Genomic DNA, 113380 nt, shown 5'->3' on the forward strand with positions numbered 1-113380 from the left:
CCCCAACTGCTCGACCGCGCAGATGGTCGTGGCGCTCAAGCCCCTGCACGACAAGGCGAAGATCAAGCGCGTCGTCGTTGCGACCTATCAGTCGGTTTCGGGCGCGGGGAAGGACGGCATGGACGAGCTGTTCGAGCAGAGCCGCGCGATCTTCGTCGGGGATTCTGTCGAACCGCGCAAGTTCACCAAGCAGATCGCCTTCAACGTGATCCCGCACATCGACAGCTTCCTGGATGACGGTTCGACCAAGGAAGAGTGGAAGATGGTCGCCGAGACCAAGAAGATCCTCGATCCGAAGATCAAGCTCACCGCCACCTGCGTGCGCGTCCCCGTCTTCGTCGGGCACTCCGAGGCGATCAACATCGAATTCGAGGACGAGATTTCGGCGAAGGAAGCGCAGGATATCCTGCGCGAATCGCCCGGCGTCATGCTGATCGACAAGCGCGAGGACGGCGGATACGTGACCCCGATCGAATGCGTCGGCGATTACGCCACCTTCGTCAGCCGTGTGCGCGAAGACCCGACGGTCGACAGCGGCCTTTCGCTGTGGTGCGTCTCGGACAACCTGCGCAAGGGCGCCGCGCTCAACGCGGTGCAGATCGCGGAACTGCTCGGCCGCCGCCACCTCAAGAAGGGCTGATATGTCGCGGCCGGTCCCGGCCTTTCAACGCGCGATGCTGGTGGCGCTCGCCATCGCATCGCTGTTGAGCGGCTGGGCCGCCATCTATCCCCAGAACACTTGGCTTCAGGTCGGACCCGTGCTGCTTGGCCTGCCGCTCGGCGCATGGGCACTGCGGCGCTGGCCGCTAAGCAATCTAGCAGCAGGGTTGCTTACGGCATTTATCCTGCTCCATCTGCTTGCCGCCTGCTGGTCCTATAGCCTCACGCCCTATGACCGTTGGAGCCGCGCGCTCCTGGGCGTGAGCGTCGACGCGACGTTCGGCTTCAAACGCAACATGTTCGACCGCATGGTCCACTTGTGCTTCGGCCTTTGGCTGGTCCTACCGTTCGCGGAAATCGCCGTGCATCACGGTGGCCTCTCGCGGAAGGCCGCGCTCACCATGGCCGTGCTAGGGATTTTTGCCTTCAGCTCTGCCTACGAGATCTTCGAATGGCTGCTCACCCTTGGTCTCGCGCCCGATCAGGCCGGGGCTTACAATGGCGAGCAGGGTGACATGTACGACAGCCAGAAGGATATGGCCGTCGCCAATCTCGGCGCGCTGCTGGCGATTTGGCCTTCGCGCGCTCGATTGGCCCCTCCGCCTCGCGAAGGGGCCATCTGAGCCTACATCCCCGTATGTGTGACGGTCGTGGTGGTCGTCACCTTGCCGCGCGCGGTGTGGTGATGCGCCACGCGGCGGTGATGGACGACGCGGCGGTGATGCGTGACCGGGCGATGCGTGCGCGCCGCCGGAGCACGACGGACCGCAGCCGGTTCCGCCTGCTCGGTGGACGTGGTCGTCTGCACCTGCATCGGCTGGGCCTGCGCTGCCATGGCCGCATTGCGTGAGATTGCGGCATCGCTGGCGGAGGCTGCAGCCGCGTTTTCGGCGCGGTTCGCTCGGTCGTTGGCCATGTCGGTCTGCATGTGCGCGGCATCGACGTTCATCTGCGCGCGGGCCATGCCATTGGCTTGGTCCTGCGCCTGTGCCTGCACCGCCTCGTTATGCTGGGCGGCGTTCTTCTGCATCTGCCCGAGCGCCGTATCAGCAAGTGCAGAGGCGTGGATCGCATCGGCGATGGCCTCGGGCTTGTGTCCGGCGGCCAGGTTTTCCTTCGCCCGCGCCAGCGCCGCGTTGGCTTCGGCGGTGCGGCCCGGCTGCGCGGTCGAAGTGCCCAGACTTTCGGCGGTATCGATCTTGGTCTGCGCTTCGGCAATGGCGGCGCGCGCCCTGTCGGCCTTGCCCTCTGCATAAGCGGGGGCGGCGAACGAGAGGCACAGCGCAGTGGCCATGAGCAGGCGGCCAAAGGCGTTGTGGCGGGGGGTGGGGCGATTCATGATCGGAAACTCCGTGCAGCGCCGCGGGAGCGCGGTTGCCGCATACTCCGCAAAATGTGCCGCAGCCCGCGATGTTCCGCCGCATCGGTCTGGCCGATAGAAACCCCAACCCCGCTGATAGAGTTTCTTGCATTGCCGCGCTGACCTCGTGGCTCTACTCCGATGTCTTCCGCACGGGACCCGACCACGGGACCGGAAGGGGCACAGATGTTTGCGCATTTCGATCTGCTGCACGGCATTGCCGGGCTGCTCGTGGGTTTTCTGGTCGGCCTGACGGGCGTGGGTGGCGGGTCGCTGATGACGCCGATCCTCGTCCTGCTGTTCGGCGTCGCCCCGGGCACTGCGGTGGGCACCGATCTCCTGTTCGCCTCCGTCACCAAGATCGTCGGCTCGGCGGTCCATGGCAAGCGCGAGACGGTGGACTGGCACATCATGCGCCGCCTCGCCATGGGCAGCGTCCCTGCGGCGACCGTCACGCTGATCCTGATGTCCGATTTCGGCAAGCTGAGCAAAGGCTCCAGCCACGTGGTGCTGCTCTGCCTTGGCGGCATGCTCATCGTCACGTCCATCGCCACGCTGTTCCAGAAGCAGCTGGCGGTGATGGCCAAGCAGCACGAGCGGCTGGACGACCGGCAGGCGCGCATCCCCACGGTGATGCTCGGCGCGCTGCTCGGCGTCGCCGTGACGATCACTTCGGTCGGCGCGGGCGCGATCGGCGTCACCGTTCTGCTGATGCTCTACCCCGCGCTGCGCGTTGCGAAGATCGTCGGCACCGATATCGCCCATGCGGTTCCGCTCACGCTTGTCGCGGGCTTCGGCCACTGGATGATCGGCGACGTTGATTTCGGCCTGCTGACGAGCCTGCTTGTCGGTTCGCTACCCGGTGCGGTAGTGGGGAGCATGCTTTCGACCCGCTCGCCCGATCACGTGCTGCGCCCCGCGCTCGCCGCCGTCCTCATGGTCTCTGGCATTCGGCTGCTGAGCCAGTGAGCGAGACCTACCCCGGATTCGACGGCGCGAGCCTTGCATTGCACCGCCTCGGCGCAGGCCGCCCGGTGATCCTGCTCCACGGGCTGTTCTCCAATGCCCATGTAAACTGGGTCAAGTTCGGCACCGCCGCGCAGCTGGTTGCCGCCGGTTTCGAGTGCCTGATGCCCGATCTGCGCGCCCACGGTGCGAGCGCTGCTTCCCATGATCCCGCTGCCTACCCGCCCGATGTGCTGGTGCGCGATCTGGAAGCGCTCGTCACCCATCTCGGCCTTGCGGACTACGACCTCGTCGGCTTCTCGCTCGGATCGCGCACTTCAGCCCGCGCTGTCATCGCGGGCGCGCGGCCTCGGCGGCTCGTGCTCGGCGGCATGGGGCTCGATGGCCTTGCCGGCTGGACGGGGCGTCAGGCGTTCTTCCGCGATGTGCTCGACCGCTTCGGCACGATCCGGCCCGGCGACCGCGGCTATGCGGCGCAGCAGTTCCTCAAGACCATGGGCACCGATCCCGTCGCCGCAGGTCTCCTCCTCGGCACGATGGACGATACCGATCCGGCCACACTCGCCGCGATCACCATGCCCACGCTCGTCCTCTGCGGCGATCAGGATAACGACAACGGCAGCGCCGACCGCCTGGCCGAAGTCCTGCCCAACGCTCGCCACGCGGTCATTCCCGGTACGCACATGAGCTCCGTCACCGAACCCGCGATGGGTGCCGAACTGGTTTCATTTCTGACCGCTTGACGCAGCGACCCGCACGGCTAACGGTGCACACAAGGGTGGCCGCAAAGGCCGTCCAATTGCACCTTGCGGAGAGCCAGTTCCATGAAAAAGCTCGTTTCCCTTGCCGCGCTCGCGGCCGCCAGCGTGTCCGCACCCGCGCTCGCCCAGCAGGCCGCGCCCGCTGCCGATGCCGCTTCTGCGCAGGCCTGGATCAAGGCCGCCGATCAAGCCTATGCCGATCAGACCGTCCGCTCGGGCCGCGTCCAGTGGGTCTATGAAACCAACATTACCGACGATACCGAAGCGCTCGTTGCGGCTTCGAATGCCGAATACAACACGCTGATGGTGAAGACCGCCGCAGAGGCGGCGCGCATGGCGAAGGTCCCCGGGCTCACCGCGGAAGACCAGCGCAAGCTCGTCATGATGCGCACGCAGATCACCAGCCCCGTCCCGACCACGGCCGGCGCAGCGGAAGAATTCGGCACCCGTCAGGCGCGCATTCAGGGCCTTTATGGCAAGGGCCACGGCACCTTGAAGGGCGAGCCGATCAACGGCAGCGATATCGAGGCCGCGATGGGCACCAGCCGCAATCCGGACGAGCTCAAGGAAATGTGGCTTTCGTGGCACGACAACGTCGGCAAGCCGATGAAGGCCGATTATGCCCGCATGGTCGAACTTTCCAACGAAGGTGCGCGCGAACTGGGCTTTGCCGATACCGGCGCGCTGTGGCGCTCGAACTACGATATGGACCCGGCCGCTTTCGCCGCGCTCACCGAAAAGATCTGGAACGAGGTCCGCCCGCTTTACGTCCAGCTTCACTGCTACACCCGCGCGAAGCTCAACGAGAAATATGGCGACGGCGTGCAGAAGAAGTCCGGGGCGATCCGCGCCGATCTCCTCGGCAATATGTGGGGCCAGTCCTGGGGCAATATCTACGAAGTGGTTGCCCCCAAGGGCGCGGGCGATATCGGCTATGATATTGGCGATCTGCTTACCGCAAAGGGCTATGATCCGGTCAAGATGGTCAAGGCTGGCGAGGGCTTCTATTCCTCGCTCGGCTTCGCGCCCTTGCCGGAAACCTTCTGGGCCCGCTCGCAGATCGTGAAGCCGCGCGACCGCGAGGTCGTCTGCCACGCCTCGGCCTGGGATATCGACAACAAGGACGACCTGCGCATCAAGATGTGCACCAAGGTCAATGCCGACGATTTCGTGACGATCCACCACGAACTCGGCCACAATTATTACCAGCGCGCCTACAATACGCAGCCCTCGCGCTACTACATGGAAGGAGCCAACGACGGCTTCCACGAAGCCATCGGCGATACCATGGCGCTCTCGATCACGCCCGAATACCTCGTCCAGATCGGTCTCCTCAGCCGCGACAAGGTCCCCTCGCCAGACAAGGACACCGGCCTCCTGCTGCGCCAGGCGCTCGACAAGGTGGCGGCAATGCCGTGGACCTTGCTGGTCGATCGCTGGCGCTGGGGCGTGTTCGATGGTTCGATCAAGCCCGATGGCTATGAGGCGGCATGGAACCAGATGCGCCTCAAGTATCAGGGCCTAGTCCCGCCGGCAGAGCGCCCCGCCGATGCGTTCGATCCCGGCGCCAAGTTCCACATCCCCGCGGTCGTGCCCTACACGCGCTACTTCCTCGCCCGCGTGCTGCAATTCCAGTTCTACGAAGCCGCCTGCAAGGAAGCCGGCTGGCAGGGCCCGCTCCACCGCTGCAGCTTCTATGGCAACAAGGCGGTCGGCGCGAAGCTCAACGCCATGCTTTCAATGGGCGCGAGCAAGCCCTGGCCCGATGCGCTGGAAGCCTTCACCGGCACCCGCGAGATCAGCGGCAAGGCGATGATCCGCTACTTCGCCCCGCTGCAGAAGTGGCTCGAAGCCCAGAACAAGGGCCAGAACTGCGGCTGGTAACCCCCAAGGTCCTCCCCATTTTTGCGCAGCACAAATGGGGAGGTGGCCTGCCGAAGGCAGGTCGGAGGAGTAACCCCGTCTAAATCCCGTTATACCAGGCCCAGCCGGATTTGATGTTGCCGAGGTCGTTGAACCTGTCCGTCACAACGATCCGCCGGACATATTTCAGGCTCTTGTAGCCGATCTGCCGCTCGATCCGCAGCCGCACCGGCGCGCCGTGGCCGATCGGCAGATCGCGGCCGTTCATCCCGTAGGCAAGGATCGTCTGCGGATGCATGGCATCGATCATGTCGATGTTGTCGGCCATCTTGTCGAAGGTATAGAACTCGACATAGCGCGCCGAGGGCCTCGCGCCGACGGTTTCCAGCACAGTTCGCAGCGGCACGCCGGTCCATTCGGCAATCGCGGACCATCCTTCCTCGCACGAATGGCGGGTCACCTGGGTGCGGCGTTGCATGCGCTGCAGATCGGCAAGCGAGAAGCTGGCAGGCCGGTCGACCAGCCCCTCCACCACCAGCCGCCAATCGGCAAAGCCGCCTTTGCGCAGGACCGCATAGTCTTGCCCGCCCTGCGGATCATGCAGGCCCAGTTCCGTGCGGGCCGGGTCATACGTCCCCGTCGCGGGCATCGAGGTGATCTCGGATCGGTCGTATTCGCGCACCAGCGCCATCGGGGAGAGCAGTGTGCGCTGCATCGCATAGGTCAGGTTGTCGCCCATGCGCAGGATATTGCCGTAAGTCGGCGGCTGGCTTTCGCCGCAGCCGGTCAGCAGCAGCGCACTGGTCGAGCCGAGCCCGCCGATCAGGCCGCGCCGTGAAATCACCAATCCCTTGCCGCTCATGTCATTTCCCCAAGGTCATGGCGTGCAGCTGCCGCAGCGGTCCGGTGAGGACGATCATCACCAGATGAACCAGCAGGAACAGCGCAACGAAGGAAAACGTGAAGAAATGGATCGTCCGCGCCGATTGCCCGCCGCCGAACACGTCGAGCAGGACAGGATAGCTTGCCGTGATTGCGGGCGACATCGTAATGCCGGTCAGAAACATCAGCGGCAGGGCGACGAACGCGACCATGGCATAGGCCAGCTTCTGCAGGACCCCATACGGCGGGCCGGGCTGCACCGCTGGCATTGGCAGCCGCAGATGCGCCTTGATGTCCTGCCGGAGGTTCCCGGTCGTCAGCTCATCGGGGCGTGGCAGCAGTGCGCTGCGGGCATGGCCGGTCAGCGCGCCAAGCCCGAGATAGACCGCCAGCCCCAGCAGGAACGCCCATGCGGCAAGGAAATGCAGGCTGCGCGCCCAGCCGTTCCCGTTCCATGGCTCGGCCAGGCGGTCCGCCGTCACAGGGCCATCGGGGTTGCCGAGGAAAGCCGTGGTCGGCGACCATTGCATCGCGTGGTAATTGGGGCCGACCGGCACTTCGAAGATCGGCTGCATCAGATCATTGCCGACAGTGCCCCAATAGAAGCGCGGATGGACCATCAGGATCGCGATGCCGGAATAGATCAGCACAAGCACCGCCAGCGCGATCAGCCAGTGCGTGAGGCGAACCCATGGCTGGTGGCGGCGTGTCGGCACCATGTCAGAAGCTTCCAGCACTGCGGCCATGTCACGCCCTCCCACACGGCAAGGGTACCATTGCCCGGGGGCATGTAAAGGGCACGCGCCTTCGCGCTGGACTTGCCAGCGCCGCCGCCGAATCAGCGGAACGGCGGCTCGTTGAACGCGCGCAGTTTGCGGCTGTGGAGGCGGGCACCCTCGGCCCTGAGCAGCGCGCAGGCGGTCGTGCCGATCGCGAGGTGGCTGGAAATCGCCTCCTCGTAGAAGCGGTTGGCCTGCCCCGGCAGCTTGAGTTCGCCATGTAGCGGCTTGTCCGAAACGCACAGCAGCGTGCCATAGGGCACGCGGAAGCGGTAGCCCTGCGCGGCGATGGTGGCTGATTCCATGTCGATGCCGACCGCGCGGCTGAGGCTCAGGCGGCGGGCCGAGTGCGAGTAGCGCAGCTCCCAGTTGCGGTCGTCGGTGGTCACCACGGTGCCCGTACGCATCCGCCGCTTGAGGTCCGACCCGCCTGCGCCGCTGACGATCTCCGCCGCGCGGGCCAGCGCCACTTGCACTTCGGCGATCGCCGGGATCGGGATCTCGGGCGGCAGCACCGGATCGAGCACGTGATCATCGCGCAAGTAGGCATGCGCCAGCACATAGTCGCCGATCTTCTGCGTGGGGCGCAGGCCGCCGCAGTGGCCGATCATCAGCCATGCTTCAGGTCGCAGCACGGCGAGATGGTCGCAGATCGTCTTGGCGTTGGACGGGCCGACGCCGATATTGACGAGCGTGATCCCGCTGCGGTCCGGCGCGACGAGGTGGTAGGCCGGCATCTGGTGCCGCCGCCACGCGGTGTCCGACATGCGGGCGCGGGCGTTCTCGGTTGGCGCATCGAGATACAGCCCGCCGGCGCCCGAGAGTGCGGTATACTCGCCGGTGCCGAGCTGCATACCCGCCCAGTCCACGAATTCATCGACATAGCGGTGATAGTTCGTGAACAGGATGTAGCGCTGGAAGTCCTCGGCCGGGGTGCCGGTGTAGTGGACGAGGCGGGCCAGGCTGAAATCGGTGCGGAGGCCATCGAACAGGGCGAGCGGCAAAGGCCCGTCGCCGACGTTGTACTCGCCGTCCGCGATCTCGTCGCCGATGTGGGCCAGATCGGCATTCGGGAAATGCCGTGCCAGCTCCTGCGGGCCGATGCTGCCCATCTGCGCGCCGAGGCTGCCATCGAGCACATAGGCGAACGGGATTTCCTGCCGCGAGACGGCGGCCTCCACCGTCACGTCGAAGCCCTGCAGGATGATCGCCAGCTGCTCCGCCAGATAGTCCCCAAACAGCGCCGGCCGCGTTACCGTGCAGCTGTAGATGCCCTTCTGGCTGAGCCGCCCGAACGAGTGCCCCGTCGGCTCGATGCTCGGCTCGCCGCCGAAGTGGATGCGCAGCTCCGGATAGCAGTAGCTGCCGTCATGCCGCCGTTCGTCCGGGGGCAGGGTGCCATTGGCCGCGAAGGCCATGACATCCTCGCGCAGCCGGGCGACCGAGGCAGTGTAGATGCGCGTAAGCTCGTCGAGCACGGAGGCGATATGATCCATGCCCGCAGGTGTACCTGCCCGTCGTGACCTTTGGAAGTCGGGGCTTCAGCGCATTCGTTTGAGTACTCTGGTCGAGACGACGTGCGGCTTGAGGTCCTCGGGATAAAACCACACCTCGCGCAGGTCTCCGTGCGCGTAGCGGCCCACCTGATCGCCGAAATGGGGTGAGGCGGGATCGGCGCTGGTGCCGCCAATGCTTACCGCGCGGGCCCGGACTTTCGGGCCGAATTCCACCACCGCGACGAAGCTGTTGCCGCTGGTGCCGTACATGCGCCTGGTGCCGGGATAGCGGGCCGCACCGAACGAGGCGAGGCTGCCCCAGTTGCCGCTGGCAAACGGGATCGGCGTGCTGGGCTTCGCATCGTCGAACGTCTGCGTGATCGCCCCGTCGTTGCGCTGGTAGCGGTTGATCGCGCCCCACGGCACCTGCCACGAGCCAAAATCGCTGACGAGGCGGTTCACTGCATCATCGAGCGCGGCGAGGCGCTGGGCATCGGTGATGCGATTGTTCATCCGCTCCCACAGGCTTTCCTCGTCGCCGTCGCTCTGCGCCGCGACGCGCGACCACAGCGCCTCGGCATAGCCGACCGCGAGGGTGGTCGCGGTAGAGTTCAGCGCCCACTTGTGGTCCCAGCCCTTGAGCAGCGCGACCGGCCCGTCGCGCTTCGCATCGGGCGCGGCGGCATGCGCAGCGATGAGCGTGGGCAGCAGGCGATCAAACGCGGGGAGGGCCGGGTCGTAGGCAGCGGCCATCAGCTTTTCGAGCGTGAAGTCGCGCCGATCGCCCAGCACCGCGAGGGCGTGGGCTTCACGCGCATTGGCGCCGACCTCGTCCATGTAGCGCGGGAAGGCATCCTTCTTCGGGCTGTCCGCCCCAGCCGCAGTCCACGGCGCGTTGTTGACGTTGAAGACCCAACCGTTGGCGGGATTGAGCACGTTGGGCAGGCTGGAGACCGGGTGGAGGCCCTGCCAGCGCGCCGCGGGGTTGCTGCCATCGACGGGCTTGCGCCAATCGAGGCTGTTGTCGCGGATCGGCATGAACTGCGGGTGCAGATAGGCGATCTCGCCCTTGGTATCGGCGAACAAGGTGTTGTTGCTGGAATTGGCCTGCAGCCCCGCAACCTTGAGGAAGCTACCCAGATCGCGGGTTTTGGTGCGCAGGAAGCTTTGCTCGAGTGCCGGGATTGGCCGGTTCATCAGGCCATAGGCGATCCACTTGCCGCCTTCCTCGCGCACCACTGGACCATGCTCGCTCGCATAAGTGGTGAAGCTGCGCTGGCGCATTGTTCCGTCGCTCTGGCGCACCGAAAGCGTGACGGTCTGGCTGGTGAAGGGCTTCACCGCATCGCCCACCTTGTAGGCGGGCGACTGGCCTGACTGCTGCACCACGGTCTCGGCAAACTCGTCGATCCGGTCGGCTCCGGTGGTGGTGTGCATCCATCCGGCGTGCTGGTTGAAGCCCTGATAGATGAAGAACTGCCCCCAGGTCGCCGCGCCATAGGCATTGAGGCCCTCGCTGCTGGTCACTTGCTGCTCGGCGCGGAAATAGAAGCTGGTGTGGGGGTTGATCAGCAGCAGGGCATGGCCATCGGCGGTGCGCGAGGGTGCAATGGCGATGCCGTTGGAGCCGGCCGGTTCCTTGAGGCGGCGGCCAAGCTCCTCGTCGGTCATGGCGACCTGGCGGCGGCCGTAGAACGCCTCAAGCTGCGAGAGCGGCACTCGTTCGATATCGCCACCGATGCTGCCTTCGGTGAAGCTCAGCGCCATCCATGGCTCGAAATGCGTAAGGACTTTGGGCTTAACCTCCGGGTGATCGGCGAGGTAGGCGTTGAGCCCTGCGGCCCAGGCATCCATCAGCTTGCGCAGCCACACCGGGCTCTTCGCATAGTCCGCCTTCAACACTTCGGGATCGATCCAGAGGCGCTGGCGCAGGTCCTGCCACACCGCACTTTCGCCTTCGGCCTCCGCAAGGCGGCCCAGGCTGACGAGGTAGTTGCGCTCGATTCGGGGGAAGTCATCCTCCGCCTGCGCATAGATCATGCCGTAGATGGCATCGGCATCGGTCTTGCCCGAAATGTGAGCGATACCCCACTCGTCCCGTTCGATCTTCGCTTCGCCGATTATTTCGGAACTTTTCCCGATGGCGTTAACGGGGGTCAACCCGACGAGAAGTGCCGCAACTGCGACGGCATGCGTGCGTTTCATTACCTGCTCCCGGTCAATCGTTGTCAGCATATGCCCGCAAGCTTTTGGGATACAATGCTGTTTTCCTGTCTACTCAGAATTCTGGCCATTCAAATTCTAACGGTATTGGTTAATCCCTTAGGGCATTACCGCAGTCATTGTACTTAAAACGTCCTTCGGCATGCTCTGAGCATAAGGCGTAAAGCCAAGGAGATGCGCGATGGGGATCATGGGCACTACCGGCACGGGCCTCGACCGTGCCATCGACCTGATTGCAGGCGACTACGCCCTTAACATGGGGACATCGGGCGCCGCGATCCGTGAAGGGGCAGCGGCGGCCGATGCGATGAACGGGATGATCGTCAGCGCGATTCGCACCCTTGGTCTCGCCAACGACGGCGAGATCACCGTTTCGGACATCTATTCGCTCAACTCCTATCTGCGCTCCAATGGCTACGGCAAGTTCACCAGTCTCTACGGCACCGAGAAGAATGGCGTCGAGAGTGGTTTCCAGCAAGTCTCGGGCGAAGGCGCGGTAACGCGCCTGTTCGGCGAGGCTGGTGTCGACCGGGTGCTCGACGGGATCTACGAACTCGCCTTCGAGATCAAGGACGGCCACCTGACTTCCCCGCGCAACTACTGGGGCCCGGGCGTCGACGACGTGGCGCACTGGCTCAACACGCTGCTGGCGCCCGAACTGGCGGCAGGTACGCTGAAGAACAGCAAGGCCGATCCGCAGGCGCATGGCACCACCGGCACGGGCCTTGATCTCATCACCGAGCGGCTGCTCGATGACATCGGCCTCAACCACCGCATCTCGCAGAAGCAGATCAACGATGCCGCCAAGGCCGCCGACGGCATGGCCAAGATCATGCTGCAGGCGATCAAGGAAACCGGCGTTGCCGACGACAACAAGCTCGATCCGATGGACATGGTCGATCTCAACCGCTGGATCATCGTCAACAAGCTGAGCGAATGGACCACGCTCCACGGCGACGACGAAGGCGCGTTCGAGAGCGGCCTGCACTATGCGCAGGGCGACGGCGGGCGCGACTACATCTACGGCGACCTTTCGGTCGATACCGTGGCCGACGGCATCTACCACATCGGGTTCAAGATCTCCGGCGACCGCTTCGAGAACGAGGACGGCAACGCCAACCAGCGGATCAGCGATACGTCCGACTGGATCAGCCTGCTGCTGGCCAAGGACCTTGCCACTGGCGCGCTGCATTCGAACCATGCTCCCGTCGATGCCGCGTCGCTCAAGCCCAACCTTGTGTTCAGCAAGGCCGGGCTGGTGACGGATGATGGCACCAAGGGCGCGGTCGATCTGGGCAAGGCCGATGCAACCGGCGTGGCGGAAGGCACGATCGCACTCGATTTCGTGGCCAACCATGCCGATGATGGCCGCACCCACGTGGTATTCTCGAAGGATGGCGCCTCGAATGCGGACGGCGACCTTACGGCCTTCGTGCGCGGCGGTGAGCTTTACGTGGTCCTGCAGGACGGTGCCCGCGACTGGTGGCTCAAGGCCGAGGGCGTGACGATCGAGAGCGGCCGCCAGTACTCGCTGGCGATCACCTTCGGCCAGGACGGCCTTGGGCTCTTCCTCGATGGCAAACGCGTTGCTGCCGATGTCGATGCAACCAGCGGGCTCGGTCCCAACACGCGCAATCTTGTGCTGGGGGCAGGCACCTGGGGCCGCGACGCGAGCCATCCTAGCCAGCTCGACAGCCACCTCGATGGCAAGGTCGGGAACCTTGCCGTCTACGACCGCATCCTCGATCCGTTCGAACTGCGCGCCATCAACACGTCTGGCGCGTTGCCGCAGGAATGGAGCGGCACGGCGGCGTTCGAAGGTGATCAGCCTGCGGTGCGCGCGGGCACCGGCCTCAAGGGCGAGGTGTTCGACCGGGGAACGAACTTCGATTCGATCGACGATCTCATCGCGCAGACCGCGACGAAGACCGCCAATTTCCACCTGAATGCAAAGACGGTGGACTTCGGCGGGTTCAAGGAAGTCGCCACGCTCGGCCAGTTCCTCGACGGGAAGGCGAGCCTGACCGATGGCGGCACCGATGCCGCGATGAACACGATCGGGCTGAGGCTGCAGGGTTATATCTGGCTCGAGAAGGGCCAGCATCTTGTCAACGTGCGCTCCGACGATGGCTTTCTGCTCAAGCTTGGCGGCGACGAGCTTTCGAGCTTTGCCGGCAATCGCGGCTTCACCGGCACCAGCGAGACGATCACGATCGACAAATCAGGGCTCTATGCGGTCGATCTCTACTACTTCGACAACACTGGCGCTGAAGGCCTGCGGCTGGAACTCGACGGCGATCCCGTGAGCGCCGACCGGCTCTATGCCTCAATCGACGACTACAAGGCGGCGCTCGCGGCAAGCGGCGCGATGCCGGCGGGCGGGCTGCCTTATGCCTATGAAGGGCCGGTGGGCACCACCGGCACCGGGCTCGACAAGCTGATCCAGATCATCGGCGAAGACGTCGGCCTCAGGAACAACATTTCCGCCGCCCAGATCCGCGGAGGGGCCGCTGCGGCCGACAAGCTCAATCACATCATCGTCGATGCAATCGCCGCGACGGGTGCGCTCGACGACGGGCATCTGACGGTTGCCGAAACCTATGACCTTTCCGCCTGGATCCGGGCCAACCGGCCAGCCGAATTCACCGCCGCGCACGGCAATGACGAGAACATGATCGAAACCGGCTTCCACCTGATCCAGGGCGATCACGGGGCAAGCTACCTGCTGGGCGACAGCGCGATCGATACCGTGATGGACGGCATCTACCACATCGGTTTCAACACCAGTTCCGACCGCTTCCTCAACGAAGATGGCAACGCCAACGCGCGGGTCGAAACGGTGACCTACTGGCTCAACGAACTGCTTGGCACCACGCCGCTGCCGGCGCCGGGGCCGGGCACATCACCGCTCGTCGGCAGCGCGTCCTCGCCGAACGTCACGGTCACCGAAGGGCTCAACAGCAAGCTGGCTCCCAGCGCCAAGTCGATCACGCTCAAGGGCATTGCCGTGAACGCGGCAGGCAACAGCGATGACAACACGCTGACCGGCAACGATCAGGCCAACATGCTGGAAGGCGGGGCTGGCAACGACACGCTGAATGGCGGCGGCGGGGCCGATGTGCTCATCGGCGGTCTCGGCAAGGACCTGATGATCGGCGGGACCGGCGACGACACCTACTGGGTGGACAGCGCCGAGGATGTCGTGCGCGAAACAACGGCTGCCGGCGGGAACGATACGATCAGGATCACCTCCACCGCTGTCACGAGCTATGTGCTGCCGATCTACGTCGAGAACCTCACCGACGAGAGCGGCGGTGCCATGACGATCACCGGCAACACCTTCGACAATCGCATCTCGGGTGGCGCTGGGGCGGATACGATTTATGGCATGGAAGGCAATGACACGCTGAGCGGCGACAACGGCGACGACTTCCTCTTCGGCGGCTCCGGCGCAGACGTGCTCGATGGCGGGACCGGCAGCAACACGATGACCGGCGGGACGGGCAACGACGTCTATGTCTCGGCCAGCAATGCCGACAAGATCATCGAGAATGCCGGCGAGGGCACCGATACCGTCCGCTCCTCCGCCGCAAACACGACACTCGGTGCCAATGTCGAAAACCTCGAGCTCATCGGCAATGCCGCGAACGGGTATGGCAACGAACTGGCCAACACGATGAACGGCAACGGCAACGCCAACTACCTCGATGGCAAGGCTGGCGCCGATACGATGCTGGGCAGGGGCGGCAACGATACCTACGTGGTCGACAACGCCGGCGACAAGGTCATCGAAGCGGTCAACCAGGGCATCGATACGGTCAATGCCTCGATCAGCTTCACGCTCGGCGCCAATGTCGAGAACCTGCAGCTGAAGGGCACGGGCGCCATTTCAGCCACTGGCAACGATGGCTTCAACTGGCTTGGCGGCAACGATTCGAACAATCTGCTCGACGGGCGGGCGGGCGACGATGCGCTGCTGGGCAAGGGCGGCAGCGACATGCTGCTTGGCGGGCTGGGTGCCGACAAGCTGACCGGCGGCACCGGCGCAGACACGTTCGTCTTTGCCAGCACGACGGAATCGACTGTCGATGCCAAGGGGCGCGACACGATCTTCGACTTCAGCCATGCGGAGGGCGATCGCATCGACCTGTCGAAGATCGATGCCAACGGCGCCGATGCAGGCGAGGGCGCGTTCAAGCTCGTCACCGCGTTCGACGGCTATCACGGCGCGCTGACGGTGACGGCACAAGGCAGCCAGTGGCTGGTGCAGGGCGATGTGAACGGCGACAAGGTGGCCGACTTCGCAATCCTCGTGACCAGCGCGAGCGCGCTTGTGGCGGCAGATTTCGTGATGTGAGGGGAGGGGCCGCGGGCTCCCGCGTCCGCCGCACTGCCGCGCAACAAAAAAGGGGCGCTTCCTGGCCGGAAGCGCCCCTTTTTTGTTGCCGTGTGGCCTTGCCTCAGGCGTCCGCGTCTGCGGCGCGATCCTCGAGGAGGTCAGCCGGGATTTCGCCCGGTTCGGCGTTCGGGTCGTAAGCTTCGGTGAAGCCGCCGACTTCGGTATCGAACATCGCGTCGATGACGTCGACGCCCTGCGACTGCAGCGCGGCTTCGTCGGGCGAACGGGCGACGTTGACCTTGACCGTCACGCTCACCTCGGGGTGGAGCGAAACCTTCACGGTCGAGATGCCGATGGCCTTGATCGGGCGTTCCAGCACGACCATCGACTTCGTCACCTTGGCGCCCTGTTCGACCAGCGCGTCGACGATGTCGCGCACCGAGACCGAACCGTAGAGCTGGCCGGAGTTGGACGAAGCGCGGATCAGCACCACTTCCTTGCCCTCGACGTTGCCGGCTTCGACCTTGGCGTCTTCACGGCGAGCCGCGTTGTCCGCTTCGATGCGGGCGCGGTTGGATTCGAAGACCTTGCGGTTGGCTTCGTTGGCGCGAAGCGCCTTCTTGTTGGGCAGCAGGAAGTTGCGCGCGTAGCCATCCTTGACGGTCACGACGTCGCCGATGGAGCCCAGCTTCTCGATGCGCTCGAGCAGGATGATCTGCATGGTCAGCGCTCCTTACTTGACGATGTAGGGAAGCAGGCCGATGTGCCGGGCGCGCTTGATCGCCTGGCCCAGCTCACGCTGCTTCTTTGCCGAAACGGCGGTAATGCGCGAAGGCACGATCTTGCCACGCTCGGACATGAAGCCCTGAAGCAGGCGCACGTCCTTGTAGTCGATGACAGGGGCGCCCTTGCCCGAGAACGGGCACGACTTGCGGCGGCGGAAAAACGGACGAGCCATGGCTTATTCCCCTTCGCGTTCGCGGCGGCGGGTCCGCTCGCGGTCGTTCTTGCGCATCATGACCGAGGGGCCGGCTTCATGGGCGTCGACACGCACGGTCATGAAACGGATCACGTCCTCGTTGATCGCGGTCTGGCGCTCAAGCTCGGCAACCACCCCGGCGGGGGCTTCGATGTCGAGCAGCACGAAGTGCGCCTTGCGGTTCTTCTGGATCTTGTAAGCCAGCGAACGGAGGCCCCAGGTTTCGGTCTTGATGACCTTGCCATTGTTGCTCTCGACGATTTCGGTGGCGGTGGCGGCAAGCGCGTCAACCTGAGCCTGGCTCAGATCCTGACGCGCGAGGAAGACATGCTCGTAAAGCGGCATGAGGCCTTCTCGTCCTTCATCAATCTAACCGATCGCTGGCTGATCCGCGGTATTGCGGGGCCCCTCCGGCTTTCTTCAGTTTCCGCCCATGGGCAGTGCCCGTTTCGCGGAAGCGCTGGCCCTTAGCGAGAATCGGCGAAGATGCAAGGCGAAACTGGGCCCGGCGAGCTTGGGCCTGACGAGCTTGGGTATGCCGGTATCGGGCTTTCAGGCGGCGTGCCGCGCTGGCGGCACCCCCGGCTTGGCCTGCGTTGCCGCATCAGTCTCGGGGCGGCCCAGTTCGAGCCGCTGCAGATGGCCGATCGCAAAATCAGCGACGAGGTTGGCAAACACGTTCTCGTGCAGCGGCAGCTCGAATTCGAGGCCGGATGTCTTGTCCTTCGACCACACGACAAAGGCAAGCTTGGGCGCGAGTTCGGGCAGGAAAAGGGTGACGGTATCGCCGATGCGCTGGCGCGGAATGCCTTCGATCCGGGCGCCGTGCGTCGTCATGTCCTTAAGCATGACCGTTGACCGCGTCAGCCCGTGCTTGCACCGCACGGGAAGCTCGAAACCCACGCGGCGCGTCCGCCGGTGGTTGATGTTTTCCACGCCTTCGAAATCGTCGAACATGGCCTGCTCCTGCCGCTGGCGTTTACCACATGCATTGAGAACGGTAGCCCTCGACCTTCCTTCAGGCCCTACGCATTTACCCTACGGCACGTAGCGCATCGCCACGTCGCAGCGGGCATAGCGCGTGCCGTAGTCCGCCATGATCCCGGCATCGTGGCAGAAGCCCAGCTTTTCGTAGAGGTGGATCGCCGCCTCGCAGGCCTTGTTGGTCAAAAGATAGAGCGGATCGGCCCCGAGACGCTGCGCCCGGGCGATGGTCGCTGCCAGCAGGAAGGCCCCCGCGCCAAGCCCCCGTGCGCTTTCCAGCACGCCCATCTTGGTGAGTTCATAGCTGTTGCCGCCGGTGGGCTTGAGCGCGCAGGCGCCGACCACGCCGACACCTTCTGCCTCAACGAACAGGATGGTGCCGCCGGGCGCGATGATCTTCTCGCGCGGGTTTTCGAGCACCTCGCGGTCGAGCGGTTCGAGCACGAACATCGCCTCGATCCACTCCTTGTTGATGTCGTGAAACGCCTTCGCGAGGTCGTCGCTGAATTCGCGCAGGCGGAGCGGCGTCTTGCGGGCGGGGCCGACGCGGGCGAGCAGCGGCTGCGCGGCAAGGGCATCCTCGATCAGGCCCACTTCGCCGAGGAAGTCGCCAGGGATGCCCTCCAGCAGCGATCGCACCGCGCTGCCCATGCGCGGCCACACATCGGTCAGCGCAGCCGCGTGGGCTTCCTCGCCCGCCGGTGTGAGCGAGACGAGGCGCTGGCGCTGGTCGCGCCCGGTGGCCGTATCGACGAGGCCAAGCTTCGCGAGTTGGCCCACGGTGCGAGTGACGCCGGGCTGGCTCGTGCCGATGGCGGCTACAAGCTGGGTAATGCTCTGCGGCCCCTTTGCCAGCGCAGCGATCAGCGCCATGTGCCCCGGCTGGCACGGCAGGCCAGCCTCGGTGATCGCAATGGCCGCTTCGGCCTGCATCCGCTCGGCAAGCCGCTTCAAACGGCTGCCGAGAAAAACGGGTCCGGCTTCGCGCAAGATATCGGTCATGGTATCTCCACTCTCATAACGCGTTATATATCGCGTTATGAGAGTGGGGCTGTCAAGCCCTCAGCTGCTTCTCGACCAGCGCAATCGCTGCCGCAATGGCAGCTTCAATGGGGAGCGCGGAGGTATCGAGCAGTGCCGCGCCTTCGGCCTGACGCAGCGGCGCGGCGGCGCGAGTGCGGTCGCGCTCGTCGCGCGCTGCAAGGTCGGCCTCGATTGCCTCGCGCGTCACGTCTTCGCCGCGTTTGTGCATTTCGGCCCAGCGGCGCAGCGCGCGGGCCGAGACACTGGCGGTGATGAAGAGCTTGGCCTCTGCCTCGGGCGCGATCACCGTCGCAATATCGCGGCCATCGAGCACCGCACCGCCGGGCTGGCGGGCAAAGGCCTGCTGGCGGGCGAGCAGCGCGGCGCGTACGGCGGGGTGGATCGAAACACGGCTGGCCAGCGCGCCGGTGGCCTCGCTGCGCAAGTCCGGATCATCGAGCAGGGTTTCGGGGAAATCCGCAGCGGCGAGCGCCTCGTCCGGATCGTCCGGGTTCCCGCCGGTGAGGAAGACCTGCCGCCCCACCGCGCGGTAGAGCAGCCCGGTATCGAGATGCGGCAGGCCATAGTGCGCGGCAAGAGCCTTGGCGATGGTCCCCTTGCCAGAAGCGGTGGGGCCGTCGATGGCGATGATCACGTCGTCCCGCCTGCTTGCGCCAGCAGCGCCTCGAACACAGGGAAGCTGGTGGCAATGGGGCGGGTGTCGTCGATTTCGACGCCGCCTTTGCTGGCGAGCCCCGCAACCGCCATGGACATGGCGATGCGGTGATCGAGGTGCGTGGCGACGGGTGCGTTGTTGACGCCGCGAAGCGGATCGCCGCCGGTGCCGTCGATGATCAGGCCGTCCTCGGTCTCGGTCACAGTAGCTCCCGCCTGCTCCAGCGCCGCGCGCATGACGGCGATGCGGTCGCTTTCCTTCACGCGCAGTTCTTCAAGGCCGGTGGTGACGGTGCGCCCGCTGGCGAGCGCGGCGGCGACGAAGAGGACCGGGAACTCGTCCACCATGCTCGGCACCACGGCCGGATCGACGGCGATGCCGGTGAGGGCCGAATGCCGCACGCGCAAGTCCGCGACCGGTTCGCCGCCGACATCGCGGCGATCGAGCTCCTCGATCTGGCCACCCATGGCGCGCAGCACATCGAACAGTCCGGCGCGGGTGGGATTGAGCCCGACGTTCTCGACCACGAGGTCCGAGCCCGGCACCAGCAGCGCGGCAACGACGAAAAAGGCAGCGGACGAGGGGTCGCCCGGTACTTCGATGGTCTGCGGCCTGAGCTCCGCCTCGCCGGCAAGGTGGATGGTGCGTGTGCCGTCCGGGGCGACTTCGACGGTTAGATCCGCGCCAAAGCCCCTCAGCATGCGCTCGGAATGGTCGCGGGTGGGCACCGGCTCGATCACCGTGGTGATCCCGGGCGTGTTGAGCCCCGCCAGCAGCACCGCGCTCTTCACCTGGGCCGAGGCGACCGGGAGGCGGTAGCTGATCGGTACCGCCGGCGAAATGCCGCGCAAAGTGAGCGGCAGGCGGCCGCCGGGTGCAGCGGTGAAATTGGCGCCCATCTGCGAAAGCGGATCGATCACCCGGCCCATCGGGCGCTTGGAAAGACTGGCATCGCCGATAAACGTCGCGGTGATCGCATGGCTGGCGACGAGGCCCATGAGCAGGCGTGTCGAGGTGCCCGAATTGCCCATGTCGAGCGCCTGCTTCGGCTGCAGCAACCCGCCGACGCCCACGCCGTCGATCACCCATTCTCCGGTTTCGAGTCGGTCAATCGTTGCCCCCATCGCGCGCATTGCGGCGGCGGTAGCCATCACGTCCTCGCCCTCCAGCAGCCCGGTCACCCGCGTGCGCCCGACCGCCAGCGCGCCGAGCATGATCGAGCGGTGGCTGATCGATTTATCGCCGGGGACGCGGATCCGCCCGGTCAGCGGCCCGGCGGCGAAGAAGCGGCGGGGGCGCGGGGCGGACGTTTCGGCTGAATGCACGGGGAGCGGTTCTTTCCGGGTTCAGGTGCGTGTTGAAGCGGGCGCGCTTTTGACAGCGCCCCGCGCCTATGGCAAGGCGCGCGCCGCGCTTGATTCCCGGACTGCCTGTCCCCATCAAGCAATGCCATTGAGCCGTCCGCATCTGCCGCGGGCGCCAGATTTAAGGAATTCGCATGGTCAAGCCTGAATGGGGCGCAAAGCATGGCTGCCCGAAGTGCGGCACCCGCTTCTATGACTTGGGCAAGGACGACCCGGTTACCTGCGTGGAATGCAAGTATACCTGGACTCCCGAGCCGGTGCTCAAGTCCAAGCAGCCGATCCCCTACGAGGAGATCCAGAAGGAGAAGGTCGATGTCGTGCCTGACGTCGATCTGGCCGACGAGGATCTCGACATTGATGAAGACTCGGATTCGCCGGACAACGATGTCGATCTGGGCGGCGACGACGATCTGGGCGTTCCCGGCCATGATGGCGAGGACGAGGAAGTCTGAGTTCTTTTTTGCCGGAGCGCGCGCGGCCCAATGGTCCGGCGCTCCGGCAATGATTTCCTGCTGGCGCAAAAAAGCTGTTGCCAGCGAACGGGGCCTCGCATAAAGGCGCGGTCCTCCGGCGCGACGCTGCCGGTGCAGGGTGCCTCCAGCGGCACCTCTGTCAGGAATTGTGGGGCCTTAGCTCAGCTGGGAGAGCGCCTGCATGGCATGCAGGAGGTCAGCGGTTCGATCCCGCTAGGCTCCACCAATTCCCTTGCTCTGTCCTAACATCCTCGATGGTCATAGCGGCTTGCTGATGTCGTGATTGCAGGCAGGCCATGCCTGGCGCACTCGCCAGGACCACGCTCCAGCGGCGCTTCTCGTCTCTTTCGGCCAGCGCCGGTCAGCCAAAGGTTCTGGTTCCATGTCCGTCCACGTTCCCTCGGCACCTGCCATCGGCATCGACTTCGGCACCACCAATTCGGTCGTGGCGCGCAGCGCAGGCGATGGCGCGGTCCGCCTTGCCGAATTTGCCGCGCCCGATGGGGCGAACTCGGTGTTCCGCTCGGCGTTGTGCTTCTGGCAGGACGATGCCCTGCGCGGCGGGCTTGGGCATGAGGCCGGACCATGGGCCATCGCCGAGTTTCTTGCCGATCCGCAAGGCTCGCGGTTTCTCCAGTCGTTCAAGTCAGTCGCGGCAAGCGCCACGTTCGAACATGCCCCGGTCTTCACCAAGCGGCTGGCGTTCGAGGACCTCGGCCGTATCTTTCTCGATCATCTGATCGCCCATGCCGGCGAGGCCTTGCGCGATCTGCCCAAGCGGATCGTGGTGGGCCGGCCGGTGCGCTATGTCGGAGCGCGGCCCGATCCTGCGCTTGCCCGTGCGCGCTATGCGGGGATGTTCGCCAGGCTCGGCAGCGAGGTACACTATGTCTATGAGCCGCTTGGCGCGGCTTATGGTTTCGCGTCACGGCTCAGCGATCCGGCGACGCTGCTGGTGGCCGATTTCGGCGGCGGTACGAGCGATTTCTCGATCGTCCGCGTCGAGGCTCCTGATGCCCCTCGGCGCTGCATCCCGCTCGCCTCGGCCGGTGTGGGCATTGCGGGCGACCGCTTCGACTTCCGGATCATGGATCAGCTTGTCCTGCCGCTGCTGGGCAAGGGCAGCACCTATCGCTCGTTCGACAAAGTGCTCGAAATCCCGCCCGGTCACTTCGCCGATTTCAGCGACTGGTCGCGCCTTGCGTTGATGCGCAACCGGCGCACGCTCGCCCAGCTTGGCAAGTTGCAACACGCGGCGACCGATCCCGCCGCCATCGGCCGGATGATCGCAGTGGTCGAGAACGAGCTCGGCTACGGGCTCTACGAAGCGGTTGGCGCAGTGAAGCGCGACCTGTCGAGCCGGACCGAGGCGGTGTTCGCCTTCGAGGGGGAGGGCCTTTCCGTCAGTGCCGAAGTCCGCCGCGCGGATTTTGAACGCTGGATCGCGCCCGATCTGGCCGAACTCGAAGCCGGAGTGGACCGGGTGCTTGCCCGGGCAAGGCTTGAACCGGGGCAGATCGACCATGTGTTCCTCACCGGCGGCTCCTCGCTCATTCCGGCCGTTCGCCAGATCTTCGCACGGCGCTTTGGCGAGATGCGCATTGCCAGCGGCGATGAATTGACGTCCATTGCCCACGGCCTTGCGCTGATTGGCAGCGCGCCCGATCTTGCCGAGTGGACGGTGGATGAAGTGGAGGAAGCATGAGCGTCGCATTCCGCCGCGAAAGCGATGACGAACATCTCGAACCCAAGTTCGAGTTGCCGATTCCGCCGGGGCCCAACCTCGTCACCGAGCGCGGCCTTGCGCTGATCGCGGCGCGCGTCGAGGCGCTGGAGGCGGAACTGGCAGGCCTATCGGACGAGACCGAGATCAAGCGCGTGAAGCGGGACCTGCGCTATTGGCGCACCCGTCAGGCTACCGCGCAAGTCATGCCGCCGCCGGTGGGCGCGGCGGTCGCGTTTGGCTCGACCGTGTCGTTCCGCCTGAACGGCAAGGAACGGACCGTGACGCTCGTCGGCGATGACGAGGCAGACCCGGCGGCGGGGCTGCTCTCCTTCACTGCACCGCTCAGCCGCGCGCTGCTCAGCGCCGAGGTGGGCGATGAGCTCGATTTCGGCGGGAAGGACGGCGCGATCGCGGTGATCGACGTGAAGGCTTAGGCCTTCAGCCCGATTTCGCGCAGCCTTTCGTGCAGATACCCGTCGGCGAGAATCGGCACGGGATAGCGGTCCGGGTTTTCTGCGCTGACGCAGCCGGGCAGGGTGCGGATCGCGAAATCGCTGCGCAGGTGCAGGAAAAACGGCATCGAATAGCGGCTGTGCGCGGCGCGCGCCCCATCGGGGTTACGCACGCGGTGCGTGGTCGAGGGCAGGACGTGGTTGGTGAGGCGCTGCAGCATGTCGCCAATATTGACCACCAGCGCGCCCGGCGGGGGTGAGGCGGGAATCCAGCGGCCCTCGCGGGTCAGGAGTTCCAGTCCGGCTTCCTCGGCCCCCAGCAGCAGCGTGATGAGGTTGATGTCCTCATGCGCGCCCGCCCTGATTGCGCCGCCGGGATCGCCCGGGATTGGCGGATAGTGGAGCAAACGCAGGATCGAATTGCCGCCTGCGATGGCCGGATCGAACCAGTCCGGCGCAAGCCCCAGCCAGACCGCGATGTGCGAGAGAATGCGCGCGCCGATGCGGTCGAACTCGGCGTAGAGGGCGGTGAATGTTTCGCGGAAGGCGTCCGGAGCATCAGGCCAGACATTGGCGGGCATCGTCGCGGCGAGCGGATCTTCCGCTGCCAGTTCACGGCCGACGTGCCAGAATTCCTTGAGATCATGGTGCGCTGCACCCTTGGCGATTTCCGTGCGGAACGGGGTATAGCCGCGCTGCCCGCCGCCGCCTGCGATGTGCCAGCGCCGCTTCGCCGCCTCTTCCTGCGCGAAGAACGCGGCGGTCAGTTCCCACCCGCGTGCCACCAGTGCCGGATCGAGCCCATGGTCCGAGACCAGCGCGAATCCGAAGCGCTGGAAGCTGCTGCCGAGATCCTTGGCCAGATCCTCGTCCAGATTGCCCGAAGGGGCGGCCAGCGACAGCACGGGAAGGGTATCGAGGTTCATGGCTTGCGTGCGTTCCATCAGCGATTATGAGCCTCCCCATATCCCGATCCCGGAAGGCATGCATGAGCAAAATCAAGGCGACCGAACAGGCCTGGCTGATGAAGTCGGAACCCGATGTCTACGGTTGGGATAACCTGATTGCTGAGGGCGAGGGCACCTGGGACGGCGTGCGCAATCACCTCGCCGCGCGCAACCTGCGCACCATGAAGGTGGGCGATCTGGCGTTCTTCTACCACTCGAACATCGGCAAGGAGATCGTTGGAATCGCGCAGATCAGTGTCGCTGGCCTCACCGATCCGACCGACCCCGAAGGCAAGTGGGCGGCGGTGAAAGTGAAGCCGGTCGTGAAGCTGAAGACGCCCGTCACGCTGGCCGCGATCAAGGCCAATCCTGCGCTGGTGGAGATGGAGTTGCTGCGGCTTTCGCGCCTTTCGGTTTCGGCCGTCCGCGCGTCCGAATGGGATATCGTGCTGGAGATGGCGGGCGGCACCATTTGATCGGTTGCCCGCGCCCGCTGTGCCGGATCGGAACAGTCCCGCTTTGATGGTGCGCGGAGGCGATTCGCAGCCTCCCCGTATGGTGAATAAAGCGTTACCACCGACGCTATGTTCAGACGGCGCGCCCCCAATCCCGAACTTGCCGGCCACCCCTTCCGCCGCACGCTGCCCGCGCATGTGCTGCGCCCGCTCCCGATGTTCGAGCCTGAGGTCGAGGCGGCGATGAAGGCGTTGCAGCTGCCCGAGGGCGTGCGCTCGCCGCCGGTCGATCCCAAGCGGATCACGCGGCAGGATGTGATGGATTTTCTGCTGGCCTACTGCGCCTGCTTCCTGGCGGTCTCGGTCTTCATCTTCTGAAAGCGGATAGCGCCGTTCAGAACGTGTGCTCGATCTCGCCCTCGTGGGCCAGTTCGGCCTTGTGGAGCACACGGGCGAGCCACGCGGCGACAAGGCACATGGCAGCGCCCAGCAGCAACTGATCGGCCAGCGCTACGCCGCCGGCGCTCAGCCCGACCGCGATGAGCGATCCCACGACCATTGCGCCGGCATTGACGATGTTGTTCGCCGCGATTGTCCGCGCGGTTTCACCCTTGTCGACCACCGTGGTCAGGAAGGCGTAGAGCGGGACCACGAACATGCCGCCCGAAATGGCGATGCCCAGCAAGGTCAGCAGCAATGGAACCGCCAGCGGCTCCATGACGAACTGCGGCACGTTGAGCAGCGCCGTGCCGGCCGCGTGGGGCCAAGTCTTGCACACCACGTGGAAGGCCACGATGAACAGGCCCATCACGATCACCGACGCCGGACCGAAGCGCGCCGAAACGGTGCCCTTGAGCAGATGGTTGATCGAGACCGAGCCGATCGCGACGCCGATCGAGAAGACCACAAGGAACAGGCTGGCCACTTCTTTGCTCGCCGAAAGCACGTTCTTGGCGAGCGGCGGAAACTGGATGAACAGCACCGCGCCGATGGTCCAGAAGAAGCTGATCGCCGCAATGGCAAGGAACACGCGCGGGTGGCGCGTGGTCATGCGCACAAGCGTGATCGAGGAGCGGATCACGTTGAAGTCGAGCGGGACGGGCTCCATCTGCGGCGGTGCGGAGGGCACGAACTGCGCGGTGCAGAACCCGATGGCGGCGGTCACGATGCAGATGACTGCGGCCCATTCGACCGGGATCCAGCCTGCGAAGATCGTGCCCGCAAGGATGGAGATATAGGTGCCCGCCTCGACGAGCCCGGTGCCGGCCAGCACTTCATCGGGATGCAGGTGCTGCGGCAGGATTGCGTACTTGATCGGGCCGAAAAAGGTGGAATGCACGCCCATCGCGAGCAGCGCGGTGAGCATCAGCGGGATTGCCATGATCTGCACGGCCATGCCGCGCCAGGCCATGAACAGGCCTGCCGCGCCCACCAGCATGATGGCGATTTCCGCCGCTTTGACGATGCGGATGATCCGCGCCTTGTCACGCATGTCGGCAAGCTGGCCCGAAAGCGCGGAAAGCAGGAAGAAGGGAAGGATGAACACGGCCGAGGCGATGGCCGAAAAGCGCGCTTCGGCTGCCTCCGAATGGTATACTGTGTACACCACATAGAGGATCATCGCGTTCTTGTAGAGGTTGTCGTTGAACGCGCCGAGCAACTGCGTAGCAAAAAGCGGCAGGAAGCGGCGTTTCCGGATGAGCAGCGCGGTTGTCGTCATTCGGGCGTTGTCATTCGGATTTTGCCAGCCTTCGCGTGTTGGGTTCATCCATAGCGCCCTGCACGGGGTGGGCAAGGGGGCACGTTGGGACCAACTTGCGGTTTCTTCGCGGCGTCTTCATGCCTATGGTGGTTCTACGATGCTGACCCTTCCCAATCTGCTAACGCTGTCCCGCATTGTCACCGTGCCGTTGCTGGCAGGCCTGCTGTGGTGGCCTGAATGGCAGGCGGGCTATGCGATCGGCTTCGCCGTCTATGCCCTGATGGGGGTGACGGACTATTTCGACGGCTACCTGGCCCGCGCGCAGGGCACGGTTTCCAAGCTCGGGATTTTCCTCGATCCGATTGCGGACAAGATCATGGTGGCGGCGGTGATCCTCGTGCTCACCGCGCAAGGCGTGCTGACCGGGCCCTATGTGGGTGATCTCCACGTGATCGCCGGGCTTATCATCCTGATCCGCGAGATCGCGGTTTCGGGCCTGCGCGAGTTTCTCGGGGGCATTCAGGTCTCCGTGCCGGTGTCCAAGCTCGCCAAGTGGAAGACGACCTTCCAGTTCATTGCACTCGGCGCGCTGATTCTGGGGCAGGGCGCGCCGGACTGGACGGTGATGGTGGCAGGGATCGACGCCAATGTGCCGCACACGGTGGGGCTCATCACGCTGTGGGCCGCAGCCGCGCTGACGGTGATTACCGGTTGGGATTATCTGCGGGTCGGCCTCAAGCACATGGACTGAGGGGCCTTCAGCCCGCGCCAGCTTTCGAGAACAGGTTCAGCACCAGCACCCCGGCCATGATCAGGCCGATCCCCGCAAGCGCCGGCATATCGAGCCGCTGGCCATGGACCACCCACGCCAGCGCGGCGATCAGCACGATGCCCACGCCCGACCAGATCGCATAGGCGACGCCGGTTGGAATGCGCTCGAGCGCGATGGCGAGGAAATAGAACGCGATGGCATAGCCGATGGCCGTCACCACCAGCGGCAGCGGCTTGGTGAACCCCGCCGATTGCTTGAGCGCGGTGGTGGCGATGACTTCGGCCACGATGGCGATGGCGAGCATGAGGGCGGGGGGCAGGTTCATCCCGCCGCCAGCTCGCTCGCCAGCAGGCGGAATTCCTCGGCGCGGGGGGAGTTCTTGCGCCACACCAGCGCGATCTCGCGGCTGGCATGTTCGGATTCGAGCGGGCGGGCGACGATCTGGGTGCCCTGCAGGATGCCCGCCTTCACCGCCATTTCGGGCAACATGGTAAGGCCGAGGCCATTGTCGACCATCTGCACCAGCGTGTGCAGGCTGGTGCCGATCACGCTCGCGCTGGCGCGCAGTTCGGGGCGGTTGCAGGCGGCGAGGACGTGGTCCTTGAGGCAGTGGCCGTCTTCCAGCAGCAGCAGACGCGCCTCGTCGATCAGTGCGGGCGCGATGCTCAGCGGGGGATCGCGCGGGTCGTCCTTGGGAAAGGCGACGAGCAGGCGGTCGTGGAACAAGTGCGCCGCCTCGACCTCGCCCGTCGCGAAGGGGAGGGCGAGCAGCACGCAGTCCGCGCGGCCATGATGCAGCGATTCGACCGCCGCCGCGCTCGGTTCCTCGCGCAGGAACAGCTTGAGCGAAGGCCGCTCGCGGCGCAGGCGCGGAAGGATGCGCGGCAGCAGGAACGGCGCGATGGTGGGGATCACGCTCATCCTCAGTTCGCCTGAAAGCGGCGCGCCGTGCGCCTGGACGAGCGCCGAGAGCTCCTCACCCTCGCGCAGCAGGCGGTGGGCCTTGGCCACGACCTGATCGCCCAGCGCGGTGAAGCGGACCACGCGGCGCGTGCGCTCAACGAGTGTCACGCCGAGCAGCGTCTCCAGTTCGCGCAGGCCCGCCGAAAGCGTCGATTGCGAGACGAAGCAGGCCTCCGCCGCGCGCCCGAAGTGGCCGTGTTCGTGGAGCGCGACGAGGTATTGCAACTGCTTGAGCGTGGGGAGGTAGGTGGTCATCGCGGCTGCGGCTCAGTCGGACCCGTCAATGTCGTCACCGGCGTCTGGTGGGCTGAAGCCATCGTCCTCCACCACGTCGGGCAAGGGCGCCTCGTCCGCGCTGCCCGCAATCGCGTCGATATGCGCCATCTTGAGCCGGCCGTTCACGACAGCGAAGGCGAGCTTGCCTTCGACCAGTTCCAGCGCATCCCGCCCGAACTGCTCGAAGCGCCAGCCTTCGAGGATCGGCAGACCCTTGCGCTGACCGGCGGCGAGGGCCTCCAGATCATCGCTGCGGGCCAGCAATCTGGCTGCGATATCAATCTCGCGGCTGCGGATCTTGAGCAGTAGCTTGAGCAGATCGGCGACCAGCGCGCCTTCCTTGCCCAGCGGCGCGCCTCGGGGCGCACGTGGGGGCAGCTCGGTGTCGCTCATCGGCGTCGCATCCGCGATCGCCTGCATCAGGCGGCGGCCGATGTCGTTGTCCTTCCACCCGGCGGAAAGCCCCCGCACTTTGGCGAGTTCGTGCTGTTCGCGTGGCGGATGGCTGGCGATATCGGCCAGAGTCTCGTCGCGCATGATCCGCCCGCGCGGGATGTTCTTGTCCATCGCCTCGGTCTCGCGCCAGGCGGCGATGGCCTTGAGCCGTCCCAGCACCGCCGGGTTGCGACTTGGGGCGCGGATCTTCTGCCAAACCACTTGAGGATCGGAGCGGTAGTTCTCGGGATCGGCGAGTTTTTCCATCTCGGCATCGAGCCATTCGCCGCGCCCGGTCTTGATCAGCCGCTTGAGCATGCGCGGGAAAATCTTGGAAAGATGCGTCACGTCGCCGATGGCATATTCGATCTGCCGTTCGGTCAGCGGACGGCGCGACCAATCGGTGAAGCGCGCGCCCTTGTCGACCGTGAAGCCCAGCCAGCTTTCGACGAGGTTCGAATAGCCGATCTGTTCGGACTGGCTGATCGCCATCATCGCGATCTGGGTATCGAAGATGGGGTGCGGGGTCTTGCCTGAAAGGTTGTAGATGATCTCCACATCCTGTCCGCCGGCGTGGAAGACCTTGAGCACGTCCTCGTTATCGACCAGCAGCTCAAGCAGCGGGGCGAGATCGAGTCCGGACGCCAGCGGATCGATCGCGGCGGCTTCCTTGTCGTCGGCGATCTGCACCAGGCACAGTTCCGGCCAATAGGTGTTCTCGCGCATGAACTCGGTATCGACCGTGATGAAATCGGCCTTGGAGAGACGCTCGCACAGATCGGCAAGGGCCGGAGTCGTCGTGATCAGCGGGTGTATCTTCATCGTGCTTTTCTATTTGCGCGCCAGGCCAGACCCTCATGCCTGACCGGTGCTGGTGGTGACCCCGTCCGGGGCCTGCGGCTTGACAAATCCGCAGCCATCGCCTCTTGGCCGCTGGCCATCACTGCCCGAATGCTGGCCGGTTTGCCAGCCAAATTGGAACCTAGCCTCATGCATCCTTATCGTTCCCACACCTGCGGCGCGCTCGCGAAGACGGATGTCGGGCAGAACGTGCGCCTTTCGGGCTGGGTGCACCGCAAGCGCGACCACGGCGGCGTGCTGTTCGTGGACCTGCGCGACCACTACGGCATCACCCAGATCGTGGCGGACAGCGACAGTGCGGCGCTTGCCGTGCTCGAAGGCCTGCGCGTCGAGAGCGTCGTCACGATTGAGGGCGAGGTCAAGGCTCGCAGCGCCGGCACCGTGAACGCCGCGCTCGCGACGGGTGAGATCGAAGTCTATGCCCGCGCCGCCACGGTGCTTTCGGCGGCGGAAGAGCTGCCCATGCCGGTGGCCGGTGAGCAGGAGTATCCCGAGGATATCCGCCTGCGCTACCGCTTCCTCGATCTGCGCCGCGAGACGCTGCATGCCAACATCATGACGCGCACCAAGGTGATCCGCGACATGCGTGCACGCATGGAAACCGCCGGCTTCACCGAATTCTCGACGCCCATCCTCACCGCCTCCAGCCCCGAAGGCGCGCGCGACTTCCTCGTGCCGAGCCGCATCCACGCGGGCAAGTTCTATGCGCTGCCGCAGGCACCGCAGCAGTACAAGCAGCTGCTGATGGTGGCGGGCTTCGACCGCTATTTCCAGATCGCCCCCTGCTTCCGCGACGAGGACCCGCGCGCCGACCGTCTGCCGGGCGAATTCTACCAGCTCGATCTCGAGATGAGCTTCGTCACCCAGGAAGAAGTGTGGGAGACGATGGAGCCGGTGATCGGCGGCGTTTTCGAGACGTTTGCGAACGGCAAGCCGGTGACGCCTTCGGGCAGCTTCCCGCGCATCGCCTATGATGAGGCCATGCTGAAGTACGGCTCGGACAAGCCGGACTTGCGCAATCCGCTGATCATCACCGATGTCGCCAGCCACTTCACCACCTCGGGCTTCGGCCTGTTCGAGAAGATCGTGGCAGGCGGCGGTACTGTGCGCGCGATCCCCGCGCCGGGCACTGCGGACAAGAGCCGCAAGTTCTTCGATGACATGAACGAGTGGGCACGCAGCGAAGGCCATGCCGGGCTTGGCTACGTGACGCGCAAGGGCGGCGAATTCGGCGGCCCGATTGCCAAGAACCATGGCACCAAGGGCATGGAAGCGCTCTATGCGGCGCTGGGCCTTGGCCCGGACGACGGCTTGTTCTTTGCCGCCGGCAAGCCCGAGCAGGCCGCCAAGCTGGCCGGTGCTGCACGCACCCGCGTCGCCGAGCAGCTTGGCCTCATCGACAAGGACCGCTTCGAGCTGTGCTGGATCGTCGATTTTCCGTTCTACGAATGGGACGAGGACGCCAAGAAGGTCGAGTTCGCGCACAACCCGTTCTCGATGCCGCAGGGCGGCATGGCTGCGCTGGAAAGCCAGGATCCGCTGACGATCAAGGCTTTCCAGTACGATCTGGTCTGCAACGGCTATGAAATCGCCTCGGGCTCGATCCGCAACCAGTCGCCCGAACTCATGGTCAAGGCGTTCGAGCTCGTCGGCCTGTCCAAGGCAGACGTTGAGGAGCGCTTTGGCGGGCTCTATCGTGCCTTCCAGTATGGCGCGCCGCCGCACGGCGGCATGGCGGCGGGCGTGGATCGCATTGTCATGCTGGTCTGCGGCGCGCAGAATCTGCGCGAGATTACGCTGTTCCCGATGAACCAGCGTGCCGAGGACTTGTTGATGGGTGCGCCTTCGCCGGCGATCAACACGCAGCTGCGCGAATTGCATCTGCGAACGGTGGAACCCTCGAAGGGGTGAGCGGATTAGGCAGGGAGGGCGCGCAAACCGCCGGTCAGGCCGCCCGTCTTGCCGCTTCTTTCACCGCTCGTCACGCATCTCGCACAATTCGTCCACATCGCAACACTTGCCAGCCCGCAATCCGGACATTAGGGCGATGGCCAGATTTGAGTATACCAACCCAGTTCCTTGAAGGGGCAAAAGAATGAGCGATACTGCCGACCGCGTGAAGAAGATCGTTGTCGAGCACCTCGGGGTAGAGGCCGACAAGGTCACCGAAGACGCGAGCTTCATCGACGATCTCGGTGCCGACAGCCTCGATATCGTTGAGCTGGTCATGGCGTTCGAAGAAGAGTTTGGTGTCGAGATCCCCGATGACGCGGCCGAGAAGATCGCCACCGTGTCGGACGCGATCAAGTACATCGACGACAACAAGGGCTGATCCTTTCGGATTGCCAACCCGTCCGTACCTTCCCGTCTTGACCGCGTTTGGTGGCATGGCGGGAACGGCGGTCGTCCCCCGGCCTTGATCCGTCGGGGCTTCGACAGGCTCGGCCCCGCAAGGGTCTGGGCCTGTTGTGCTTAAAGGTCCGTCTGCCGCATCGAGAGCAGACGTTTCGGAGATAACAATGCGTCGTGTCGTCATCACCGGACTTGGCCTCGTCACCCCGCTGGGGGCCGATGTCGAAACCGTCTGGGCCAATCTGATCGCCGGGAAATCGGGCGCGGGGCAGATCACCCGCTTCGATACCGCCGGGCAAAAGTGCACGATCGCGTGCGAGGTCAAGCCCGCCGATCACCCGTGGGGTTTCGATCCGAGCAAGCGCGTCGATTTCAAGGTGGTGCGACAAGTCGATCCGTTTATCGTCTACGGGATCGATGCTGCGGGGCAGGCGCTTGAAGACGCCGGGCTGACCGACATGGACGATGAGCTCAAGATGCGCACCGGCTGCTCGATCGGTTCGGGCATCGGAGGCTTGCCGGGCATCGAGAGCGAATCGATCGTCCTGCATGAAAAGGGTCCGGGCCGCGTGAGCCCGCACTTCGTGCACGGCCGCCTGATCAACCTCATCTCGGGCCAGGTCTCGATCAAGTATGGCCTGATGGGCCCCAACCACGCCGTCGTCACCGCCTGCTCGACCGGCGCGCACTCGATCGGCGATGCCGCGCGCATGATCCGCGATGATGACGCTGACATCATGCTCGCGGGCGGTTCGGAAAGCACGATCAACCCGCTCGGCGTGGCCGGCTTTGCCCAGGCACGCGCGCTCAACTGCAGCTTCAACGACCGTCCCGAACAGGCGAGCCGTCCCTATGACAAGGGCCGCGATGGATTTGTGATGGGCGAGGGCGCTGGTGTCATCGTGCTCGAGGAATACGAGCACGCCAAGGCACGCGGTGCGAAGATCTACGCCGAAGTCGTCGGCTACGGCCTCTCGGGCGATGCCTACCACGTCACCGCGCCGCATCCCGAAGGCAAGGGCGCCGAACTCGCCATGCGCATGGCCTTGCGCAAGGCCGGGATGGAGCCGGGCGACATCGATTACGTCAATGCCCATGGCACCTCGACCATGGCTGACACGATCGAACTGGCGGCAGTCAAGCGGGTGCTCGGGGCCGATCTGTCTGGCGCTTCGATGAGCAGCACCAAGTCCGCCATCGGCCACCTGCTCGGCGGTGCCGGCGCGGTCGAGGCGGTGTTCTGCGTGCTCGCAATCCGCGATCAGATCGTGCCGCCCACGCTCAATCTGGATGACCCGGATGAGGGCTGCGAAGGTGTCGATCTCGTACCCAAAGTTGCGAAGAAGCGTGTCGTGCGCGCTGCGCTCAACAACTCGTTCGGATTTGGTGGCACCAACGCCAGCGTGATCGTGAAGGCGATCTGAGCCGGAGACGGGGGAGGCGGCGTTCGATGCCCAAGGCAGCAGGCCGCCTCAGGATCATCGCGCTGGCCGTGCTGCTGGTGATGGGCGCCTTTGGCGTCCATTTCCTCTACGGCTGGTTTGGCAGCGGCCCGCTGGTCAAGGACGCAACCTTCTCCGTGCCAGAGGGCGCGACGCTCGCCGGCGTCGCGGAGAAGCTGGAAACGGAAGGCATCGTCGCATCGGCGGATACGTTCCGTGTCCGCGCGCGCCTGCTGGGCGGCAGCGAGCCGCTCAAGGCGGGTGAGTACGCCATTCCGGCGCATGCCAGCGGCTCGGCCGTTCTGGCGATCCTCCAGGGCGTGGGCGGCGAAGTTCGCCGCATGGTCACCGTTCCCGAAGGCATGCCCTCGATCATGGTGGAGGAACGCGTCGCCAAGGTCACCCTGCTGACGGGGCCGGTGCCGACGCTTGCGGAAGGGTCTGTCCTGCCCGATACCTACGCGTTCCAGCGCGGGGAGAGCCGCACGGCGGTCGTGACCCGGATGCAGCAGGCGATGGCCCGCACGCTGGCCAAGCTCTGGGCAGACCGCGCGCCCGATACTGTCGCGCGCAGCCCTGAAGAAGCCGTTGTTCTGGCCTCGATTGTCGAGAAGGAGACCGGCAAGCCTTCGGAGCGGCGCATGGTCGCTGGGCTTTACTCCAACCGGATCCGGCAGGGAATGATGCTCCAGGCCGATCCCACGATCATCTATCCGATCACGCGCGGCAAGCCGCTGGGGCGGCGCATCCGCCAGTCTGAAATTCAGGCGGTCAATTCCTACAACACTTACACGATGGTTGGCCTGCCCAAGGCGCCGATCACCAATCCGGGCAAGGCCTCGATCGAGGCGGTGCTGCATCCGGCCAAGACCAACGCGCTGTTCATGGTCGCTGATGGCAAGGGCGGGCACGTCTTTGCCGCCACCCTGCAAGAGCACAACGCCAACGTTGCCCGCTGGTTCGCGATTCGCCGCGCGCGTGGGGAGCTCTAGGCGGCCGTGCAGGCCCCGCTGGTGGTGACGGCCGAGCTGCCGGCCGCGCTCCAGTCCCGCGCCGATGCCCTGCGCCGTGCGCACTATCCCGCAGACCGCAACCTGGTGCCGGCGCACGTAACCTTGCTGCGCGCATTGCCGCCCTTCGTTGAGGACGAAGCGCGGCGCCTGCTGGCCGCGCTCGCCGCCGAACTACCACCGCCGCCCGCGCAGATGACCGGCCTGATGGATCTTGGCACCGGCACCGCGCTTGCGATCGAAAGCCGCTCGCTGCTCGACCTGCGGGCAATGATCGCCGAGCATTTCCACGGCATGCTCACGCTGCAGGACGAGGGCGTGCCGCGTCTCCATGTCACCGTTCAGAACAAGGTACTGCGGGCAGAGGCAAAAGCCCTGCAGGCAGCCCTTGCCCCCGCCGTGCAGCCGGAGCGATTTGCCTTCGCCGCGCTTGCGCTCCACCGCTACCTCGGCGGTCCATGGCAGCCGGCGGGCCGCTGGCCCTTCCGTGGGCACGTCCGGCGTTAAGCCATGTGCCACAAGGCCGATTCCCCTGTTGACCCCGCAGGCAGCCTTGCCTAATAGGCCCGCCTGCCCTGCCGCCGGATGTGTCCGCCGCAGGGCCAGAACCCTTCGGGGCGGAGTAGCTCAGCCGGTTAGAGCAGCGGAATCATAATCCGCGTGTCGGGGGTTCGAGTCCCTCCTCCGCTACCATTCCTGTTTCCGGAGACCTCCACGGAGGTCCGGATTTTTCCAAAAATCGCCAGAAAAGCAGAGGGTTGCGGGTGATTCGCGTCCGCATGTGCCCTTGGCCTTCCACGTGCAGCCAGATTTGGTGTGGGGGTATTTTGGGGGTACTTTCGCGGAGTGTCGGAAAGGAGCGATACCCCCAATGCCTCTCACAGAGACTCAGGCCAAGAATGCGAAGCCACGCGAACGGGCTTACAAGCTTTCAGACAGTGAAGGTTTGTTCCTGCTCGTACAGCCAAACGGAACGAAGCTGTGGCGGATGAAGTACCGCCATTCGGGCAAGGAGAAGCTGCTTTCGTTCGGTGCCTATCCGGCGGTGGGCATTTCGGCTGCCAGAGAAAAGCGAGCCGAGGCCAAAGCGCTGCTCATTCAAGGTCAGGACCCCATGCAATCGAAGGGTCAGAGCCAGCGAGAAGAATTGGAAACGTTCGAGGCGGTCGCGAAGCGTTGGCACGACAACCGCAAGTCTGCGCTCAATCCGGCTCATGCCGAGCGCGTCTGGTCCCGGTTGGAACGGGACGTCTTTCCTGCCCTCGGCAACAAGCCCATCCACGAGATCACTGCCCCCGACGTGCTCGCCATGATCCGGGAGATCGAAAAACGCGGTGCGCTCGACATAAGCCGCCGCGCCAAGCAGGGTGTCGGCCAGGTTTTCCAGTTCGCAATAGCATGTGGTCTGGCTGCCAATGATCCGACGACGCACCTTCGCGGGGCCTTGAAGCCTCGGCCCCGCGTTCAGCACATGAGCCGCCTGCCGCTGAGCGAGCTCCCGGCATTTCTCGAAAAGCTGCGTGGCTATCAGGAGGAGGGCGAGCGACGCTCGGCGATCACGCGCGATGCGGTCATGTTTGCTCTGCTGACTTGGGTGAGAACCAAGGAACTCCGATTCGCCGTCAAGTCTGAGTTTGAGGGGCTGAATACGACCGAGCCCATTTGGCGCATTCCTGCAAACAGGATGAAGATGGGGCGCGAGCATCTTGTGCCGCTTTCCGCTCAAGCCACTGCGATTGCCAAAAAGATGATTGCCTCATCGACCGGCGATTACATCTTTCCGGGCATTCACCCGAACAAGCCGCTGTCCGAAAACACCATGATCTACGCTCTTTACCGGCTCGGCTATCATAGTCGTCAGACGGTCCACGGCTTTCGAGGGCTGGCTAGCACCTGGGCAAACGAACAACTGGTAGAATTCGGCAAGCCAGCGATCTGGATCCGGCGATATCATGAGGATTGGGTCGAGATGCAACTTGCCCACTCGGACAAGGACGAGGTTCGCAGCGCCTACAACGCCGCAGAGTATCTCACACCACGCCGACGCATGATGCAGGACTGGGCGGACTTCTTGATCGGCGGAACGGTCGTCGACATCAAGCGTGGCCGCAAGCGCGCCGCGTAACCGCCTTGGTCAAAGTGGCCCGATCCAGTCTGCGCGCACCCGGTCAATGCCAGTTATCACTCCGTCGACGATCACCTTGGAGCCAAGGAGGGAGTCAACGTTGTCTTCAGCCTCAATCACCCAGATCTCGTGCTGATCGGTTGTGAGGATCAGTCCGCGCTTGGCACGATCCAAAGTTCCAGCAATCCGCTGGCGTTCTGTACTCACTGATACCCTCATTCTGAGCGCCAATTGCGCAGAACATCCCGCACATAGCCCGGCGTTTCGCCGTTTAGCGGTACTCGCCAAGCACGCTCGACCGTGCCCGGTCCTGCGTTATAGGCAGCTATGGCAAGATGCACCATGCCAAAGCGGTCAAGCAGTGTCCTGAGATAGCGCGCAGCCCCGGTGATGTTGGTAAGCGGATCATAGCGATTGCCAATTCCGAGGGCCTGAGCTGTTCCAGGCATCAACTGGCCAAGGCCAGCCGCACCTGCCCTGCTCAGCGCCAACGGATTGTACCGTGACTCGGTCCAGATCAAAGCGTCGAGTAGTCCGGGAGGCAGCGCGTACTGTCGTTCCGCTGCGGCTACATGGGGGAGGTAGATAGCCCTTCTGAAACTCCCAGGCCTATCGCCACCCGCCACCGCACGAAGAGGGCGAACGGTCACTGGGAGTGATGGACTTCGACGCGGATTCAGTTCCTGATTTGGCCAAGCACCGAACGTCACAAGCGCAAACCCGCCTTGTCCAGTTTGAGTCGTTACGCCTGCAGCAGGATTGGCAGTCTGGGCCTGCATCGCGCGTGGAGCTTCGGCAGCCCATGCAGTGCTCGTCGAGGCTAGTGCCAGCGCCGATGGCAAGACACACCCTGATAGTCTGGTCATCTCGAACGTTCCTCTAGCCGACTCGGATGAGAACATATATAGAACACTACGCGCGATAAAGCGCGTTTCGAATGGGCGCAGAGCGGAGGCTGCGCAGGCGGTGGCATCCTTGATGGAGATGCCCGATGCCCAATGCCCCCGTTACTGATCGCCTTGAAGTCCGTGCCCGCCAGATCGTTGCCGATCTTGGCGGCACCTGGTCGCGCTGCCGCGGCATGTGCCGATGTCCGGCGCATGATGACCGCACGCCGTCGCTCAGCGTGACGCTGGGATCGCGTGCGATACTGTTCCACTGCTTTGCCGGGTGCACCAATGACGCCGTGCTGGCTGCGCTTGCCCAGCGCGGCGTGAAGCCTTCAGCCCTGTTTGATGGGCGAGCGGAGGTGGTTCGGACCGCTCCGCCGGAAGCTGTTCCGACCGAGAGCATCCAGCGGCTTTGGCGGGATGCGACGTGCCTCGTGGACAGCCCGGCCGAGCGATATCTTGCAGGTCGCGGCATCTCTGTGGGATCTCCCGATCTGCGCTATCATCCGCGCACACCGCTTGGGCCCAAGGGCGCAGTGAGGTTCCTTCCGGCGTTGTTGGCTGCTGTTCGCAGCGACCTCGGGGTCATCGCGCTCCATCGCACCTTTCTGGAGTTCAAGACCTTTACGGTTGCCCGGTTCGACTGCCCGAAGCGTGCGCTTGGCGCGCTCGGCCGGGGTGCGGTGCGCCTCCACGGACCTCGCGGCGGCAAGCTCGGTCTGGCCGAAGGGATCGAGACGGCCCTTTCCGCACGGGAGCTATTCGGCATCCCGTGCTGGGCAACGCTCGGCACCGAGCGCTATGGGCTGGTCTCGATCCCTGAGAGCGTGAACGAGCTGCACCTCTTCATCGATCACGACGCTGCCGGCGAACAGGCGGAACGCCGTGCCCGGGCTGCGTACGCGCGGGAAGGGCGCGTGATCGTGACACACCGTCCCGAGCAGCCAGGTGCCGACTTCAACGATGTCCTGCGGGCCCGGCAGCCTGTCACGGCCTGATCCACAGGAGAGGGGAGGGAGCGTTGAGCCTTTCGAGACCCGCATGGCGCGGGTGTCGTCAGGAGGTTTTCCATGTCCACTCTCCCCACTCTTGCCTTGCCGCTGTCCTGTGAGCCTGCGGTCCTCTCGGTTGCGCGGGCACTTGCGGCCCGGGCCAACCGGTCAGAGCCAATCTCGCGCTCGATCCTCAACACCGAACTGACCGCCCAGTTCGGCGGCACCGACGCTGAAGGCCGCTGGTCAGTACGTGACGCCCATGCTGCGCTCGAACTGGCGCAGGTAATTTGGTTACAGGGAACGGCGGCGATTGCGCTCAGCTCCAGTCCAACGGACGCGGCATTGCAGTTTGATCAGTTCGACAACCTCATTCCGCGCCAGACCGTTCGCAGCGACGAGCAGATCGAACTGCAGCAGTTCGCGACCCCGCCGCGCCTCGCTTGGCTGGCGGCGCGCGCATCTGCGCCAGCGAGCGGCGACCTTGTTCTGGAGCCCTCGGCAGGGACGGGCATGCTCGCAGTCTGGGCAGCGAAAACGGGTAGCGGCCTCGCGCTGAACGAGATCTCTGGGCTCCGCCGGGAGTGTCTCGTGCACCTGTTCCCCGATGCAGCGATAACCAGTCACGACGGGGAACTCATTGATGAGCTTCTCCCCGCGTCCGTGCGGCCCAGCGTCGTCCTCATGAACCCGCCTTATTCCTGGAGCGCCGAGCGCGGCCGCGATGGCAAGACTGCCCTGCGCCACCTCCGCTCGGCGTGGAACCGGCTCGTGGCTGGCGGACGGCTTACGGCAATCCTGCCGGAGTGGTTCGACCTCCCCAGATTTCTTGGTCGAATTGCAGGTCCGGCAACCCTGCGTCTTGATCTCGCAATCGAGCGCGGCTTTGTGGCGCATGGGACGTCGATCACGACGCGGCTGCTGGTGATCGACAAGGTCGACTGTAACTGTCAGACTCTCACCTGCCGGACTTCGGACTTCAGCGAACAGTGCGCGCTCGTTGATGCAGTGCCGCCGCGTGCCGCTATCGCAATCGGATCGTCCGCGCCGCGACGGACGATCAACGTCCTGCCGCTGCTGCGCCCGTCGGCGCGCCCTGTCCCTGTGCCATCGCCCCGGACGGTATCGTCTGGCGGAGCGGTGCCTGTCGCGTTCTCTGCGCTCGAAGTGCCGGCTGCGACGCCTGAGCAGGTCGGCCACTATCTGCCCTATCGCCCGAGCCGGATTGCCATCGCCGGCGCCGCTGAGCACCCGACACCGCTTGTGGAATCCGTCGCCATGGGCTCGATCACCGCGCCGGTGCCAACTGCAGTGCCAAAGCTTCCCGGTCACGTGATTGCTAAAGGTCTGCTCTCGGCCGCCCAGATCGAGACCCTGATCTACGCGGTGAGTGCCCATGCCCGAGACCTGCCCGGCCAATTCGAGCCCGAGGACAAGGGCTGCCTCCTCAAGCCTAGCGCGGACGGCAAATCCTATCGCATGGGCTACTTCCTCGGTGATGGCACTGGGGCCGGCAAGGGCCGCCAGGTTGCGAGCGTCATTCTGGATCGCTGGGTGCAGGGCTTTCGCCGGCACATCTGGATCTCGAAGAACGAAGCGCTGGTCGAGGATGCACGGCGCGACTGGTCCGCGCTTGGCGGCCTGCCCATCGACATCCAGCCGCTCGCGACCTGGAAGCTCGGCAGCCCGGTCACAATGCAGGAGGGCATCCTCTTCGTGACCTATCCGACTCTGCGGTCGGGAAGGGCTGATACCACGCGGCTCGATCAGCTCCTCGCCTGGGCAGGCGAAGACTTCGACGGCGTGATCGTTTTCGACGAAGCCCATGCCATGGCCAACGCCGCCGGCGGTGAAGGTTCGCGCGGCAAAGTCAAAGGCTCGGAGCAAGGCGTGGCCGGTGTGCGCCTGCAGAACCTGCTGCCGCGCGCCCGTGTCCTCTACGCCTCTGCGACCGGCGCCTCGGACGTCAACAATCTGGCCTACGCAACCCGGCTTGGCCTCTGGGGTCCCGAAACGGCCTTTGCAACACGCGAGGGGTTCGTGACCGACATCCGGGCGGGAGGCATCGCCGCGATGGAACTCGTCGCCCGCGACCTCAAGGCGCTTGGGCTCTACACCGCGCGGGCCCTATCGTTTGCGGGGGTCGAGTACGAGATCCTCGAACACGCCCTGAGTGCTGACCAGATCGCAGTCTATGACGCTTATGCGGAAGCCTGGGCGATCATCCACGCCAATCTACGTTACGCCCTCGAAGCCACTCGTATCGTCGATGGGGAAACTGGCGGCACGCTCAACAGCGGCGCCAAGTCCGCGGCGCTCTCGGTTTTCGAGGGCACGAAGCAGCGCTTCTTCGCGCAGCTCCTCCTGTCGATGAAGCTCCCGAGCCTGCTGCCGGCCATCGATACCGCCATCGCCGAGGGCAATGCCGTCGTGGTCCAGCTTGTCTCAACCGCCGAGGCCATGCTGGACCGCCGCCTTGCCGACCTCACCGATGAGGAACGCGAGGCGCTCGAGATCGATCTCAGCCCGCGCGAGGCGATTTAATGCGGACCTCAGCATTAGATCGCTTCTTTGCAGTCCGCCATTATCTCGAGCGGAGCGGCAGGAGGCTCGGATTTGCGTCGCTTTGTCATGATTTCACTCCAGATAATTACAGGTTCTTCGACCCCAACAAGTCGAAGGAACCACGATGCCAAGAAGATCATTTTGTTCGTTTCGGCCTGCGCCGAGCAGGGTCGAGGATCCGCCCAGTCCCGACACACTATTCACCGCATTCCTCTCCTCTCTGTCCGTGGACGAAGGAGCGGCCAGTGCAGTCCTGTACGGTGCAGCGGTCCGTCATTTCCTGCACTGGCTGGAGCTGAGGGGGATTATAGTCGGGGAGATCGACGATGCTGTTGCCCGCCGTTTTGAGAAGCATCGATGCCGATGCGCAGGCTACTCGGCACAAGAACCTGACTACAAAGCCGATCTTGCAGCGCGCGTCCGGCGTTTCATTCGGTTTCTTGAAGATCAGGGTTACATCGTTGTCGCTGACGGGATCGACGAGCTGGGGCGCCATTTCGCCGACTATTCGGATAACATCGACGACCTCCAACTCGCTCCGGGAGTGTCGCAAAGCTACAGATCGGAGGCTGAGCACTTTGCCGCGTGGCTCCGCATATCCAGACGACGCTGGGATGATGTCGACGACAAGATTATCGGCCAGTACGCGGTGCATGATTGTCGCTGTCCGGTCTGGCGCAAGCGAGGCAAGCTAGTCCCATCGGGGGCGAAGCGGCGGCGGCGATGTGCTCGGCTGTAGATTTGCGCTGAGAATTGACCCGGGAGGGGCATAATTTCCACTGAGAAGTGACCCATGTTCTGACCTTCCCCCTGGCTGCCTGGTCGGGGGACATTGGAGTGATCGACATGGCTTTATTGAGCGTTATCCGGCGCTGGCACTTTCGTGATGAGATGCCGATCCGGGAGATCGAGCGACGCACAGGTTTGTCGCGCAACACGATCCGCAAGTACCTTCGTGCCGGGACAGTTGAACCCAAGTTCAAGGTTCCCGAGCGGCCGAGCAAGCTGGACCCGTTCGCCGAGAAGCTGTCGGGTTGGCTGCGGATCGAGGCAGGCAAGTCGCGCAAGCAGAAGCGCACGGCCAAGCAGATGCACGCCGACCTCGTCGCTTTGGGATATGAAGGATCCTACGGCCGGGTGGCGACGTTTGTGCGGGGCTGGAAGGCGGACCGGCAGCGTGATGCCCAGACCAGCGGGCGCGGCACGTTCGTGCCGTTGGTGTTCGAGGCTGGTGAAGCCTTCCAGTTCGACTGGAGCGAGGACTGGGCGGTGCTTGGTGGTGAGCGGGTCAAGCTGCAGGCCGCCCACACCAAGCTCTCGCACAGCAAGGCGTTCATCGTTCGGGCTTATCAGCTGCAGACCCACGAGATGTTGTTCGACGCGCTGACCCAAGCGTTCCGTGTGCTTGGCGGCGTTCCCCAGCGCGGGATCTTCGACAACATGAAGACTGCAGTCGACCGGATTGGTGTCGGCAAGGCGCGACAGGTCAACGCCCGCTTTGCCGCAATGGCCAGCCATTACCTGTTCGAGCCCGAGTTCTGCAACCCAGCCTCGGGGTGGGAGAAGGGACAGGTCGAGAAGAACGTGCAGGATGCGCGTCGCCGATTGTGGCAGCAGCTGCCGAGCTTCCCGGATATCGATGCGCTCAATGCCTGGCTCGAGGAACAGTGCATCACGCAATGGGGCGAGATCCAGCATGGCGGCTTGCCCGGCACCGTGGCCGACGTTCATGCCGCGGAGGTGGACAGCCTGATGCCGCTGGGGCGGCCCTTTGACGGATTTGTCGAGCACACCAAGCGGGTATCGCCGATCTGCCTCGTGCACTTTGAGCGCAATCGCTACAGCGTGCCCGCCTCGTTCGCCAACCGGCCGGTCAGCGTCAGGATTTATCCCGAGCGGATCGTCGTGGCCGCCGAGGGTCAGATCCTGTGCGAGCATTCCCGGATCATCGACCGGTCCCACCACACTGGCGGGCGGACGGTCTATGACTGGAGGCACTATCTGGCGGTGATCCAGCGCAAGCCGGGAGCGCTGCGCAATGGCGCACCGTTCGCCGAGATGCCCGAGGCCTTCAGGCAGCTGCAAAGCCAGCTCCTGCGCCGCCCCGGCGGCGATCGGGAGATGGCCGAGATCCTGGCGCTGGTGCTGCAGCATGACGAGCAGGCGGTGCTTTGCGCAGTCGAACTGGCGCTTGAGGCGGGCGTTGCCACCAAGACCCACGTCCTCAACCTTCTCCACCGCCTGACCGACGGGAAGGCACCTCCAGCATCCCCGATAGATGCGCCTCAGGCGCTGCGCCTTGCTCAGGAGCCTCTGGCCAATGTCGGGCGCTATGATGCCCTACGCGATGGAGGGCTGCGTCATGCGTCATGATCCTGCCAGCGCCGCTGTTGTTGTCATGCTCAAGGCGCTGAAGATGTACGGCATGGCCCAGGCGGTCGGCGACCTTATCGAGCAAGGCGCGCCGGCCTTCGACGCGGCCGTGCCGATCGTCTCCCAGTTGCTCAAGGCCGAGATGGCCGAACGCGAGGTTCGCTCGATCGCCTACCAAATCAAGGCAGCCCGGTTCCCCGCCTACAAGGATCTGGCCGGGTTCGACTTTGCCGCCAGCGAGGTCAACGAAGCACTGGTCCGGCAACTCCACCGCGGCGAGTTCATCGATGGTGCCGATAATGTCGTTCTGATAGGCGGGCCCGGCACCGGCAAGAGTCACATCGCGACCGCGCTCGGCGTCCAGGCGACCGAGCATCATCGCAAGAAGGTCCGGTTCTTTGCCACAGTCGATCTGGTCAATGCCCTCGAGCAGGAAAAGGCCATGAACAAGGCGGGCCAGCTTGCCGAGCGCCTGCTGCGCCTCGACCTCATCATCCTCGACGAGCTGGGCTACCTTCCGTTCAGTCCATCAGGCGGTGCACTGCTGTTCCATCTGCTCAGCAAACTCTACGAGCGCACCAGCGTCGTCATCACCACCAATCTCAGCTTCAGCGAATGGGCCCAGGTATTCGGCGATGCCAAGATGACCACCGCACTACTCGATAGGCTCACCCACCACTGCCACATCCTCGAAACAGGAAATGACAGCTTCCGCTTCAGGGCCAGTTCCGCTGTCCCCAAATCCAGAAAGGAAAAATCACCGGCTTGACCTACGTCCCGTACAGCGGGACATAACTTCCACCCGGGTCAATTCTCGATGAAAATCCCGGGTCAATTCTCAACGCAAATCTACAATGGGCGGCGCGATTGCGCCCCCACAAATCGGGATCGAAGCCGAAAGTCAGCGAGACTTGACCGTAATCCTTCCAGCCATCGGGGAGGAACTCGGCGGGAATACCCGTGTTACCGCTCTGCCGCCGGACACCGGCCTCGCCGTCCACACCGATGGAGGGCAGCCGGCCCGCGCCGACGCGCTGTGCTTCGGCCTCGGCGCGTCTGATCCGGGCCATGGCCACGGCGACCTGCGGGGAGTTCGCCAGCCCTTCCTCGATCAGCGCCGTCAGTTGCGGATCGCCGGCAAGCCGCCACCACTGATCCGGTGGCCAGACAGCGTCACCCCGCGCAGCAAGGGTCTGCGACGACCCGATGCTGTCGGCGGTCTGCATAACAGGCTTGATGCCGGATTTTGGCACCGGAACGCAGCCGGCGAGCGCCAGGATCGCCGAGGCCGGCAGGAGCAATCGGCGGTTAGGCGACATAGGCCCCCCTGCCGCTGGCGAGCAACCGCCCATCCGTGTCCTCGATCCGGGTCTCTGCGACGCTCAACTGCTTGCCGAGCTTGACCACCCGGCCAATTGCACGGAGCGGACCCGTGGTCGCCGGGCGGTGAAAATCGACGCGCATGTCGGCGGTGGCGCGTGCCGAGCCGCCCAGCGCATTGATCGCATAGAGTCCAGTAAGATCGATCAGGGCGGAGAGGATACCGCCGTGCGCCGATCCGATCATCGGGTTGGAGACGATTTCATCCCGCCACGGCATTTCGAGGATCAACTCGTCAGCGGTCACTGCGACAATATCCAGCCCGAGCCAGCGATGGAACGGGGCGACCAGCAGCAATTCGCGCAAGGCCTCCAGTTGTGGAAACGATGGCTTGTGGGTCATTCTCCCCCCTTTCGAGCATGGGTGCGGATCAGGAAATCCACGACTGTTTCGCCAAAGAGGTCGTTTTGGTCGCCGACGACCATATGCGTTGCATCAACAATATCGCTGTATTCTGCATGGGGAACCAACTCGCGGAAATGGGCCACGGTCTCCGGCGAGACGAGATCGCTCGATCCACCGCGGACAAGATGAACAGGAAGGGTCAGCCTTCGCGCAGCTTCGCTGAGTTCTACCCTGCCATAGCCACGATCCTCGCTTTGATCTTCGTCCTGGCGCATGACCCCAGTCACAAATGCAGGATCCCAGTGCCAGTAATAGCGACCATCCGCCTTTTGCCGCAGGTAACGCGCCAAGCCGGGCGAAGCGCTACGGCTTGGACGATTGGGAAGATATTCGGAAATCACGCGCGCCGCTTCGTCAGGTGAGGCGAACCCCTCGCCAGCATGGGTTGCCATAAAGCCTATCACGCGCGCGACACCGCCAGCATCCAGTTGCGGGGTGACATCGACCAAAGTTAGCGATGCAAATAGGTTCGGGCCGAGTTCGCCTTCGGCCAGGATCCCCGCAAGGCCGCCCAGCGAAGCACCAACCAATGCAGGCTTGCGATCCATTGCGCTGGCAATGGCAGCCAAATCGCCAGCAAAGTCGGCAATCGCATATGCCCCGTCTGGGGCCCATGCACTATCGCCATGGCCGCGCAGGTCGAGGGCAATCGCCCGAAACCCGTTTTCCGCCAGGAGATTCGCAATCCTCTTCCATGCCCATCGCGTCTGGCCACCACCGTGCGCCAGCAAGACCGGCGTTCCCCCGTCAGGACCTTCGGCGCTGGCAGCGATTCTGTGCCCACAGTGGCCAACAAGTGTCAGATCAGAAAACATGCTTATCTCTTACTGTAATACTTTTTACAGTAAAGACTTTTCATGCATCGCCAGATGCGTTAGCTGTCGTTTCCATGGGAAATACAGCGCCAGGCAAGGGTTATCTCACCGAGGCAGACGATCTCGTTTTCTTGCTCGAGGAGGTGCCGCGCAAGCTGCGAAAGCTCTTCGACGCAAGTACAGTCAAATTCGGCCTGTCCCGCACCCAGTGGCGCGCGCTTGGATATATCTACCGGACCCCCGGCCTCACCCAGACCGAACTGGCTAAGCACCTCGAAATGGAACGAGCCAGTGTCGGGCACGTGATCGACCAGCTGGAAAAAGCCGCCTTCGTCGAGCGCCGCTCCGCCGAAGGCAACCGCAGAATCTGGGCGCTGCACCTGCTTCCCAAGGCGATCAAAATTCTCCCTTCGCTGCGCACGGCAGCCGACAGGATCTACGAACGGGTCCTGACCGGGATTTCCGAAGAAGAGGCGGACATCGTCAAGGACATGCTCGCGATCATGTCCTCGAACCTTGAAGATTGAAGCCAGGAAGCCGGGCCCCGACGGAGCTCGAAGGTCAACAGCGTAGTTCTTTGAATCAGGCGCCGAGCGTCCTCAGCGGCTGCGAAACGGAGCCATAGCCTGCGTCGGGCGGTATCACCAGAACACGCTCGCCATTCTCGATCGAGACCTCGGGTAGCACCGTTACCAGCCTGCGTTGCCTTGCGCGGGAAAGGCAATCTTGCGCGCTTTCCGCCTCGGCGAGCAGCCTCAGGTTCATCAAGGTGGGAAAGATGATGGTACGTTCGCCCACAGCCGCCAATCGGATCGCCTCGGACGGCGAGATCCATTCCGCATCGACGGTCTCGCGCCCATCACACGCCGCGACTTGTCCCGGTGGAGCGCTCATGGCGTAGAACCAGGTGTCGAACCGCTTGGGCATCATGGTTGGGGTAATCCACCGAGCGAAGATGGCGAGCTCGTCCAGCCTGAGGTGGACACCCAGTTCGCGAATGACATCGATGAAAGCGACCTTGCCAGCATCGACGGCGCTTCTCACCGACGCGTCGCACGGGTCCTCGAAAGGTGTGCCTTGGGCGGTCTGCGCCAACAGAATACCGGTTTCCTCGAACGCCTCGCGGATCGCCCCGATCCGCAAAGTTCGCTGCACCGGATCCAGTTCGTCCCATCCAATTGCATGCTCGGCCCAGCGCTCGTCGGTGTCGCCGCCATGCGTCTTTCCCCCGGGGAAAACCAGGGCGCCGGACGCAAAGTCGATCTGGTGGTGGCGCTTGACCATCAGGACCTGGAATTCGGGCTGATCACGTACCAGAAGCACCGTCGCTGCGGGCTTCGGCTCGGGAATCTGAGGTGCATTGGTCATGTCTGTCTCCCTGGCTTTAGCTGCATCGACACCCTTTGGCGCGCTCACAATTCCGTTGATGCCGTTCTGCGGATCCTTCTCGAAGGTACATTTTTCATCAGCACCGTCTTCAATCAGTCACCTGTGGACCAGTCTTCGATGACAGCGCGCAAGGCAGCGGTGAAGGCCAGGGGCTGGTCGAGCATCAAATGATGTCGCGCTTCGGGAACCGCGATGATCGGGATGTCCTCCCCTCCCAGTTCACGCAGGTACTGGCGTGAATCCCGCGTAAAGAGCTCGCTCTTCTCGCCATGGATAATCGCCTTCCGACCGGTTGCGGCGATCAGGCGCGGGCCAATCTCAAGCCACAAGCGTTGTGAATTGTCGCGCTTGAATACTGCGGGTGAGAACTTCCAGGTCCAGTTGATCCCTTCGCGGCGCAGCGCATGATAAGCCATGTAATCCATCAGAAACGGTTCCCCCACCGGCTGAGGCGGGGACAACACATACCGTGCGCGGGCATTCGGGTAGTCGGGATAGCGGCGATGGGGCCGGTTGGGATCGCCCGAGCCGGGGCTGGTACGGCCATTGCTCTTATACTTTTCCAGCTCCGACGGGCGGAGCACCATCATGTCGCAGATCACGGCTCCGCCAAAAGTGGCCGGGGCAAGTTCGAGAGCCTCCAGCGCCACTGCCGAGCCGAAACTGTGGGCGGCCACGATGGGTTTGCGGGCATGGCCGAGAAGGCCCAAGGCTTCGGCAACCCCGATCATCTCGCGGCCGCGCGCCGCCATGTCGCAGTCCGCGCGCACATCACTGTCGCCCATGCCGGAAAGGTCATAAGCGACCACGTGGTAATCGCGGGCGAGAAACGGGGCGACAAAGGCGAAGCAGCGGGCGTGCGAAAGGAAGCCATGGGTCATCAGCACCGGCGGCGCGGCCGGATTGCCCCAACGGAAGTAATGCATGCGCACGCCATCAACGGTTACGATGCCTTCCTCGCGCGGAACAGCCAGGGCCTCAGCAAACCAGCCCGGCAGGACGGACGGGTCAGGCGCCCATTCCGGCGTGATGTCGGATGTGGTCACGTTCATCAGTCGTAGTCCCCCGTTCATGCCAGCGTGAAGCCGCGGTACCAGTCCGCTGCCACTTCGTTAGAGATCGTCGCGAAGCCAACTACGCTGGGATAATTGAGCAACTGCCGCGGTTTGCCCGGAATATTGTCGCCCATGTACCAGGACTTTGCCCGGGGAAAGAGCGTCATAGTCCCGATCGCAGCAACGCTCTCGGTCCATTCGCGCTCCGCGTCTATTTCCGCCTCGAAACGCGTGAAGTTGTCTTCGCGCAGCTTCACCAGAAGGTCGCGGACCCAATCACCCTGGATTTCTGCCGCGGTCGGACCGTTGGAAAAGCCTGAAGGACTGAGCGGTCCGTAAAGATAGGCCATGTTGGGAAAGCCGTGCACGGCATAGCCGAGATAGGCGGTCACTTCGTCATGCCAGGCAGCGGTCAGGCTGCGACCGTCCCGCCCCCTGATCTCGATTTGCGTGAGCCCGCCGCGTCCGGCGTCGAAGCCGGTGGCAAACACGATCAGCTCGCATTCGATCAACCCATCGGCGGTTTCGATCCCCTCGGGCACGATCCGCTGAATCGGCGAGCGCGAGAGATCGACCAGCGCGACATTTTTCTGGGCGAAGATCTCGTAATAGTTCCGCTCGAGCGAGGGACGCTTGGTTCCGAAGGGGTGCGGCGGCTCGCTAGGTGCCAGCGTCTCGTGCAAGGCCGGATTGGCGATCCGCGCCCTGGTTTTGTCGCGCCAAAAATCGTAGGCGTGGCGGTTGGCACGCTCGTCGGTCAGCAGATCGGCGAAATTGGCGTACCAGAAACGCAGACCACCGGCCTGCCACTGCTTCTCGAACAAGTGGTGCCGTTCTTCCTCGTCGACTTCGAGCGCGGAGGCGTCGACCCTGCCCGTATCGAAGCCGCCGGCAGTCTGGAGACGGGCGGTAAAGATCGCCGGGTAATCTGCTTTCTCCCGCTCCTGCTGCTCAGCAGTCAGCGATTCCTGCCGCATCGGCAGCGCGAGAATCGGGGTGCGCTGTAGCAAGGTGACCTGGGCCGCTTCTGCTGCGGCTTCCTGCGCCACCTGGACACCGCTGGCTCCCGTGCCGATGATCGCCACCTTGCGCCCGGCCATGGACAGCCCTTGCTGCGGCCAGTGGGCCGTGTGGTGCCATTCGCCCGCAAAGGTCTCCAGTCCGGCGATTTCGGGCACATAGGCCTTTGCGGCAAACCCGAGACAGGGCAGCAGGTAGCGCGCCGTGATCGTTTCGCCTCCGCCGGTCGTGACCCGCCACTTGCGCTGGCCTTCATTCCACTCAGCGCCCGCTATGCGTGTTCCCATGGTCATATGGGGCCAGAGTCCAAGTCGGTCGCAGACATGGCGGAAATAGGCGCGCAGCTCGCGCCATCCGGGATAACGTTCGCTCCAGGTCCAGTCGCGCCACAGTTCTGGCAGCGAAAGTTCGTACAGCGGCACCTGCGAATCGACGCGCGCGCCGGGGTAGCAATTCCAGTACCAGATGCCGCCCGGCTCTTCGGCCGCATCGATCAGCCTGGCGTCGAAGCCGGCCTCGCGCAGGCGGTGAAGCAGATAGACCCCGCTGAAGCCTGCGCCAACGATCAGCGCCTCGCAGTCACTGTTGGCTTCGCCGCTCACGCCGCCCCGCCCTGGCGCATCGCGAAGTCTCTTACTGCGGCGTAGTCGGCCTTGCCGTTCGACGCGCGCAGCGCGATACCGGCCCGATAGACAGCCTTGGGGGTCTTGTAACCGGCCAGCTGCTGGCGAACATGGGCCTTGAGCCCGGCCTCGTCGAGCGCGGCATCGTCCTCCAGGCGAACCACTGCGGTCACGGCCTGGCCCCATTTTTCGTCAGGCACGCCCACGACCAGGGCATCTATCACGGACGGGTGGGTCTTGAGCGCTTCCTCGACTTCTTCGGGATAGACCTTTTCCCCGGCGGTGTTGATGCAAACGCTGCCCCGGCCGAGCAGGGTCAGGCTGCCGTCAGCCTCCACCCTGCACCAGTCGCCGGGGATCGAGTAGCGCACGCCGCCGATGGTCCGGAACGTTTTCGCAGACTTTTCCGGATCCTTGTAATAGCCCATCGGTATGGCGCCCTTGCGGGCGATGAAGCCGGCGACGCCGCTGCCCGCTTCCACCTTGGTGTCTTGTTCGTCGAACACGTCGCAATGCTCGCCGATCATGAATTTGGCGGTCTGGACGGATCCCTGCGCGGTGGCCACCGACAGGCCATAACCAAGCCCCTCGGATGCGCCGAAGGCGTCCATCAACGCGACCTGCGGAATGTGCCGGATCAGCCCGTCCTTGACCTCTCGGCTCCACATGACCCCTGACGAGAGGATCGAAATAAGACTCGAGGTGTCGTAACGCCCCGGCGCGTTGTCGAGCGCGGTGAGCATCGGCTTGGCGAAGGCATCGCCGACGATCGCGATCGACTGCACCCGGTGTTTCTCGACGGCGCGCCATAACTCATCCGCGTCGAACGACGGACTATCGAGCGTCACGATGCAGCCTCCCCCCATCATCGTGCCCAGGGCAGAGAGAAGACCGGTTCCATGCATCATCGGACAGGCGGAAAGGAATACCCGGCCCGGTCCGTCCGCGCGGATCATCTCGACGGTTTCGTCCATGTCCTGCGGCGCCGGACCAAGCAAGCCAGCGGAATCGAGTTGCGCCCGCCGCAGGTTATCGTGGCGCCACATCACCCCCTTGGGCATGCCGGTGGTGCCGCCGGTGTAGATGAACAGCATGTCGCCGGGCGAACGGGCTATGCCCAGCGGCGAACCGTCGCCTTGCGCCGCCAGCGTCTCGTAAGGTTCGGCAAACGGTGCGATCGCCCCCGGATCGCCTATTTCTACAAAGATCCGGGCCTTGCCTAGCCGGTCCTTTAATTCGACAATGCAATCGCGGAATTCGCTACTGTAGATGATCGCCTCGGCATCGGAATCTTCGAAGATGTAAAGCACCTCGTCCGGATTGTAGCGGTAGTTGATATTGACGTGAGTCAACCGAGCCTTGAAGCAGGCGGCCATTGACTCGCCGTATTCCGGTCGGTTGCGCATATAGAAGGCCACTTTGGCACCTGGCTCGATTCCCCTGGCGCGCAGCGCGCGGGCAAGATTGTTGGACCGAGCGGCCATTTCCGACCAGGTGATCTGCCGGTCCCCATGGATCAGCGCCGGGGCATCGAGAGGAAGCGCCGGTTCGATCGCATCCAGTATGTCGCCGAAATTCCACTCGGTCATCTTCTTATCTCCCGACCCGTCGTTCTATGTAGTTGCGGTCAATCCCTGAAGCTGCGCTGCTTCGAACCGGACTCGCTCCGGTCCGCCAAACACCTGGCGGTCGAAGCCGATCCGCTTGAACCAGAAGTGCAGGCCAAGCAGGTCAGTAAAGCCCATCCCGCCGTGCACCTCTGTCGCGGTTCGCGCCACGAAGCGGTGGACCTCACCAGTGAGCGATTTTGCGTGGCAGGCCACAAGCGCCGCCGCCTCGGGAACGGCGTCGAAGGCGTGCGCGGCATACCACACCAGAGCGCGGCACGGTTCGTGCCGAGCGGCCATTTCTGCGCACATATGCTTGACCGCTTGGAAGCTGCCGATGACCCGCCCGAACTGCTCGCGCTCTCCGGCATAGGCGACCGCCTTCTCGATCATCACCTCGCCCGCCCCGAGACTGTCCGCTGCAAGCAAGACCCGCCCAGCGTCGCGCAGCCGCCGCGCTGCCAGGCCGCCATCGTCGGCAAGGGGTTCGGCCGGTGCGCCGGTCAGCCGCAACTCGCCGACGCTGCGGGTTGCGTCGATGGTCTGCAAGGCGATCCGTTCAACCCCGGTCGCCGTTGCGGCAAGCAGATGAAGCCTCCCTGAATCATCGGCGACAATGAAATGGTCTGCCCCCGCAAGGTCGAGCGCGAACAGCGCGGTGCCGGTCAGCCTGCCGTCACCGGCCCTGACCTTCGCGCCATCGCGCTCCTCGACGATGCCCCCGATCGCAACGCCAAAACGCACTTCGCCGGAAGCTATCCGGGGCAGCCATTCGTCCTGCTGCGCCTCCGAACCCGCCAGCATCAGCGCCAGCGGGGCGAGCACGCTGCGCGCCAGGAACGGCGCGGGAGCCACTGCCCGGCCAAGCTGCTCGGCCGCCACCGCCGCATCGAGCAGTGTCATCCCAAGCCCGCCATGCGCTTCGGGTACCATCAGGCCGGTCAGCCCGATATCATGGAGCGCAGCCGCGACCTGGTCGCTGACCGCACTGCCCGCATCCAAGCAGGAGCGCACGTGATCGAGCGGGCAGATTTCCGAGAGGCAGCGTCCGACCGTGTCCCTGAGCATTTCCTGTTCGGGTGAAAGACCGAAATCCATCAGGCGACTTCCTTCCGGCTCTGGGCGGCGTCGAGCGCAAGTCGCGGTTCGCGCGGCATGTTGAGGCCGCGCTCGGCGATGATGTTCTTCTGGATCTGCGCGGTGCCGCCGCCGATGATAAGCCCCAGCTGGAACATGTAGTTCCATTGCCAGTTGCCGCCTTCGCGTTCGCGCGGGCTGCCTCCATACAGGATGCCTAGTTCGCCCATGGCGTCGATCGCAAGAGCCGAGATCTGGTGCGCCAGTTCGCAGCTCTGCAGCTTGACGATCAGTTTGGCCATGCCTCCCGGATCGCCCTTGAGCTGGTTGGAAAGCACGCGCATCCCGTTGTATTTCATCGCCGCGACTTCCGCCTGCAGGGCAACAAGACGGTCGCGCAGCACGGGATTGTCAATCGCGCGAGCGCATCCGACCTGCTCCTCCTGCATCAGCCTGATCAGCGCCAGCAGGCGGCTTTCAAGCGCATCGGGATCGCCCAGCATCCCGCGTTCGTGGCCGAGCGTCGCATTGGCGACGAACCAGCCCTGGCCGCGCTGGCCGACGATCTGATCGACCGGCACCCGCACGTCGGTGAAGAACGTCTCGTTGAATTCAGCGTGCCCGGTCATCGTCTTGAGCGGGCGGACCTCGATCCCCGGCAGGTCCATCGAGAAGATCAGATAGGAAATGCCCGCGTGCTTGGGTGCCTCGGTCTCGGTCCGCACCAGGCAGAAGATCATGTCGGCCTGCCGCGCGGTGCTGGTCCAGATCTTCTGTCCATTGATCACGAAGTGGCCGTTTTCCTCGCGGGCGCTGGTGCGCAGACTGGCCAGATCGGAGCCCGCGCCGGGTTCTGAATAGCCCTGACACCAGACGATCTCACCGCGCAGGGTGGGTTCGATCCAGCGGCGCTTCTGCTCCTCGGTGCCGAGTTCGAGCAGGGTCGGAACCAGCATCGAGATGCCCTGGTTCGACAGCCCGCCAGGCACGGAGGCACGGACGAACTCCTCGGCGATGATCCGCGCTTCCAGGATGTTGGGCGCGGCGCCGTAGCCGCCATATTCGCGCGGAATGGTCCGCGCGGTGTAGCCACGTTCCAGCAGCAGGTTCTGCCAGACGACCGCTTCGGCCGTCGGGCGCGCTGCACGCTGGGCCGGTTCCGGGGCGCGGTGGCCATTGCGGGTCAGAAAATCGCGCACTTCGGCGCGGAAGCGCTCGTATTCAGGGCCATATTCGAGGTTCATGGCGCGTGTTCTCCACTCGCAGCCGGCCGGAACACCGGCAGCCGAAAATCGTCCCCCAGCGGCTCGAAGGTCAGTTCGACCGGCATGTCGAGTTCGATCCGATCCACAGTGCATTCGATCAGCCGGGTCGCCATGCGCACCCCTTCCTCCAGCTCGACCAAGGCCGCAATGAACGGGATTTCGTGGGCAAATGCCGGGTGCAGGGCCTGGTGCGTGACGGTCCATGAGAACAAGGTGCCCCTACCGGTGCTGGGCTGCCAGGCGAACTCGGGAGAACCGCAGCGGGCGCACATGTAGCGCGGCAGATGGCGCCAGGTGCCGCAGGAGGAACAGCGCTGGAAATGCAGCTGGCCATCCTGGCACAGCCGCCAGAATTCCTGCTCTACGGGGTCCTGCGGACGCGGCCGCGGCTTGGCTGGCCGGGTCTGCGCATCAGGCCGCTGCTTGGGAGGAAGTTCTGCATCGTGGCTCATGTGAACCTCCGCAAGATGGCGATGCTGCCGTCGCCCAGATCGCCCCAGCCGGTGACCAGGCCGGTCTGGGCGTTTTCGACCTGCCGATCGCCGCAGTCGTGGCGCAGCTGGCGGACCGCCTCGACCACATGGTTGAGGCCCCAGACATGCGCTTCGCTGAGCAACCCGCCGTGGGTGTTGAGCGGATAGCGCCCGCCAAGTTCGATCTGTCCGTCCCTTACGAAATCGAGCTGCCCGCCCGGCTCGCAGTAACCCAGCGCTTCCAGCTGCAGCAGTACCACGTAGGTAAAACAGTCGTAGATCTGCAGGAAGTCCATGTCCTCACGGGTCACTCCGGCCATCGCGAAAGCTTTCGGAGCGGCGTAGGAAAGCCCGATCTTGAACGGATCGGGACGCGAGGGAATGTCGTCGGCCGGATATGGGTGCCCTTCCGCCGCCCCGGCAATCGTCACCGGCACGTGGGGCATGTCGCGCGCCTTGTCGATCCCCGAGACCACCACAGCGCAGGCTCCGTCGGTTTCAAGACAACAGTCGTAAAGCCGGAAGGGCTCGGAAATCCAGCGTGATGTGGCGTAGGTATCCCAGTCGAGCGGGCGACCGTAGGTGAAGGCCTTGGGGTTTAGCTGGGCGTGCTTGCGACAGGCCAGCGCCACCGCGCCCATCGCCTCCGGTCCAACCCCGTAAAGCCGGGAGTGGCGGGTCGCCAGCCAAGCATACATCTGCACCGGCAGAAAAACGCCATAGGGAATGTAATAGCCCTGGATCGTGTTGGTCAGCGTGGTCATGTTCATCGACCGGGTCGGCGGCGCGCCGGGCTTGGGGCGCAGCGCGGAAAACCCGTTCCAACCAAGGGTGACAAGGACATGGTCGCACAGGCCCGCAGCGATAGCCATGGCCGCGTTTTGCAACGCAGTCGTCGGACTGGCACCGCCCATGTGGACCGTCGCGGCATAGCGCAACACATCGATCCCCAGGTTGGCGGCCAACTCCTCGGACGTCGTATAAACCGGCGGCGGGATCATGCCGTCGATGTCGCCCGGTTTCAGTCCCGCGTCGGCGATCGCGCGGCGCGAGGCCTCCAGCATCATGTCGACCGCGCTGCGTTCGGTGCCCTTGACGAAATCGGTTTCGCCAATTCCGGTAATTGCGGCTTTGTCGGAAAATCCGGTCATGCGCCTCGCCCCCGTATCAGCGGAAACGGCTGGCAAGCGCGAGTGCGCGTTCGGCTTCAGAAACCAGGTCGGCCATTACTTCGGCGGCAGGGCGCACCGCGTGGATCAGGCCGATCCCCTGTCCGGCGAAGCCAGGCAGGATATCCTTGCGCCTGGCCTGGATGCCTGCGGCCATAACCGGGCCGGAGATCATCGACTGATAAGGCATGGGCAGCGGTTCCTTGCCGGCCGCAACCCAGGCGTCAGCCCATTTGTTGCGGATCATCCGCGCCGGTTTGCCGGTGATCGACCGGCTGACCACGGTATCGGCATCTCCGCCATCGACGATCGCCTCCTTCTGGAAGTCCTCGATCCCCGCCTCCTCGGTGGCAAGGAACGCCGTGCCGACCCAGGCGCCTTCCGCGCCCAGCATGAAGGCAGCGGCCACCCCGCGTCCGTCGGAAATGCCGCCTGCGCCCAGCACCGGCACCCGGTCGCCCACGGCATCGACCACCTGCGGGATCAGCGATATTGTCCCGATCGGTGAATTGTGTCCGCCGCCGTCGTGGCCCTGGGCGACGATCACATCGACACCGCTTTCGACCACCTGCTGCGCGTGCTTGACCTTGCCAATCACCGCCATGACGACCGTCCCGTTGGCATGGAGCCGGTCCATCCACGGGCCGGGATTTCCAAGGCCAGCCGCATAGACCGCCACCTTCTCCTCGATCACCACTTCCATCTGCGCTTCGAAGAACTCTTTTGAGAACAACGGCGGACCGCCCTCGGCATCGCGCCCGCCAATCGCGCGCCTTACTGCCTCGCCATCTGCCCTAGCCAATCCTTCGCGGGCCATGAAATCCTCGGCGAACTCGCGGTATTCGGCCGCCAGCGCCATCGGATCGGCGAGCGCGGCACCGCTTTGCGGAGGCTTGCCCCGGCGCACCGAAGCCGGCAGCAGGGTATCGACCCCAAACGGCTTGTCGGTCAGTTCGCGGGTCTGGCGAATCCATTCCCGCAGTCGCTCGGGCGCGCAGGCTGCGGCGCCCAGGACGCCAAGCCCGCCAGCATTGGAAACCGCAGCCGCCAGCGCCGGAACGCTTGCCCCACCCATGCCGGCGAGGACGATCGGGTATTCAATCTTCAGCAAGTCGCAAATGCGGCTGTTCAAAGCCATTGTCTCTCTCCTTCAAGTTTCCCGGCTTGCGTCCCCCCAGCGGACCTTTTGCGCGAGCAGATCGGGACTGCGCTCTGCCAGATAGCGGGTAGATCCATCGATCAGCCGTTCCATCTGGCGCCGGGCACCCACAGCGTCGCGCATCCGCACGGCGTGAAGCACGCGGCCGAGGCACCTCAACTGGGCGTCGCGCTCCTGTACCGAATAGCCCAGACCCACTGACATGCTGCGGGTCAACAGGTGCAAAGCGGAGACCAGCAGACCGAAGGCCGGGTTTCCGCTGGCCCAGCCCAGAAGATCGTGAAATCGCCGATTGGTTTCCTCGAATCCCGGTCCGTCGCGCTCACGCTCGAGTTGTGCCAGGCAATCCTCGAGCGCGGCAAGATCGGCAACGGTAGCCATCTCCGCAGCCCGCGCCGCAACCATCGGGGCAACCGCCTCGCGCAGTTCGAGCAGCGCCCGAAGGTCGGTATCCATGAATTGCAAAACCAGCGCCATCGAGCTGGCGAAATCTGCGGTCTGCGGACGGGTGATAACCGGTCCGCCGCCCCGACCCGGAGCGAGATGGATCACACCCTGCAATTCGAGAAAACGCAGCGCCTCGCGCAGCGTGGCGCGCGCCACATCGTAGCGTGCCAGCATGGCATGCTCGTGGGGAAGCCGATCACCCGGCCCCTGCGCGTTACTCTCGATGTCTTCGACAATCTCGCGGGCAAGCAACAGGGCGCGCTTGGCCTTGATCTGAACAAAGCTTGCGGCGGGTACCGCCGGGCGGACAGGGTTGTGACCGGATCGCACCATATTCTGATAAGAATTAATCAAAACGCTGTCAACACGCACCCCTATATCAACCTATATCGACGATTGCCAATCAATCCCTTATACTATTTATTGACGCATCGGCGATTCGCCCTTATCCAGCCCAAAGCAGACTGTGCTGAGGGAGGCGATCATGGCCACACAGGCAATTCCAACCGATCTGGACGAGGCCGAGCTTGCCCGGGCTGTGGCCAACATACCTATTGAGGAAATCGACGTTTCTCGCCCGAGCCTGTTCCAGAGCGACAAGGTCGGGGCCTTTTTCGAGCGGCTGCGGCGTGAGGACCCGGTCCACTATTGCGCCGAAAGCGCCTACGGACCCTACTGGTCGATCACCAGATACAACGACATCATGGCGGTCGATACCAACCACAAGGCGTTTTCATCCGAAGCCAAGCTCGGCGGGATTGCGATCCAGGACATGCACAGTGACCAGAGCAATCTCGAGCTCGAGATGTTCATCGCGATGGACCAGCCCAAGCACGACGCGCAGCGCAAGGCGGTCACTCCGGCAGTGGCGCCGTCGAACCTGCTGCTGCTCGAACCCGTAATCCGCGAACGTGCCGGTGCGATTCTTGATTCGCTGCCAGTCGGTGAGGAGATCGACTGGGTCCAGAGCGTTTCGGTCGAATTGACCACCATGACGCTGGCAACCCTGTTCGATTTTCCCTGGGATGAGCGGGCACGCCTGACCCGCTGGTCCGATGTCACGACCGCGATACCGGGGGCAGGAATAGTCGACACCTTCGAGCAGCGCCGCGAAGAGCTTATCGAGTGTGCGATGTATTTCAAAGGGCTCTGGGACCAGCGGATCGACCAGCCGGGAGGTAACGATCTGATCTCGATGATGGCGAATTCGCGCGCCACGCGCGAAATGCCGTTCCTCGAATTCCTGGGCAACCTGCTGCTTCTGATCGTGGGCGGAAACGACACTACCCGCAATTCGATCAGCGGCGGGGTTCTCGCGCTGAACCGGCATCCCGATCAGTATGACAAGTTGCGGCACGACCCCGCCTTGATCGGCAGCATGGTTCCCGAAATCATACGCTGGCAGACCCCGCTCACCCACATGCGTCGAACCGCGCTGGAAGACAGCGAGATCGGCGGAAAGCGCATCGCCAAGGGTGCCAAAGTCGTCATGTGGTATCTTTCGGGCAACCGCGACGAAACGGTGATCGACCGGCCCGAGGAGTTCATCATCGACCGGAAGAACCCGCGCCAACACCTTTCGTTCGGCTACGGCATCCATCGCTGCATGGGCAACCGCCTGGCCGAATTGCAGCTTCGGATCATCTGGGAAGAAATCCAGAAGCGCTTCCACTTCGTGGAGGTCGTTGGCGAGCCCGAGCGACTGCTGTCAAACCTTGTTCGCGGCATCACCCGCCTGCCGGTCAAACTTCACGCGCACTGATTTCCGCGCCAAAGGAAAGTTGCAGTTCTATGGTCAAGGTCACCTTTGTTGCCCATGATGGTCGCCGGTTTCCCGTTGAAATCGCATCCGGTATGACGGCGCGCGAAGCGGCACTGTTCAACGATGTCCCGGGAATCGACGGCGATTGTGGTGGCCAGTGCGCTTGTGCCACATGTCATGTCCATGTCGATCCAACATGGATCGACCGGGTCGGATGCCTTGCCGATGGCAGTATGGAGGCCGATTTGCTTCAGTTTGCCGAGGGAACCACGGATGAAAGCCGGCTGGCTTGCCAGATCACGCTTGATAATCGGCTTGACGGGCTTGTCCTCCATGTCCCGGAGCAGCAGTACTGACGGCGCGGTTATGGCGAGAACTAGGTGTGCCGAATACACCGCATCGGGCGGTGATATCGCTAGTTCCAGAACAGCCAACGAGTCTTGGATTGGCGAGGCAGGCCGCCTAAAATTTCGGGTTTCGTCCGTCGATGTGGCGTGATTTTGGCGCTGGCCAGGGGTTCTCGTCAGGCGGCTTTTGCAGTGATTTGTAGGTGCGGATCTTCCTCCTCGATCATGAGTTGATTGAGCTCCGCCATGCCATCGACCTGCATCTAGTGGTGCAGGAGCTGCCACTCATCATTCTGTTCCAGCAGGACTGCACCGACGAGGCGGATGATGCTGTTCTCGTTGGGGAAGATGCCGATGATATCGGCCGCCGCTTGACCTCCTTGTTGAGGCGCTCAAGAGAAATCTTGGAGTGCAACTTCGTGCGATGCTGGGTGGGGAACCTGGTGCAGGGCCATGTCGGAGGGAAGCGACTGGTGCGGCGAATTCCAGACCGGAGACTCGGCATGAAACTGGCCCGATCGCCCAGGCCCGGCAACTAGCTTGGGCATTCGCCGATTTGCGCCAGAACACTGCTTGCTCCGTCGAGGGGAACGAACAATCGCGTCTGGTAGCGGATGATCTCGGTGAAGCAGCCATGGGCTTTGTACCAATCGAGCCGCGCGGCTGACCAACCGGCAAGCTCGAGCCGCTGCGCACCGTTGACCAGGCTGCGCTTGAGTGTGAGCGTCTCGCGTCCCTTCACCTGCATCGGCCGCCCTGCAAGCACAGCCTCGACGACCTGCTCGGCCGAGAAAGCATGTTCGCGTCCCAGGCCGAGTGCCTGGCAGAGCTCGGGGACGCAATGCAACGGAACCTCGCGGCCGAGCAGCGAGCGCCCGTCGCGCGCCGAGATCCGGCTCACACGGACGTAGTCGGATGGCAGTTTATCCCAGACCGGCAGCAGCAGCCCGGTCGCGAGGTGAAGGCGTTCGCGCTTGTGGCTGGTGGCGGCCTCATCGACCTCGGCTTGCCAGAGACGGCGAAACTCGGCCGCGTCGGTCGGCTCCCAACTGCTCTCGCCCAGTTGATCGGCGGTGAGGTAGCCGCGTTTCAATGGCCGGACGAGTTCGAAGCGCGCGATCCGCGCCCCATCATCGGCGAGCAGGCTGCGTGCCGGGACAAGCAGTCCGATCCGGCCCGAGCGGCTGTTACGCATCATGCGCTGCCGCTCGCCCGTCAGGCCGTGCAGTTCCTCCAGACGCGCGAGCACCAACGGCCTCAGTGCGCGGGCGATCTCGATTTCGAGGAGATGGGTTGTCGCGCCCGAGAGCGCGTCAGTGCGCAGCAGCGTGTCGGACAAGACGTCGAAGTGCTCGACCGCGATGGTCTCGACCCCGAGGTCGAGCGTGCCCGCTTGCCGGGCAGCATCGATCCGCGCTTCAACGAGACCGAGGAACTCGTCAAAGATGCCATTCTGCAGGGCGATCGGCAGCGCGAGGAGCCGATTGAGCCAGCGCTGGATCGTCGGAAGATCGTCGACCATCGATCCGTCGGATCCTTCGATCCTGAGTCCCGTCAGTTCCTCGAACCGACCAAGTGTTACGGCGTCGAGCTTGCCGGTGAACAGTAGGCCAAACCAGCGGTGAAGCGCCTCCTTGGCGTAGCTGCTTTCGAGATTGTCGGCAGGGTCGAACAAGTTTTGTCCGCCCGTCTGGCGCTGGCCGCGGGTCAGGGCGCCGAGGCTGTCGAGCCGCCTCGCGATTGTCGAGATGAACCGCCGCTCTCCGCGTACATCGGTGGTCACCGGCCGGAACAGCGGCGCGGATGCCTGGTTGGTGCGGTTGGTCCGCCCGAGTCCCTGAATTGCGGCATCGGCGCGCCAGCCCGGTTCGAACAGGAAGTGCACCCGCCGCGCCTGGTTCTTCACAGCAAGATCGGCATGGTAACTGCGCCCGGTCCCGCCAGCATCGGAGAAGACCAGAACCTGCTTGCTCCCATCCATGAATGCCTGGGTCTCGGCGACGTTGGCGCTGGCCTTTCGCGATTGCAGCTTCTGGCGTCCATCGCTCCCGACGATCAGTCGGCGGCTTCTGCCGGTCACTTCGGCGACTTGATCGACCCCGAACCGCTCAATGATCGCGTCGAGCGCGGTCGCAATTGGCGGCAGCGCGCAGAGCTGTTCGATCATCCGATCGCGGGCGGCGAGCGCGGAGCGGCACAGCACCGGCGCACCAATATCGTCGCTCATCGGCACGGAACGCGGGTTGCCGTTCTCGTCGGTAAACACGGCCATCAGCCGCACCGGGAAGCTCTTGGTGAGGTAGTCTATCACATATTCTTTGCAGTCCGCCATTATCTCGAGCGGAGCGGCAGGAGGCTCGGATTTGCGTCGCTTTGTCATGATTTCACTCCAGATAATATGAGTGTTTGGGGAATGTCCGGCAACGGGCTAGGCCCGCCTCCGAACGTCGGTGAGCATGGTGATCAAGGCATCGCTTGGCGCCTTGAAGCGCCCGGGTTTGATGCCAGGGGCGCCGTGGGCCTCGAGGATCTGCAGCTTTTCCTCGGGATCGGCCCGCAGATAGGTCTCGGTGCTTTGGATGCTGGCATGGCCAAGCCACAGCGCGACCTTGCGGATGTCCCCGGTCGCCGCGAGTGTGTGCATTGCGCAGGAATGACGCAGCACGTGGGGCGTGACCCGTTTGCGATGAATCGACGGCTGCTTTGCCGCGGCAGTCTTGACGTGTTCGGCCAAGCGGAACGCGAAGCCATCGCGAGTTAAAGGCTGCCCGTTCGCATTAAGGAATATCTCGGTTGCCTGCACTTGCGGGCGGATCGCCAGCCAGGCGCGCAATGCAAACTGAGTCTCTTTCCATAGGGGCAAGACCCGTTCCCGGCGGCCCTTGCCCATGATGTGCACGGTGGACAGCGAGCGGTCCGGGAAATCGCGCAACTGTAGCGACACCAGTTCCGACACCCTGAGTCCTGCGGCATAGGTCAGATGCAGCATCGCGCGGTCACGGGTGCCGAGGCGTGTCCGGGGATCAGGAGCGTCGAGCAATGCCTTGATCTCGGCTCGATCGAGGTAGTCGATCAGCGCCTTGTCGGTCTTCTTGGTCGGAATGGCTCGAACGCGAAGGGCCTGGTCCAGACAGGCTGGAAGCCGATACTCGATGTACCGAAAGAAGGATCGGATCGCGGCGAGTCTGCCATTGCGCGTGCGCACGCAACTGCCACGTCCGGTCTCGACATGGTCCAGGAAGGCCATGATTATGTCTGTGCCGAAATCTTCGATCTCGAGATTCGTCGGGCGACGCTTCAATCGATCGGCGGCGAACTTTACCAGCAGAACGAAGCAGTTGGCGTAGGTCTTCACCGTGTGCGGACTGACTGCGCGTTCCCGCGGAAGATGTTCGCGCAGATATGCTGATAGATGGGGAGCAAGAGCCGTCATGCCGCCTCTCCCAGGAATAGATGTTCGCTCGAGACCGCAATGTCGCGCAGCAGCACCGGAGTGGCTTCGAGATACCAATAGGTGTTGGCGACCGAGGCGTGCCCCAGATAAACGCTAAGCCCTGCCATGTGATGCGCCACGGCTTCTCTATCCGGCGAACACGACTCCAGTGAGCGCACGGCGAAAGTATGCCGCAAATCGTGGAGCCGCATGCCGGCTGTTCCGGTTGGTCCACGATATCCGAGCTGCCGGGCCAACCTCACGAACACGACATGGGCGCGTACCTTGTGGGGTGCTCGTCCCCGGATCGTCACGAAGAGGTCGTTGCCGGTGGCACCGAGCCTTGCCCGGGTGGCAAGATAGGCTTCGAGCGCCTGCCGGGTCGACGGCTGCACGGCAATGAGCCGCTGCTTGCCAAACTTGCCATTGCGGATGATCAGGCCATCCTCGACCAGATCAGTGCACTGCAGAGCCAGCGCTTCGGATATCCGGAGCCCTGTCGCCGCCAGCAACCCAAAGAGGTAATGGTACGTGAAAGGGCTGATCGTGCCCCGGGGCGGCAGGTTCAATGCTGCCGTCAAGATCGCTTGGACCTGATGGGCTTCAATTATCGTCGGCGTTGGCCGTGGTCTCTTGCCCCGACCGAAAACGCCAGCAGGCGGAACTTCGTGTTGCAAATCCTCGGCCTGAGCGAACAGGCTGAAGTTGCGAACGGTATTGAACCGGGTCTGGGCCACATACTGCGATGTCGATGTGTGACACCAGTCGTAGATCCGCTCGACCTTGGTATATCGGTCACCGACCACTTCGGCGAAAGCCGCGTAGAGGCGCAGCAATCGCTCCTGTTCGGCAAACTTCCGCCCCAGGCTCCGGTGAAGGGCTACGTATCTGGAAATGTGAATGCTCAGCATGGCAAGTCTCCCGGCCAGGGCTGCGCGATCTTCATGAGCATCGGCAGATCGACCTTGGCGTAGATGGCAGTGGTCTCGGGCGAGCTGTGACGCAGGATGGTCCCGACGGACTCCAGGCCTGCGCCGGCGCGTAGCAAGTTGGTAGCAAGCGAATGTCGGAATATGTGCGACCCGGTCGGCACCCCCTCGATCCCGCCGCGCTCTCGCGTGCGTGCGACGATTCCAGCAATCTCGGCGGGCGAACGGAATGAACGGAACGGGGCTTGCGAGCGCAAGAACACGTGCTGATCGACGGACTTCGGACGGGCCGCGACAATGTAATCCAGGATCGCGTCGCCAACGTCTTGCGGCAAAGGCAGCCGGTCTGGCCGCCGCGTCTTACCCTTCACTGTCAGATGACCGGAGCGCCAGTCGATGTCGTCGAGGCGCAAATCCCGGATATCACTGGCACGCAGGCCAAGCCTAGCGAGCAGGAGAATGATGGCCTTATCGCGGACTTCCACCGGACGATCCGTCGGACAAGCCGCAATGATCTTCTCGATCGTTGCCGGGTCGACGTGGCGGGGTAGCGCCGAAAGACGGTATCGCTGGACCGAGGGGATCGCGTGCAACAGCGCAGGCTGACAGTCGCCTTGCACGATCAGGAATCGAATGAAGCTCCTTATGATGGTGACGAGAAGTGACGCAGAACCGGGCGTCTCCTTGCTTCGTCGTTCGAACGCGCGCCTGAGAGCGGCCGCATCCCATTGTGCCGGCTCGCCCAATATGGGCATGAGCCGAGCGATCTCGGCCTTGTAGCGGCGGATCGTCTCTTCGCTGGCACCGCGGTGCTGTAGAAGCCAGGCGAGGTATGCCGACATATGCGGGTCAGCATCGGTCACTGGCTGAATCGAAGGGATGGCACCCTTGTGGCGCAGAAACTCGACGAAATGCCGAGCACATCGCCGCCGCCGCTTCGCCCCCGATGGGACTAGCTTGCCTCGCTTGCGCCAGACCGGACAGCGACAATCATGCACCGCGTACTGGCCGATAATCTTGTCGTCGACATCATCCCAGCGTCGTCTGGATATGCGGAGCCACGCGGCAAAGTGCTCAGCCTCCGATCTGTAGCTTTGCGACACTCCCGGAGCGAGTTGGAGGTCGTCGATGTTATCCGAATAGTCGGCGAAATGGCGCCCCAGCTCGTCGATCCCGTCAGCGACAACGATGTAACCCTGATCTTCAAGAAACCGAATGAAACGCCGGACGCGCGCTGCAAGATCGGCTTTGTAGTCAGGTTCTTGTGCCGAGTAGCCTGCGCATCGGCATCGATGCTTCTCAAAACGGCGGGCAACAGCATCGTCGATCTCCCCGACTATAATCCCCCTCAGCTCCAGCCAGTGCAGGAAATGACGGACCGCTGCACCGTACAGGACTGCACTGGCCGCTCCTTCGTCCACGGACAGAGAGGAGAGGAATGCGGTGAATAGTGTGTCGGGACTGGGCGGATCCTCGACCCTGCTCGGCGCAGGCCGAAACGAACAAAATGATCTTCTTGGCATCGTGGTTCCTTCGACTTGTTGGGGTCGAAGAACCTGTAATTATCTGGAGTGAAATCATGACAAAGCGACGCAAATCCGAGCCTCCTGCCGCTCCGCTCGAGATAATGGCGGACTGCAAAGAATACGTCGTCGACTACCTGATGAAGAGCTTTCCCGTCAGGCTGATGGCGGTCTTCACCGACGAGAATGGCAATCCCCGCTCCGAACCGATGAGCGACGAGCAAGGCTGCCCGGTCTTCTGCCAGGCGGCGCTCGCTGCGCGCGACCGGATGGTCGAGCAGCTTTGCGCGCTGCCGCCCATCGCAACCGCGCTCGATGCGATCATCGAACGCTTCGGCACCGACAGGGTCGCCGAAGTGACGGGCCGGACGCGGCGTCTCATCATCGGGTCTGACGGACGGCAGAAGCTCCAGTCGCGCACCCCGCGCGCGAACTTGGCCGAGACGCAGGCCTTCATGAATGGTGACAAGCGTATCCTTGTCTTCTCGGATGCCGGAGGCACGGGCCGCAGCTACCACGCCGACCTTGCCGCCAGGAACCAGGCGCGGCGCATTCACTTACTGCTCGAGCCGGGCTGGCGCGCCGATGCGGCCATCCAGGGGCTCGGCCGCACCAACCGTACCAATCAAGCCTCAGCCCCGTTGTTCCGCCCCGTGACAACCGACGTGCGCGGCGAGCGCCGCTTCATCTCCACGATCGCCCGGCGGCTCGACAGCCTTGGCGCACTCACACGCGGCCAGCGCCAGACTGGCGGGCAGAACCTGTTCGACCCCGCCGACAATCTCGAAAGCACCTACGCCAAGGATGCGCTGGGCCGCTGGTTCGGCCTGCTTTTCCAGGGCAAACTTGACGCCGTGGGGCTCGCACGCTTCCAGGATCTGACCGGTCTCAGGATCGAGGGGCCTGATGGCGGCATGGTCGACGACCTCCCCACGATCCAGCGCTGGCTCAATCGCATTCTCGCTCTCCCGATCGGTTTGCAGAACGGGATTTTTGATGAGTTCCTCAGCCTGGTCGAAGCGCGGATCGATGCGGCTCGAACTGCTGGCACGCTCGATCTCGGGTTAGAGACCATCGCGGTCGAGAGCTTCGAGGTCCTGTCCGACACTCTCCTCAGGACCGACAATGTGTCCGGGGCCACAACCCACCTGCTCGAACTCGAGATAGCCCGTGCGCTCAAACCGCTGACGCTGGAGCGGCTCGATCAGCTGGAGGGGGCATCGGGCAATCGTCATCGGTTCCTGCGCAACACGCGCTCGGGCCGTGCTGCTCTGCAGGTCCCCGCACGCAGCCTTCTGGCGGACGACGGCAGCCGGATCGTGCGTCACGAACTAGTGCGTCCCCTGAAGCGAAGCTACCTCACCGCCGACCAGCTTGCCGAAAGCAGCTGGGAGGGCATCGACGAACCGACCTTCCGCACAGCCTGGCAGGCCGAGGTCGAAGAGGCACTCTCGTCGCTCAGGCGGGAGCGGCTCCATCTCGCCACTGGATTGCTCCTTCCCGTCTGGGACAAGCTGCCAGCCGACCATGTCCGGGTAAGCCGAATCTCCGCGCGAGACGGGCGCTCGCTGCTGGGGCGCGAAGTTCCGCTGCATGCTGTTGGAGAGATCTGCTGCGCTCTGGGTCTCGATGCACGGCCTGACATTTCGCCTGAGAGCCTCGTCGCGGCGGTCCTTGCGAGCGGGCGCGCCATGCCGGTCAAGGCGCGTGAGCCGCTCATGCTCAAGCGCAGCCTCGTCAACAGCGCCCAGCGGCTTGAGCTCACCGGCTGGTCGGCCAGCCGCTTGGATTGGTATAAAGCCCAGGGCTGCTTCACGGAAATCATCCGGTTCCAGACGCGATTGTTTGTTCCGCGGGAGGGGAGTGCTGAGATCGTCAGCAGGTTGTCAAATCAAGCGCCTGGCGCTTGATCGTACGTTGCCGAGTCCGCGCTCGACCAGAGCACGAACCCGCTGCGCGGGAGGGTCGCTTGGGGTGATGTAGCGTAGTATTGTTCAGGCTTTGCGAGCGGCAGGGTCGCCTTGCGACCGTGGAGTTCCTTCAACGCAAAGGAACTCACGATGGATGCTGTCACGACCGCCGCCCCGAACGCATCGCTGCGCCAGCGGATGCTGCAGGATATGCAAATGCGTGGGCTTGGGGAGCACACGCAGAAGGATTACATCCGCCACGTCCGGCGCTTCGCTGCTTTTCTTGGTCAGCCCCCCGATACGGCCACCCTCGAAGATCTCCGGCGCTTCCAGCTCGATCAGCATGAACGTGCCGTTGGTCCCGCGACCATCAATGGGGCCGTGTCGGCGCTGCGGTTCCTCTTCGGTATCACCCTGAGGCGGCCGGAGATGGCGCTGGGGCTTGTCGTCATTCACGTCGCGCCCAAGTTGCGGGTGGTCCTGAGCGTCGAGGAGACCGCGCGGCTGCTCGAGGCGGCGCCAGGCATCAAGTACAAGGCAGCGCTCAGCGTGGCCTATGGCGCGGGTCTGCGGGTCTCGGAGGTTGCCCACCTCAAGGTCGATGACATCGACAGCACCCGGATGCTGATCCGTGTCGAGCAGGGCAAGGGGCGCAAGGACCGCAATGCCATGCTCTCACCGCATCTGCTCGACCTGCTCCGGCAGTGGTGGCGCGAAGGCAAGCGGCGCGGCGTGATGCTGCCCCATGGCTGGCTGTTCCCCGGCCGCAGCGGCACGGATCCGGTCTCGGCTCGCCAGTTGCACCGCGTGGTGCAGGAGGCGGCCGAGCGTGCCGAGATCCGCAAGCGGGTAAGCCCGCACACCTTGCGGCACTCGTTCGCCACTCACCTGCTCGAGCAGGGCGTCGATATTCGCGTCATCCAGGTCCTGCTGGGACACGTGAACATCAACACGACCGGCATCTACGCCCAGGTCTCGAGCAAGACCATGCGGGCGGTGACCAGCCCGCTCGACCAGATCGTAGCCGTGATGGAGGGCAGAGCGCCCCCGGGCTGAACCGGTGCGCTCCTCACTCGAGGTCGCCGATATCTTCCGCAGCGCCGGGCCCGCTTATCGCGCAGCCCATGCCGGGCATCTCAGCCTCGGCCAGCTCAAGGTCATGACGGCGATCGAGACCTGCCGCACCGCTGCCCTGGGCGGTCATGTCGAGGCCTGCGACGACTGCGGGCACTGGCGGATCGCCTATAACTCGTGCCGCAACCGGCATTGTCCCAAGTGTCAGGGCGCCGCCGCGCGCACCTGGCTGGCCGCGCGCGAGGCCGATCTGCTGCCGGTCGGCTACTTCCACGTCGTGTTCACCGTGCCTGCCGGGGTCGCGGATATCGCGTGGCAGAACAAGGCGGCGGTCTATGACCTGCTGTTCCGCGCGGCGGCCGACACGATGCTGACCATCGCCGCCGATCCCAGGCACCTCGGCGCGCGGATCGGCATCACTGCCGTCTTGCACACGTGGGGATCGGCACTGACCCACCACCCGCACGTGCACATGATCGTGCCCGGCGGCGGGATCGCTCCGGACGGCTCGCGGTGGATCTCCTCGCGGCCAGCCTTCCTGCTGCCGGCCCGCGTGCTGGGAGCGTTGTTCCGCCGCTTGTTCCTCACGCGCCTGCTGGCCTTGTTCGATGCCGGCAAGCTGGGCTTCTTCGGCGCTCAGGCCCACCTTGCCGCCCGCAAGGCCTTCCTGCGCCATCTCTCGCCCATCCGTAAGAAGCGCTGGGTGGTCTATGCCAAGCCGCCCTTCGCCGGGCCGGAGGCGGTGCTGGCCTATCTTGCGCGCTATACCCACCGCGTTGCCATCTCGAACCGGCGGCTCATCGCCTTCGACGAGGGCGGTGTGACGTTCCGCTACAAGGACTATCGCCGCGACGGGGCCGAACGGCAGCAGGTCATGACGCTGGCGACCGACGAGTTCATCCGCCGCTTCCTGCTCCACGTCCTGCCGCGCGGCTTCCACCGCATCCGGCATTACGGTCTGCTCGCCAGTTCAACCCACAAGGACACCATGGCGCTCGCCCGCAGGCTGCTGGGCGTGGCGGCGCCAGCCGAGGAACCCGAACCCGACGAACCTCCCGATCATCGCCCGCCCTGTCCATGCTGCGGCGGGCACATGACCATCATCGAGTCCTTCGCCCGGTGGTGCCAGCCCCGTGCGCCGCCGTCATCGGCACCGCCTCTCCGGGAGAATGCGCCATGATCCGGCATGGCTCAGCCTGCACGACGGTTGCGCCTATAGCGTCCTGGCCGATGGTCCAGCGCATGCCTGTCCCAGGACTACCTTGGGCTAAGGGCATATCGGCCGGCCAAACCAACGCCAGGAGCCATGTGACACCGCCCAAAATCACTTCGATCAGGTCGCCCGGAGCACTGCCGGACCGGCAGCGCTCACCCACAAGGACCATCCCAAAGTAGCTTTACCCATAGACCAGCGCCCGGGGCCCGCGGGTTCCTGCACTGGAGGCTTTCGTACGCAAGCGCCCGAAACCCTTCGCACAGTTGGACATTTCCCGACCATATCTTGAAGGTCTGGTCACGCCGGAACCGGTCGCCAGACTTCAATTGATCGAGGCGCGAGCAGGTGATCAGAGCGCTGTTGCGGTGTTGGTTGAAAGTCTGCCGAAAACCGTCAGAAGGAAAGGCTGCTTATTTTCGTTGAACCAGCGTTGCCATCGCTTGGGTAGAAGCTAGCGACGGCAGGGATAAGTCAGCAATCCGCTGTGCGCTCCAGCGGATGCGGGCGCTATGCCCGCATCCGCTGACAGTTCAAATCAGGCGATCAGAACTTCACGCTGAGTTCGAAGCCGTACATGCGCGGGGCACCCGGGATCGTCGCGTTCGTGCCGGTCACCTGGCCCAGAGCGATACCGCCAGTGTAGTACTTGGACTTGGTCAGGTTGTTGACGTAAAGCGCTGCATTGACCTTGGAACTGCGGATTTCGTTCCATTCCGCGCGCAGGTTGACCAGATGATACCCATCGATCCGCGTTCCCGGCAGCACGGTGGCATCAAGGTTGCTGTAGTAGAAATGGCTTTGCGCATAGAGTTCGCCGCGCAGTGCCACATTGCCGAGGTCTCCGAGGTCGGTCGAAGCGCGGGCATAGAACGAGCCGGTGTTCTTCGGCGCGTCGGCATAGGGCGCGAAGAGATAGCTCGTCACCCCCAAGGTGGCCCTGTTGTCGGTATAGCGGCCGTTGGTGTGGGTATAGGCACCACCCACCTCGAGCCACTTCGACAGGATGAAATTGCCGTCGATCTCGACGCCGCTCACTCTGGCCTTGTTCACGTTGCCGGCATTCGCGGCGTTGTTGAGGTAGATCGTGCGCTGCACGTTCTTGATGTACTGGTCGTAGACCGCGATGTTGAGCCGCGTGCGAACAGGCCCGAGATTGCCCGAAAACTTCGCGCCAAGTTCGAAATCATAGGTGGTTTCGGGCTTGAACGAGTCGGCGTTGGGGAAGCGTGCCCCCGAAGCCCCGTTGAAACCGCCGGTGCGCCAGCTGCCACGATGGTTGAAGTAGAGCAGCAGGTCGTCGGTCACCTTGAAGTCGAGGCCGACCAGCCAACTCGGCTTGGAATCGTCAAGCCGGCCAGGCGCGACTGCGCCAAGGAGCTTGGGATCGCCCGCAGTGGAGGGCGCAAACTTGATGCGGTAGGATTCCCAAGTGTAGCGCAGCCCTCCCGTCAGGTTGAGCCGGTCGGTAACCGCATAAGTCAGCTGCGCGTAAAGCGCGCGTGAGCGGTCATCTGAAGTGCTGTCGTAGGATCCGAGATAGGGCGCGCCCAGATCCGGCACGATTGTGACCGGAATGTAGGACAGCGTCTCCTCGCGCGAGATGAAGCCGCCGGCGATGAACTTCAGCTTGCCGACTTTACCCGAAAGCTGGAGCTCGTCGGACCACTGGCGCGTCCCGAAGATATAGCCATTGCCGCTGAAATTTTCTCCCCACTTCGTCTGCGCGGGGCCACCGTTGGCGCCGAAGAACTCGTACGGGCTGCCGTCAACGTCGATGAAGTCTTCCGACATCACCTTGTTGTAGCCGAAGATGTTCTTCAGCGTGATGTCATCGGAAACGTCGAAACTGGTCGTGTTGGACACGAACATCTGGTTGGCGCGGTGCTTCTGGTCGCGGTTGATCGAGACGTCGTAGAAACCGCCGGCCTGGCCTGCCGCGCGCTTGGTCAGGTAGTCGGTGATGCCGTTGTAGAGCGCGTTGACTCGCGGGTCGGTCGAGCTGCCCTTGCCGGCGCCAAGCGCGTCTGCAGCATGGAAATCGCGCATCACAGTGACGAGCGGCTTGGTCAGTCCGTCCGCGGGATCGACATAGGTGGATGGCGCGCCATTCACGCCGTTTGCGTTCTGGATGCTCAGCGAACCGTTGTTGCCGCCGTAGTGACCGCGCTGGACGACCGTCAGGTTGCTGAACCGCGATCCTTCCGGCGCCACGAGCAAGCTGGCGCGGCCGACCTGGGCGTCGATCGAATTGACCCGGTTGCCGTCGATCAGGTTGGTCTGGAAGCCGTCGCGGGTCTGCGACCGGCCAGACAGGCGCAGGGCGATGCCCGAGCCGAGCGGCACGTTGATCGCGCCTTCGACTTCGACATTGTTGAAATTGCCATAACCGCCCTTGAGGTATCCGCCGAACTCGTTCGTCGGCTTCTGCGAGGCGTATAGCACTGCGCCGCCTGTCGCGTTGCGGCCGAACAGCGTGCCCTGCGGGCCCTTAAGGACCTGCAGCGATTCCAGATCGAACAGTGCGGTGCCGGATGTGCCGCCGGTCGGGACTTCGTTCAGATAGGCCGTGACTGCCGGTGACGAGAAGGAGAAGCCGTCGATCGACTGGCCGCGGATCGCGTAGTTGATCTGGTTGGACGAGACAGCCGAGCGCACCGTCAAGCCTGGAGTTGCAAACTGCAGATCGAGTTCGGTGCTGATGCGGCGCTCGGTGAGTGCTTCTGCGCCAAAGGCAGCCACGGCCACGGGCACATCCTGCAGCCGCTCGGTCGAACGCCGGGCGGTAACCGTGATCTCGCCGTCAGGCGCGGTGGTCTCGGCTGCCTTCGTTTCGGGCGCCGCGGTCTCGGCATGGGCGGCCACCGCCGGTGCCATCATGGCGAGCAGCGAGGCGCTGGCCAGGAAGCGCAGGCTGGAAAGCGCGAATTTGTGATCGGATTTTGTCATTTTACCTCCCCCAATGTGTCCTTCTTTGCAAAGGCACATGTATTGATGGCTTGTTCAGGCTGGTTGAAATGTCGAAGAGAAGCTGAGGTCATTGGCGAAATCGGTAGCCAATGACTTGTTGATTTCTTCGAAGTATCCGGCGGCACCGCCAAAGTAGTGCAATGGAGCGTGTGCCTTGCCCGGGATGTTTGCGCCCATGAACCATGACTTCAGTTCGGTGGCCTGACCGAGCAAGGTCTGATCGAGCAGCTCTTGCATGAGCTGCACCCATGCATCGACAGCTTCTGGTCGGGCCTCGATGACGTCAGCCTTCTGCGCATCGGCCTTGGCGATGGCTCTGCCGATCCAATCGACCGAAACGTCGACCACTGGCGGCACGTTCGAGAAGGGCGACTGGGGGCCGGTGATGATGAACATGTTGGGGAACCCGTCCATCACGATCCCGAGATGCGTTCGCGGACCGGCGTCCCATTTTTCGCGAACCAGTTCGCCGCCTCGTCCGCGCACTTCCATGTGGGTACCGCTTCATGGAGTTCGATCCGGCGCACGATGTGACGGTCCGGACCGCATGGGGCCGGGCTGTGACCTTTCCCATATCCCTGCTCGATATCTACCCGCCGGTGGTGCGCGCCTGGCATCATCTGCTGAAGCTGGTCGGCATCGCTCTGGCCTGGTCGACCGTGATCCTTGTGCCGGTGTTTGTGGCCTGGGTCTGGTTCGCTTCCCGATTTGGCGGCAAGGCAAAGGAACGCCAGCATGAGCGCGGCGCCAGGCTGACCACTCTCCGCGATCTCGAAGCCCGGATCCGGAGGCACAACAAGGCGCTCAAGATGCTCCCCCGCAAGGGGAAGCCTTTCTCGATGCGCAAATGGATCGAGAGCAGCGATGACGATGGCGGGTTCGTCTTCATCTCGGCCCGCTACGTCGACCTCAGCGTGTGCTCGCAGCTCCTCACCGTCTGGCTGGACCTGGCGATGAACACGCTGATGACCCTCGATCGCACCCGTGACTTGCGCATCTGGTTCTTCATCGACGAACTGGGGGCGCTCCACCGCCTCCCTGCGCTTGAGAAGGGCCTCCAGACCGCGCGCAATTTCGGCGGCGCGATCGTCACCGGCATCCACGCCTATGCCAAGCTCAAAGAGGTCTACGGCGACAACATGGCGATGACCTTGTCCTCGCTTGCCCGGACCAAACTCGTTCTCGGGACCGGCGATGCCGATACAGCAACCTGGTGCTCCGACTTCATCGGCCAGCGAGAGGTGCGGGACATGGACGAGGGCTACACCTACGGTTTCAACAATGCCCGTGATGCCGTCAGCCTGACCACGCGGCGGCATATCCAGCGGCTCCTCCTTCCCGACGACATCAAGGACCTGCCGCGCCTTGTCGGGTACCTCAAGTTTCCCGATGGCTTCCCTGCAGCGGAGGTCAAACTCACACCGGTCGACCGTCCGATGCGTTCGAAAGCGTTCATTCGCAGGGCAGTTGATCCCTTCCCAGCTCGGCCGATTGCGCGAGAATTGGCGGATGGAAGCACCTGCGAGGACGAGACGGGATCCTCGGCTCAGGAGCACCCGTCATCCAACGATGATGGTGCCGGAAGAAGGCTCGATCCGCGCCAGGGCGTGCTGCCGCTTGTTCCCCGCGAGCCGGAGAACGGCGAGGGTGACGAGCGCGTCCAGCATCGCGGCAGTCTGACGGATCAGGCCGCTGAAATCGGTACGGCGAAAGGGGATGCTACCAGCCCAGGTGTGCCACGCGAGGGTCAATCGGCAGACGAGATGGCGGGCGTTCAAGGTGCTGGTTCTGTGCCGACCCGCGGTACCAGCCCGGAAGCGGCGAAGGCCAGTGGCGACGGTGATTTGCCGGACAAGTCGGCGCCAATCTATGGCAGGTCATCGGCATCTGACACTACTCCGGTGCAATCAGATCAGCCCCTCTCTGAGGCACCCCTGGCGCTGACCGACCCCCGCCGGATGGCACTCGAAGGGGATGAGTCGGAGGCGCATCGTGCGCCCCGCGAGCCTCGCGACGTCGGAGAATTCGACGTCGAGATCTGAAGTGCCTGCTCCCCCTGGACGAGGTCCCTGTCCATGCTGTCCGTTGCCAATGTCCGCACCGCCGGCGGTGCTGCCCGCTACTTCGCCGCCGACAACTACTACACCCGTGCCGATGCCGATCGTTCGGGCGAATGGTTCGGCAAAGGCGCGGACAGGCTGGGGCTTTCCGGCGAAGTCGATGCCAATACCTTTGAGGCCATTCTCAAGGGTTTTCTGCCCGATGGCACTCGCCTTGGCACCGACAAGCGCGAACACCGGGCAGGGACCGACCTCACCTTCTCGATGCCCAAGAGCTGGTCGCTGCTCGCCCTAGTCGGCGGCGACCAGCGCATCCTTGAGGCCTACGCCGAGGCGGTTAAGGAGACGCTCGTCTGGGCCGAACGCAACCTCGCCGAGACCCGGATCGAGGTGCGCGGCAAGGACAAGGCCGTCGCGACCGGCAACCTCACCGTCGCCTTGTTCATGCACGATACGAACCGCAATCAGGACCCCAACGCGCACATCCACGCGGTGGTCGCCAATGCGACGCAGGGTCCCGACGGCAAGTGGCGCGCCCTGCGCAATGACAAGCTGTGGGAGCACAACACCCTCCTCAACGCGATGACGATGGCGCGCTTCCAGCTCTCGGTCGAACGCCTGGGGTACGAGGTTGGCGAGGTCGGCAAGCACGGCAACTTCGAGGCGGTAGGCGTGCCGAAATCCGTACGCGATGCCTTCAGTTCGCGGCGTGCCGAGGTGCTCGATGCTGTCTCCCGTATGGACCACAAGGGACCGCGCGCGACCGATGCCGCGACCTTGATGACCCGCGCCGAGAAATCACCGGTCGAGGACCGCTCCGAGCTGGTCAGCGCTTGGAAGGAGAAGGCCATATCCATAGGCTTCGATCCTTCGGTCGTCATGGCGAGGGCCAATGCGCGTGCGGCCCAGGGCCTTGGCGAAGTCGGCAAACTGACCGCGATCGTGCGCGGGACGATTACCAGGGCGCAGGACCTTGCGGCCGCGCTCGCCGAGCGCTTTGGGCTCAGGGAAGGCGATCCGCTGATGCCTCGGGATCTCGCCAAGCGGTCACCCGAACAGGTCGCGGCAGCCCACGCGGTGGCATCGGCCGTGCGGCATCTGGCCGAGCGCGAAGCGGCGTTCTCGAAAGTTGATCTCTACCGCGCAGCGCTGGGTTTTGGCCTGCCCGCTGCCCTGCCGGCGATCGAGCAGCGGGTGCAGCAGCTGGTCCGGCAAGGCTCGCTGCAACGCGGCGCCGGCGTCAATCAGGGCATGCTGACCACGAAAGACGCGGTCGCATCCGAACAGCGCATCGTGGCCGCCGTGGAGGAGGGCAGGGGGAAGGTCTCACCGATCGTCACGGCCGACGCGGCTGGCGTGCGGCTGCAGAGCCTCTCACAGAGGCGGTACGGCATCAGGCTCAATGCCGGCCAGGAGGCTGCCGGGCGTCTCCTGCTGGGCTCTACCAACCGGATCGTGGCGATCCAGGGCGTGGCCGGTGCCGGCAAAAGTACAGTGCTCAAACCCGTGGCCGACATCCTGCGCGAGGAGGGCAGGGTGGTCCTGGGCCTCGCCGTGCAGAACACCCTCGTGCAGATGCTCGAGCGCGACACCGGCATCCCGTCGATGACCGTCGCGCGTTTCCTGCGCCGCCATCAGGACCTGCTGGAGGATGGTGATCCAGCCCGTCTCGCCGAGGCCCGCTCAGATATGAAAGGCGCTGTCATCCTGCTCGACGAGGCCTCAATGGTCGGCAACGCCGACAAGGAAAAGCTGGTCCTTCTCGCTAACCTTCTCGGTGTCGACCGCTTCGCCAGCATTGGCGACCGCAAGCAGCTGGGGGCGGTCGATGCGGGCAAGCCTTTCGACATCATGCAGCGCGCCGGCATCGAAACCGCCACGATGAACACCAATATCCGCGCCCGCACCATGGCCCTTCGCGCTGCGCAGCAGGCTGCGCAAGGCGGTCGGATCGATGAAGCGCTGCGGCACCTCGGCAAGAGCGTTGTCGAGGTCGGCGAAGGGGCAGCGATCGAGGCGGCGGCGGCGTGGCTCTCGCTAGCGCCGGCTGATCGGGAGCGCACCGCGATTTATGCCTCTGGGCGCGTGCTGCGCAGCGAGGTCAATGCCGCCGTCCAGACCGGGCTCAAGGCCAATGGCGAACTGGGTCAGACGGCGCTGAGGCTGGACGTGCTCTCACGCGTCAACACAACGCGCGAGGAGCTGCGCTATGCATCGAGCTATCGCCCGGGGATGGTCGCCGTGTTCGACCGCGACAACCGGGCGCAAAAGCTTGGGAAGGGCACCTACACGGTCATCGACAGCGACAGGCAGCGCGGATCGGTGACATTGGAGGGCGAAGGCGGCAAGCGCACAGTGCTGAAAGTTGATCGGCTTCGTCCTAACGGTGACTACGACCCGCTTCGTCTCTTCGAAGTCAAGCGCCTCGATATCCATGCCGGCGACCGGATCCGCTGGACCGAGACCGACCACAAGCGTGGGCTCATCAACGCCGACCAGGCGCGCATCACGGCGATCGGCCGGGATACGGTATCGCTGGTGACCTCGACGGGTATCGCGCATGATCTGCCGGCCAGCGATCCGATGCTGAAGCGCCTCGATCTGGCTTATGCCCTCAATGCCCACATGGCGCAGGGGCTCACGTCAGATCGCGGCATTGCGGTCATGGACAGCCGCGAACGCAATCTTTCCAACCAGCAGACCTTCCTCGTAACCGTCACTCGCCTACGCGATGGGCTGACCCTCTTCGTCAACGATGCCTCGCGGCTGGGCGCGGCCATCGCCCGCAACACCGGAATGAAGCGCTCGGCCCTCGAAACCGTGGGCCTGCTGCGCGAGGCAGCCGCTTCCGGTCTTGCAAGAGGGAAGTCCGAGGCAGCGCTGCAGAGCGAGCCTCCCGTCCTCAAGGAACCGCCCGAACGCGAGAAGGCGATGGTCAAGCCTTTCGAGATGGGGATCTGAGACGGTGTCTCAGACCTTGCGGCCGAACCAGAGCACCCGGCCGACGATGTTCACCGAGCGGCGGTCCAGCCCTTGCCAGCTGGGATAAGCCGCATTGTCGCTGACCACCGAAATCTTCCGGCCCTGGGGTTCAATCGCGATCCGCTTGACGTTGAGCGCCCCGTCCATGCGCAGGACATAGATCCCGTCGCGCAGCTTGGACTGCTCGTCCGACACATCGACCAGCACTTCGTCGCCGTCGTGCAGCGTCGGCTCCATCGAGTCGCCGGTCACCTTGATGATCGAAAGGTTGGTGGGCTTGGCCTGGGTCAGCTTGCGCAGCCATTTGTCGTCGAAGCCGAACTGGCCGGCCTTGGCCTCTGAGCCAGCCAAAGCACCGTGACCTGCCGAGGCTTCGACATCGAGCACCGGGATCTGCACCAGTTGCACGATCGGTGTGGCCAACGCAGTGGGTCCGCCTAGCACGGCTTCATCGACCCCGAAGAACTGGGCCAGAATCTGCCGGTCGCGCTCGTCGAGATAGCGCGGGCTACCTTTGCGGATGAACTGCTGGATGTAGGATACGTTGCGGCCGAGAAGCCGCGAGATCGACGAGTAGTTGACACCGCGCTGGCGGATCAGCTCGTCAAGCGTTGCGCGTGGATCGTCCATGGTCTGCATTCCTGCGATTCTAGGATTTCGTCCTAGGGCTAGGAAACATCCTTAACGAGAACGAAAGAGGAACACAAGGGCGTGTTTGCTAGAGCTGCGGCGGGACTAGATGCCGATATTGAGATCGAGTTGGCAACCTTGGGATACTGTGGTGCGAGCTTGCTGTGACGACCAATTGAAGGCGTTCCGACCTCGAACGAGGAACGTCCGTTAACGCCAAAACCGGCCATTCTGTGTGTCGCGATTTGTTGATCGCTGTCGCCAACATAGCCGTCGTTCAGCGGTTCAAATTGGCTTCTCGAAAGCTTCCGTTTGTTCATCAAGCTCTCACGGTGGACCGACTGACCAGATCTGGGGACAAAGCCGTCGCTGCCCACGCCCCTATTCAATGCGCAACTTGCGCTGCATCAGGCTGAAGGAATCTTCAACCTCGTCTTCGTCCATCCACGTCCGCTTTTCGGCTCGACCAAGATGCAGCAGCGAGATCGTGAAATCGTAGTGGTCGGAGACGAGGGCGATTTCCTCGCATGGCTCGGCAAACCATACGTCTGCGCCATGCTCGATTGCGCCCTTGCTATTCAGAGGATCGGAGCGCGTGGCGAGGGACAGAGCGGGCACCGCAATCGGTGGGCGGCCAACCGTCTTGAAATATGCACCGGTCTTGAGCGCGCGATCACTCGATCTTGCCCAAAGAATATAGCCGTCTCGCGAAACGACGAGCACGGACCGGCGCTCGGTGAATTGAAGCCAACGTAACGTCGCCGCTATAAGCGAAACGTCGTATCTCGAAGCGCAAGCGCCGATCTCATCAAGGGTGGGTTTCGCTTTTGGGTCGATTTGTCTGCGGAAATCATCGAGAGGCATAAGCAGGCCGACGGCAAATTCGTTAGCCTGTTGCTCGATCTGTGCGTATTCGCTGTCCCAGCGCACCATGTCCTGGTCGCCGCATTCCATCCCATCGGGATATGCAAGGCGGTGAAGCAGGTAGTGACCGAACTCATGTCCCAGCGTGAAATTGATCCGGCCTGGCGACCTGATCGCATCGTTATAAACGATCCCCCAACCTTTCTTCGCCGATGGGGCGCGGTACAGCGCGCCATCGAACCCCGGCAAGGACGCACCCTTCACCAGCGTGATCGGATCGTCAGGGAAGCGCTGCTTTGAATATTCCTTGGCGAGCTGTGGAATATTGACCGGAAAACGCTCCGGTGCATCGCCGTACACTGCATTGAGCATTGTCGTGATGGAGTTTGCCCAGCGTTGCGGCGACCAGCTCTTGGTCATGTATCCTCATCCCAAAGCTTTATGATCTGACGCACTTTTGCCTTTGTCGCGGAATCCATCTTTCGATATTGGCGATAAAAACGCGCATCGGCCGCATCTTCCTGCGAGAGTTCATCACCTTCGTCGAGTAAAAACTCGATTGTCGTTTCAAGTTGTTCGGCAATCTTTGCGAGTTTTTCCGCAGACGGCCTTGGAGGGTTCTTGTTTTCTAGCTCCCATATATAGCTTTTGCTCGACCCCGTTAAATCGGCGAGCTTGTCCAGCGTCAATCCCTTCTCTTTGCGCAACTTACGAATCTTTTCCCCAAGGATATTTGCCAAAACCGCTTCTCCCGCCTTGCCGTGTTCGGTGTAGAGGTATTTTATAGGCTTGACTGCCGAATAGCAACTGTGCAAGCATGTTCGGAGTAGGGGTATAAAGTGTGCCTCGCGAGCTTTACGGAGCACAGCTCATGGGCAAAGGACCGAAGTCCCACCACGTCGTACCGAATCCAAACGGCGGATGGGACGTGAAACGGGGTGGAGCAGGACGCGCGAGCGTACATGCGGACACCAAGCGGGAAGCTATCGATCGGGGTCGCGAGATCAGCCGCAATCAGGGCACCTAATTCCGCATCCACAATAAGGATGGCCGCATCGCCAGCAGCGACAGTCATGGCAACGATCCCAGTCCGCCAAAGGGCTGATTGCGGTCAACAATGAAAGCGCAGCCTGTGATGCTGCGGAGAGTGAGGTAGAATGGCCTGGAATCAGGAACGTGCAGCACTACGCATCCAGCGGTTCAAAGAGACCGTTCCGCAAGGTGAAATTGTCGTCGAGGATTTTGCCCGGTATCTGGGTGAAAGGCGAGTTCTGAAGGCGAGCGGCGGGCTCACTGACGATAAGCTCGCAATTCTTCGTGTACCCCGCAACCGCGCCATCACAACGCACGGTGCGCATATCTATGCGAACCTCATCGATTTCAACGGTGTCCTTGAAGACGCTGGCGTTGAGACCGAAGCGAGCCATCGGCGCGCTTTAGAATTCCTGCATACACACTACAGTGCCTGCGACAGCCTTATCGACGAGTTTGAAATCCAGCGCGTCGATTTCCACGGCTCACGTCTCCATGCTGTCGTGCTAACCCCCGAAGGGCGAGAGAACGAACCGGAGCGCATTCGCAAGGCAATCTCGTTTGCAGCGGCATTTCGCCGGATGGTCGAGCGCCTCGGCAACGATTTCCCCGAGTTTCAAACGGCGGTGCGGGTCGGCATAGACAGCGGTCCGGCGGTGGCAATCGATAGCGGCAAGCGTGACGAGCCCGACCCCCTTTTCATCGGTAGCCCTGCAAACCATGCGGCCAAGCTCGCTGACGGAGACGAAGAAGGCATCTTTCTCAGCAATCGTGTGCAGCACGCGAGAGACCAGAACGCGCCAACTTCCTTCACCGCTCTGGCAAAGGCCGTGGAAACAGGATTTCTGCAAGAGGGCGTCAGTGCCCGAGGTCAGACATTCAATGCCGACACGCGTCTGGCGAAAGCCTATATTGATTTTGAAGCTCAGATGAAGCGCCGCGAATATCTCGAGCAGGCTTCAGATGCAGCCTTCCGCTTTCACCATAAGGAACCGCCGCTCAAGGACATCGTGTTTGCCGAGCATCCCCCCAGCAACGCGATACGCATGCCACTGGCCTCGATATTCGCAGACATCGACGGTTTCACTGCCTATGTGGATCACGCCATCCAGACCGGAAATGTAGCTGAAGCCGTTGCCAATCTGCATGTGCTCCGCGCTGAGATGGCTGCTGTGCTGCGGGAAGATTTTGGGGGGCGCAAAGTGCGCTTCGTCGGCGATTGTGTGCACGGACTTCTCGCAGAGGGAAACTCTCGCGAGACCAACGCGATGGATTCCATCCGTGCCTCAGTGAACGCGGCAGGTGGTATTCGTTCCTCCTTCGATCTTTGCAAGATGGCCTTGCCGGGTATCGCGGGCCTCGGCCTTGCCATCGGCATCGACTTCGGCCCGACACCAATCTGCCGCATCGGGCTTCGCGGTGCGGCCAGCGTCAGGACTGCGACAAGCCGCGCCACCTGCGTTTCGGAGAACGAACAGCGCCGGTGCACAGGAACGGAAACCGCGATAGGCGAGAAGGCCTATGCGGTTGCGCCTGCCGTCGTTCGGCAAATCTTTGGAAGTGAGCGCGTCATTTCCAACATGGATTATGATGCGTCGGCAATGCTTCTGGGAACAATGGCATCGCCTTACGTTTCGTCTGTGCAGGCGGAGCCGATGCGCGCGCACGCACCCGAGCCAATGAGGGCACATGCGAAGCTGTGAGCGGCCATGCCATCCCGTCATTTAGAAGGCAAATGCCCCGCCTGGTTTTCGATAGAAACATCGTCGTCGCTGTATCTTGTAGGCACAGCGTATGTGCCCGGCACTCTCTGGTCGGGCTCCGGCGTCAAATTGCACATACAGGGATATTCGACGCTCAGCGTTAGGGAAGAATCTCCCGGCACAAAATTCCCGGCCCGTTGTCCCGAACGCCACATACAACGCGATCAGACCTTTTGTGTGGGCCTGCATACTCTCGAAGTGGTATCGGACGAGACGGCCATTCAATGGTGGGAGCAACTAAGACAGTACCTTTGCTGCCAGTCGATTGCCGAAAAGACAGGTATCTGGCCGCCAGCGCACGCGCTCGACCATGGCGGTGCAGGCGAATGGCACGAAAAGGCGCTCATCGCGGCACGCGAGCTTGGCTTTGAAGAGGAATACGCCGCCGCCTATCTGGGCGAGCCCTCATGGATCACCGATCCCAATCTTCGTTTTTTCGACAAGAAGGGCAACCCGATCAACGGTCGGGCACCATGCCCAAGAGGGTGCAAGCACAAAAGTCGTCGCAAGTGGCCGATTGTGCGCAAGGACTGCAAGAAGCGGACGCCAATGCTGGAACTTGTCTTTTATGAGCAGAAGAGGAAGTTTCATCTTGAAAAATACTGGCAGGATGCCCGCGCTTTGGGCGAAAATTGTTGCGGTAAAATGAAGTCGTGCGGATTACGCTGAAAGGATTGGAGGATACTATGGGCTCATTGCTGGATAGATTTAGTGGAGACGAAAACAAAGGCAGGCTCATAGAAGCGGTTTGCGGCCAGGATTTGGTCGCGAATGACAAGGACCTTGCCGAACAGATCGTTGCCGCCGGGGTGTTGCAGGAAATTGCCGATGGCGATGTCATCATCAAGCAAGGCGACTGGGACGACGACCTGTTTCTCATTCTTGCCGGAAAGATGCAGATCACCATCAACGGGCGTCCGCAGGCGGTACGCGAGGCTGGCACGCATGTAGGGGAGCTTACCGGTACATCCCCAGCGCGGCCTCGCACGGCTACCGTTTCGGCGATCGGCGAGGCGCTAGTACTTCGCCTCAAGCACACTGCGCTGGATGAGATTACGCGCGATAGCCCTGCCTATTTGAAGCGGATGCTTGATGTGGTCGCAGGACGGCTTGACGAGCGAAACAAGGGCATTGGGCAAACAAATGACATTCCCAGAATTTTTGTGATTTCGTCATCTGAGAAGATCGGTGTCGCGAATGAAATCGTGCGGAATCTCGATTCCAAGGAAATTGCAGTTCAACTGTGGGATAAAGGGACATTCGGCATTTCCGATTATCCCATAAGCTCGCTGATGGACGCGATTGAATCGTCCGACTTCACGATTGCCGTTGTCGGGGCGGATGACACCCTCACCATGCGAGGCGAAACCCATCAAGTTGCTCGCGACAATGTCCATCTCGAATTTGGGATTTCTCTCGGCGTGCTGGGGCGTCGGCGATCAATGCTTCTTGTTTGCGCAGATGACGGCGGTCGTTTGCCGAGCGATGCAGCAGGTTTGACCACGCTGCGATATCGGACCGGTTCCGACGATGAAATGAAGCGCACGGTGCGCAACGCCTGCATCGAAGCGAAGGAGCACATTGAAAAGGAAGGCGTGTTCACCGACAGGCGCGCCCGCTGATTGATTGATGTGAGGTCCGAATGTCTTCTTTCGTCGATACGTTGAGCGATTCCGTCGATGACATTTTTTCCGTCGCCTGGGATGAGCGCGAGGGTCGGACCGTGCCGGATTCCGACAGCGTGACGCTCCGCAACGGTGCCGTGAAGCTCGATGCTGTGTTCCTCTACGCCGATTTGGCTGGATCGTCTCGCCTTGCCCGCGTTTGCCAATGGCAAACGACGGCGAAGATTATCCGGGCCTATCTTGACGTTGCCACCCGCCTCATCAGGGCCTGGGGCGGAGAAATTCGCAGCTTCGACGGTGATCGCGTGATGGGGGTCTTTATTGGAGACACGCCAAACAGCAACGCTGCGAACTGCGCAAGAGAGATAGACTACGTCGTTGAAAAGATCATCGCGCCGAAAGCACGGGCAAAATTTATATCTGTGCGCGACAACGACTTGCAAATCACCCACTGCGTAGGGATCGACGTGGGTGTGGCCCGCGCCGTTCGCGCTGGCATCAGAAATAATAACGACCTCATTTGGATAGGAAAGGCACCGGCATTCTCGGCCAAGCTTTCCGATGTGCGAAACTATCCCTGGTGCGTCTATATTTCTTCGCGTTCGTATAAGAAGCTCTCGGATAGTGCCAAATACGATGGCGACGGCAAAGATATGTGGGTCGGTGTCGAACGCAAAGTCGGCGACGTTAAAGAAACTGTCTACAAAACCAAGGTGATCAGAAAGCCTTGATGTCCGTGGCTACCGGACTTTTCCTGCGTTGTGAATTCCCCGTTTAACTCTCAATTACGTGCCGATGACTTATTGCCACGCCCTTGCGGGCCGGGCTCTCGTGAACCGCGCCAACCCTTGGCTGTCACGGTCGGTCGAGTGTCCGGACCGTCACTACATTCACTTCAACGGCGCCAATCACCGAATGAACGAACGGCAAGTCCGGCCAGATAGACAAAGAAACCGGCCTTTCCAGATCGTCCGCCGCCCTGGGCATTCTGGCACCGATGTTCGAGCCTGTGAACGAAGGTCAGCTTGAGCCAACCTCTATACCGAAGCTGCCCTTCCGGTTCGTCGTAAGCATACGCCGAAGGCCGCAGCGTGTTTCGATTAGGCGGCGATTGCGCGCTGGTTGGCGCCCCAGTTCCACGGCAACAGCGCGTCGAGTTGGTTGACCGGATGGTTTGCGATGCGGGCCAGGGTATCGGCGAGCCATGCCTGCGGATCGACGTCGTTGAGCCGGCAGGTCTGGATCAGCGAATAGGCAACGGCCGCGCGCTGGCCGCCGCGATCCGAGCCGCAGAAGAGCCACGACTTGCGCCCAAGGGGCACACAGCGCAGCGACCGCTCGGCGGCGTTGTTCGAGAGGCAGACCCTGCCATCATCGAGGAAACGGGTGAACGCGCCCCAGCGACGCAGCATGTAGTTGATGGCTTTGGCAACGTCATGGTTGCGGGAGACCCTGGCGAGCTGCGCGTTCAGCCACGCATGCAGTTCCTCCATCAGCGGCGCGCTCAGCTCCTGGCGAGCAGCGAGCCGCTCGGCGGGGTTCTTGCCGTTGATGTCACGCTCGATCGCGAACAGGGCATCGAGCTTCTGCACGGCTTCCAGCGCGAGCGGGTAGATGACCGGCACCTTCTCGCCGCGGCTCTTCTTGCGTGCCGCACCCTCGACGTCGGCAAGCTCGAAGAACTTCCGACGCGCGTGCACGAAGCACCCTGCTTCCAGGATCGGCCCGGGTTGGCGATCGGCAACATACAGATCACTGTAGCCGCCATAGGCATCGGCCTGCAGGATCCCTGACCAGGACGCGAGATGTGCTCGAGGATGCTCGCCGCGTCGGTCGCGCGAGTAGTGGAAGATGACTGCCGGCGGATCAGAGCCGCCGAACGGCCGATCATCGCGCACATAGTCCCATAGTCGGCCGGTATCGGTCTTGCCCTTGGCCATGACCGGCACCGTCGTGTCGTCGCCATGGAGGCGCTCGGCGGCAAGGACGTGGGCCTCGATCATCCGGTAAATCGGCATCAGGGCGTCGCACGCAGCCCCGATCTGGTCAGCCAGCGTCGAAACGCTGAGCGGGACACCTTCGCAGGCAAAGCGCTCTGCCTGACGGTGGAGCGGCTGATGCTGGCCGTACTTGTCGAACATCAGCATGGCGAGAAAGCTCGGGCCAGCCCATCCGCGTGGGGTGACGTGGAACGGTGCCGGCGGCTGCGTGATCTTCTCGCAGTCCCGGCAGGCAAACTTCTCGCGCACTGTCTGGATGACCTTCCACGCGCGCGGGATCACCTCGAGCGTCTCGGTCACATCCTCGCCAAGTCTGGACAGGCGATTGCTGCCGCAGGCCGGACATGTGCACGGCGCGGAAACGACCACGCGCTCACGCGGCAGGTGCGCGGGGAACGGCTTACGGACCGGCTTCTTGCGCTCGAACGCGGAAATGGACGTCGCCTTCGCTGCGGCGGCTTCGGCGGCGAGCTCGTCTTCCGCCGCATCGACTTCAAGATCCTCATACCCAAGCTCGAACTGGGCGAGCAGCCGCTCGGTGCGCTCGGCACTGGCCCCGTACTGCTCGCGGCGCAGCTTGGCGTTCTGCAGCTTGAGATGGGCGATCATCGCTTCGGTGGCGCTGGCCAAGGCCCGCGCGTTGGCCAGCTCAGCCTCGACCACTGCGGCGCGTTGCTCGGCTGCCTCGGCCTTCTGCAGCGCCAGCGTCAGCAGCGCCTTGAGCGCTTCGGCATCATCCGGAAGGGGCGAAACAGCGGCTTCCATGGGCGCGAGTGAATCACCGACAACCTCTCGAAGCAAGCCGGAAATACCTGGATGATCAGCTATCCCGCGCTCTGCGGGCGCCACGAATACTGCGGGTTGCGCCAGTCGATCCCGTCCAGCAGGCAGGCCAGTTGCGAGCTCGTCAGCGACACCGTCCCGTCCTTCGCCGACGGCCACACAAACCGGCCCTTCTCGAGCCGCTTCGCGTAAAGCGACATGCCAATCCCGTCGTGCCAGATAATCTTGACCAGCGATCCGGAACGGCCACGGAATACCCACAGATCACCGCAAAACGGGTCCTTGGTAAAGTGCTGCTGGACCATTGCGGCCAGACTCTGCATGCCGCGCCGCATATCGGTATGGCCCATCGCGATCCACACCCGCGCACCCGCCGGAATCATCGCATCGCCTTCAAGGCAGCCACAGCAAGCGCGGGCGGGGCCGAGGCGAAAATCCGCAATCGCCGGCCATCGGCGAAGTCCAGCACGATCGCGGCTTCCGGCTCTTGCGCCGAAGCGTTGGCGGTGGTCCCGGGCTCGTCCTCGATCACCGCCGGAACGAATGCCTCCCGAACCTGTCGTAAGGCTGCCCGGCGCCACAAGTAGATCAAGCCTCGGGAAACATCATGACGGCGCGCAACATCCGCCACACAGGCACCCGGCGAGAATGCCTCGCGCAAAATCTCGAGCCGATCCTCATCCGACCAATCCCGGCGGCGTCGCACCCCCGTCAGCACCGTTACCTGTGTCATGGCTGTCCTAAGCGCGCCCTATTGCACGACCTATAGGACGTCCTGACACACCGGACGACAGCAGCAAGCGCGGCTCACCGGACGGTTACGGTTCGTCCGCACTCACGGCCATTCAGATGCCAACGCATGAACAGCTGCTTTTAGCTCAACCTGTCATTTAATTGGTGATCACGGAACGGTAAGAATGTCCCAGGTTCGGTCCGTTCGTGCGTCTGACCACCCCTCTACTACCCGCTCGGACGATCGATGACAAATTGGTTAGGCAGCAGCGACGGCCGACATGCGGCGTGCTCGCGCTTCCTCGTGCATATTGACCGGAGTTGCTGCCAGTACTCGCGTGACCATCATCATCAGGAACCTGCCGGGTGATAGGATCGCCGGGATCTGGTCAGCCAGAATCGTTACCTTCGGAAGCGCCGCAATGATCTCGGCAGCGCTGGCCTCTGGGAGCACAGGAGCGATCTCCTCAACGCTTGGTTCAGGCTCGAGCCCTGGTTCGAGGATGCCAGCCGGTTGTTCTGAGGCGGTGTCGGTGACCGCTTCCTCGTCGGCATAGTCCATCATCACGAGACAAGTGGCGTGATAAGCATCGTCCTCTTGGCCGAGCTTGGCGAGGAGATCGAACAGCCATTCGGCTGTCTTAGGTTCCTTCTGTAGGATGTCCGAGCGCAGTCCAAACGCGAAGCCCAACGCCGCGAGCGGATGCCGAAGCCGAAGGTTCTTGGCGTCACCATAGGATTCTTCTATCCGGTTGGGTGCGTTCTTACCGTAAGAGGAGTCCATCCGCTTCGTTGAGATTAGCAATTCGGGACCAGTGACCCAGTCGGTCATTATAACATCGACCTGCTTCAGATAATTCTTGCCGAGAATATTCGCCGACGACGACGTGACGCCCGGAATCGAACTCATTCTGGCGACGCGGTCCGCGATTTGATTGCGCAGCGTGCCCGGCAGCGACTTGATAAGATTAGCAGCAGCCGCAGGCAGGATGCGCGGGTGGACCGGGCGCGGCCAGACCTGATCGGCAAAGAAGCCTGCGCGGCGGAGCTCGTAGCTAAGCCAAACATCTAGCGCGAGCGCCGGCACGCCGGAGGTCGTGCTTGCCTTTAGATGCAGTGGCACGCCGAGCAGGCGCTCCAGCGTTGCATAGTCCGGATCGAAGCGGAGTTGCCCATCCGCGCCTATCACCCAGGGATTGGTCGGCACGCCACCCGGCGCTGCGTCCGCCACGATATGGTCGAACAAGACCCAGGCTTTGGACTTCGATGAGGGTTCAATCGCCACGATCAGTCCGCGCTCGTCGAGGGCTGGTAAGTCGCGAGGTGCGTGAACAGCAGAGTGCCCGAAGGATCAATCGGCATAATGCCTCCAGCGTTGCATGACGATGACCGCATCCTCGAGCGCCTCGGTTTCAGCCTTTGATCGGGTTGCAGCGGCCGGGAACGCGATCCGCCCCGCCTCGCGCGGTTCGAGCTTCAGCATGCCGCCGCCAAGCGCATGGCCCTCAAGCTCGCAGCTCAGCCGCACGAACGGCGAGGACCAGCTTGGCATCAGCTTGGCGGCAAGCGCCTTGTCGCGCACCCGGATTGCATGGACACTGTTGGTGCAAGAGACGCCGGCCATGTTCCGGACCAGATTTGCCCCGCGGCCTGACATATAGCTCATCACATAATCGGGGATCTGCACATCAGGCACAACATACCAAGGCGCGCGGTTGCGGCATTTATACCCGAGGCGGGCCTCCCGGCCCGGTGCGGAATCGAGATAGTCCCGGACTGATTTGGGCAGCTCAATGTCGCGGGAGAGCCGGAGCAGTAGGACCGGGTCATCGTTGCGAGCCCAGTCAGCGACAGTCGCCTTGGTGATTTGCTCATCGGGCATCGCTCGGCCGTTTCGGACTGACGGCAGTAATAGGCTAGGGGGAATGCGGAGCTTCTTGGCTTCCGAGGGCCGCAAATGGAAGAACTGATTGTCGCCGCTGATATAGCCTATCCCAACGGTCGCGAAATCGGCGAGCCGGTGCGTGTCAGGGCGGCCCAGCGTTGCGGCATAAAGTGCCCGTGCAGACGCCGGGAGGAGATAGGGGCGGAGGCGCCGGTTCCAGACCCTGCGCCAATCTTCAAGGTCGACCCGCAGCGTCAGCTTGGGCGGTGTTCGGGTCGGCACGAAGTTGTCCACTACCGTCATGTCGATCGCACTGGCCGTCCCGCCGAAGCCCTCTGCGTAGAGCAGCCAGCAATCTTCCGACAGCGCAGGAAACAGCTTGTCGCGCACCGCGATGATCTGCACTTTAGCAAACGACTGGACCAGATAGTCGAGGAGCGGGGCCGCATAGGGGGCGTGGCCGATCTCTGCCGGGACTACGAAAGCCATCCGCCCGCCACGCTTCAACAGCCCTGCGGTTGCCACGATGAACGGCGCCCAGGACGAGGTGAGGCCGGTGAAACTTGCCCCGAGGTCGAGACACAGGTCTAGCGCCCGTCGCCGCGTCTCACCCTTGAAATGCTGGTATCGGATGAAGGGCGGGTTCCCGGCTGCGCATTCGAAGCGCTCATGGGTCTCGGTCGCCCAAGTGAAGAAATCTCCCTCATGGATCAGCGCGCCTGGTGCGCGTTTGATCGCGGCATGCGCTGAGATCGGATTCTGCTCGATCCCGACGCTGTTGCTGTGAAGCGCGAGGAACCGGCCATCACCGCACGAGGGGTCGATCATGCGGTCGCTCGGTTTGCGGCAGGCCCAAGCGACCAGTGCCGCACACACGTCATCGGGCGTGAAATAGGCGCCCGAGCGCTTCTGCGAATATTCCGGAGTAGTCCCCACCATCACGCACACCTTAACCTGCTCGAGTTGATCTGCAACCCAGCATGATGGAACATAAAAGGAACAAAAGCTTGGTGCAAGAGGACACTTGCCAGTTCAGCCCACCCCATGCGCGCCGCGATCGGACGCGAGCGAACCAATCGCGTTCCCCGTGGCATTGGCGAGCATATCGGCATCACCTTGCCAACCGATCACCTCGTACCCCATCACACGCAATTGGGCTCGACCAAGGGCCGGCTAAATTATGAGGAGGCAGCTCTATTGCTATTTCCCCGCTGAAGGCAGGCTCCCATTCTGCGGATAAACCGCCCTTAACGTGCACGCGAAACATATGATTTTGCGGCCAGAGGTGTTGTCTGGGCCACGCCTCTTCGATAGGCATCTTGTGCAGACAAGACGGGGAGGGTGTCGGTGTCTTTCTTTACCGAGGCGGAGCAAGAACAGCTTCGCGTTGCCCGTATGATCATTCACGTAATCGGCCGCCAAGACGAGGCGTTTGAGCCTGCGTCGGAAGTCCCCGTACAGGAAGAGCTGTTCTTCCGCTCCCGGATCTTGGCGGAAGCCAGTGATGCCGTTCATCAGTTCGATGCGGGCTCGCTGGTCCGGCCAATCATCGAGCGCATGGCACGCGATGAAATCAGCTTCGAGCGGGGCGGCCAGGAGTTGGCCCACCTTTTTGCGCGCGATCACGTCCGGCAAGCGACGAGCGGCGCGTTTTTCGTACTGCAGCTGGAAGGCGGCGACGACACGCGGTTCTATGCCCTGATCAAATACGACTACCGCGAGGTGGTCGAACTTGCGCAAATGGACGGACGCAACGTCTTGCGTGCCATCGTGCAAGCTTTCGTCAAGGAACGCAAAGCCGTACAGAAAATCTGTATCGTACGGGTCGTAGGCGGCGTGGCTGAGCCCATGGTATCGGCAGCGGATCGCATGCACCAGGCACCTGATCTCACCGACTATTTTGCCCGATACCTCGGGGTGTCACGTAACCGAGACGACACTGAGCTGAGCGACCGGCTGCACGAAGCCATGCGTGGCGCGCTGAGGGATGTCAGTGAACATCTGCCGCAGGGCGGGGTGCCCGCAGCCCTTCGCCGGATGAAAGAGGCGCTTCGGGCGCGTCGGCCGGTGACGAATGATGATGTCGTCGACGCAGCGCTTCATGCTGCTAATCGTCCGGAGGAAGAGAGGATACGCGCGGTCATCGAACGCAAGGCCAGGATGCATCTGCGCCGGCAGGGGCTCGATGACGTCACGTTTCAGCCGCAAGCCCGGATATTCCAACTGCGGCCAAGGGAATTCGTTCGGACTGCGGAGGAAGTCAGAATCGAGTATCCTGCTGAGCAGATAGGCCAAGCAATTAACAGGTCCGAGAAGGATGGGGTCATAACCTTTACGGTCACCACAAGGCGGATTGTCGAAGATGGAACGCTCTCGAGCAGACCTCGCGCGCGCGATTGACGCACTTGCGGCAACCCATCGCGCCACAGTTACAGAGTCCCGGACCGAACTTGCTCTCTATCAACTAGATGGCCTTGGTGCGCGCGATGTGGTCGCGCGCTTGGCGCCGGCTGGCTTCACGCTCATCCGGCTCGCCGATGAAGGGAGCGACCTGGGAGTCGACCAGCTCGACGACGACTCTGGTGGCATCGAGCTCGTCGCGACTAAGCCCATCGCCCCGGACTCCGTGTTTCCCGTGCTCACCGCGACCGGCTTTCTGGCCGCCCTAAAGCGAGCGCCGGCCGAACCGGTACTGTGGGTGCAGGGTCTCGATCGTTGTATCGAGGCAACGACCGTCTGCTATTTACCTTGGGGCACCGAGCACCCATTCGTTGTTGACCAGCCGCCAGCTGATCCATCGCGCGTAGTTCGAGTGCTTGGAAATGCAGAGCCAGTCCAGGAGATCGGAAGATGGCTGCTGCGCGATGCCGATGTCGATCTGTCTGGGCGCTTCTTATCAGGTTGGCGGATGCACGCAGCAACTGCACTCGCTAGGGCACTCGCCCAGGAGATTGAGCCTGACGAAAAGCTGCTGTTTCGCGGACCGCCGCCGACGAGGTTTCGCAGTAGCGGTGCCGATCGTCTGGAAGTGCCCGTGCTCAACCAACTGCAACGGGTCGCGGGCTGGGTCTATGAGAACCCTCGCGAACTTGAAAATCGTCACGGGCTCGTCGCGACAGAGGTCGCGCGTACTGCCTTGCGCGACGGAGATATCACAGACCTCGGTTCTGTTATGTTCGGCGCCCTCGAGGGCGCTCGAATTGCCTACGGTTTCGGTATCTCCCAGCAAAGCCGTGATGCGTTGAAGTCGTTGAGCGAGCTGCGCAAAGCCGTGTCGGACGAAACGACGAAGCTGGCGGACGCGACGCGAACGTTGGCGGCTGCGGTGATGACCTCCGCGGTCGGCAACGTCGGATTGGTCATTGCCCGGCTTACGCTTGGCAGGGATTCAAAGTTTGTGGCTTCAGCGGCAGGCGTCATCGGCCTCGTTCTGGCCATCTATGTTGCTGTGGTCATCTGGACGGGATGGCACTTCCTGACCATTCAGCAAGATCTTCGGCGAGACTGGCGCGAACGACTCTATCGGTTCCTTGCAGACAACGAGTACGAGCGAATGGTGACCACACCAGTCGAGAAGGCTGAAATGGGCTACAAGAAGTCCGCCATTGCCAGCGGCGCAATCGCTGTCTTGATGTTGGCCTCCGTCTTGATCATTGTCTTCTGAACAGACTCCAAGCTGCAATTACCTTTACGCAGCTGACTCGGAAACTTTTGCCTCCTCCTCCACCGCGACATGATCATAGGCGGCCTGGAAGGTGCAGCGTCAATTTCCTCGGTTGAATTCACTGCCAAACCTCGAAGCAGGTGGCCGGGGGCAGCTGAACAACGGGCAGTTCAACGATCTTGCAGTGGATTCCGGACAGTCTTTATCGTCCGCAACCTTCGACATAGTAGAGATGGCCGTCACGACCTGGTGAATGGCGGGTTTCGGCCTAGCTGGACGTTCTCGGGCGTGGCGGGGAATGGCTGCAATGTCCCACAGTCGGTCCCTGCAGCGCGCTGGTCAGGGAGCAGCACTCATAGGCATTGGCAGGCCATTTTGTTTATGGTATGTTCCGGTGGCAAGGTGCGGAACTCTCATGACCGACAGAAACCATCATCCAGACGAGGCTGCTGCCCACCGGAACTGGGAAGGGCTGGCCGAATTGGATCGCGCGCTGGCCGAGAACCGGTTGACCGAATACCGGATCAAAAAGGCTTGGGCTGATCCCCTGGTGCAACTGTTTGGTCTTGGCGTCGGAGCGGTGTTCGCGGCTTACATCTGTTTCGTGATCTACTGGGACCTCATTCGCCAGTAGGCCGCTTCCAATTCCTTGCCTCCTGCGCTGCACGCGGAGTGGCGCCCTTGGCATCGCCTGTCAGGCCTTCGAGTGAATTCCGCTGCGCTTCGATGTGCTGCCTTCCGGCCTGCTGAGCCTGAAGCACTTCATCATGAAGTGACTGTGGTTGCGGAGGTTGGTTCCGGCTCAGATCCGGCGCTCGTCTGCCGGTGGACCGGCGAATCTGAGGTTGTGAAAGGGGCGCTGCTTCAGGAAGTACCAGCTTGCCTGCCACATCATCGCGAACTCGATCAGCGTAGACCTCGACGAACTTGCGCTGCAGTGTCTGACCGGCCGCACTGAGCTGGAAAGCGGTGTCGTCGAAGCGGGCATTGCCATAGAAGTCTCGGTTGCTGTCGATCTCGGCCATACCCCAGTCGCGATAGGCCTGGCTGAGATTGAGGCTGCCCGACGAATTGCGGCTGGCGAAGAAGGAGGCCTGAGTTTCGAGCCTGTTGGCCGTCTCCTCAGCACGCCGGGCTTCGCGTGAGGTGGTTTGGGCTTCCGTCATGCTCGCATTGAGGCCGCTTGCGCGGGCTGATACCGCCGTATTGCTCGAAGTGCTGACAGTGCGAACGAACCCATCGCGCAGACTCGACCAATTCCGGCTGTCCGACATCTGCTTGAGGCTGCCCATAATGCTGGAGCGGTCTTCCGATGCAATCCCGGTGTCGGTCGCGGTCCAGGACTGATTGCGGCCACCTTTCAGGCCGATCGCGCCGCTGAAGATCCCAGCTTTGCCAGACGCTCCACCGCTCGCTTCGCCGTTCAGGAACCACGCGACAGAGATATCGTCAGCCGCACGCCGCGAGAGCCCGAACTGCCGCTGCAGGCTAGCCGAGGCCTGATCGACCTCGCCGTAGGCCGTTTGAATGCTGTCTGATGTAGTGTTGCCTTGCGCGGTCTCGCTGCCACTGGCGCTACTGAATTGCTGGCGCAGTTCGCGGAACCGCGCGACAGCGTTGCTGGTCGATTGGCTCGCAACATTGGCGAGGGTCTCGCTGCGGCTCTTCGCTTCGGATGCCATCGTGGCAAGGCGCGAGGAGAACTCTGCGCCAAGGGTGGGCGTGAAGGGGTAGCTCGAGTTCGGGACCTGGTCGTAAGCCGCGTCCGGAAAGGCCGTGGTGGTCGCGCCGCTCGCGCTGGTGGCGCGAGTCTGTGCGGCACCATAGGCAAAGCTCGGCGCGATCGTGCCTTGCGCGAACTGGCGCGTGAACACGGTCGAGTTGTCGAGGCTGGTGTTGCCGAGCGATACATTGCCGGTGCTCGCCTCGCGCGCCGCTTCCTCTGCGGCATTTTGGCTGGGATTGAGGTAGGAGGTCGCTTGCGAAGAGATCGCGAGAGCCCCGCGCGCCACGCCGCCCGCAAGGAACGGAACCGACGCGATAAGATAGCCGGCAAGGAGGCCGATATCGGCGTTGACGTCGGTCATGCCGGTGAAAGTCGCGAGGGTAAGGCCGTTTCCGCCCGCGACCGCGCTCAGGTCGGCAGCGCCTTTGACCATCAGCATCATGTGCAGGATGGCGAAAAGCGGCCCCCATGCGGCGAGGTAGAAAAAACCAGTGACGTAGCCCTTGAGCGCGGCTGGTCCGGTGCGAGGCAGCAGGAACAGCGGAAACAGCACCGGGAACAGCGCGTAGAACAGCACGGTGAGCACGATATTGAGGAGCGGCACCCACTTCATCGCATTGCCCGCGATCGAGCCGTAGGTGCGCTCGGTCTGGATGTCGGCGCGGGTCGAGGCGTAGACATCGACGTTGGCGGTTCCGCTGCTCCCGGCAAAGCCGTGCATCGCCTGCGACATCGCGTTGATCGTCAGTGTCTGCTTGAAGATCTGGGCCGCATTGGAGGACACGCCGGTGAGGTACTGGTAGGCGACCGGCAGATCCGCGAGGAGCTTGGCTTTGGCAAGCGCTGCCGTCTGGTTCGGATACAGCTGGCGGCCGAACGCCGTGGTCATCGTGGTAATGAGACCCGTCCATTGACCGCTCAGCGCGGTGTAGGCCTCGCGGCAGGTGACAATCGAGGTCGTGACCTTGCCGCTGGCAGCATCGCGGGTGAGGAACCGCTGCGCGCGGGCCTGGCTCCCCGGCGCAATCGTCGCCCAGATATCCGGGCTGTTCGCCAGCGTCTGCATCGATACCCGGCCCAGCAGCACATCGTAGAACACGCATTGCCGGAAATGCTCGTCGAGATTGGCGGCAAACTCCGGATCGGAAATGCGCAGGCCCCGTGTCGCGTCAAAAAGGCGCGCGCCATAGACCATCCCGTTCTTCGAATAGCCGAGCTGAGGCGGGAGCGCGAAGACCACTTCAGCCGAGCCCGTCAGATAGTCGCCGATCTGGCTGGTGAAGCTCGCCATGAGCGCAAGGCCGAGCGGCACATTGCTGACATTGGCGGGCGCGAGGCTCGGGTTGATGCGGTCGGTGACGTGGACGTCGAGCCGGGGCACCATGAGGCAAGTGTACATGAGCGTGGCGCCAAGGAACCAGTTGATCCAGGCGCGCCAATCCTGCCCGAAGGCGAGCGTGAGCGCCGAAAGTCCGAGCCCCATGACCATCACGACCTGCAGCAGACCCTTGTAGCCGCCGTTGCCGGTCCAGGCGGCGACCGCCCGGAACACTGCGACAAGGTAGTCACCGCCGCCGATCGTGAAGACTTCGACCATGGAATGGGGTCCCTGAACTGAGCGGGATGCCGCGTGGCGCCCGCTCTCATGAAGTGTCAGTGGGTGAGCGCGCGGGTTTCGACGGCGCGCGACCAGTCGAGCGCGGCGGCCATGCCGGGCGACATCTGGCTCGCGAGCAGGTTCTCGATGAAGGCGGTCTTCTCGATGATCTGCATGATCGCCCCGACTTTGGCCTGGGTGTTGGCCTGCCGGTCGGCGAGCGCTTGCCGGACCACGTTTACCTGGCCCTGCCACAGCGTGATCTTGGCCTCGTCGGCGCCGATGAAGCTTGCCATCGAGCGGCTGGATTCGCTGACGATGCGGTCGAGCACCGCAAAGAGCAGGTCAACGCTCGCGATCTCGGCGAGGGTCTGGCGGTCATCGGTCGGCATGCCGCGCCCGTAAGCGGCCTGGACGGTCAGGATTTTGTAGAGCGGAACTGAGGAGACCTGCAGCAGCTCCTTCTGCGCGGCCGTGATCGGGGTGTCGGCGCGGATGGCCTGGACCATGCCGTCGATCAGTGCGGCGATGCGCGGGCGCAGGGCCTTGGAGGTTGGCACCGAGAGCGACGCGAGGCCGGGATTGAGGCACTGGTCGGGTTCGTCGCAGTGGAAGATCTTGACCGCGCTCCCCGAGCTGCCGTCGAGCAGCGCCGAGACCAGGGTCGAGGAGGCATCGCCCGCCACGGGAATGAACTTGCCCGCGCTGTCATCCTTGGGCGGCTGGTAGATCACGGTACCGACGAGCGTCATCGCGTACTCTGCGAGCTCCTGGTCGAACTTGCCGCTGGGCGAGAAGAAGGCGGACTTCTTGAGCACAGTCCAGGTGTAGTTGCGCGCGACCCCGGGATTGACGTCGGCAAAGCTCCCGTCCGCCTTGGCGGTGGTGGTCGCGCGCTCGCCGCGCGTGCCGCAGCCATGCTTGGCAGCCGCGTAGTCGGTGAAAATGCCCTGGCTGTTGCCGATGGCCTCGCAGACCGCCTTGTCGGCCAAGTCGCCCTTGGGCCAGACGCCGCCGACGAGCCCCTGCGCCATCTCGCAGGAGTTGATGCTGAGATTGTTCATGAGCTGCGCCTTCTGCGCAAACTCCTGCATGATCTTCGAGCATTCCGGGCAGACGGTGTCGATGGCGAGGCTGAAGGCAAAGCCGACCGCATTGTTGGCGACGGCTTTGAGCATCGCGACGATCTCGCTCGCGTTGATGAAACTGAAGGAGCCCGCGAACAGGTCGATGCCGCCGCAGCCAGCGCGCGCCTTGGGCAATTGCAGGTTGGCAATCGAGGTCGTCTTCTGCGGGAAGCGCATCCAGACATTACCAAGGCTGTAGTAGCCGGCCGACTGGCCCTGAAAGGCGGTCGGGCCGCTGACATTGGAGGCACCGCCGACATCGTTCAGGAAAGAGTCCATCGAGCTCCCGACATTGGCCGAGACCGGCACCGGGATCGCGGCGATGGGAAGGGCGAGCGCCATGATCGCGGCGATTAGGCGCTTAGGCTTAGTAGTCATGGCCGGCTTCCTTGGAGGTGAGGAGGTAGATACGGTCCTGGAGTTCGTCGGCCGACATCACGCCGTAGCCGATCGGGATCGCGCGGCGCGCGGCGGCGTCCCACAGGACCACGGCCGGCGTGATCCCGGGCTCGAGGCCCATGCGGGCGCGCTGATTGGTTTCGGCGGTGTAGCGCGGGAAATCGGGCGAGGGTCCGCCGTCGGTCGAGATGGCGCGCACCTCGATCGCCCAGGTTGCCGCGACCGAGCGTACGATTGGCGACATGACCGAACAGGCGCCGCAGCTCTGCGCGAAAAAGTAGAAGAGGCCGTAGCGCTGCGAGAGATGCGCCATCACGCTGTCGCGCTCGGCCTTGCGGGCATCCTGCCACTGGCGCTTGCCGAGCGTCGAGACCGGGCGCTGGAGCGTGTAGTCGAGGTCCGGATCCTGCCAGATCGACCTCTGCCAGACATCGCTGAACAGCGAGGCGCGGTCGAGCTGCGCGCGCTGGAAGCGGATATAGGCGGTGACGTTGGCCGGCGTTGGCTCGAGGATGGCGCGGGCCTTCAATTCGCGCAGCTCGGAGGTGATCGCCTCCAGGCGCGCGGTCGCCGAGCTGTCCGGAACCACCTGAGTTTGCGGTGTCTCGGGCGGCTTGGTCCTGTTGCAGTAGAACCAGTACCCGAGTCGGCGCTCCTGGCAGTAGAACGGATCGTCGCTGGCAGTCGGGGCAGTTGGTGCGGGATCGGCTGCCCGCGCGGCCAGCCCGGACGACAGGATCAGGCAAGCGCCGAAAGCAGCCATGCGCAGGGCGCGGTCAATGCGATGCTTGGGCATAATAAGCCTCGATTTTCTGCTGGAGATCGCTGGCGGCCTGCAGTTCATCGGGCAGGCGTGCGGCATCGGTGAACTCGGCATAGACTTCGCTGAAGTCCATCTTGGAGAGATCGAGCTTCGCGAATTCATCGACGCTGAACCCCGCGCAGGTCTCCTCTTTGGGCGGTGCCCAGGGCTTGTTCAGCTGGGTGCGGCCCTGTTCCTGCAGGATGCGCGAGAGCTTCGATTCAAAGCAGCAGTAGACCTTGCGTTTGGTGAAGCAGACACCGAGGAAGCTCGACGCGCAGTAGGTGCCGACATAGTGGCACAGTCCCTTCGCATCGCGCTGATGGAGCAGCATCTCTTCACGGCTGCAGCCGAGTGCGACCAGCAGCTGGATCCCCGGGATCAGCGGGAAACCCTTGCCCTTGCAGCAGTTGAGGATGCCAAAGACCTTGGACGCACAGCTCGCGCGTTCGCCCTCGAACAGCTTGAGGTTGGCCGGATCGAACTCGCGGCGTGCCTGGTTCATGGCATTCAGCGCAACCGCCGCATCCTTGAACTCGGTGTTGGGCTGGCGGTCGATTGTCTCGCAGGACCCGTCGATGCAGTAGATGTCGCCGTCGCAGATGAACTGGCTGGGATCGGTTTTCTGCTCGGGCACGGGACAGTCGTAGACCCGCTCCCAGGTCCGGCAGGGCTGATCGGTCAGACAATCGGCGCGCACGAAACGGCAGCCGGGATTGGCTTCCAGCTCCGAGCAGTCCTGCTTCGCCGCGTAGGCTGCGCAAGTGTAGCTGCGCTCCCAGGCCCAGCAGGGCCGGGTTATGGAGACGCCGCCGATCACGCGGGTGACGGGATCGTTGTCCGAGCAGGTCTCGCTGTCCTGCGTGCAGTCGCTGTCAGCGGCAAGGCTCGCGCAGGCGCTCTCGTCGCGCACGGTGTCCACTGTCGTACCTGGCCTGACGGCGACTGGCGTAAAACCTGCCACTTGCTCGGTGCAGGTGAACTCATCGACCGGATCACCGGGCTCGGTGCAGCCCCCGCCGGCAAAGGTCTTGTCCCGTTGCAGGCAGGGGCCGGGATGCGTCCCGGTCTTGCGGCATTGCGAGCTCAGGAAGGCCGAGCAGTCACCTCCGGTCGAACAGAAGTAAAGGTAGGTGGATGCATCGCGCAGCTGCGTGGTCAGGCGAACCGTGCAGCTGCGGTTTTCGGCAGTCGCCGTGAAACCGGTGTTGCAGGTCGCGAAGTAGCGTGCCGCCGCGCTGGAGGAGGGCGGCAGCGGTACGCAGCGCCCTGCAGTCCCATCCCCGCCCATGCCGCTCGCGTACGTCATCGGATCGCCGCTGATCGTGCGGCTGCGAGCAATCGTCGCATCGAGATCGACGGGTGCGAACCTGGCGCGGTGCTGGAGGGAATCGCGCACTGTCCGGTAACCCGAGTGGGTGCTGCTCTGGCTTGCAGCCTCGCGTGCCATGCGGTCAGGATCGCCAAAATAGCCTGATTGCGGAGGCGTCCCGTTGTACCCCGGAATACGCGTGGCATTGGGCGCGGTAGTCGCGGCGGTCTGTGCGGCAGCGGCCTTGGCGGCGCCGAAGGCCTTGCCATCGGCGCGGGCCGCGTTAGGGCTGCTCTGGGCCAGCACCGGCAGCGCGGTCATGAGCAGCATGAGGGCGGACAGGCGGCGGATCACGGCGCATGCTCCTCGAGCCGCGCGCGGTATTGGGCCGCGAACTTCGCGCCCGGGCCGCCTCCGCTGGCTATTGCGTCGAGCGCAAAGGCCGCCGTGACATTGCCGCTGATCCGGTCAAACGGCGGGACACTGGTTGTGCAGTCGAAGCCGTCGCAGAGATCGAAATCGCTGCTGGCGACGACATAGGTCGGCACTGTCTCGATCCCGAAAGCGCGGAACAGGCGCGGATCGATCCCGACCCCGTCGCGCCGCTCGCCGGGGGCAAGCACGCGCGACAGTGCGGCGGTCATGGCCTGGGCGCTACCCCGCGTCAGCCCCCGAAACACCACCACGCCGCCCGCGCGCGGGACATCGTCCATCATGGACTTGAGCGCTGCCGGCGGCATCGACGTACTGGCAAAGGCGATAAAACGCGGTGCCTCGCCGAGGTCGGCCTTCGTCATGGTTCCCGCATCGGCGACCATGCCATCGAAATCGAACACATCGCTGGCCTTGCCGGTCTTAGTCTTGTTGCTCGTTGCAAGGCGCGCACCGTTGGCCTGCCCTTGCTTCGCAGTGCTGGTGGCTGCGGTGGTGAGCGCCTTGGCCCGGGCCCGTGCAGTTGCAGCAAGGGCTTCGGCTTCGCTGGCCTGCTCGCCGGCACGGGCGCGAATGGCCTCGACGTCGATATCCGCCGGCACGCTTTGCGCGAGCGCGCCGCCGAGCGCGGAGGTCATGGCGAGACCCGCGAGCGCCCAGGCCCGAAAGGAGAGGGAGGACCGGCGGCTCATAGCGCGCAGCAATTGCGTTTGCGCCAGACGAGGTAGCCCATATCCTCGCCGATCGCGGGATAGACCTGGCCTGCCGACATGAAGGTGGTCGAGGCGCCGATCGGCGCGCAGGCATAGCGGCCGCTGGTCTGGGGATTAGGGTTGGTTGCCTGGAAGCGGTACTGCTGCTTGCGCATGACCGGCATCAGGTATTTGCCGCAGAGGCCCTTGCTGCCCATCGTGCCCCAGGCGACGAGCTCGCGGTGGAGCTTGTAGGCGAAGCGCGCGAGCGCGAGACGTGAGGCCTGAACATGGCCGATCGTCGCCGAGACGTTGCCGTTCAGCGGGTACATTGTCCCCTGGCAGCCCGCGCACCAGAACAGGTCGTCGCTGGGGAGCTTGGTAGTCGCGGCGACACAGTCTGCGGCGCAGGCGGCAAGCGCGAGCGGATTGGCGAAGAGCACCGCTTCGGGATTGATGATCGCGGTGAGCTCGCTGTCCTGCCACAGCGGATCAAGCTCGGTGATATAAAGAATGTCGACCGAGCCCTGCTCGAGGCAGAGGAAGTCAGCCGCAAGCTCCATCCAGTAGATCAGCGGATAGGCGTACCAGTGGATATGCCACTGCGAGGCGTACTGCGTCGCGCCGCCGACCGCCGAGGGGCCGGCCATGGTCTTGAAGCCGATGTCGAAGCCCGGATCGAGTTTGAGCCCGCCCAGGTTGACGAAGCACCATGGCTTCATGCTGACATCGGCAAGTCGCACCGGCTCCCAGAACCCCATGGCGATGCCGGGGCGCAGCCCGCAGAGGCAGACCGGAAACGCAGGATTGCTGGTGTCGGGCCGGCTCGAAGGCCAGATCTTGAGCCCGCCGATCGAGATCGGGAAGAGGCACGACCAGCAGATATCGGTGATCGGGTTCACGAAATGCCCGGTGCAGCGCCCTGGTCCCGAAGCTGCAGCAGCGGGCGAAGGCGCGGCGGTGATGGCAAGCGCCAGACCTGCCGCAGCAGTGAACGCGTGACGGATAAGCGAACGAAGCCGCTTCATGACGCCCTCGCCGGCGCCGCCTTGAGCGCCTGTTCGGTGATCTGGAGCACGCGGCCCTTTTGCTCGATCACGGCCGGCACCGCGCGAATGCCGAAATGCCGGACGAGCGTGCCGCCCTGGTCGAAGTAGAAGCGCATCTGCCGCGCCTTCATCAGCGCCAGCGGCGCACCCGACACGAGGATCACCTTGGGCCGGCGCTTGCCGAAGGTGGTGGCGGCCCAGTCTAGCGCGGCGGGATCATCGCCATCGAGGAACACAAGCGGGCTGCGCAGCGGCACGGTGTCGAGCGGATTGACCCGGGTTCCGCGGGCAATGATGACTGTGCCGCGTGCGTCCCGGATGTCGGCGCTCACAGTGATCGTGGGATCGAAGGTCCAGGTGCGTGTGGCTGAAGCAGCGGTGAGACCCGGCACTGGATCGGGCCGCTGGACTTTGGCTTCGGTGCGCCGTTGGAGCGCGGCATTGAGGCGTGCGGTCTCGCCGCTCGCTTCGAGGCGCGTCAGGCGGCTGTGGATCTGTTCGAGGAGGTCAGGTTCGGCAATGCCCCAGACGGCGCCATGCTGGCCGTAGTCGCGGGCATTGGCCGGACCGCCAGTTGCGCAAAGAGCGAGCGCCAGAACCGGGAAGAGCGAGGAAGCGGGGCGCAGCGTCACAGGATCGCCCTCCCGGTTCCGAGGATGCGGGGACGGCAGATCCATCCGATCGCGGCATAACGGCTGTCGAAACCGTCCTTGTGCGGGCTGCCGACGAAGTAACAGCCCCTGGGGATGGTGCCGGTGGGGCCGAGCGCGAGCGGCTCGCCGGTGCGGGTCATCGGCTTGGCAAGCGCGACGGGTACGCCGTCGACGAAGAACTGCCGTCCTTCGCGCGTGACGTGCTGGCCGGGCATGCCGAGCACCCGCTTGCCGAACAGAGCCGGTTCCTTGCCGAAGTGCCGCTCGAGCAGCTCTGAACGCGGTGGCACGAAGAGCACGAGGTCGCCTTTGCCGGGCTCGGCGCTGCGCGTAAGCCAGATCGCCCAGCAAGGGAGCGAGGGGCTGGCGTTGACGAGCAGGGCGTGGGCGCGCGCAAAGTCGCTCAGCCCGCCAGCGCCCATAAGCGCGAGAGTGGCGCCGCCGACCAGCAGCAGGCTGCGCCAGCGGCTGCTCTTGAAGTAGGGCAGGTCAACGCGCGGCACGGGCGAGGTCCCCCATGCGCCGCGCGACATCGGCGCGGACTTTGTCGGTCATGTCGGGCACACCGCCAGCGACGACGGCTTCGGCGACGAGCACCGTGCGACCATCGCGGCCCAGACGTTCGACCGAGGCTTGCACGGCCTTCAGATAGGCCTCGACTTCGCCGCGCGTCTGTTCGGGCGGCCGGCCCGAGCGGGCCTCTGCCTCGACAAAATCGCCCATGATCCGCGAGAGCTGCACCGTGACGACCTGACGCTTCTCAAGCGCCAGCAGGCTGCGGGTCGCCCAGACGCCCCAGAGCGTGGAAAGCGTGAGGCTGACCCCGAGTGCTGCTGTGCCGAGCGTCTTGCGCCACGACAGGGACGGCGCAGTCGATGTTGCCAGAATGTTCCTCACTTTTCGCTCTCCGCAAGACCGGTCTGCACGGCATCGAGAAAGGCGGGCAGGCGCCAGATCGCGATCAGCGTGGCGAGGCCAAAGAGCCCGAGCGCGGTACCCTGATCGAACGCGGCGCGCGCGTTGTGATCGGCGGCGAGATAGTGCGCGGCGAGATTGTCGAGATGGAGGAAAAGCCGCTCGGGATCGCCGCCCGCCAGCATCAGGAAGGCGAGCAAAGGCAGCCCGAGCACCATGAGGTAGATCGCGCCGAGAAAGGCGCCTGCCTTGACGAGGATGTACCAGAGGTCGGCGAAATACCGCCGCGCGGGCGGGGGGTTGTCGCCCGCCGAAGTCGCCGGAACCGGCAGGCCAGGCGGTGCTGCGTCACCGGCAACCGGGGTTGCGAGATGGTCGAACGGCGTGACGAGGTAGAGAGGCATGAGAGTGTCCTTGCTTTGGGAAGTGATGGGATGGGGCCGGCTTAGGGCTGGTCGGGAAAAGCGATGCGCGCGATGGCGTCGGCGAGCTGATGACCGCGTGCGATCTCGGCATCGATGTCGGCCACAGTCTGGGGCGAGCTCGAGAACAGCGTTGCCGAGTAGGGATCGAGCGCGAGCCGACCGATCGCCTCGACTTCGGGGCCCTTGATGAAGACCTCGGAATAAGCCGAGCCTTCGCGCTTGAGGCTGCGGATCAGGGTCTCGGTGCGGTCGTCCATGTCGAGCCGCTTCGAGTTCCGGAAATCCGCAATCGTCTCGGGTTTCTGCTGTAGGATCAGCATCCAGTCGCTGTTCTCGAGCGCAGCAGTGGCGCCATCCGACTTGTAGTAGTCGTTGAGCGACTGGGTCGCGGTCGCCAGCGCGCCGCCGTACTTGCGGCAGGTGCGGGCATAAGTCTCGACGAAGGTGCCCATCGAGCCGCCCTTGAGCAGCGCCCAGGCCTCGTCGATCAGGAGCAGCTTCCTGACCGAACGTGGGCTCCGCGTCATGGCCTGGCTGGTCATGAACATGATCGCGCTGAGGACCACGCTGCGCAGATCCTCGCGCGCGGCGAGGTCCGACATCTCGAACACCGTGAAATCGCTCGACAGGTCGAGTGTCGCCGCACCCTCGAAGAAGGCGCCATAGGTCCCGCCCGCCATGTAGGGCGCAAGCGCCGTCGCGAGGTCACGCGCGAGGGGATGGTCGAGCGCTTCGAGCGCGGCGCCGACCTGTGTCACGCTGGCGGTGGAGCCGTGCGCGGTCCAGACCTCGTTGACCGCGCGGTCGATGAGCCCGCGCTCGGTATCGCTGAGCGCTGCGCTGTGCCGCGCCATCTGCCCGATGATGGCCTTGACCATGCCGAAGCAATCGAGGCGGTAGTCCTCGTCTTCGGCCGCGCGCGCCGCATCGATCATCGAAAAGGGATTGAGGCAGAAGCCCGAGGCGAGCGTGAACTCGACGAAGCGGCCGCCCTGAAGCCGTGCGGAGTGCTCGAAGCTGCGGCCATCGTCGATCACGACAACTTGCGCGCCGGCCCCGCGCAGCGCCGCGCACATCTCCTGGAGCAGCACCGACTTGCCCGAGCCCGACTTGCCGCAGATCGCGACATTGTGGTTGCCCGCGCCGTTCTCAAAGGGGGACCAGTAGAAGGGCTGGCCGCGCCGCCCGACGAACAGAAGGTGCGGCACTGGCCCGCCGAGGTACTCGCCCTGGACTGGCGCGATATTGGCGGCCGAGGTTGAAAGCAGCGTCCGGAAACGGTGCAGCCGCTCCATGTCAGAGCCAAGCCCATCGGCGAGCGTCAGCGGCATGGCGGCGAGCAGGCCCTGGATCTGAAGATAGCGCTCGTCGGCAAGATCCCAGCCAGCGGCCTTGTAGATCGACTTGACCGCGCGCTCGTGGGTGTCGCCAAGCCCGAGCGGCGAGTAGGTCGTGACCCCGTAGAAGACGCGCACGAGGCGGCGCCCTTCCTGGAGTTCGGCCTGGACGCGCGCCCATTCTGCCGACTGCTCGCCGATGCGCGGCAGGAAGCGCGCGCTGCGGGTATCGGCAAGGCTCGTCGTGCGCATGAACTTGTAGCCCGCGCGCGCAGCGGCCGCTTCCTGGTCGGGATAGACGAGGCAGAGCATCGTCGCGGCGGGACAGGGAAAGCGCAGCTTGTCGGTGAAAAGATCGCCGATCAGCCGCGCGCATTCGTGCGGCGCCCAGCGCGGCGGATAAGCGCGCACGGCAAAGTGGCGCAGGTCGAAGCGGTCGGGATAGACTTCGCCGATGACCGGCGAGCCGTCCGCCATCTCGCCGGTCGGGCGAAAACGCTCTGTGGCGAGCAGCAGCCGGTCTTCGCGCACGACAAGCTCGATATCGCGGCGGATGGCCTGCGCGGCGATCGGGTCCTCGGGATTGTAGGGGACGGCGTCTTCCTGCGGCGCGGTGGTCGGCGAGGTGAGGTCGTCGATCAGCGCGATCAGCCCCTCGGGCTCCAGTTCGGCGACGCCGAGGCCGAGTGACTTCAGCATGGCGATGAGGCCTTCGCGTACCTGGACCAGCTCCTGCGCAGAGACCGACTTGTGCTCGGGCACGCCGACCGAGACGAAAACCTGGTGGTGCCGGGCGTGGAAGGGGGCTTCGTCCGAACCCGAGCGCCAGACCATCTTGTAGAGCTGGCGGGCGCGGTGCCGGGCGATGGCCTCGTAGATCCCGCCCTGGAGGTAGCGCGGCGCAAACCATGGGCCGACGATCCGGCTGATGCGCGGCGAAGCCAGATGGAGGATCTGGAGGCAAGCCCCGCCCGGCAGGCCTTCGGAGAAGAACGCGCCCAAGATCTCGGCAGTGCGCTCGTCGGCCCCGATCAGCGGCGTGACGCCCAGCACGAAGCCCTTCGAGCGGGCATTGAGATAGAGACGGTGGCGCGGATCCCACACGCGGTAGGGCAGCCAGTCCGAAAGCACGTCGAGCATGAGGCGGGGGCGTGCGGCTTCGGTGTGCTCGGCATCGCCGGTAAGCCCGCCGAGCATGGCATCGCGAAGGGTTCGGAACGAGAGGCTCACGGGCGGGGCTCCTTGGGCGAAGCGGTCTTGGCAGCGGCAGCACGGCGCGCGGCATCGATCGCGGCGGCCGAGGGGTACTGCGGCGGATCGAAGGAAGGCCGAGAGGTCCGAACATGCGGGGTGGCGGGCATGTCGGACCCCTCGGCCACCGGCGGGGGGACGCCGGGTATTGCCTCGCCAACCGTGGAGGGGAGGGCCGATGGCGAGGCAAGCTCGAAGGGTGGGGTGTCGTCCGCGCCTTGCGCAGACGGGCTGGGTGCGGGTGACAGCGTGCCGCCCGCGACAGGAGCAGGCTCATCGGCAGACTTGGCAGCGGCCTGCGCCGCCTTGAGCTGCCGGCCGATCTGGCGCGCAAGCGGCGCAGTCGAGGGCGAGCTGTTCGCACCAAGCTCTGCGGCCCAGTGCGGCGCTTCGATCACGGTCCAGGCAACCGCTTCGTCGTGTAGCGTCCCGCTCTCGTCGACATGCGCGGGGAAGACCACGCGGAGGCGGCGCTCCGCCGTGCGGGCGGGATCATCGCTGCCCAGTGGCGCCGCGATCCCGGCGCGCTGGCGCGCTGCGCTGAAATCGGTGTCCTGATCGGGCGCGACAATCTCCTTCGTCGCGCGCTCGTCGATTGTGCGCGAGGGCGCACAGGTCCCGCTCGGCGCGCGGCAGGTGAACTCGCCTTTGACATTGGTGCCGAGGCCGACGCAGCCGGTTAGCGACAGGCAAAGCGGGGCGAGGGTGGCGGCGAGGCGCAAGTGGTGCGACATCAGATTCACCTTTTGTTCGATGCGGGAGGTTGCGATGCGGACGCGGTCAGGAAAGCGCGCAGCGCGGCGGCCGGGCGGTAGCCTTCGAGGACCGCGCCATCGGAGGGCCGCACGATCACCGGTGTTCCGGAGAAGCCGTGCGCCTTGGCGAAGGCTTCGTTGGCGTCCAGCCCGCGGGTGTCGCAGGGCTTGGGGTTGGCGAGCGCGGTGCCGGAATAGGCGGCATGAAGGGACGTCTGGGGGAATGGCGAGCAGAGCACGCGCTCGGCGTCCTTGCGGGACTCCGGCCCGAAGATAGAAATCGGCCGCTCCTCGACGCGCGCGCCGATGGCTTTGAGCTCGCCCGACAGCTTCTTGCAGTAGCCGCAGTGGAAATCCGAGAAGACGACGACCTTGGGACCATTCTGGGGACCCCAGCGGATCGCCCCGTTCTCGGGCAGGCCCGCGAGCGAGACCTTCTGGGGCGCAGGGGGAGCTTGAGTCCGACCAGGCGCCTCACTGTCCGCATCGTCGCGGTGCGCGGCACCGGCGGCGAGCAGGTCGGGATTAAGCTTGAGCAGCCGCGCCGCAGTCAGATCCTGGCGCGCTTCCATGTCGTAGACCCGGCCGATCACAAGGTACTTGGCCTGTGCGTCGACATAGAACAGCGTGGTCTTCGAGGCGACCTCGCACAGGCCGCCGAGGCCCTTGCAGTCGATCGCGTCGATCGGCGTCTTGGGCAGGCGCAGCTGGAGCGCGGCGCGAACCTTGGCGGTATCGGCTGCCGCATGGGCCGGTGAGGCCATGTAGGCCGCAGCCCATCCGGTCGCTGCTGAAAGCGCAATAAGGCTGGCAAGGCCTGCCGCGCGGGTGAGCGCGCGGGAGCGCTGAGATGGCATCGGGGTCACTGGCTGTTCCTCACGAAGACGCCGTCGAGAAACACGATCTCGACATCGATGCCGGTCGGCATCTCGACGACGGGCTGGTACTGTTCGGCGCGTTCGATCAGGTATTTGCTGACCGTGTCGGCGGCTTCCCCGGCGCCCTGGCCAAGCCCGCCGCCGAAGATCTCGCCGGCCGAAAGCTTGGCAGGGGTGCCGTTCGCGGTGGTGCGCTGGTTCGCGAACACGCTGTTGGCATTGGCCGAGAAACCGCGCCCGAACCCGCCGATGATCCCGGCAAGCAGCGCCTGCGTGACGAGGTTGCCCTCGCGGCTGACGACGCGGCCGCGCACGCCGGACTTGCCGGCAAAGCTGATGAAGCCTTTGACCTCGCTCACCGCGACGCGCCCACCAGGCTGGTCGCAGGTCATGCGCGCCAGCTTCACGTAGACCTTCTCTGAGGAGAGATCGCCGCGCGCGGCGCCATTGACCACGCAGCCCTCGATCCGCGTGGTCAGGACCTTGCCGTTCTGCAGCACCGAGCGGGCTGGCCCCGTAATGCGCAGAACCACGGGAAGCGGATCGGTCTGGCTCGCAACGCCCGTCGAGGCATCGACCCCGACGATCACGCGCGCCGGCGCATAGGAGTTGGGCGGGAGATACTCGGGCGAGTCCTCGACGACGAGCGGCGGCGTCTCGGCGCGCGCAACCTTGAGGCCAGCACCGCCCTTGTCGCCGGTGAAGCTCATCAGCTTGGACAATCGCACCCTCACACGAGCGGCAGCCATAGCGCGGGCGGCGGGTGACCAGCACGCGAAAGGTGGTGGGCACGACGTCGAGACGCTCGGCCACATCCTCACCGATCTGGTGGAGCGCGCCGCCGCAGCAGGGGCAGACCTTATCCTCGACATCGACGACCTGCTCGATCCGCTCCAGGTGAGCAGGCAGCGAGCCGCGGTTGGCCTTGCGCGGGCGATCCGCCGGGGCCCGGCTAGCCTTCTCCACGACGTGCTGGGCCTCGGCCAGAGCCGTCTCGACCTCCTCGAGGGCAAGTTCGAACTGATCGGGATCGAGCTGTTCGGACCGGCGGCCGAACCGGTGCCGCTGCAGGGCCTCGATGATCGCCTTCAGGCGTTCGACCTCGGCCTGAAAAACCTTCAGCGCATCAAGCTCGCGGGCCTGTTCGAGGACGAGCGCGCGGAGCGCTTCGACGTCGTTGGGAAGGTCCGCTTCCATGAGCATGGGAGCAGTGAATCAGCAGGCGGAGCCCCCGTCAACCGGCAATCTGCGGGGCGATCGGGCGGCGTCCGCCATGCACTCGGCGCCAGTCCAGACCCTCGAGCAAGGCGCCCAACTGCGCCGCCGTGAGCCGCATCACGCCGTCCTGGATACCCGGCCACTTGAACCCGCCGGACTCCAGCTTCTTGGCCATCAGGCACAGCCCGGTGCCGTCCCACCAGACGAGCTTGATCCGGTCGCTGCGCTTGGCCCGGAACACGTAGATCACGCCGGAATAGGGATCACCGCCGTACTCGGCACCGACCAGCGCAGCCAATGCATCGGGTCCCTTGCGGAAGTCCACCGGGCGCGTCGCCACCATCACCCTCGCGCTTGGGCCGATCCCTATCATCAGCTGGCACCAGCCTGCAGAGCTTGAATGATCGCCACGGCCAGATCGGTCCTGACTGCCTGTCCGATCCGAACCACGGCACCACCAACTTCGACCTCAATGCCATCGCTTGAGCTCGGCGGTGAGCCACCCACGACCGGCACAAACATGGGTTCGTCTCGTAGGGGAAGCTTGGCGGCCTCCATGGCGTAACGCAGCTCCCTGCGCCACGTGTACAGCAGCGCCGTGCTGATCTCCCGCTCACGAGCAAATGCGGCGATGTTATCGCTGCGCTCCATCTCCGAAACCAACGCAAGCTTCTGCTCCAGCGTCCAGACGCGCCGTCGGCCTCGCATCCCTGGGAGAACTTCGATCCGCCGGACACGCTTCAGAGGCACCCCAATGTCGGTGTCCAATGCACTCGCAAGGCGGGTATCATCCATCCCCGCACTTCAACCACACCACTCGGGGCAGGCAAGGTGGGGCCGGAACACCGCTTACGTTTTAAAGACTGTCGGCAGTGGCAAATCCGCTGTTGCCGTCATGCCGCAGAAAATGATCTTGAATGCTGGATAGTGTGTTATTAGCTGGCTCTTGCGGGCTGGCTCTTGCGGGCTGGCTCTTGCGGGCTGGCTCTTCCGACCGCCCGCCGCGGTCACTGTGACTGACCGCAGAGCGCTCGAACCGATACTCCGTGGAACGAGATCTGAGCTGCTTGGACGTCATGCCACTGACCCTTCAGCGCGTCTAAGACGTCTCCATCGGACGCCGCCATGGCGTCTCTCAAGCAGCCTTAATTTTGCCTTTAGACGCAATGCGTTTAACCTCGCTTTGAAGGGTTGCACCACTTGAGCTGTGTGGGGGCGTCCGCACTAAACGTCGAGGTGCACTCAGCAGCATTGGTAATCTCGCCTAGTTTTTAAGATCGGGCTTCTTGATGAGCTCGTTCACTGAGCGGTCATCCCGGCATCGATCACGTGCTCAGCGCCGGTAATGTAGCTGGATTCATCGCAGGCCAGGAACAGTACAAGGTTCGAAACTTCTTCCGGTTCTGCAATGCGGCGCAGGGGAATCTGCAACAGCGCTTCGCCTCCGCCTTCATCGGTCGCCTCTACCATCATCGGGGTCATGATGAAGCCGGGATGGACCGAGTTCACGCGGATGTTGTCGGGGCCATATTCGATGGCAGCGGCCTTGGTCATGCCGCGCACGGCGAACTTGCTGGCGACATAGGCGAGACTGGGGAAACCGTAGTTGGCGACAAGGCCCGCAATCGACGAGATGTTCACGATCGAGCCACGGCCGCCTCTCAGCATCGAGGGGATGACCGCGTGCATGCCAAGGTAGACCGAATGCTGGTTCACTTCGCAGACCTTGCGATAATCCGCTTCGTTCACGTCTGCGGTCTTCGCCATCACGCCGAGGATGCCGGCGTTGTTCACGAGGATGTTGACCGGACCGAAGAAGGCCTCTGCTGCAGCGACCACGCGGGTCCAGTCGGCCGCACTGGTCACGTCATGCTCGATGAACAGGGCGTTCGTGCCCAGCTCCTGCGCGAGCGCGCTCCCGGTGTCCGAACGAAGATCCGTTAGCACAACTTTCGCGCCCTCGGCCACGAAGCGCCGCGCATGCGAGGAGCCCATGCCGCGTGATGCGCCCGTGATGATTGCGGTGCGGCCATCCAGTTTACCCATTTCAGTCTCTCCGGTCGTTTCAGAAGGGGCACGGTTCGCGTCCTGCCGTTTCGGCGACACTCATGATGGACCTCCCGGGCCTAGTCAACACTAGCGTTTACAAGAAGGCGGCAGGCGCGCTAGACGTCGGCTTCAGCGGCGTCCTGCTGCGGCGGGAGACAAGGTGATGGAGGACGAGATCAAGAGCGGCGCTGCGGGTGAGAACAAGGCCATCGTCGCACGGTTCTTCGAGATCTTCTCCAGCGGCGATGTCCCCGCGCTGCTCGATGCGATGGCTGATGGCGGCAGCTGGTGGGTGTCCGGCCGGCTGGAGGGCATGTCCGGCCGCTACGACAAGGCCAGCTTCGGTCCGCTCGTCGAAGGCGCGAAGGCCATCTACAAATCGGGCAGTCTTGCCATAACGCCGGTTTCAATGATCGCCGAAGGGGACCGGGTGGCGGTGGAGGCGACCGGGCTTGCCGAACTGGCCGACGGGCGCACCTACACGCCGCAGTATCATTTCCTGGTCACCGTCAGCGCAGGGAAAGTCTTCGAAGTGCGCGAGTACATGGACACGCAGCACGCCAAGGATACGTTTTTCGGCAGTTAGCCGGCGGCCGCCGGAACTGGCGCGGACAAGGCCGCGACGATCTGACCCAGCGTATCGCTCACCGCATCCTCGAACCGTTCGCCATCGTCGCTGTCATCGCGCGTGTGGATGACGAGAATGTTGAGGAACATGAAGCTCGCTGTCACCAGCCGCCGCTGCGCCACGGCTTCCGGAAGGTCGCCGAGACAGGCCCTGAGCAGGCTCAGCGTGCGCGCGAGATTGGGGGCGACGCGATCGCCGAACTGGCCAAACCGCTTGCCCTGATAGCGCAGCAGATAGGCGCTGAGGAAACCGGCGTAGGAGTAATCGCCGAATTCGTCGATGAGCTCGATCTGCGGCCGGTAGATGATATCGGCGATCGTGCGCAGGTCTGAAAGCGTGCCAGCTGCTTCGGCGGCCGCCAACATGGCGCCGCGGGTCGGCTCCATCTGATCCATCCGATAGTCGAAAACGGCCTGGACCAGCGATTCGCGCGATCCGAAGTGATATTGCACCGCGTGATGATTGCGCTGTCCGGCCTGGGCCGCGATCTCGCGCAGCGATGCACCCTCTATCCCGTTGCGCGCAATAAGGACTTCGGCCGCAAGGATGAGTGCCAGCTTGGCGCCCTGCGGTGACGCATTTCCGGCAGTAACAGCAGATTTCGGAGCCGCTCGGGTCATGTGCGCCAATTGGGATAGCTGGGCGAAGGCGTCAAGTCCGGGGCTGGGGGCGCCATTTTCGTTCAATCAACGAGGGTGTTGATTTTGGTCAACGGATGTGTTGAATGGGGTTGACGCGGAAGCAGGTGAGGAGCATTTAAGCCACATGGCTTAATCAAGGGCCGAAGGGAGAGTTGCAATGACAATGGAAACTGGCCTGATCTTTCATCCCTACATGCGTCCCGGTCGTACCGCCCGGCAGACCTTCCAGTGGGGCGTCGACAGCGCGGTTCACTGCGACAAGATCGGCTTCACCTCGATGATGATCTCCGAGCACGCCTCGCAGATCTGGGAAAACATCCCCAATCCCGAACTGATCATGGCCGCAGCCGCGCTTCAGACGGAGACCATCAAGTTCGCCCCGATGGCGCATATCCTCCCGCATCAGCACCCGGCCAAGCTGGCCATGATGGTCGGCTGGCTCTCGCAGATCCTTGAGGGCCGCTATTTCATGGGGATCGGCGCAGGCGCCTATCCGCTGGCGTCTTATATCCACGGCATCAAGAATGCGGAGACGACCCACCTCAACGACATGGTGCGCGAATCGCTCTTCATCATGGAGAAGATCTGGAAGCGCGAACCGTTCTTTTACGAGGGCAAGTACTGGAGCGCGGGCTTCCCCGAAGAAGAACCGGCAGAAACCGAGGAAGACGAACAGCACCTCCTTGCCAACTACGCCCCCTACGGCGGCGGGTTCCCCGAGTTCGCGGTGACCGGCTTCAGCGCCAATTCCCCGTCGATGAAGCTTGCTGGTGAGCGCAACTTCAAGCCGGTTTCGATTTATTCCGGCCTCGATGCACTCAAGCGCCACTGGGAAATCTATTCCGAAGCCAACATCAAGGCCGGTTTCACACCCCAGCGCCAGCGCCACGCTGTCTCGCAGACGGTGTTCTGCGCGGAAACCGATGCCGAGGCCAAGCGCCTCGTGATGGAAGGCCCGATCGGCTACTGCTTCAATCGCTATCTGATCCCGATCTGGCGCCGCTTCGGCATGATGGATGGCTTTGCCCGCGATTTCGGCGTGGACTCGCTCGACATCGATCTCGAGTTCCTGACCGATCATGTCTTCGTCGTCGGTTCACCCGATACGATCGTCGAAAAGCTGAGCCACCTGTTCGAGCAGACCGGCGGCTGGGGCACGCTGCAGGTCGAAGCGCATGACTACTACGACGATCCGTCGGCCTGGTTCACCTCGCTCGAGCTGCTTTCAAAGGAAGTCGCACCGCGGGTTCGCGTTCCGGGCGA

The 113380-nt window shown here is 63.7% G+C and carries 102 protein-coding genes, 2 tRNA genes and 5 pseudogenes (2 of these 109 running past the window's edge); 42 read left to right on the forward strand and 67 right to left on the reverse strand.

The features are described from left to right. Together ACO06X_RS17800 and ACO06X_RS17805 are read left to right on the forward strand one after the other, a co-directional pair. On the forward strand, positions 1-640 hold the 3' portion of the coding sequence (locus tag ACO06X_RS17800) for an aspartate-semialdehyde dehydrogenase (protein WP_421837507.1). Its footprint begins 386 nt before the window's first position; 640 of the gene's 1026 nt are visible here — the last part of the coding sequence; the start codon falls outside the window, past its left edge; its stop codon occupies positions 638-640. A 1-nt stretch (position 641) separates the two neighbouring features. Continuing rightward, positions 642-1283: a DUF2238 domain-containing protein gene (locus ACO06X_RS17805; protein WP_421837508.1), complete on the forward strand. Its 642-nt coding sequence runs from the start codon at positions 642-644 to the stop codon at positions 1281-1283. Between the two features lie 2 nt (positions 1284-1285). Here the strand turns inward: ACO06X_RS17805 and ACO06X_RS17810 are convergent, their stop codons facing one another. Continuing rightward, complete coding sequence (locus ACO06X_RS17810; protein ID WP_421837509.1) at positions 1286-1999, reverse strand: hypothetical protein; 714 nt, start codon at positions 1997-1999, stop codon at positions 1286-1288. A 207-nt stretch (positions 2000-2206) separates the two neighbouring features. Here ACO06X_RS17810 and ACO06X_RS17815 point away from each other — a divergent pair, with 207 nt between their 5' ends. The 3 genes from ACO06X_RS17815 to ACO06X_RS17825 all read left to right on the forward strand — a co-directional run bounded on the left by ACO06X_RS17815 (position 2207) and on the right by ACO06X_RS17825 (position 5631). Beyond that, positions 2207-2989: a sulfite exporter TauE/SafE family protein gene (locus ACO06X_RS17815; protein ID WP_421839944.1), complete on the forward strand. Its 783-nt coding sequence runs from the start codon at positions 2207-2209 to the stop codon at positions 2987-2989. Then, entirely contained in the window at positions 2986-3729 is a 744-nt protein-coding gene (locus ACO06X_RS17820) for an alpha/beta fold hydrolase (RefSeq protein ID WP_421837510.1), read from the forward strand. The genes ACO06X_RS17815 and ACO06X_RS17820 overlap by 4 nt, the downstream gene beginning before the upstream one ends. Before the next feature lie 81 nt (positions 3730-3810). After that, positions 3811-5631 carry a M2 family metallopeptidase gene (locus ACO06X_RS17825; protein WP_421837511.1) on the forward strand — a complete coding sequence of 607 codons (1821 nt, stop codon included), beginning with the start codon at positions 3811-3813 and terminating at the stop codon, positions 5629-5631. A gap of 79 nt (positions 5632-5710) precedes the next feature. Here the strand turns inward: ACO06X_RS17825 and ACO06X_RS17830 are convergent, their stop codons facing one another. The 4 genes from ACO06X_RS17830 to ACO06X_RS17845 form a co-directional block, all read right to left on the reverse strand. After that, positions 5711-6472, reverse strand: a complete 762-nt coding sequence (locus ACO06X_RS17830; protein ID WP_421837512.1) for a molybdopterin-dependent oxidoreductase — start codon at positions 6470-6472, stop codon at positions 5711-5713. Between the two features lies 1 nt (position 6473). Further along, entirely contained in the window at positions 6474-7238 is a 765-nt protein-coding gene (locus tag ACO06X_RS17835; protein ID WP_421837513.1) for a cytochrome b/b6 domain-containing protein, read from the reverse strand. A 92-nt stretch (positions 7239-7330) separates the two neighbouring features. Then, positions 7331-8767 (reverse strand): AMP nucleosidase, encoded by a 1437-nt coding sequence (locus ACO06X_RS17840; protein WP_421837514.1) that lies wholly within the window; start codon positions 8765-8767, stop codon positions 7331-7333. 45 nt (positions 8768-8812) lie between these two features. Further along, positions 8813-10972, reverse strand: a complete 2160-nt coding sequence (locus ACO06X_RS17845; protein WP_421837515.1) for a penicillin acylase family protein — start codon at positions 10970-10972, stop codon at positions 8813-8815. A gap of 199 nt (positions 10973-11171) precedes the next feature. On the opposite strand from ACO06X_RS17845, the gene ACO06X_RS17850 reads away from it, so the two are divergent. Then, positions 11172-15347 carry a LamG-like jellyroll fold domain-containing protein gene (locus ACO06X_RS17850; protein ID WP_421837516.1) on the forward strand — a complete coding sequence of 1392 codons (4176 nt, stop codon included), beginning with the start codon at positions 11172-11174 and terminating at the stop codon, positions 15345-15347. A 103-nt stretch (positions 15348-15450) separates the two neighbouring features. Here the strand turns inward: ACO06X_RS17850 and rplI are convergent, their stop codons facing one another. The 7 genes from rplI to aroA form a co-directional block, all read right to left on the reverse strand. Continuing rightward, positions 15451-16050, reverse strand: coding sequence for a 50S ribosomal protein L9 (rplI, locus tag ACO06X_RS17855; RefSeq protein ID WP_421837517.1), 600 nt, complete (start codon positions 16048-16050; stop codon positions 15451-15453). Between the two features lie 12 nt (positions 16051-16062). After that, positions 16063-16287, reverse strand: coding sequence for a 30S ribosomal protein S18 (gene rpsR / locus ACO06X_RS17860; protein ID WP_054121790.1), 225 nt, complete (start codon positions 16285-16287; stop codon positions 16063-16065). 3 nt (positions 16288-16290) lie between these two features. Then, positions 16291-16653 (reverse strand): 30S ribosomal protein S6, encoded by a 363-nt coding sequence (rpsF, locus tag ACO06X_RS17865; RefSeq protein WP_421837518.1) that lies wholly within the window; start codon positions 16651-16653, stop codon positions 16291-16293. 207 nt (positions 16654-16860) lie between these two features. Then, a complete protein-coding gene (locus ACO06X_RS17870; protein WP_421837519.1) occupies positions 16861-17265 on the reverse strand; it encodes a PilZ domain-containing protein in 405 nt (134 codons plus the stop codon). Positions 17266-17346: 81 nt separating this feature from the next. Beyond that, positions 17347-18294 carry a bifunctional helix-turn-helix transcriptional regulator/GNAT family N-acetyltransferase gene (locus ACO06X_RS17875; RefSeq protein ID WP_421837520.1) on the reverse strand — a complete coding sequence of 316 codons (948 nt, stop codon included), beginning with the start codon at positions 18292-18294 and terminating at the stop codon, positions 17347-17349. 52 nt (positions 18295-18346) lie between these two features. Beyond that, complete coding sequence (locus tag ACO06X_RS17880) at positions 18347-18970, reverse strand: (d)CMP kinase (protein WP_421837521.1); 624 nt, start codon at positions 18968-18970, stop codon at positions 18347-18349. Next, entirely contained in the window at positions 18967-20316 is a 1350-nt protein-coding gene (aroA, locus tag ACO06X_RS17885; RefSeq protein ID WP_421837522.1) for a 3-phosphoshikimate 1-carboxyvinyltransferase, read from the reverse strand. The genes ACO06X_RS17880 and aroA overlap by 4 nt, the downstream gene beginning before the upstream one ends. 173 nt (positions 20317-20489) lie before the next feature. Here aroA and ACO06X_RS17890 point away from each other — a divergent pair, with 173 nt between their 5' ends. From ACO06X_RS17890 to ACO06X_RS17905, 4 genes are all read left to right on the forward strand, one after another. Next, entirely contained in the window at positions 20490-20807 is a 318-nt protein-coding gene (locus ACO06X_RS17890) for an FYDLN acid domain-containing protein (RefSeq protein WP_298169551.1), read from the forward strand. Between the two features lie 171 nt (positions 20808-20978). Beyond that, positions 20979-21054: transfer RNA gene (locus ACO06X_RS17895), tRNA-Ala, on the forward strand. A 156-nt stretch (positions 21055-21210) separates the two neighbouring features. Then, the gene (locus ACO06X_RS17900; RefSeq protein ID WP_421837523.1) at positions 21211-22533 is read left to right on the forward strand and encodes an Hsp70 family protein; all 1323 of its coding nucleotides are present in this window, start codon (positions 21211-21213) and stop codon (positions 22531-22533) included. Next, the gene (locus tag ACO06X_RS17905; RefSeq protein ID WP_421837524.1) at positions 22530-22988 is read left to right on the forward strand and encodes a GreA/GreB family elongation factor; all 459 of its coding nucleotides are present in this window, start codon (positions 22530-22532) and stop codon (positions 22986-22988) included. The genes ACO06X_RS17900 and ACO06X_RS17905 overlap by 4 nt, the downstream gene beginning before the upstream one ends. Here the strand turns inward: ACO06X_RS17905 and ACO06X_RS17910 are convergent. Next, the gene (locus ACO06X_RS17910) at positions 22985-23932 is read right to left on the reverse strand and encodes an isopenicillin N synthase family dioxygenase (protein ID WP_421839945.1); all 948 of its coding nucleotides are present in this window, start codon (positions 23930-23932) and stop codon (positions 22985-22987) included. The genes ACO06X_RS17905 and ACO06X_RS17910 overlap by 4 nt on opposite strands. Positions 23933-23994: 62 nt before the next feature. Between ACO06X_RS17910 and ACO06X_RS17915 the strand changes: the two genes are divergently transcribed. Together ACO06X_RS17915 and ACO06X_RS17920 are read left to right on the forward strand one after the other, a co-directional pair. Continuing rightward, the gene (locus ACO06X_RS17915; RefSeq protein WP_421837525.1) at positions 23995-24429 is read left to right on the forward strand and encodes an EVE domain-containing protein; all 435 of its coding nucleotides are present in this window, start codon (positions 23995-23997) and stop codon (positions 24427-24429) included. A 108-nt stretch (positions 24430-24537) separates the two neighbouring features. Continuing rightward, a complete protein-coding gene (locus ACO06X_RS17920) occupies positions 24538-24786 on the forward strand; it encodes a hypothetical protein (protein WP_421837526.1) in 249 nt (82 codons plus the stop codon). 16 nt (positions 24787-24802) lie between these two features. Here the strand turns inward: ACO06X_RS17920 and ACO06X_RS17925 are convergent, their stop codons facing one another. Further along, positions 24803-26128, reverse strand: coding sequence for an MFS transporter (locus tag ACO06X_RS17925; protein ID WP_421837527.1), 1326 nt, complete (start codon positions 26126-26128; stop codon positions 24803-24805). Between the two features lie 139 nt (positions 26129-26267). Here ACO06X_RS17925 and pgsA point away from each other — a divergent pair, with 139 nt between their 5' ends. Beyond that, the gene (gene pgsA / locus ACO06X_RS17930) at positions 26268-26861 is read left to right on the forward strand and encodes a CDP-diacylglycerol--glycerol-3-phosphate 3-phosphatidyltransferase (protein WP_421837528.1); all 594 of its coding nucleotides are present in this window, start codon (positions 26268-26270) and stop codon (positions 26859-26861) included. Positions 26862-26868: 7 nt separating this feature from the next. Here the strand turns inward: pgsA and ACO06X_RS17935 are convergent, their stop codons facing one another. The 3 genes from ACO06X_RS17935 to rnd are packed head-to-tail and all read right to left on the reverse strand — an operon-like array spanning position 26869 to position 29378. Next, a complete protein-coding gene (locus ACO06X_RS17935; RefSeq protein WP_421837529.1) occupies positions 26869-27207 on the reverse strand; it encodes an SMR family transporter in 339 nt (112 codons plus the stop codon). Then, entirely contained in the window at positions 27204-28100 is an 897-nt protein-coding gene (locus ACO06X_RS17940; protein ID WP_298169582.1) for a hydrogen peroxide-inducible genes activator, read from the reverse strand. Before ACO06X_RS17940 ends, ACO06X_RS17935 begins: the two co-directional genes overlap by 4 nt. 12 nt (positions 28101-28112) lie before the next feature. After that, entirely contained in the window at positions 28113-29378 is a 1266-nt protein-coding gene (gene rnd / locus ACO06X_RS17945; RefSeq protein WP_421837530.1) for a ribonuclease D, read from the reverse strand. Between the two features lie 168 nt (positions 29379-29546). On the opposite strand from rnd, the gene aspS reads away from it, so the two are divergent. From aspS to ACO06X_RS17980, 7 genes are all read left to right on the forward strand, one after another. Next, the gene (aspS, locus tag ACO06X_RS17950; RefSeq protein WP_421837531.1) at positions 29547-31328 is read left to right on the forward strand and encodes an aspartate--tRNA ligase; all 1782 of its coding nucleotides are present in this window, start codon (positions 29547-29549) and stop codon (positions 31326-31328) included. Positions 31329-31512: 184 nt separating this feature from the next. After that, entirely contained in the window at positions 31513-31749 is a 237-nt protein-coding gene (locus tag ACO06X_RS17955) for an acyl carrier protein (protein ID WP_054121351.1), read from the forward strand. Between the two features lie 187 nt (positions 31750-31936). Then, positions 31937-33193, forward strand: a complete 1257-nt coding sequence (gene fabF / locus ACO06X_RS17960; protein ID WP_421837532.1) for a beta-ketoacyl-ACP synthase II — start codon at positions 31937-31939, stop codon at positions 33191-33193. Positions 33194-33219: 26 nt separating this feature from the next. Next, on the forward strand, positions 33220-34203 hold the full coding sequence (mltG, locus tag ACO06X_RS17965) for an endolytic transglycosylase MltG (RefSeq protein WP_421837533.1): 984 nt from the start codon (positions 33220-33222) through the stop codon (positions 34201-34203). 6 nt (positions 34204-34209) lie between these two features. Beyond that, positions 34210-34728 carry a 2'-5' RNA ligase family protein gene (locus tag ACO06X_RS17970; RefSeq protein ID WP_421837534.1) on the forward strand — a complete coding sequence of 173 codons (519 nt, stop codon included), beginning with the start codon at positions 34210-34212 and terminating at the stop codon, positions 34726-34728. A 109-nt stretch (positions 34729-34837) separates the two neighbouring features. Next, positions 34838-34914: transfer RNA gene (locus tag ACO06X_RS17975), tRNA-Met, on the forward strand. A 178-nt stretch (positions 34915-35092) separates the two neighbouring features. Then, a complete protein-coding gene (locus ACO06X_RS17980; RefSeq protein ID WP_421837535.1) occupies positions 35093-36346 on the forward strand; it encodes a tyrosine-type recombinase/integrase in 1254 nt (417 codons plus the stop codon). Between the two features lie 9 nt (positions 36347-36355). Here the strand turns inward: ACO06X_RS17980 and ACO06X_RS17985 are convergent, their stop codons facing one another. Further along, on the reverse strand, positions 36356-36553 hold the full coding sequence (locus ACO06X_RS17985; RefSeq protein WP_143146794.1) for a DUF5818 domain-containing protein: 198 nt from the start codon (positions 36551-36553) through the stop codon (positions 36356-36358). An 8-nt stretch (positions 36554-36561) separates the two neighbouring features. After that, positions 36562-37212 carry a lytic transglycosylase domain-containing protein gene (locus tag ACO06X_RS17990; RefSeq protein ID WP_421837536.1) on the reverse strand — a complete coding sequence of 217 codons (651 nt, stop codon included), beginning with the start codon at positions 37210-37212 and terminating at the stop codon, positions 36562-36564. Between the two features lie 125 nt (positions 37213-37337). Here ACO06X_RS17990 and ACO06X_RS17995 point away from each other — a divergent pair, with 125 nt between their 5' ends. Both ACO06X_RS17995 and ACO06X_RS18000 read left to right on the forward strand, forming a co-directional pair. Continuing rightward, the gene (locus ACO06X_RS17995; protein WP_421837537.1) at positions 37338-38234 is read left to right on the forward strand and encodes a DUF7146 domain-containing protein; all 897 of its coding nucleotides are present in this window, start codon (positions 37338-37340) and stop codon (positions 38232-38234) included. A 72-nt stretch (positions 38235-38306) separates the two neighbouring features. Then, positions 38307-40769, forward strand: a pseudogene (locus tag ACO06X_RS18000) (strawberry notch-like NTP hydrolase domain-containing protein); the annotation flags it as partial. Between the two features lie 220 nt (positions 40770-40989). Here the strand turns inward: ACO06X_RS18000 and ACO06X_RS18005 are convergent. Next, positions 40990-41448 (reverse strand): hypothetical protein, encoded by a 459-nt coding sequence (locus ACO06X_RS18005; protein WP_421837538.1) that lies wholly within the window; start codon positions 41446-41448, stop codon positions 40990-40992. Positions 41449-41639: 191 nt separating this feature from the next. Between ACO06X_RS18005 and istA the strand changes: the two genes are divergently transcribed. Next, positions 41640-43166 carry an IS21 family transposase gene (gene istA, locus ACO06X_RS18010; protein ID WP_421836316.1) on the forward strand — a complete coding sequence of 509 codons (1527 nt, stop codon included), beginning with the start codon at positions 41640-41642 and terminating at the stop codon, positions 43164-43166. Continuing rightward, positions 43156-43935, forward strand: a complete 780-nt coding sequence (istB, locus tag ACO06X_RS18015) for an IS21-like element helper ATPase IstB (RefSeq protein ID WP_421839854.1) — start codon at positions 43156-43158, stop codon at positions 43933-43935. Before istA ends, istB begins: the two co-directional genes overlap by 11 nt. Position 43936: 1 nt before the next feature. Here the strand turns inward: istB and ACO06X_RS18020 are convergent, their stop codons facing one another. Genes ACO06X_RS18020 through ACO06X_RS18030 form a run of 3 tightly spaced genes read right to left on the reverse strand, consistent with a single transcriptional unit; the run spans position 43937 to position 45766 of the window. After that, the gene (locus tag ACO06X_RS18020) at positions 43937-44467 is read right to left on the reverse strand and encodes a TolC family protein (protein WP_421837539.1); all 531 of its coding nucleotides are present in this window, start codon (positions 44465-44467) and stop codon (positions 43937-43939) included. Between the two features lie 7 nt (positions 44468-44474). Further along, the gene (locus ACO06X_RS18025) at positions 44475-44888 is read right to left on the reverse strand and encodes a hotdog fold thioesterase (RefSeq protein WP_349022646.1); all 414 of its coding nucleotides are present in this window, start codon (positions 44886-44888) and stop codon (positions 44475-44477) included. Continuing rightward, complete coding sequence (locus ACO06X_RS18030; RefSeq protein WP_421837540.1) at positions 44885-45766, reverse strand: alpha/beta fold hydrolase; 882 nt, start codon at positions 45764-45766, stop codon at positions 44885-44887. The genes ACO06X_RS18025 and ACO06X_RS18030 overlap by 4 nt, the downstream gene beginning before the upstream one ends. Before the next feature lie 74 nt (positions 45767-45840). Here ACO06X_RS18030 and ACO06X_RS18035 point away from each other — a divergent pair, with 74 nt between their 5' ends. Further along, on the forward strand, positions 45841-46293 hold the full coding sequence (locus tag ACO06X_RS18035; RefSeq protein ID WP_421837541.1) for a MarR family winged helix-turn-helix transcriptional regulator: 453 nt from the start codon (positions 45841-45843) through the stop codon (positions 46291-46293). 55 nt (positions 46294-46348) lie between these two features. Here the strand turns inward: ACO06X_RS18035 and ACO06X_RS18040 are convergent, their stop codons facing one another. The 10 genes from ACO06X_RS18040 to ACO06X_RS18085 form a co-directional block, all read right to left on the reverse strand. Next, the gene (locus ACO06X_RS18040) at positions 46349-47134 is read right to left on the reverse strand and encodes a hypothetical protein (RefSeq protein WP_349022649.1); all 786 of its coding nucleotides are present in this window, start codon (positions 47132-47134) and stop codon (positions 46349-46351) included. Positions 47135-47247: 113 nt separating this feature from the next. Next, positions 47248-48207, reverse strand: coding sequence for an alpha/beta fold hydrolase (locus tag ACO06X_RS18045; RefSeq protein WP_421837542.1), 960 nt, complete (start codon positions 48205-48207; stop codon positions 47248-47250). Between the two features lie 17 nt (positions 48208-48224). Then, on the reverse strand, positions 48225-49832 hold the full coding sequence (locus ACO06X_RS18050; RefSeq protein WP_421837543.1) for a flavin-containing monooxygenase: 1608 nt from the start codon (positions 49830-49832) through the stop codon (positions 48225-48227). Then, positions 49829-51442: an acyl-CoA synthetase gene (locus ACO06X_RS18055; protein WP_349022652.1), complete on the reverse strand. Its 1614-nt coding sequence runs from the start codon at positions 51440-51442 to the stop codon at positions 49829-49831. Before ACO06X_RS18055 ends, ACO06X_RS18050 begins: the two co-directional genes overlap by 4 nt. A 24-nt stretch (positions 51443-51466) precedes the next feature. Then, complete coding sequence (locus ACO06X_RS18060; protein WP_349022653.1) at positions 51467-52558, reverse strand: acyl-CoA dehydrogenase family protein; 1092 nt, start codon at positions 52556-52558, stop codon at positions 51467-51469. Next, positions 52558-53781 (reverse strand): acyl-CoA dehydrogenase family protein, encoded by a 1224-nt coding sequence (locus ACO06X_RS18065; RefSeq protein ID WP_349022654.1) that lies wholly within the window; start codon positions 53779-53781, stop codon positions 52558-52560. The genes ACO06X_RS18060 and ACO06X_RS18065 overlap by 1 nt, the downstream gene beginning before the upstream one ends. Beyond that, entirely contained in the window at positions 53778-54254 is a 477-nt protein-coding gene (locus ACO06X_RS18070; protein ID WP_349022655.1) for a Zn-ribbon domain-containing OB-fold protein, read from the reverse strand. Before ACO06X_RS18070 ends, ACO06X_RS18065 begins: the two co-directional genes overlap by 4 nt. Then, the gene (locus ACO06X_RS18075; RefSeq protein WP_421837544.1) at positions 54251-55426 is read right to left on the reverse strand and encodes a thiolase C-terminal domain-containing protein; all 1176 of its coding nucleotides are present in this window, start codon (positions 55424-55426) and stop codon (positions 54251-54253) included. Before ACO06X_RS18075 ends, ACO06X_RS18070 begins: the two co-directional genes overlap by 4 nt. 16 nt (positions 55427-55442) lie before the next feature. Further along, on the reverse strand, positions 55443-56582 hold the full coding sequence (locus ACO06X_RS18080) for a nitronate monooxygenase (RefSeq protein ID WP_349022657.1): 1140 nt from the start codon (positions 56580-56582) through the stop codon (positions 55443-55445). Positions 56583-56594: 12 nt separating this feature from the next. Beyond that, a complete protein-coding gene (locus tag ACO06X_RS18085; protein ID WP_421837545.1) occupies positions 56595-57422 on the reverse strand; it encodes a FadR/GntR family transcriptional regulator in 828 nt (275 codons plus the stop codon). A 112-nt stretch (positions 57423-57534) separates the two neighbouring features. On the opposite strand from ACO06X_RS18085, the gene ACO06X_RS18090 reads away from it, so the two are divergent. After that, a complete protein-coding gene (locus ACO06X_RS18090) occupies positions 57535-58812 on the forward strand; it encodes a cytochrome P450 (RefSeq protein WP_349022659.1) in 1278 nt (425 codons plus the stop codon). 29 nt (positions 58813-58841) lie between these two features. Next, entirely contained in the window at positions 58842-59168 is a 327-nt protein-coding gene (locus ACO06X_RS18095; protein ID WP_349022660.1) for a 2Fe-2S iron-sulfur cluster-binding protein, read from the forward strand. A 167-nt stretch (positions 59169-59335) separates the two neighbouring features. Here the strand turns inward: ACO06X_RS18095 and ACO06X_RS18100 are convergent. From ACO06X_RS18100 to ACO06X_RS18120, 5 genes and pseudogenes are all read right to left on the reverse strand, one after another. Further along, positions 59336-59598: pseudogene (locus tag ACO06X_RS18100) on the reverse strand (transposase); the annotation flags it as partial. A 96-nt stretch (positions 59599-59694) separates the two neighbouring features. Continuing rightward, the gene (locus ACO06X_RS18105; RefSeq protein WP_421839946.1) at positions 59695-61431 is read right to left on the reverse strand and encodes a strawberry notch C-terminal domain-containing protein; all 1737 of its coding nucleotides are present in this window, start codon (positions 61429-61431) and stop codon (positions 59695-59697) included. A 156-nt stretch (positions 61432-61587) separates the two neighbouring features. Further along, positions 61588-62592, reverse strand: a complete 1005-nt coding sequence (locus tag ACO06X_RS18110; protein WP_421837546.1) for a tyrosine-type recombinase/integrase — start codon at positions 62590-62592, stop codon at positions 61588-61590. Further along, positions 62589-63503: a tyrosine-type recombinase/integrase gene (locus tag ACO06X_RS18115; RefSeq protein WP_169495462.1), complete on the reverse strand. Its 915-nt coding sequence runs from the start codon at positions 63501-63503 to the stop codon at positions 62589-62591. Before ACO06X_RS18115 ends, ACO06X_RS18110 begins: the two co-directional genes overlap by 4 nt. Further along, the gene (locus ACO06X_RS18120; RefSeq protein WP_421837547.1) at positions 63497-65044 is read right to left on the reverse strand and encodes a tyrosine-type recombinase/integrase; all 1548 of its coding nucleotides are present in this window, start codon (positions 65042-65044) and stop codon (positions 63497-63499) included. The genes ACO06X_RS18115 and ACO06X_RS18120 overlap by 7 nt, the downstream gene beginning before the upstream one ends. Positions 65045-65208: 164 nt before the next feature. On the opposite strand from ACO06X_RS18120, the gene ACO06X_RS18125 reads away from it, so the two are divergent. The 3 genes from ACO06X_RS18125 to ACO06X_RS18135 all read left to right on the forward strand — a co-directional run bounded on the left by ACO06X_RS18125 (position 65209) and on the right by ACO06X_RS18135 (position 69208). Beyond that, positions 65209-66954, forward strand: coding sequence for a strawberry notch C-terminal domain-containing protein (locus tag ACO06X_RS18125; protein WP_421839947.1), 1746 nt, complete (start codon positions 65209-65211; stop codon positions 66952-66954). Between the two features lie 150 nt (positions 66955-67104). After that, positions 67105-68010, forward strand: coding sequence for a tyrosine-type recombinase/integrase (locus ACO06X_RS18130; protein WP_421837548.1), 906 nt, complete (start codon positions 67105-67107; stop codon positions 68008-68010). 4 nt (positions 68011-68014) lie between these two features. Further along, entirely contained in the window at positions 68015-69208 is a 1194-nt protein-coding gene (locus ACO06X_RS18135) for an IS91 family transposase (RefSeq protein ID WP_421837549.1), read from the forward strand. A gap of 579 nt (positions 69209-69787) precedes the next feature. Here ACO06X_RS18135 and ACO06X_RS18140 read toward each other — a convergent pair. Beyond that, positions 69788-72190: a TonB-dependent receptor gene (locus ACO06X_RS18140; protein ID WP_421837550.1), complete on the reverse strand. Its 2403-nt coding sequence runs from the start codon at positions 72188-72190 to the stop codon at positions 69788-69790. Positions 72191-72244: 54 nt separating this feature from the next. Next, positions 72245-72703, reverse strand: a complete 459-nt coding sequence (locus ACO06X_RS18145; protein WP_421837551.1) for a hypothetical protein — start codon at positions 72701-72703, stop codon at positions 72245-72247. Between the two features lie 305 nt (positions 72704-73008). Between ACO06X_RS18145 and ACO06X_RS18150 the strand changes: the two are divergent. Together ACO06X_RS18150 and mobF are read left to right on the forward strand one after the other, a co-directional pair. Then, positions 73009-73830 (forward strand): annotated as a pseudogene (locus ACO06X_RS18150) (type IV secretion system DNA-binding domain-containing protein); the annotation flags it as partial. Between the two features lie 456 nt (positions 73831-74286). Then, a complete protein-coding gene (gene mobF / locus ACO06X_RS18155) occupies positions 74287-77232 on the forward strand; it encodes a MobF family relaxase (protein WP_421837552.1) in 2946 nt (981 codons plus the stop codon). Positions 77233-77241: 9 nt separating this feature from the next. On the opposite strand, the gene ACO06X_RS18160 is transcribed toward mobF, so the two are convergent. The 3 genes from ACO06X_RS18160 to ACO06X_RS18170 form a co-directional block, all read right to left on the reverse strand. Continuing rightward, complete coding sequence (locus tag ACO06X_RS18160; RefSeq protein WP_421837553.1) at positions 77242-77883, reverse strand: S24 family peptidase; 642 nt, start codon at positions 77881-77883, stop codon at positions 77242-77244. 381 nt (positions 77884-78264) lie between these two features. After that, positions 78265-79167 (reverse strand): ImmA/IrrE family metallo-endopeptidase, encoded by a 903-nt coding sequence (locus ACO06X_RS18165; protein ID WP_421837554.1) that lies wholly within the window; start codon positions 79165-79167, stop codon positions 78265-78267. Further along, entirely contained in the window at positions 79164-79562 is a 399-nt protein-coding gene (locus ACO06X_RS18170) for a helix-turn-helix domain-containing protein (protein ID WP_245828764.1), read from the reverse strand. The genes ACO06X_RS18165 and ACO06X_RS18170 overlap by 4 nt, the downstream gene beginning before the upstream one ends. Before the next feature lie 56 nt (positions 79563-79618). Between ACO06X_RS18170 and ACO06X_RS18175 the strand changes: the two genes are divergently transcribed. The 5 genes from ACO06X_RS18175 (at position 79619) to ACO06X_RS18195 (ending at position 83898) form a co-directional block, all read left to right on the forward strand. Continuing rightward, complete coding sequence (locus ACO06X_RS18175) at positions 79619-79774, forward strand: DUF2188 domain-containing protein (RefSeq protein WP_421837555.1); 156 nt, start codon at positions 79619-79621, stop codon at positions 79772-79774. 130 nt (positions 79775-79904) lie between these two features. Continuing rightward, positions 79905-81482 (forward strand): adenylate/guanylate cyclase domain-containing protein, encoded by a 1578-nt coding sequence (locus tag ACO06X_RS18180; RefSeq protein ID WP_421837556.1) that lies wholly within the window; start codon positions 79905-79907, stop codon positions 81480-81482. A 6-nt stretch (positions 81483-81488) separates the two neighbouring features. Next, positions 81489-82211 (forward strand): E2 domain-containing protein, encoded by a 723-nt coding sequence (locus tag ACO06X_RS18185; RefSeq protein WP_421837557.1) that lies wholly within the window; start codon positions 81489-81491, stop codon positions 82209-82211. After that, entirely contained in the window at positions 82196-83164 is a 969-nt protein-coding gene (locus ACO06X_RS18190) for a TIR domain-containing protein (RefSeq protein WP_421837558.1), read from the forward strand. The genes ACO06X_RS18185 and ACO06X_RS18190 overlap by 16 nt, the downstream gene beginning before the upstream one ends. Positions 83165-83184: 20 nt before the next feature. Beyond that, a complete protein-coding gene (locus ACO06X_RS18195) occupies positions 83185-83898 on the forward strand; it encodes an adenylate/guanylate cyclase domain-containing protein (RefSeq protein WP_421837559.1) in 714 nt (237 codons plus the stop codon). Between the two features lie 369 nt (positions 83899-84267). Here the strand turns inward: ACO06X_RS18195 and tnpC are convergent, their stop codons facing one another. From tnpC to ACO06X_RS18220, 5 genes are all read right to left on the reverse strand, one after another. Next, positions 84268-85932, reverse strand: coding sequence for an IS66 family transposase (gene tnpC, locus ACO06X_RS18200; RefSeq protein ID WP_421837560.1), 1665 nt, complete (start codon positions 85930-85932; stop codon positions 84268-84270). A gap of 59 nt (positions 85933-85991) precedes the next feature. After that, positions 85992-86333: an IS66 family insertion sequence element accessory protein TnpB gene (gene tnpB, locus ACO06X_RS18205; protein WP_248290274.1), complete on the reverse strand. Its 342-nt coding sequence runs from the start codon at positions 86331-86333 to the stop codon at positions 85992-85994. Beyond that, positions 86330-86683: an IS66-like element accessory protein TnpA gene (gene tnpA / locus ACO06X_RS18210; RefSeq protein ID WP_421837561.1), complete on the reverse strand. Its 354-nt coding sequence runs from the start codon at positions 86681-86683 to the stop codon at positions 86330-86332. Before tnpA ends, tnpB (ACO06X_RS18205) begins: the two co-directional genes overlap by 4 nt. A 258-nt stretch (positions 86684-86941) precedes the next feature. Continuing rightward, on the reverse strand, positions 86942-87967 hold the full coding sequence (locus ACO06X_RS18215; protein ID WP_421837562.1) for a hypothetical protein: 1026 nt from the start codon (positions 87965-87967) through the stop codon (positions 86942-86944). Positions 87968-88033: 66 nt separating this feature from the next. Continuing rightward, positions 88034-89506: an Eco57I restriction-modification methylase domain-containing protein gene (locus ACO06X_RS18220; RefSeq protein WP_421837563.1), complete on the reverse strand. Its 1473-nt coding sequence runs from the start codon at positions 89504-89506 to the stop codon at positions 88034-88036. Positions 89507-89914: 408 nt separating this feature from the next. Between ACO06X_RS18220 and ACO06X_RS18225 the strand changes: the two genes are divergently transcribed. The 3 genes from ACO06X_RS18225 (at position 89915) to ACO06X_RS18235 (ending at position 92865) form a co-directional block, all read left to right on the forward strand. Next, complete coding sequence (locus ACO06X_RS18225) at positions 89915-90967, forward strand: hypothetical protein (RefSeq protein WP_421837564.1); 1053 nt, start codon at positions 89915-89917, stop codon at positions 90965-90967. Beyond that, positions 90921-92231, forward strand: a complete 1311-nt coding sequence (locus ACO06X_RS18230) for a hypothetical protein (RefSeq protein ID WP_421837565.1) — start codon at positions 90921-90923, stop codon at positions 92229-92231. Before ACO06X_RS18225 ends, ACO06X_RS18230 begins: the two co-directional genes overlap by 47 nt. 415 nt (positions 92232-92646) lie before the next feature. Then, complete coding sequence (locus tag ACO06X_RS18235; RefSeq protein ID WP_421837566.1) at positions 92647-92865, forward strand: hypothetical protein; 219 nt, start codon at positions 92647-92649, stop codon at positions 92863-92865. Here the strand turns inward: ACO06X_RS18235 and ACO06X_RS18240 are convergent. The 18 genes and pseudogenes from ACO06X_RS18240 to ACO06X_RS18325 all read right to left on the reverse strand — a co-directional run bounded on the left by ACO06X_RS18240 (position 92852) and on the right by ACO06X_RS18325 (position 110845). Then, the gene (locus ACO06X_RS18240) at positions 92852-95554 is read right to left on the reverse strand and encodes a conjugal transfer protein TraG N-terminal domain-containing protein (protein WP_421837567.1); all 2703 of its coding nucleotides are present in this window, start codon (positions 95552-95554) and stop codon (positions 92852-92854) included. The genes ACO06X_RS18235 and ACO06X_RS18240 overlap by 14 nt on opposite strands. A gap of 56 nt (positions 95555-95610) precedes the next feature. Further along, positions 95611-97023 carry a conjugal transfer protein TraH gene (locus ACO06X_RS18245; protein WP_421839948.1) on the reverse strand — a complete coding sequence of 471 codons (1413 nt, stop codon included), beginning with the start codon at positions 97021-97023 and terminating at the stop codon, positions 95611-95613. 25 nt (positions 97024-97048) lie between these two features. Beyond that, complete coding sequence (locus ACO06X_RS18250) at positions 97049-97843, reverse strand: conjugal transfer protein TraF (RefSeq protein WP_421837568.1); 795 nt, start codon at positions 97841-97843, stop codon at positions 97049-97051. A gap of 13 nt (positions 97844-97856) precedes the next feature. Next, entirely contained in the window at positions 97857-99524 is a 1668-nt protein-coding gene (locus ACO06X_RS18255; RefSeq protein ID WP_421839949.1) for a conjugal transfer protein TraN, read from the reverse strand. Positions 99525-99544: 20 nt separating this feature from the next. Next, complete coding sequence (trbC, locus tag ACO06X_RS18260) at positions 99545-100264, reverse strand: type-F conjugative transfer system pilin assembly protein TrbC (protein WP_421837569.1); 720 nt, start codon at positions 100262-100264, stop codon at positions 99545-99547. Positions 100265-100314: 50 nt separating this feature from the next. Further along, positions 100315-101346: a conjugal transfer pilus assembly protein TraU gene (gene traU, locus ACO06X_RS18265; protein ID WP_421837570.1), complete on the reverse strand. Its 1032-nt coding sequence runs from the start codon at positions 101344-101346 to the stop codon at positions 100315-100317. Continuing rightward, positions 101343-101993, reverse strand: a complete 651-nt coding sequence (traW, locus tag ACO06X_RS18270; RefSeq protein WP_421839950.1) for a type-F conjugative transfer system protein TraW — start codon at positions 101991-101993, stop codon at positions 101343-101345. The genes traU and traW overlap by 4 nt, the downstream gene beginning before the upstream one ends. A gap of 2 nt (positions 101994-101995) precedes the next feature. Next, the gene (locus ACO06X_RS18275) at positions 101996-102523 is read right to left on the reverse strand and encodes a S26 family signal peptidase (RefSeq protein ID WP_421837571.1); all 528 of its coding nucleotides are present in this window, start codon (positions 102521-102523) and stop codon (positions 101996-101998) included. Beyond that, positions 102510-102917, reverse strand: coding sequence for a type-F conjugative transfer system protein TrbI (locus ACO06X_RS18280; protein WP_421837572.1), 408 nt, complete (start codon positions 102915-102917; stop codon positions 102510-102512). The genes ACO06X_RS18275 and ACO06X_RS18280 overlap by 14 nt, the downstream gene beginning before the upstream one ends. Then, positions 102914-103339: a hypothetical protein gene (locus tag ACO06X_RS18285; RefSeq protein ID WP_421837573.1), complete on the reverse strand. Its 426-nt coding sequence runs from the start codon at positions 103337-103339 to the stop codon at positions 102914-102916. Before ACO06X_RS18285 ends, ACO06X_RS18280 begins: the two co-directional genes overlap by 4 nt. A 41-nt stretch (positions 103340-103380) precedes the next feature. Continuing rightward, positions 103381-105927 carry a type IV secretion system protein TraC gene (gene traC, locus ACO06X_RS18290; protein WP_421837574.1) on the reverse strand — a complete coding sequence of 849 codons (2547 nt, stop codon included), beginning with the start codon at positions 105925-105927 and terminating at the stop codon, positions 103381-103383. Further along, positions 105924-106682, reverse strand: a complete 759-nt coding sequence (locus ACO06X_RS18295) for a conjugal transfer protein TraV (RefSeq protein WP_421837575.1) — start codon at positions 106680-106682, stop codon at positions 105924-105926. The genes traC and ACO06X_RS18295 overlap by 4 nt, the downstream gene beginning before the upstream one ends. A gap of 5 nt (positions 106683-106687) precedes the next feature. Next, a complete protein-coding gene (locus tag ACO06X_RS18300; protein ID WP_421839951.1) occupies positions 106688-107560 on the reverse strand; it encodes a DsbC family protein in 873 nt (290 codons plus the stop codon). A 5-nt stretch (positions 107561-107565) separates the two neighbouring features. Further along, positions 107566-108297: pseudogene (locus tag ACO06X_RS18305) on the reverse strand (TraB/VirB10 family protein); the annotation flags it as partial. Next, positions 108278-108784, reverse strand: a pseudogene (locus tag ACO06X_RS18310) (IS66 family transposase zinc-finger binding domain-containing protein); the annotation flags it as partial. The pseudogenes ACO06X_RS18310 and ACO06X_RS18305, both read right to left, overlap by 20 nt. 31 nt (positions 108785-108815) lie before the next feature. After that, a complete protein-coding gene (gene tnpB / locus ACO06X_RS18315; protein WP_421837576.1) occupies positions 108816-109172 on the reverse strand; it encodes an IS66 family insertion sequence element accessory protein TnpB in 357 nt (118 codons plus the stop codon). After that, a complete protein-coding gene (locus tag ACO06X_RS18320; protein ID WP_421837577.1) occupies positions 109172-109594 on the reverse strand; it encodes a transposase in 423 nt (140 codons plus the stop codon). Before ACO06X_RS18320 ends, tnpB (ACO06X_RS18315) begins: the two co-directional genes overlap by 1 nt. Before the next feature lie 504 nt (positions 109595-110098). Continuing rightward, positions 110099-110845, reverse strand: a complete 747-nt coding sequence (locus ACO06X_RS18325; protein ID WP_421837578.1) for a glucose 1-dehydrogenase — start codon at positions 110843-110845, stop codon at positions 110099-110101. 166 nt (positions 110846-111011) lie between these two features. Here ACO06X_RS18325 and ACO06X_RS18330 point away from each other — a divergent pair, with 166 nt between their 5' ends. Next, on the forward strand, positions 111012-111434 hold the full coding sequence (locus ACO06X_RS18330; RefSeq protein WP_421837579.1) for a nuclear transport factor 2 family protein: 423 nt from the start codon (positions 111012-111014) through the stop codon (positions 111432-111434). Here the strand turns inward: ACO06X_RS18330 and ACO06X_RS18335 are convergent. Next, complete coding sequence (locus tag ACO06X_RS18335; RefSeq protein WP_421837580.1) at positions 111431-112096, reverse strand: TetR family transcriptional regulator; 666 nt, start codon at positions 112094-112096, stop codon at positions 111431-111433. The two genes, ACO06X_RS18330 and ACO06X_RS18335, sit on opposite strands and share 4 nt — an antisense overlap. 178 nt (positions 112097-112274) lie before the next feature. On the opposite strand from ACO06X_RS18335, the gene ACO06X_RS18340 reads away from it, so the two are divergent. Beyond that, a protein-coding gene (locus ACO06X_RS18340; RefSeq protein WP_072383646.1) for an LLM class flavin-dependent oxidoreductase crosses the window boundary here: on the forward strand, positions 112275-113380 show its 5' portion. 19 nt of this gene lie beyond the right edge of the window; the window shows 1106 of its 1125 coding nt (coding positions 1-1106); the start codon lies at positions 112275-112277; the stop codon falls past the right edge of the window.

Origin of the sequence: Novosphingobium sp., from assembly GCF_965229225.1 — a bacterium.
In the GTDB taxonomy this organism is placed as follows: Bacteria; Pseudomonadota; Alphaproteobacteria; order Sphingomonadales; family Sphingomonadaceae; genus Novosphingobium.

Bases quoted from the DNA above. Each gene is read 5' to 3' on its own strand.
- ACO06X_RS17805 (WP_421837508.1), top strand. From the start codon at position 642: ATGTCGCGGCCGGTCCCGGCCTTTCAACGCGCGATGCTGGTGGCGCTC.
- ACO06X_RS17810 (WP_421837509.1), bottom strand. From the start codon at position 1,999: ATGAATCGCCCCACCCCCCGCCACAACGCCTTTGGCCGCCTGCTCATG.
- ACO06X_RS17815 (WP_421839944.1), top strand. From the start codon at position 2,207: ATGTTTGCGCATTTCGATCTGCTGCACGGCATTGCCGGGCTGCTCGTG.
- ACO06X_RS17825 (WP_421837511.1), top strand. From the start codon at position 3,811: ATGAAAAAGCTCGTTTCCCTTGCCGCGCTCGCGGCCGCCAGCGTGTCC.
- ACO06X_RS17830 (WP_421837512.1), bottom strand. From the start codon at position 6,472: ATGAGCGGCAAGGGATTGGTGATTTCACGGCGCGGCCTGATCGGCGGG.
- ACO06X_RS17835 (WP_421837513.1), bottom strand. From the start codon at position 7,238: ATGGCCGCAGTGCTGGAAGCTTCTGACATGGTGCCGACACGCCGCCAC.
- ACO06X_RS17840 (WP_421837514.1), bottom strand. From the start codon at position 8,767: ATGGATCATATCGCCTCCGTGCTCGACGAGCTTACGCGCATCTACACT.
- ACO06X_RS17845 (WP_421837515.1), bottom strand. From the start codon at position 10,972: ATGAAACGCACGCATGCCGTCGCAGTTGCGGCACTTCTCGTCGGGTTG.
- ACO06X_RS17850 (WP_421837516.1), top strand. From the start codon at position 11,172: ATGGGGATCATGGGCACTACCGGCACGGGCCTCGACCGTGCCATCGAC.
- rplI (WP_421837517.1), bottom strand. From the start codon at position 16,050: ATGCAGATCATCCTGCTCGAGCGCATCGAGAAGCTGGGCTCCATCGGC.
- rpsR (WP_054121790.1), bottom strand. From the start codon at position 16,287: ATGGCTCGTCCGTTTTTCCGCCGCCGCAAGTCGTGCCCGTTCTCGGGC.
- rpsF (WP_421837518.1), bottom strand. From the start codon at position 16,653: ATGCCGCTTTACGAGCATGTCTTCCTCGCGCGTCAGGATCTGAGCCAG.
- ACO06X_RS17870 (WP_421837519.1), bottom strand. From the start codon at position 17,265: ATGTTCGACGATTTCGAAGGCGTGGAAAACATCAACCACCGGCGGACG.
- ACO06X_RS17875 (WP_421837520.1), bottom strand. From the start codon at position 18,294: ATGACCGATATCTTGCGCGAAGCCGGACCCGTTTTTCTCGGCAGCCGT.
- ACO06X_RS17890 (WP_298169551.1), top strand. From the start codon at position 20,490: ATGGTCAAGCCTGAATGGGGCGCAAAGCATGGCTGCCCGAAGTGCGGC.
- ACO06X_RS17900 (WP_421837523.1), top strand. From the start codon at position 21,211: ATGTCCGTCCACGTTCCCTCGGCACCTGCCATCGGCATCGACTTCGGC.
- ACO06X_RS17905 (WP_421837524.1), top strand. From the start codon at position 22,530: ATGAGCGTCGCATTCCGCCGCGAAAGCGATGACGAACATCTCGAACCC.
- ACO06X_RS17910 (WP_421839945.1), bottom strand. From the start codon at position 23,932: ATGAACCTCGATACCCTTCCCGTGCTGTCGCTGGCCGCCCCTTCGGGC.
- ACO06X_RS17915 (WP_421837525.1), top strand. From the start codon at position 23,995: ATGAGCAAAATCAAGGCGACCGAACAGGCCTGGCTGATGAAGTCGGAA.
- ACO06X_RS17920 (WP_421837526.1), top strand. From the start codon at position 24,538: ATGTTCAGACGGCGCGCCCCCAATCCCGAACTTGCCGGCCACCCCTTC.
- ACO06X_RS17925 (WP_421837527.1), bottom strand. From the start codon at position 26,128: ATGACGACAACCGCGCTGCTCATCCGGAAACGCCGCTTCCTGCCGCTT.
- pgsA (WP_421837528.1), top strand. From the start codon at position 26,268: ATGCTGACCCTTCCCAATCTGCTAACGCTGTCCCGCATTGTCACCGTG.
- ACO06X_RS17935 (WP_421837529.1), bottom strand. From the start codon at position 27,207: ATGAACCTGCCCCCCGCCCTCATGCTCGCCATCGCCATCGTGGCCGAA.
- ACO06X_RS17940 (WP_298169582.1), bottom strand. From the start codon at position 28,100: ATGACCACCTACCTCCCCACGCTCAAGCAGTTGCAATACCTCGTCGCG.
- rnd (WP_421837530.1), bottom strand. From the start codon at position 29,378: ATGAAGATACACCCGCTGATCACGACGACTCCGGCCCTTGCCGATCTG.
- aspS (WP_421837531.1), top strand. From the start codon at position 29,547: ATGCATCCTTATCGTTCCCACACCTGCGGCGCGCTCGCGAAGACGGAT.
- ACO06X_RS17955 (WP_054121351.1), top strand. From the start codon at position 31,513: ATGAGCGATACTGCCGACCGCGTGAAGAAGATCGTTGTCGAGCACCTC.
- fabF (WP_421837532.1), top strand. From the start codon at position 31,937: ATGCGTCGTGTCGTCATCACCGGACTTGGCCTCGTCACCCCGCTGGGG.
- mltG (WP_421837533.1), top strand. From the start codon at position 33,220: ATGCCCAAGGCAGCAGGCCGCCTCAGGATCATCGCGCTGGCCGTGCTG.
- ACO06X_RS17980 (WP_421837535.1), top strand. From the start codon at position 35,093: ATGCCTCTCACAGAGACTCAGGCCAAGAATGCGAAGCCACGCGAACGG.
- ACO06X_RS17990 (WP_421837536.1), bottom strand. From the start codon at position 37,212: ATGACCAGACTATCAGGGTGTGTCTTGCCATCGGCGCTGGCACTAGCC.
- ACO06X_RS17995 (WP_421837537.1), top strand. From the start codon at position 37,338: ATGCCCAATGCCCCCGTTACTGATCGCCTTGAAGTCCGTGCCCGCCAG.
- ACO06X_RS18005 (WP_421837538.1), bottom strand. From the start codon at position 41,448: ATGCACCGCGTACTGGCCGATAATCTTGTCGTCGACATCATCCCAGCG.
- istA (WP_421836316.1), top strand. From the start codon at position 41,640: ATGGCTTTATTGAGCGTTATCCGGCGCTGGCACTTTCGTGATGAGATG.
- istB (WP_421839854.1), top strand. From the start codon at position 43,156: ATGCGTCATGATCCTGCCAGCGCCGCTGTTGTTGTCATGCTCAAGGCG.
- ACO06X_RS18025 (WP_349022646.1), bottom strand. From the start codon at position 44,888: ATGACCCACAAGCCATCGTTTCCACAACTGGAGGCCTTGCGCGAATTG.
- ACO06X_RS18030 (WP_421837540.1), bottom strand. From the start codon at position 45,766: ATGTTTTCTGATCTGACACTTGTTGGCCACTGTGGGCACAGAATCGCT.
- ACO06X_RS18035 (WP_421837541.1), top strand. From the start codon at position 45,841: ATGGGAAATACAGCGCCAGGCAAGGGTTATCTCACCGAGGCAGACGAT.
- ACO06X_RS18040 (WP_349022649.1), bottom strand. From the start codon at position 47,134: ATGACCAATGCACCTCAGATTCCCGAGCCGAAGCCCGCAGCGACGGTG.
- ACO06X_RS18045 (WP_421837542.1), bottom strand. From the start codon at position 48,207: ATGAACGTGACCACATCCGACATCACGCCGGAATGGGCGCCTGACCCG.
- ACO06X_RS18055 (WP_349022652.1), bottom strand. From the start codon at position 51,442: ATGACCGAGTGGAATTTCGGCGACATACTGGATGCGATCGAACCGGCG.
- ACO06X_RS18060 (WP_349022653.1), bottom strand. From the start codon at position 52,558: ATGGATTTCGGTCTTTCACCCGAACAGGAAATGCTCAGGGACACGGTC.
- ACO06X_RS18065 (WP_349022654.1), bottom strand. From the start codon at position 53,781: ATGAACCTCGAATATGGCCCTGAATACGAGCGCTTCCGCGCCGAAGTG.
- ACO06X_RS18070 (WP_349022655.1), bottom strand. From the start codon at position 54,254: ATGAGCCACGATGCAGAACTTCCTCCCAAGCAGCGGCCTGATGCGCAG.
- ACO06X_RS18075 (WP_421837544.1), bottom strand. From the start codon at position 55,426: ATGACCGGATTTTCCGACAAAGCCGCAATTACCGGAATTGGCGAAACC.
- ACO06X_RS18080 (WP_349022657.1), bottom strand. From the start codon at position 56,582: ATGGCTTTGAACAGCCGCATTTGCGACTTGCTGAAGATTGAATACCCG.
- ACO06X_RS18090 (WP_349022659.1), top strand. From the start codon at position 57,535: ATGGCCACACAGGCAATTCCAACCGATCTGGACGAGGCCGAGCTTGCC.
- ACO06X_RS18095 (WP_349022660.1), top strand. From the start codon at position 58,842: ATGGTCAAGGTCACCTTTGTTGCCCATGATGGTCGCCGGTTTCCCGTT.
- ACO06X_RS18105 (WP_421839946.1), bottom strand. From the start codon at position 61,431: ATGGCCGTGTTTACCGACGAGAACGGCAACCCGCGTTCCGTGCCGATG.
- ACO06X_RS18110 (WP_421837546.1), bottom strand. From the start codon at position 62,592: ATGACGGCTCTTGCTCCCCATCTATCAGCATATCTGCGCGAACATCTT.
- ACO06X_RS18115 (WP_169495462.1), bottom strand. From the start codon at position 63,503: ATGCTGAGCATTCACATTTCCAGATACGTAGCCCTTCACCGGAGCCTG.
- ACO06X_RS18120 (WP_421837547.1), bottom strand. From the start codon at position 65,044: ATGCCAAGAAGATCATTTTGTTCGTTTCGGCCTGCGCCGAGCAGGGTC.
- ACO06X_RS18125 (WP_421839947.1), top strand. From the start codon at position 65,209: ATGGCGGTCTTCACCGACGAGAATGGCAATCCCCGCTCCGAACCGATG.
- ACO06X_RS18130 (WP_421837548.1), top strand. From the start codon at position 67,105: ATGGATGCTGTCACGACCGCCGCCCCGAACGCATCGCTGCGCCAGCGG.
- ACO06X_RS18140 (WP_421837550.1), bottom strand. From the start codon at position 72,190: ATGACAAAATCCGATCACAAATTCGCGCTTTCCAGCCTGCGCTTCCTG.
- ACO06X_RS18145 (WP_421837551.1), bottom strand. From the start codon at position 72,703: ATGGAAGTGCGCGGACGAGGCGGCGAACTGGTTCGCGAAAAATGGGAC.
- mobF (WP_421837552.1), top strand. From the start codon at position 74,287: ATGCTGTCCGTTGCCAATGTCCGCACCGCCGGCGGTGCTGCCCGCTAC.
- ACO06X_RS18160 (WP_421837553.1), bottom strand. From the start codon at position 77,883: ATGGACGATCCACGCGCAACGCTTGACGAGCTGATCCGCCAGCGCGGT.
- ACO06X_RS18165 (WP_421837554.1), bottom strand. From the start codon at position 79,167: ATGACCAAGAGCTGGTCGCCGCAACGCTGGGCAAACTCCATCACGACA.
- ACO06X_RS18175 (WP_421837555.1), top strand. From the start codon at position 79,619: ATGGGCAAAGGACCGAAGTCCCACCACGTCGTACCGAATCCAAACGGC.
- ACO06X_RS18180 (WP_421837556.1), top strand. From the start codon at position 79,905: ATGGCCTGGAATCAGGAACGTGCAGCACTACGCATCCAGCGGTTCAAA.
- ACO06X_RS18185 (WP_421837557.1), top strand. From the start codon at position 81,489: ATGCCATCCCGTCATTTAGAAGGCAAATGCCCCGCCTGGTTTTCGATA.
- ACO06X_RS18195 (WP_421837559.1), top strand. From the start codon at position 83,185: ATGTCTTCTTTCGTCGATACGTTGAGCGATTCCGTCGATGACATTTTT.
- tnpC (WP_421837560.1), bottom strand. From the start codon at position 85,932: ATGGAAGCCGCTGTTTCGCCCCTTCCGGATGATGCCGAAGCGCTCAAG.
- tnpB (WP_248290274.1), bottom strand. From the start codon at position 86,333: ATGATTCCGGCGGGTGCGCGGGTGTGGATCGCGATGGGCCATACCGAT.
- tnpA (WP_421837561.1), bottom strand. From the start codon at position 86,683: ATGACACAGGTAACGGTGCTGACGGGGGTGCGACGCCGCCGGGATTGG.
- ACO06X_RS18220 (WP_421837563.1), bottom strand. From the start codon at position 89,506: ATGGTGGGGACTACTCCGGAATATTCGCAGAAGCGCTCGGGCGCCTAT.
- ACO06X_RS18235 (WP_421837566.1), top strand. From the start codon at position 92,647: ATGACCGACAGAAACCATCATCCAGACGAGGCTGCTGCCCACCGGAAC.
- ACO06X_RS18240 (WP_421837567.1), bottom strand. From the start codon at position 95,554: ATGGTCGAAGTCTTCACGATCGGCGGCGGTGACTACCTTGTCGCAGTG.
- ACO06X_RS18245 (WP_421839948.1), bottom strand. From the start codon at position 97,023: ATGGCGCTCGCCCTTCCCATCGCCGCGATCCCGGTGCCGGTCTCGGCC.
- ACO06X_RS18250 (WP_421837568.1), bottom strand. From the start codon at position 97,843: ATGGCTGCTTTCGGCGCTTGCCTGATCCTGTCGTCCGGGCTGGCCGCG.
- ACO06X_RS18255 (WP_421839949.1), bottom strand. From the start codon at position 99,524: ATGCTGCTCATGACCGCGCTGCCGGTGCTGGCCCAGAGCAGCCCTAAC.
- trbC (WP_421837569.1), bottom strand. From the start codon at position 100,264: ATGACCTCCGCGCTCGGCGGCGCGCTCGCGCAAAGCGTGCCGGCGGAT.
- traU (WP_421837570.1), bottom strand. From the start codon at position 101,346: ATGAAGCGGCTTCGTTCGCTTATCCGTCACGCGTTCACTGCTGCGGCA.
- ACO06X_RS18285 (WP_421837573.1), bottom strand. From the start codon at position 103,339: ATGCCTCTCTACCTCGTCACGCCGTTCGACCATCTCGCAACCCCGGTT.
- ACO06X_RS18295 (WP_421837575.1), bottom strand. From the start codon at position 106,682: ATGTCGCACCACTTGCGCCTCGCCGCCACCCTCGCCCCGCTTTGCCTG.
- ACO06X_RS18300 (WP_421839951.1), bottom strand. From the start codon at position 107,560: ATGCCATCTCAGCGCTCCCGCGCGCTCACCCGCGCGGCAGGCCTTGCC.
- tnpB (WP_421837576.1), bottom strand. From the start codon at position 109,172: ATGATAGGGATCGGCCCAAGCGCGAGGGTGATGGTGGCGACGCGCCCG.
- ACO06X_RS18320 (WP_421837577.1), bottom strand. From the start codon at position 109,594: ATGGATGATACCCGCCTTGCGAGTGCATTGGACACCGACATTGGGGTG.
- ACO06X_RS18325 (WP_421837578.1), bottom strand. From the start codon at position 110,845: ATGGGTAAACTGGATGGCCGCACCGCAATCATCACGGGCGCATCACGC.
- ACO06X_RS18330 (WP_421837579.1), top strand. From the start codon at position 111,012: ATGGAGGACGAGATCAAGAGCGGCGCTGCGGGTGAGAACAAGGCCATC.
- ACO06X_RS18335 (WP_421837580.1), bottom strand. From the start codon at position 112,096: ATGACCCGAGCGGCTCCGAAATCTGCTGTTACTGCCGGAAATGCGTCA.